The organism is Bacillus sp. SIMBA_026, assembly GCF_046535335.1.
In the GTDB taxonomy this organism is placed as follows: domain Bacteria; phylum Bacillota; class Bacilli; order Bacillales; family Bacillaceae; genus Bacillus; species Bacillus velezensis.
In genome coordinates this window covers 55125-169959 of sequence record NZ_JAWRWX010000002.1, presented here as the reverse complement: position 1 = coordinate 169959, position 114835 = coordinate 55125, and the positions used below count along the sequence as shown (strand labels likewise).

Sequence of the window (114835 nt, the reverse complement as noted above, 5' to 3'; positions counted from 1 at the left end):
TCAGAAGCTGATCCGAAGCAGGCCGCACTCAGACTCATGCAGACAGATTTGGCTGAGCCCGTTGATATGGCGGCCGGGCCTTTGTTCCGCGACATTTTATTTCAGGCGGGACCGGAACGCTTTTTCTGGTATCAGCGCATTCACCACATTGCGATAGACGGCTACGGTTTTTCACTGCTGGCACGGCGCACGGCGCAAATGTACACCGCAATACGGGAAGGACGTCCGGATAACGGGCGCTCCTTCGGCTCTTTGGAGGAGCTGGTAAAAGAAGAACAAGAATACCGCGCGTCTGATCAATTCCTGAAAGATCGGGAATTTTGGATGGAGAAATTTGCGGATGAACCTGATGTCGTCAGTTTGGCGGAAAGAGCGCCGCGAACGTCAACAAGTTTTCGGAGAAGTACGGCTTATCTTTCTGAAACGGCTTTACAGCATGTAAAAGCGATTCCGAACTGGCATGAAGCCGTCACTGCCGCAGCGGCGGTATATGTCCACCGGATGACAAACGCAGGGGATATCGTGCTCGGTTTGCCGATGATGGGGCGGATCGGCTCGATTTCACTGAATATTCCGAGCATGGTCATGAATCTTCTGCCTTTACGGCTTTCTCTCCGCCCGGATATGAATTTTCATGAGGCCGTCAGCCAAGTGGCAAAAGAAATCCGAAACATCCGGCGCCATCAGAAATACCGCCATGAAGACATGCGCCGCGACCTTAAATTGCTCGGAGAAAATCGCAGGCTGTTCGGCCCGCAAGTCAATGTGATGCCGTTTGACTACGCGCTTGACTTCGCCGGAGCGCGGGGGACCGTTCATAACTTATCAGCCGGGCCCGTTGATGATTTGTCAATTAACGTTTACGACAGAGCGGACGGAAGCGGAATGCGTGTGGACTTTGATGCGAATCCGGAAGTGTACAGCGCCGAAGATATTGAAAACCATCAAAAACGATTCCTGCTTCTGTTGGAATCCGCTGTGAAAGACCAGACACAAAAAATCGGCACACTCAACCTTCTGCTTGAAAGTGAACGTCTCTGCGTACTGGAAAGCTGGAATGACACGCGCAAGGCCGAGAAGCAGAAAAGTCTGCCGGAGCTGTTTTACGAACAGGCCGTAAAAACACCGGACCGGCCGGCAATCATCACCGAAAACGAAGAGCTCAGCTATGCCGAATTGAACAAGCGCGCGAACCAGCTTGCCGGCATGCTAAAGGAAAAGGGGCTGGGACCGGAACAATTTGCCGCTTTGCTGCTTCCGCGGTCACAGGAGTTGGCCGTGAGCATGCTGGCCGTTTTGAAAACGGGAGCCGCATACTTGCCGCTTGATCCTGATTTTCCTTCTGAACGGATCACATACATGCTCAAAGATGCACAGCCTGCATGCCTGATTACAACGATGGAATTATCCGGCCGCATGCCGGAAGACAGTGATGCAAAAAGGATCATTCTCGATGACCCGGATACGGTAAAAACCGTTGCCGCTCAAAATGCTGACTGTCCCGCTCAGGCGGAATGTTCGCCTTTGCACCCCGCTTATATCATTTATACATCGGGCTCAACGGGCAAACCGAAAGGCGTAGTCGTGACATTAAAAAGCGTAAGCAATTTCCTCTTATCCATGCGGGAAATGTTCCCGCTCGGCGAACAAGACCGCCTGCTTGCCGTTACGACTGCGGCGTTTGATATTTCCGGACTTGAGCTCTTCCTTCCGCTCATCAGCGGGGCGGGGTGCGTCATCGCACGTAAAGAGACGATTCAGGAACCGCGGGCGCTTGCGCACATGATTCACTCATACGGTATTTCAATCATGCAGGCAACGCCGACATTGTGGCATTCATTAGTTACCAATGAACCGGATTCTCTCCGGGCGCTGCAGGTGCTTGTCGGAGGTGAGGCGCTTCCGAAGGCGCTTATGCATGCTCTGCTTGAATCAGGCTGTACGGTGACGAATCTGTACGGGCCGACTGAAACAACAATCTGGTCGGCCGCACAGCCGCTTGCAAAAGGCCATACAGGGGCGCCTCCGATCGGAAAGCCGATTTGGAACACGCGGGTATACGTGCTGGACGCCGCATTGCAGCCCGTCCCGCCGGGAGTCGCGGGCGAGCTTTATATCGCGGGCGGGGGGCTTGCCAGAGGTTATTATAACCGTCCTGGTTTAACAGCTGAAAGATTCATTGCCGATCCGTACGGCCCCGCGGGCGCGAGGATGTACCGGACGGGAGATCTCGTGCGCTGGCGTGAGGACGGCTCGCTTGATTATATCAGCAGAGCCGATCACCAAATTAAAATCCGCGGGTTCCGGATAGAATTAGGAGAAATTGAGTCAGTGCTGTCGAAATATCCGGGTATTTCGCAGGCCGCCGTCATTGTCCGTGAAGACCAGCCGGGAGATAAGCGGCTGGCGGCTTATGCTGTCTCGGATCAGCCCCTTGATATCGGCGGACTTCGTGCATATATGGCCGAAAGCCTGCCGGATTATATGGTGCCGGGCGCGTTTGTACAGCTGAAAGAATTGCCCCTGACGCCGAATAAGAAGCTCGATCGCAGCGCTCTGCCTGCACCTGATTTTTCCGCTGTCCTGTCTGACAGAGGGCCGCGGACACCGCAGGAAGAAATATTATGCGATCTGTTTGCCGAGGTTCTCGGTCTCGCGCGGGTCGGAATTGATGACGGGTTCTTTGAATTGGGCGGACATTCGCTCTTAGCCGGACGCCTGATGAGCCGGGTTCGGGAGACGATGGGCGCAGAGCTTGGCATCGGCCGTCTGTTTGATACGCCGACCGTTGCCGGGCTCGCCGCACAGCTTGACACCGCAAAGAGCGCGCGGCCTAAGCTCAAGCCGTTTGACCGGCCGGAGCACATCCCGCTGTCATTTGCGCAGCTGCGTCTATGGTTTCTCTACTGTCTTGAAGGGCCAAGCCCGACTTACAACATTCCGGTGATTGTCCGCATGTCAGGCAAGCTTGACCAATCAGCGCTGAAACACGCCTTTTACGATGTTGTCAGCCGTCATGAAAGCTTGCGCACCGTTTTTCCGGAAAATAAGGGATCATCGCATCAGCTCATTTTATCTGCTGAAGAAGCCCGCCCTGTGTTTACAGTAACACGTGCAGACAAAAACGAGCTCCAAGACATGCTTGCCGCTGCGGCACGATATCGGTTTGATCTCGCTAAAGAGCCGGCCGTCCGGGCTGAGCTGTTTGATCTTGGTGACGGCGAGTATACGCTGATGATTCTCCTGCATCACATCGCAGGTGACGGCTGGTCCTTGAATCCGCTCATGCGTGACTTATCCATAGCCTATATCGCCCGGCAAACAGGTGAAAAAGCAGAATGGGCGCCGCTGGCGGTTCAATATGCGGATTATGCGCTTTGGCAGCAGCAGCTTTTAGGCAGCGCGTCTGATTCTGAGAGCTTAATTGCGCGCCAGCTGGATTTCTGGAAGAAAACGCTTGAAAATGTACCGGATCAGCTGGAGCTGCCGTCTGATTTTCCGCGTCCCGCTGAATCAAGCTATAGGGGCGGCGTCATTCCGGTCAACATCGGCCAAGAGCTTCATGCCCGTCTTCTCTCACTTGCCAGAAAGCAGCGCGTAAGCCTGTTTATGGTGCTTCAATCAGGGCTTTCCGCGTTACTGACCCGGCTCGGTGCAGGGACCGATATTCCGATCGGCAGTCCGATAGCCGGCCGCAGTGATGACGCATTGGGAGACCTTGTGGGTATGTTCATTAATACACTCGTGCTGAGAACCGATACCTCTGGCGATCCGAGCTTTTGTGAGCTCCTTGAAAGGGTCAGAGAAATGAATCTCGCAGCATATGAACATCAGGATGTGCCGTTTGAACGTCTCGTGGAAGAATTGAATCCGGTTCGTTCCCGATCAAGACATCCGCTGTTCCAAGTGATGCTCGCATTCCAAAATACGCCTGACCCTGTACTCAGTCTTCCTGATATGGAAACAAGCCTGCAAATCAGCAGTGTCGGATCGTCCAAATTTGATTTGACGCTGGAATTGGCTGAACAGCGCCATGACGACGGCACGCCTGCCGGTATTGAAGGCCTGCTGGAGTTCAGTACGGACTTATTCAGAAAAGAAACGGCCGAAGCACTTGCCGGACGCCTGCTTCTTCTGCTCGAAGATGCTGCATCACATCCGGAAAAACCGATCGGAAGCTTAACCATTCTTTCTGATGAAGAGCGCCGGAAGCTTTTGCCGGTTAATCGGGCAAAACAGCATATTCAGCCTCGGCAGACACTGCCTGAATTGTTTGAAATACAGGCCGCCGCAAAATCGGATGAAACGGCGGCAGTATTTGAAGAGAGCGGACTCAGTTATAAAGAGCTGAATGAAAGAGCCAATCAGCTCGCGCACATGATGATTGCCCGCGGCGTCGGCCCGGAGCAGTTTGTTGCACTGGCGCTGCCGCGTTCTTTAGATATGATTGTCGGGCTGTTAGCCGTCCTGAAGACGGGGGCAGCGTATCTGCCGCTTGATCCTGATTATCCCGCGGACCGCATTGCTTTTATGTTACATGATGCCAAGCCTGTATTTATGCTCACCAACCGTGAAGGCGCAAGTAAGCTCTCTATCGAAAGCGGCATGCCGGCCTTCATCTTGGATGATCCGCAGAACAAGGAAACACTTCGGCAATATGCCGTCACGAACCCTGCGAATGCCGACCGTATTCGTCCGCTGTCACCGCTTCACCCGGCCTATGTCATTTACACGTCGGGATCAACAGGTGTGCCGAAAGGTGTCATCATTCCGCACAGCAATGTTATCCGGCTGTTTGAGTCGACGCGGCATTGGTATCACTTTCATTCTGATGATGTATGGACGATGTTTCACTCCTACGCTTTCGATTTCTCTGTCTGGGAAATGTGGGGGCCGCTGCTTCACGGCGGACGTCTCGTCGTCGTGCCGCATGACATCAGCAGATCGCCGGAAGCGTTTTTACATCTTCTCGTGAAAGAGCGGGTGACCGTGCTTAACCAAACGCCGTCAGCGTTTTACCAGCTGATGCATGCGGAAAAAGAACACAAAGAGCTGGGGCGTCAGCTCGCACTCAGATATATCATCTTCGGCGGCGAGGCGCTTGAGCTGAGCCGGCTTGAGGATTGGTACAGCCGCCACGCGGACAATCAGCCGGTGCTCGTGAATATGTACGGCATTACGGAAACGACGGTGCACGTCAGTTACCTTGAATTAGACAAAAACATTGCCGGACTGAGAGCAAACAGCCTCATCGGCTGCGGTATTCCTGATCTGAACGTATATGTGCTTGATGACCGGCTGGAGCCTGTGCCCCCGGGCATCACTGGCGAAATGTATGTTGCCGGAGGAGGCGTGGCACGCGGCTACTTAGGGCGGCAAAGCCTGACCGCCGAACGCTTTGTGGCTGATCCGTACGGCCCGCCGGGAACGAGAATGTACCGGACGGGGGATTTAGCCCGTGTGCGGACAGACGGTTCTCTTGATTATATGGGCAGGGCGGACCACCAGATTAAAATCCGCGGCTTCCGGATTGAATTGGGAGAAATCGAAGCGGTTCTCGTCAAACATCCGGATGTCGAGGATGCCGCCGTAGTCGTCCGTGAAGACCGGCCGGGAGATAAACGGCTGGCCGCCTACCTTGTCCGATCTGCCGGCAGCACCTTGGACACGGGGGACATGCGCCGGTTTGCCGAAGAAAGCCTGCCGGATTACATGGTTCCGTCAGCTTTTGTCCAAATGAATGAACTGCCGCTGACACCGAATGGAAAGCTTGACCGAAAAGCGCTCCCTGCGCCTGACTTCCAAACGGAGGTCACCGGCCGGGGACCGAGAACGCCGCAGGAAGAAATGCTGTGTGAGCTGTTCGCAGAGGTGCTTCATCTGCCGCGTGTCGGTATTGATGACAGATTTTTTGATTTAGGCGGCCATTCTTTGCTTGCGGTTCATTTAATGAGCCGTATTCGGGAAGCGATGGGAGCCGAGCTCAGTATCGGAACACTATTTGAAGCTCCTACGGTGGCAAGTCTTGCTGAAAGACTTGAGTCAGGAACGGGCGCAAGCGCGCTTGATGTTCTTCTTCCGCTCAGAACGGCAGGAGAAGAAACACCGTTGTTCTGTGTCCATCCGGCCGGCGGTCTCAGCTGGTGTTATGCCGGGCTGATGTCTTCTTTAGAGGCTGATTATCCGATATACGGCTTACAGGCGAGAGGCATCGGAAAAAAAGAACCGCTTCCGCAAAGCTTAGATGACATGGCGGCGGATTATATTGAAAAAATCCGCACTGTGCAGCCGAAAGGGCCGTACCGTCTGCTCGGCTGGTCTCTTGGAGGGAATGTCATTCAGGCCATGGCGACACAATTACAGAGCCGGGGTGAAGAGGTTTCGCTATTGGTGATGCTTGACGCGTATCCGAATCATTTTCTGCCGATAAAAAATGCGCCTGATGACGAGGAAGCGGTCATTGCGCTGCTTGCCCTGGGAGGGTACGACCCGGACAGCCTCGGGGATCAGCCGCTTGATTTTGACACCGCGCTGACCATTCTCCGCCGTGAGGGAAGCGCATTAGCCAGCCTGGACGAGTCAGTGATGATGAATCTGAAAGACACGTACGTTAATTCTGTCGGGCTGTTAGGAACATACAAGCCGAAGCCGTTCCACGGAGATGTGCTGTTCTTCAGATCCACGATTATTCCGGAGTGGTTTGACCCGATTGAGCCGGATACTTGGAAACCGTATATTACGGGGAATATCGAGCGGTATGACTTAGACTGCCGCCATAAAGATATGTGCCAGCCGGGCCCGCTTGCCGACATCGGCGCGATTCTGGCAGAGAAATTAAACGGACGGCGTACAGTCCGGTAAAGAAAGGAAAGAATGATATGACAAATCCATTTGAACGGGAAGACGGCTCATACCACGTGCTCGTCAATGCTGAAGGCCAGTACTCACTGTGGCCGGCCTATCTGGATGTGCCGGACGGCTGGGAAACCCGCGTCACGAATGAAACCCGCCCCGTTTGTCTCGAATATATTGAAACAAACTGGCGTGATATGAGGCCGGAAAGCCTGAAACAGGACGAAACCGCTAAAATGTAATAAGAAAAGCCTGCCGTTATTTCGGCAGGCTTTTTATGCGGACATCAGCCGTTAAGCTGTGTATGATCACAAAATGTATAAGGGTGGCCTTCTTCATTCGTGCACCATGACTGAGACAGAAAAGCCAAAAAGACCGCGGCCCACTGGTCTGCAAACTGGATTAAAATACCGCCGTCGTGCCACGTTCCGTTATCCTTCTTCCAGCGTGTATCAATTGGGTTTCCCTGATTCATATGAATATTATGCATGCCGTTTGTCGGCTTGAACCCGAAAATCTTATCAGCGCCCGGCTCCGGCCCGAATTTAGAGCCGTAAATATAGACGGTGGCTTTTTCTGATTTGGCTTTTTGCATGTACGTCTCAATAAAGTCATTTAAGTCATTATCCGGACCGGTGACTTCATGCGGGAGGGGCACCATGTTCCGGGGATCAAACAATCCGCCGCGGACATAATCCAGCGCCAGCTCACGGCTGGTTTCATCAATTGGGGTATATCCATACGGAATGTTGGGCAGCAGGGTGATCGCGCTTGCGTCAAAATGATCGCGTGCCGCATACAGAACCTCTGATTCTTTTGAACTTGACATGACATTGATCGCACAGCGATAGCGCGTATCAGGCTCGCCTAGCACCTCGACTTGAAAATGCGGAGAATCATCATCTGTTTCCCTTTTCATATCTGACACAGTGCCTTTTAATACACCATAGTGCTGAACAGCCATATGAATCCTCCTTTTTCTTTCGGGATATGAATTGATATTCGAGACAGGGGGCCGTTTTTCCTTTTATGAGAAAGAAAAAAGGACAGCCCGCTGATCAGGCTGTCCTCTTCATATCTATTAAGCTTTTGCAGCCGAACCTTGCATTGCTTTTTCAGCAGGCACGTAGTCATAGCCTAAGTCTTTGGCTACCGCTTCATACGTGACATGTCCGTTAGCCGTATTTAAGCCCGCTTTGAGCGCAGGGCTGTCTGCAATGGCTTGTGCCGCGCCTTTATTGGCGATTTGAAGCGCGTAAGGAACGGTTACATTCGTTAATGCGAGCGTAGACGTACGCGGTACGGCGCCCGGCATATTGGCGACAGCGTAGTGAACGACGCCGTGTTTTTCGTAAGTCGGATTATCGTGGGTTGTAATATGATCAACGGTTTCCACAATGCCGCCCTGATCGATGGCAACATCAACAATGACGGAACCCGGTTTCATTTGTTTAACCATTTCTTCCGTAACGAGAGTCGGCGCTTTGGCTCCCGGGATGAGCACGGCGCAGATTAGAAGATCCGCTTCCGCGACGGAATCTGCAATATTTACAGGGTTTGACATCAAGGTTTTAATCTGATGCCCGAAAATATCATCAAGCTGACGCAGGCGGTCTGCGTTCAAATCGATCATTGTCACATCGGCACCGAGTCCGACAGCCATTTTCGCGGCATTTGTTCCGACGCCGCCCCCTCCGATGATCGTGACTTTTCCGCGGGATACACCCGGTACGCCGGCTAATAAAATTCCTTTTCCGCCCTTTGGTTTTTCAAGAAACTGAGCCCCGATTTGCGCGGCCATTCTGCCGGCCACTTCGGACATCGGCGTAAGCAGCGGAAGGGAACGTCCGTCCGTTACCGTTTCGTACGCGATAGCTGTCACGCCTTTTTCTGTAAGCGCTTTAGCTAATTCCGGCTCTGCAGCTAAATGAAGGTAAGTGAATAAGACCAGACCTTGACGGAAATACGCATACTCTTCAGCCAGCGGTTCTTTTACCTTCATGACCATTTCCGCATCCCATACTTGCTTTCTGTCCTCCAGAATTTCCGCCCCTGCTGATACATAATCTTCATTTGTAAAGCCGCTTCCGAGTCCCGCTCCGGATTCCACAAGAACCTGATGGCCGTTTCCGATAAGCTGTGAAACGCCTCCAGGTGTTAAAGCCACTCGATTTTCATTGTTTTTGATTTCCTTTGGAACCCCGATAATCATGTCTGTTTCCCCCAATGTTTGTGTGATGCTTCAAGTGTAGCGCGATTTTTGCGAAAATTCTTTGTTTGAAACAGAAAATAAAAAAACACGGATTTGTGAAATTTCACGAACCCATGCTGCGAAGTTTGATATCAAGGTAAATCGTAAACTTTTCATTCACATTTTTTAAGTCGATTTCTGCGATCTGGCTGATTCTTTTCAGCCTGTAATTCAATGTATTGACATGGATGTTAAGCGCTTTAGCGGCGGTGTTGACGTTGCTGTCGGCATCAATAAAATGTTCGAGCGTTTTTACCATATCGGCTTGGTGCTCCCTGTCATACTGCTCAAGCTTTGAGAGGGAATAGTTCATATAGCCGCTGTGCTTGCGTTTTTCATCCAACACATCCAGGTACTGATAAATGCCGAGTTCCGAGAAGCTGAAAAGGTGTTTGGTTTCTCTCACAAACCGCTCTTTCGCTTTTAATACGGAAAGCGCTTCCTGATAGGAGCGGTAAACGTAAGAAATCGATTCGTAAATACCGCCGACCGCAATCGACGCATCCTCAATTTTATATCGTTCCTTCAGCTGTTTTTGAATATGAAGGGCGAAGTGCTTTAAATCTTTAAAAGGCTGATCGGTTTTCGGCGCGGCTAATAAGATTAATTCATTTGAATCAACAGTCGCCAGCATGACATGAATCTGCTGTGTCGTTTCCTGCAAATATTGCAGCTGCTGTTCTGTCTTTTCAGTCAGCTCATCATGTAAACGGATGATCATGACGCTGAACACGGACGGCAGCGCCATTCCGAGCTTATGAAACCCTTCGGCCATTTCGGCTTCCTGATAAATATGGCCGGTCAGCATTTTCCAAAAAAACTCCTGGCCCCGCTCTTCGATTTTCGTTTTGCGGATCTGCAGGTGCAAAAGTTTGTTCCGCACCGCTTTGGCTGCCAGCTGAAGTGTCTTCAGATCTTCGTCATTGAGCTTTTTTTTGATCTCAAGCGCCCAAATAAATCCGAGAACCTGACTGTTTTTCCAGATGGAAATCGCCACGCGGTTGCTTAGGCCCACCTCGTCAATTTCTTTCACTTTGATCGGCTGGTCCGTTTTTAAAAGCGCCGGAATGGTTCCGTCTTTCCACAGTTTGTTGATGACTTTCTCCGGCACCCTCCGCCCGATAATCGTCGACGTCCGGGCCGGATCTGTACAATCGCTGTGCGTGCTGTATGCAAGCAGTTTATGATTAACGTCTTCTATTGTAATGGGGCATTGAAGAACTTCACTGATATGGTCGGCAACATCTTCAAGCCTGTCGAAACTGTACTTAAATGGATCCTTTGGATTGGTCATCTGTATCCCTACTTTTTCATAGCTTCATATCTTGATCTTACCATCTTGCTTTTCAGACTGAAAGGCATCTTTGCAGGGAAATAGACTAGGACAATAAGATCATTCGATGAAAACGAAAATAATAAGAAAATCATACTACTTCATTTACAAAATGTGTAAATATACCGAAAAATCCAATATATCATAAGACTCATTTTGTAAAATTAAAACAGATTTGTTTGACTGTGCCGAATGGTTGTTTTTATAATAATGACGTTCAAAAAATAAGTGAATTAGCCCATATTTAGGCTGATGACACAGGAGGGTATAAGGAATATGTCTGGATTAATTCGTGTCACACCCGAAGAGCTAAGAGCGATGGCTAAGCAATATGGCGTTGAAAGTCAGGAAGTCATGAATCAGGTTGACCGCCTGAACCGCATGATTTCTGATTTGAAAAGCATGTGGGAAGGTGCTTCAAGTGAAGCATTTGCAGATCAATATGAGCAGCTGAAACCTTCATTTATTAAAATGTCTGAATTGCTTCAAGATGTGAATCATCAGCTCGATCAAACGGCAAATACGCTTGAGTCTACTGACCAAGATATCGCTAACCAAATTCGCGGATAATAAGATGAATGAAGAAACGGAGCGCCTGATTCAATCAAGAAGACGGCGCTCTTTCTATGTAAGGGTGATATGAATATGTATATCGATATTACAATAGATTTAACACATTATAACGGCAGCGTCTTCGATCTCAGATTGTCAGATTACCATTCTGTGAAAAAAGTCATCGATATTGCCCGGCAGGCTCAGCATGTATCTGTTCCGCCGCGTGAAGGCTATTGGATCAGAGTGGTCAATAAAGAAGCGGTTTTTTCCGGAGAACAAAAGCTATCTGACTGCGGCATTACGAACGGAGACCGCCTTGAAATTTTATGAAAGGACATGGTGGAATGACAGATCATAACCGATCTTATTTAGAAACAGAATTAGACGCCGTCCGGGAAGAAACCGAATCAGGCTTCACGTTCACCTTCCAGCGGGAAAAAATCAAGCTTCTTGACGGGCTGGAAGCAAACGTGATTAAAGATGCTGATCCTTTTTTTCAAAAAGAGGTCTCAGTTTCAGAAGACGAAGTAACCATCACAATCAAACCTCCTTCTTCTTATCAGGCTTTCCGCTATATAAAAGGAAAAGATAAAAAAAGCAGGTGGCAATTTGCCTACCGTCTCGTCCAAGCCGTGAAACAGCATAAGCTGAAACGTCTCAATCTGATTGCCGCCCCTGAAAATATCGTGTTTGATAAAGCGCTGACGCCTTACTTTCTTCATTACGGCGTAAAGGAGAGCCTTCCGCCTTATGAGGAAGATAGAGAAAGGGTGTTAAAAGAGCTCAAAGCCTGTGCGGCGCTTGCAGCTGACGGGGCGTACACCTTCGATGAATATTTGAAGTACAAGGAGACGCTTCACTTCTCTCCTGAGGTGAAAAGCGTGCTAGAGGCGGAGACGATTGAAGAACTGGAAGAAACCATTCAAACCGCAATTGATTCCCTCGAAGAAAGGGACAAGACATACATAAAACTGCCGAAAAAGAAATGGAAAATCCAAAGATACGCCGGTCTGGCGCTTGCCGTCCTCCTTGTGCCGACACTTCTTTACTCCTTATACGTTCTGTTTTTCGCCCAGCCGAAGCAAGAGGCAATTACAGAAAGCAACCGCTATTTTTTAAATCAGCAGTACAGCAAAGTCATTGACACACTCGCTAAATACGATGCGGAAAGCCTCCCGGAATCTGTCCAGTACGAGCTTGCTTCCTCTTATGTGGCAGTTGAAAATCTGAGGGAAGAGCAGCGGAAAAACATCGGGAATCTGGTGACGCTGCAATCAGACCCGAAGCATTTTCTTTATTGGATTGATATCGGCAGAGGGGAAAATGAAGAAGCCATCAAAATCGGCCGCAATCTTGAGTACAACCCGTACATCTGGCTCGGACTTACAAAATATAAACAGCAATTATTAGCGGATGACAGTATGAAAGACGACGAAAAGCAGAAAGAACTGGACGCCGTGGAAAGCGAGCTTGCGAAGGCGAAAAAAGAGGCGGAGGAACAGCATAAAGAAGCGGAGGAAAACGGTGACACCGCCGAAGCTTCCGCCGGACAGGATGAAAGCAAACAAGACAAAGCGAAAGATAACAAAGAGAACGACAAGAAAGATGAGAAAAAAGATGAAAAAAAATAACAGCACACATCAAATGGCCGCAGGTAACGATCAGGCTGTCAGGAGGTTCGCCATATGAGTCTGTTATGGGTCTTTTACCAAGAGCACGTACAAAAGATTCAGCTGTCTGAACTCCCGCCGTCTCAGCCGATTACGATCGGTCCGGATATGAAAGATACAATCACGGTCGGCACACTTCCGTTACGGCAAAACGCCGCAACCCTTTATCGAAAAGAAACAGATCGTTATGATGTTTTCCTGGGAAATAACTGTGCCGGCGAATTGACAATAGGAAATGAAATGCCCTGCCGGATTGAAGAAGAGACGATGCGGCTTCTGCTCGCCCCTGACAAAGAAGAATCCTCCGTTTATTTTATCGGCGGGAAGGATGAGATCGTTTTCTCATCAGAAACAGAGGAAGCGGATATATACAAAGAGCCGTCCTCCGCTCAAACAGGGGCTTTTTATCTGCGAAAGTCGGGAGGATGCTGGTCTGTCGTCCCTGATGGCCAAGACGTTTATGTGAACGGAAAGCTTGCAGAAGCTCCCGAAAGGCTCCGGACGGGAGATGAGCTGCTGTGGAATTTTCTGCGTGTGAGGCTGACGGAGGACGACCTTTTAGAAATCGTTCATCACGAAAAGCTTCAAACCGGTTTAACCAAAACGGTAAAACCAAGCACCGAAATGAAAAAGAAATACCCGCAATACCGAAGAACGCCGCGCATGGTCTACGATCTTCCCGAAGACCGCGTTTCATTCAGCTTTCCCTCGCAGGAAAGCGAACAGAATAACCGGGGGCTGTGGCTCGTCATTCTGCCTCCTGTGGTCATGCTGATTGTAATGGGGGTTGTCGCCATTATACAGCCGAGGGGCATATTCATCCTAGTCTCTTTGGCGATGTTTATGATGACTCTCATTACCTCCACCGTGCAGTATTTCCGTGAAAAAAACCAGCGGAAAAAACGGGAGGAGAAGCGGGAGCGTGTGTACAAGCAGTATTTAGAAAACAAACGGAAAGAACTTCAGGCGCTGTCGGAAAAACAGCTGCAAGTGCTGACGCATCATTTTCCCCCGTTTGAAAAAATGAAATATTTAACCTCTGAAATCAGCGGCCGCATTTGGGAGAAATCGCTGGAAAGCAGGGATTTTCTGATGCTTCGGCTTGGAACGGGCACGGTCCCGGCAAGCTACGAGATTTCAATGAGCGGCGGAGACCTTGCGAACCGTGATGTGGATGATTTGATGGAGCAGTCGCAGCACATGCAGCGTGTGTATAAAGATATCAGCCATGCGCCCGTGACCGTTGATTTACAAGAAGGGCCGATGGGGCTTGTCGGGAAACCTCAGATCGTCAAAAATGAAATTCACCAGCTGATCGGCCAGCTCGCGTTCTTCAACAGCTACCATGACCTGCGGTTTGTCTTTATCTTTCATGAGGACGAATATAAGGAATGGGAATGGATGAAGTGGCTGCCGCAATTTCAGCTGCCTCATATGTACGCGAAAGGATTTATTTACAATGAACAGACCCGCGATCAATTGTTATCGTCCATTTACGAGCTGCTGCGGGAGCGGGATTTGGAAGAAGATAAAGAAAAGAAGATCTTCCAGCCGCATTTTGTCTTTGTCATCACAAATCAGCAGCTGATCGCAGAGCACGTCATTTTAGAATACATCGAAGGCCGGCATGAGCATCTCGGCATCTCGGCAATCATCGCCGCGGAAACGAAGGAAAGCCTGGCGGAAAACATTCACACCCTCGTCCGCTACATTAATGAAGATGAGGGAGACATTCTCATTCAGCAGAAAAAAGCGGTGCAGATCCCGTTTAAGCTGGACAGGCACGAACGGAAAAACAACGAGCGGTTTTCCCGGACGCTTCGGACATTGCACCATCAGGTCGGAATGACGAATTCCATTCCTGAAACGGTCTCATTTCTGGAGCTGTTTCATGCGAAGGAAGTAAAAGAAATCGGCATCAGGCAGAAGTGGGAGACAAGTGAGTCTGCAAAATCGCTGGCTGTTCCGATCGGCTATAAAGGAAAAGACGACATCGTCTATTTAAACCTGCATGAAAAAGCGCACGGGCCGCACGGATTGCTGGCGGGAACGACCGGCTCCGGGAAAAGTGAATTTCTGCAAACGTACATCCTGTCATTGGCCGTTCATTTCCACCCGCATGAAGCGGCGTTTTTGCTGATTGACTATAAGGGAGGAGGAATGGCCCAGCCGTTCCGCAAGATGCCGCACCTTCTCGGGACCATCACGAATATTGAAGGAAGCAGAAACTTCAGTATCAGGGCGCTTGCATCCATTAAGAGCGAGCTGAAAAAACGGCAGCGGCTGTTTGATCAATATCGCGTCAATCACATCAATGACTATACAAAGCTGTATAAACAGGGAGAAACGGATATTCCGATGCCGCACCTGTTTTTGATTTCAGATGAATTCGCCGAGCTGAAAAGCGAAGAGCCTGACTTTATCAGGGAGCTTGTCAGCGCGGCCCGCATCGGACGGAGCCTTGGTGTGCATTTAATTCTCGCCACGCAAAAGCCGGGCGGCATCATTGACGACCAAATATGGAGCAACTCACGCTTTAAGGTCGCGCTGAAAGTGCAGGATGCAAGTGACAGTAAAGAAATCCTGAAAAACAGTGATGCGGCGAATATTACGGTCACCGGACGCGGCTACTTGCAAGTCGGAAATAACGAAGTGTATGAGCAGTTCCAGTCTGCTTGGAGCGGCGCCCCTTACATGGAAGATGTATACGGCACCGAGGATGACATTGCCATCGTTACCGACACCGGCTTAATTCCGCTGTCTGAGGTGGACGCGGATGATGCGGCGAAAAAAGACGCCCCGGCAGAAATAGAAGCCGTAGTCGAAGAAATCGAGCGGATTCAAAATGAAATGGGCATTGAAAAGCTGCCGAGCCCGTGGCTTCCGCCGCTTGCCGAACGTATCCCGCGCACGCTTTACCCTGCGCAGGAAAAAGACAGCTTCTTCATCGCCTGCGTGGATGAGCCTGATCAGCAAAGACAGGCGCCTCTCGCTTATACGATGATGGATGACGGCAACATCGGCATTTTCGGCTCATCCGGCTACGGCAAGTCAGTGGCTGCCATCACCTTCCTGATGAACTTCGCGGAAGGATACACGCCGGAAGAGCTTCATATGTACATCTTTGATTTCGGAAACGGCACGCTTCTGCCATTGGCAAAGCTTCCGCACACCGCAGACTATTTCTTAATGGATCAAATGAGAAAGATCGAAAAATTCATGATCCGCATCAAGGAAGAAATCGAGCGGCGGAAACGGCTGTTCAGAGAAAAAGAAGTCAGCCATATCAAAATGTACAATTCGCTCAGTGAAGAAGAGCTGCCGTTTATATTTATCACAATTGACAATTTCGACATCGTAAAAGATGAAATGCATGAATTAGAAACGGAATTTATCCAGATTTCACGCGACGGGCAAAGCTTAGGCATTTACTTCCTGCTGACCGCAACGAGGGTAAACGCCGTCCGCCAGTCGCTGTTAAACAACATAAAAACGAAAGTCGTCCATTATTTAATGGATCAGTCAGAAGGATACTCCATTTACGGGCGTCCGCCGTTCAGTCTCGAACCGATCCCGGGCCGCGTCATGATCCAAAAAGAAGAACTGTATTTCGCGCAAATGTGTCTTCCGGCTGAAGCGGAAAATGACCTCGAGATGTTCCAGGCGCTGAAAGATGATGTCAAAGCTTTAGCTGAGCGCCACGCCGGAACAGCCGGCCCAGACCCGATTCCGATGCTTCCGGATAGGCTGACGGCCGGCGAATTTTCACTCCGTCTCGGCCCGGATCAAGAACCGTTCCGCATTCCTGTCGGGCTTCATGAGGAAAAGGTCAGCCCTGTGTACTTTGATCTGGGTAAAAATAAGCATTGTCTTATTTTGGGCCAGACACAGCGTGGAAAAACAAACATTCTGAAAGTGATGCTGAATCACCTGCTGCGTGAAGGTACGGAACGGGTGGGGCTGTTTGACTCGATTGACCGCGGACTGTCGCAGTATGCGCAGGAAACAAAGGTCAGCTATCTGGACACAAAAGAAGACGTCCGGCAGTGGATCGAAACGGCAGAAGCCATTTTCACGGAGCGCGAAGCTCAGTATGCGCAGGCCGTCAAAAATGGCGATGTGCACAAACTCAGTTTCTCTCCGGTCGTGTTAATGGCCGACGGCATTACAAGATTCCAGCAGACGATCGACACCGCCATTCAGGACAAGCTGGCGATGTTTATGAAATCGTACGCGCATGTGGGCTTCAGTTTTATCCCGGCGGGCAATCACAGCGAATTCTCAAAAGGCTATGATTCCTTAACGACGGAAATGAAACAGATTCGCCACGCGATGCTGCTTGTGAAAAAATCCGAACAAAATGTCATTCCGCTGCCTTACCAAAGGCAGGAACCGGACATTCAGCCGGGCTTCGGCTATTTGGTTGAAAACGGGAAGGAGCAAAAAATCCAAATACCTTTATGTTCAGCGGAAAGGGAGGCCGTCAGATGACTGAACAACGAAAAAGCCTGATCAAATTAATAGCCGCGGTCGTCATCATTCTGCTGCTGCCGGTGCTGTTTTTCCGGTTTATCGGCGATGACCCGGGAAAACAAAAAATCAACGCCACCCGTCAAATCGCAGTCGTGAATGAAGATATGGGCTTACAAACAGATGAAAATGAGGAAGAGGAATACGTCCATTTCGGCAAAGAAGTAGCGGCCGCTCTCGGCGGCCGTCCGGATTATTCATGGACGGTTGTCAACAGGAGCGCGGCTGAAAACGGTCTGGCGGCTAAGAAGTATGACGCCGTCGTTTACATTCCATCCGATTTTTCAAAAGATATCTTAAGCTATGACAAGGAGCGTCCGCAAAAAGCCACGCTGACATTCAATATTCAAAGCAACCTGAACGCCGTCAACAAAGAAAAGGTGCAGCGTGAGCTAGAAGACGCCCAAAAATCAATGAATAAAAAAATGTCGGCATTATATTGGAATTTCGTCTCACAAAAAGTGAACAATGTCCGAGGCGATTTTGACAAGATCGTCAATAAAGAATCAGAGTTTCAAAACGTCATGTACAATTTTTACAAGCCGAGCTCCAATGACTTGGCAGGTGAAATCAAGCGGCAAAAAGACCTGATTGACGAACTGAAAAAATCAATGAATGAAGCGCAGGGCGCGGCAAAAGAAAAATTGACTTCGGCAGATGAAGCCAAAACCACGCTCAAAGACTTTGCCGATACGGTCGAGCGCTATAAACAATATCAAGAAAATCAGAAAAAACTGCTGATGGCCGCGCAGGAACAAAATCAAAAGCAAATCACAACCGGACTGAATGCCATTAAAGCACAGCAGGCCGCCAACCAGTTCAGCACGATGATGAGCGGGCTGTCTTCAGGCATAAACCGGGCGCAGACACAGCTTGACCAGACGGGATCGGCTCTTTTTGCCGCCCAACAGGTGAGAGAAGCGCAAGTTCCTGAGCAGGAACACGGGATGGCAGATATTCAATCCAATTTACTGAACAATTTTTTGACTCAATATAAAGCTCAAGCAAGATCTGAAACACTGAACAGTATCCAAACCCTTATGAAAAGGGATCGGCAGGCTTTAACCGTTCCGGAAAAGGACCCGGGTGATGACGGATCGGATGAACCGAAAGAAGAAGAAAAACCGGAAGAAGAAAAACCCGGCGATCTGAAAATTGACCTTGATGATCAGCGTGACGAATTAAAGCGCATCTCCGCTGAAATCAATCACATTTCTGACGGATTAAAAGAACCGGAAAAAGAAAATCCGGCCCCTGAAAAACCGGGCCAAGGTGATGACGGTGAAAACTCCGGCGATACCGATCCGAATAACGGAACGAATCCCGGAGAAGACGGAAAAACGGAAGACGGTACAAAAGAAGAGCAGCCTGCTTCCGATAACACAGGTGATCAGGAGCCAAAAACCGTCCAGACCGCCACTGCCGCTAAAAACGTCACTCCGCCTGCTGATGAGCCGGCGGACGATCCGAACGATTCTGAAGGAGACGGTGGCACGGACATATCTGAGGCGAAAGAAAGGCTGAACCAAGCCGCAGAGCGGATTCAGCAAATTGAAAAAGATCTGGAAGAGAAACAGCAGACTCATAATGAAGAACTGAAAAAACGTCTTGATGCTCTTGATGAAGAAATCCAAGGCCTTAAAGACCAGATTGCCGAAGTTGAAAAACGGGCAGATAAATTAAAGGAAAATCTGGAAGAATTAGAAGAAACGAGAAAACAAGACTTCAATACCGTTTACAGATTGATTGTAAGAACAGAACAGAACATTTTGAACTACCCGTCATTGGATAGCGGCCGCAAATCTGCTCTTGAACAGATATTTGCCGCTGACATTAATACAAAAAAGATATCAGATTTAATGAGTTACTATAATGATTTATCTCTGTATGAGGCGACACTTTATCACTCTCTTGACGCGGGCTCGCTGCCTGATGTGAAAAACAGGGTGCTGAAAGCCCAGCAAGGCGAAGTTCAAACCGTTCTCGCCATCAAACCGGTGGAAACGGCAAGCTGGGAAAACCTTAAAAATAACAAGATGCAGACAGATGAAGACATCAGCAATTTCATTAAAGGCATGACCGAATTCTCGGATAACTACAGTACCTATATCAGAGATGAACAAGCCGGGGTGCTCGATGAGCTCGCCAGCATTTCAGACAGCGCGGTGAAAGCATCCGATCAGCTGGCTGAAGGCGCTGTGCAGGAAGCGGCCGCGTTCAGCGGAGACGGATTAACCGGAACGATGGCGCTCGGCGCTCAGGATACCGTCGGCCGCGAAGTCCTGCAAATGTCTGACACGATGGGCCATCTGTCAGAACGCCAGTCCGGCATCATCAGCTATACCGACAATATGCAGCAAAGCGTAAATGACGTCCAGCAAAAAGCGGACACCTTAAACAGCAACTGGGGCAAAAACGTCAATTCCACGAAATTGATCAGAAATGACGTGTACGGCATTTTAGGGAACGCGCTCGTTGACGGACAGGAAAACGGCTATGTTTACGATTATCTCGCCAACCCGCTTAAAATCAGCGGAGAGGTGCCGGAAGACCGGGTTCAGAATGTTCCGCCGGTCGTCATTTTGGTGATCGTCCTGATCAGCAGTCTTCTGATCGGCTATTTCAGCTCGTATTATCAGCAGGCGCCGCTTCTTGTCAAAGGCGCGCTCTTTGGGATTTTAAACATTATGGTCGGATTGATGATCAGTCTGTTCGGTCTGAATATCTACTCGCTTCCGGACGATCAGACGATTAAATGGTCAGTCTTTACGATTCTCTTGCTTGCGGCGAGTTCTGCTTTTATCCGGGCAGCCTTTGTCTTCAGCTCGATTACCGGATGGATTGCATCATCCGCGCTCATTCTCTTTTATGTGGCGCCTTTGATCGACCTGATTATGCCGAACTTCACCTTTGACAGTCCAGTTTCGAAAGTCTATATCGATATTCAATACGGAACGGGCCATCTGTTTGCGATGGGGGTAACGGTTCTTGCGATCATTACGCTGATTGCGGCGGCGCTTCCGCTCGTCATTCGGCTGTTTGCGGAAAAAACGGAGGAAAGTGATCAGTCTTATGAGGCGTAACACGTTCATGGAAAAAGGATTGCTGCTGTTTGCTCTCTCCTTTTTCCTTTTCCTTCCCCAAGCCGCAGCCGCGAATGAGGAAAATACTGATGTCAAGCCGAATGAATATGAAAAGAAAGACATTGAAATTCGTACGGATTACCTGCACGACGATGCCTACTCTGAGGAAAAAACGGCGCTTCCGAAAGAACAGAAGGATATCACGTTTGATCAGCCGGCCGAAAACCCGGATGACAAACTGATATCAAATTTGTTTACATCGTCAGACACGGAGCCGAATACGATCAAAGCGCAATCGAAAAAACTGGGTATCACATTTGCCGAGCCTGCGGTGCGGCATACCTCGGCAGATATGGAAACGGAAGAGAAAAAGACTTCTTATCTGCTGCCTGTTATATATGCCGTCTTGATCCTCCTCGGGATTGCGGCGATGATCTACCTGATCCCGAAAGTCACGGCGCAGGAAAAGGCAAAGCGGTAAACGAATCGCTTGTGTTTGCGGGAAGACAGCCCGTAAAATAAGAAAAAAAGGAGGAGTTTCATGCAGTTTTTTCTTATAACAGGCGCGTCAAAAGGCTTGGGCCGGGCGCTTACGGAACAGGCGCTTCAAGAAGGAGCCGAAGTCGCCGCGCTTTCAAGAACGATAAGCGGGGAAAAGCGCGAGGGGCTGACAGAATACAGTGTTGATTTAACCGATCTGGCAGATACCGGGCGGCAGATGAAGGCGATTCTTGATCAAGCAGAGGAGAAGGGGTACTCCGCTGTCACACTGATCAACAATGCCGGAATGGTGGAACCGATCAAGCGGGCGAAAGAGGCTTCCGCCGAAGAATTGAACCGTCATTACACCCTTAATCTGACGGCGCCCGTTTTGCTCAGCCAAATGTTCACAAAGCGTTTTGAAGCGTTCAGCGGCAGCAAAACAATTGTCAACATCACATCGGGCGCAGCGAAAAATCCTTATAAAGGCTGGAGCGCGTATTGCAGCTCAAAAGCGGGGCTTGATATGTTTACGAGAACATTCGGGTTTGAACAGGAAGATGAAGAACTGCCGGTCCGCATGATCTCATTCTCGCCGGGAGTGATGGATACAGACATGCAGGCTGTCATCCGTTCTTCGTCAAAAGAAGATTTCCATGACATCGAACGGTTCCGCAATCTGAAAGAAACGAAAAACCTCAGAAGTCCTGAATACATCGCCGGCGTCATTCACTCACTGGTCGCGGGCGAGCCGGAAAACGGACGGATATACGATATCAAAGAATTTTTGTAGAGCAGCGTTCACGCTGCTCTTTTTTGTTTGTACAATCACTTCGGGGTCCGGCGGCATATGATGAATGAAACAACGTATAAGGGGTATAAGAAATGTATCAGATGAATTGAGTTTCTTCTCGATTTATGTTAGGATTCTAAAAATATAAATAAGGAGGGGTTTCCATGAGAAATGTAACGTTAATGGATGTCTTCACCCATCCAATCGCACAAAAGTATTTACAGCGTTCCGGTGTCGCCCATGCGATCGCCTGCGCGTTTCATGCATACCGTCTTGCCGTAAAAGCAGGTGTCAGCCCGGATCTTGCAGCGAAAGCGGCATTACTGCATGACGTCGGCCATTATGAATGGTACACAGACGGCAAATGGGATTATGAAAAGTACAGAAGAAACGATATCCATGCCATTAAAGGCGCGGAACGGGCGCATAAGCTGCTCATCCGGCTCGGTGAAGAACCGAAAGCGGCGAAGGACATTGCGCTGGCGATTCTGCTTCACACCGATTCCTATCTGCCTGAAGGCGAACTGGACAAGAATACGCTCCAGCAAATCGTGAAACAAGCGGATGAACTCGATGAAGAACCCGGCGGACATCACCATTACCGCCAAATGGATCACACAGCCGCGCTCAAACAAATCCAAAAGCTTGATCAGTTAATTGACCAAGCCCAATATCCCATAAGAAGCTCAGTCTAGGCCACTCATGCGGCCTTTTCCGCTTACATAACTCCGCATGCTCACTAACACCTTTTCCGCTCCGATAGACGTACTGTGTCAAAGCCTTTGTCCGCTGCATATGCTGAAGGAAAACATAGTAAAGGGGATCAGCGAAAATGGCCCATCAAGGAAGCCCGCAAATCGTCTCGTTAGTGGACCCTTACGTTTATCAGACCATCCATAAGCTTATCGGCTCAAGGTTTATCATTCAAACCGTCAGACGCATTATCAGAGGACGGCTGATTGATGCCACTCCAGATCACATCGCCATTGAAGAAACGCATGACCGTGTATTTTATATCAGAAACCGTCATGTAGTTTCCGTCATGCCTGATTATACCGAACGCGTGTAACAGCACGAATAAGGCGCAAACCGGAGGCGGCCCTATAGAACCCCGGTGCGTCTTCTTTTTGAGATACATAGATGCACGGCGGCTTTTTTTGGTACAATCACAGTACAAGTTCACATGACAATAGGAGGAAACCGCTTGTTGAAATCAAAGGTCCATTTTTGGACGCTGCAAATTTTGCTCGTTTTGCTCATTATTTACGTATCAACGAAAGTCTCGTTTATTTTTCAGCCGTTTTTCGGTTTTATCACCACTCTGTTTTTTCCGATTTTGATCTCGGGCATTTTGTTTTTCATTTTTAATCCGATCGTGCGCCTGCTTGAGAAAAAAATCCCCCGGACATTGGCGATCCTGCTCATTTATCTCGTTTTCATCGGCCTGATTGCCTTTATGTTCACCGCCATCGGACCGATTGTGGCTTCCCAGGTCACGGGGCTGATTAACAATTTCCCTGATTACATTCATCAGATTCAAGTCTTGACGGCGCAATTATCCCATTCCAAATGGTTTACGTGGATGATGACGCAGGATTATGTGTCGATAGAAAAAATCCAGCAGTCTCTGACGGGATTTTTACAAAGCCTTCCGCAAAATATTACGGCAAGCCTGTCGGCCGTGTTCGGCGTCGTTACGAATATCACGCTTGTCGTGATCACCGTTCCGTTCATTTTGTTTTATATGCTGAAGGACGGCCGGCGGTTTCCGCTCTTGGCAGTCAAAATCCTGCCTTCTTCCTACCGGGCGGAAGGTCGGAAAATATTTAACGACTTATATGTCACATTGGCCGCCTATTTCCAAGGCCAGCTGCTGATTTGTCTCTTTGTCGGAACGGCATGCTTTATCGGATATTGGATCATCGGCCTGCAGTATGCGTTAATTCTTGGGATGGTGATCGCCGTCACCAATATCATTCCGTACCTGGGGCCGTTTCTCGGGGCGGCGCCCGCAGTGATTATCGCGTTTATGGATTCGCCGGCTAAGGCGCTGTTTGCCGTTATTGTTGTCGTTGTCGTCCAGCAGCTTGACGGGAACCTGCTTTCTCCGCTTGTCATCGGGAAACGGCTCAATACCCACCCGCTCACCATTATTCTTCTGCTTATCGGAGCGGGCAGTTTCGGCGGCATTCTCGCAATGATTCTGGCCGTGCCGGTTTACGCGGTTTTAAAAGCTTTTGTCTTAAATATCGTCCGGCTTATCAAACTTCGTCAGCGGTCAAAGCTAGAAGACAGCCGCAAGCCGAAATAAAAACGGGCACAACTCCCGATGCAGCGCATAAAATGCTGTAAAGAAAAGCGGAGGTGTGGGTATGCCTGCAATTGTGGGACCGATTTATATTATGAGTTTAGCCGGAGACGCTGCGGCGAGCTTCGGTGACGTGTTTGCCATTTCTCCCAAAGCCGTTGACCACTCAGGCGCGGGGGCAGGGGCGTTTCATTCCGGAGATTTTGTCAAAGTCACTAATAAATTCAGCAAAACGCGCTTTGAAGACATCGATGTGTTTGACGAACCTGATTGGTTTAACGCGTGACAGCCTCCTTTTAGGAGGCTGTCGCTTTTTTGTAGTATAATAGAATCAGTCTTTATAAAAGGGGAATTTTTATGAAAATCAGAAAAGCGAATATTACCGTGCAGTCCGGAATGATCGGTGATGTATATCTGCATGAAAATAAAAAAGAACAGCATACCCTTGTAGCCGTTCCGGAACTTGAGTGGAGCACGATCATTTCCTATGAGGAAGAGAAAAAGGCGCTGGCACAGCGGCTTTTACAATCGTTCAGCAAGCTGATTGAAGAAGAGCCCGCCGGAGAGCTCGCCGGCAAGATCTCCCATTGGGTGGCTGAAATGTAACGAAGCGGTTTACCGCGTCCCGTCCGGGGAGATAATTGTAAAACAAGCTGAGGAGGGACAGGCCGATGAGCGACAAAACGGTTGACCTTTATTTACAGCAGGGGATGTACGGCCCTCTGCAGACGAAACCGGATGAACGCCATTTATTTTTAGGCTCGCTCCGTGAAAGAGTCATCATTGCCCTGACGAAGGGGCAGGTGCTGCAAAAGCAGCCGTATGAAGAAGTGAAACAGGCGCTGAAAAGCCGAAAAGACGCGGTGCTCTATATAAACGGAAGGCTCCCGTATCATGCTTATTCACCATATATGAAGCTTGCCGCACTTGCCGGTGTCCGAAGCTCCGTCATATCGGATCTTCAATTCGAAACGCCGCTCGGCCTGGTTTTTGCCGCCGATTATGCCGTGAACCTTGACGGCATTTACGTTCAGGATGATATTTTTCAGCGCTCACTCCTGAAATCTTAAAAGGGCAAAACACCGTTTGTCATTTTACAATGCCAATTCACTTACAAGTGGAGATAGGATATAATGGTTTTCATATGAATGGCGGGGAGGCCGGCTATGAAAAAAGCATTTATATGCATTGATTATACGAATGATTTTGCAGCTGAGAACGGGGCATTAACCTGCGGAGAACCCGCGAGACAGATTGAAGATACGATTGTCAGTTTGACGCAAGCATTTATAGAAAACGGTGATTACGTTGTCCTTGCGGTAGATTCGCATGATGCAGACGATGACTTTCATCCCGAGACACGCCTGTTTCCTCCGCATAATATCAACGGCACGGAGGGCAAAGAGCTGTACGGAAGGCTATCGCCTCTTTATGAGAAACATAAACACGCAAAAAACGTAAATTATATGGAAAAAACGAGATATTCTGCTTTTGCGGGAACGGATTTAGAGCTGAAACTGCGGGAACGGCAGATCACTGAGCTGCATCTTGCGGGCCTGTGCACGGACATCTGCGTTCTTCACACGGCGGTTGACGCTTACAACAAGGGCTTTCAGATCGTCATTCATCAAAACGCTGTGGCCAGCTTTAATCCGGAAGGGCATGAATGGGCCCTGTCCCATTTTAAGAACAGCATCGGAGCGCAAGTGGCAGAGTAAGGAAGGGGAAAATAATTTTGGTGGAGCATGGTTTTAAAGACGACAGTTTGTCTTTACATACAGATCTTTATCAAATTAATATGGCCGAAACGTACTGGAGAGACGGCATTCATGAGAAAAAAGCGATTTTTGAGCTTTTTTTCAGAAAGCTTCCCTTTGAAAACGGCTATGCGGTATTTGCGGGCTTAGAGAAAGCAATCGAATACTTGGAGAACTTCAAATTTACCGACAGCGATCTGAATTATTTAAAAACGGAATTGCACTATGCTGATGATTTCATTGATTATTTACGGGATCTTTCTTTTACCGGATCTCTTTACAGCATGAAAGAAGGCGAGCTCGTTTTTAACAACGAACCGATTATGCGGGTCGAAGCGCCCCTGATCGAAGCCCAGCTGATTGAGACGGCTCTGCTTAACATTGTGAATTACCAAACATTAATCGCCACGAAAGCGGCCCGCATTAAAGGCGTTGTCGGTGACGAAGACGCCCTCGAATTCGGAACGCGGCGCGCCCATGAAATGGATGCGGCTATGTGGGGAGCGAGAGCGGCTCTGATCGGCGGCTTCAGCGCGACGAGTAATGTAAGAGCCGGAAAGCGTTTTAATATACCCGTATCCGGCACGCACGCTCATGCGCTCGTACAAGCGTACCGCGATGAATATACGGCATTTAAGAAATATGCGGAGACCCACAAAGACTGCGTGTTTCTCGTAGATACGTACGATACGATCCGTTCGGGTATGCCGAATGCGATTAAAGTCGCAAAGGAATTCGGCGATCGGATCAACTTCATCGGCATCCGCCTGGACAGCGGAGACTTGGCGTACCTGTCAAAAAAAGCGCGTGAAATGCTTGATGAAGCGGGTTTCACAGACGCAAAGGTCATTGCTTCAAGCGATCTTGACGAGCACACAATATTAAATCTGAAATCGCAAGGAGCGAAAATCGATACGTGGGGCATTGGCACGAAGCTGATTACCGCATACGATCAGCCGGCTCTCGGCGCGGTTTACAAACTTGTCGCCATTGAAGAGGACGGCAAACTGACCGACACCATTAAAATTTCGTCAAACCCTGAAAAAGTGACAACGCCGGGAAGAAAGAGAGTATACCGGATTATCAACAAGCTGAATCACCACTCGGAAGGTGATTATATCGCGCTTTATGACGAGCGGGTAAATGATCAGAAACGCTTAAAAATGTTCCATCCCGTCCACACGTTCGTCAGCAAATTCGTCACTGATTTCTATGCGAAAGACTTGCATGAGCCGATCTTTGAAAACGGCGTTTTATGCTATGATAATCCCGAAATTACCGACATCCAGCAATACGTGCAGGATAACCTCAAACTTCTGTGGGAGGAATACAAACGGATCAGCAAGCCGGAAGAATATCCGGTCGATTTAAGCGAAGACTGCTGGAGCAACAAGATGCAGCGGATTCATGAAATCAAAAGCGAGCTGAAACGGGAACTTGAATAGAAGACAAAGAGGCCTTTCCTTTCTCTGGAAAGGCCTTTTTGTTGTGATAATATTTTTCACATTTAGACAAATTTCGTCAAGTTATTTGATATACTTATGTTCGAAGGCCGCATCTAAGGGGGTAAATGAATGAAGGTGTTTGTTGCGAGACAGCCTATCTTCAACAGAAACGAACAGGTTGTTGCTTATGAACTTCTTTACCGGGAGAGCGAAGAGAACCGTTATTCGGCCGCTGACGGAGATAAAGCTACGACGGATCTCATTATTAACAGCTTTATCAACATCGGAATCGAAAAGCTGACTGAGGGGAAACGCTGCTTTGTGAATTTTACAGAAAGCCTGATGTTTTCAGATCTCCCTACCTCCTTTGATCCTGACCAGCTTATTATCGAAATTCTTGAGGACATACCGATCACTCCGGCACTCATCTCAAGATGCAGACAGCTGAAGAAATTAGGATATACATTAGCACTTGATGATTTTTACGCCATCAATCCGGAAAATGAAGAGTTAGTGGAACAGCTGATGAAATATATTGATATTTTAAAAATCGACTTTTTGCAATCCTCGCGTCTGGAGCGCAAAAAAATCATTCAGACGTACAGCTGTAAAAGTCTGATTTATTTAGCGGAGAAAGTGGAGACGAGAAAAGATTATAAACAGGCGGCCATAGACGGCTTTCACCTGTTTCAAGGATATTTTTTCAGTGAACCGCGTGTCATCAGCGGAAATGATCTGACGTTTCATTTTCATTCTTACTACCAGCTTTTAAGCGAATTAAACAATGACCAGCCCAATATACAGCGCGTGACGGAATACATAGAGCGGGACGTCAGCTTATCGTATCAGATTCTGCGTTTTTTAAACGGATCGCAAACAAGGCTGAAAAAAAAGATAGACAGCATCCAGCAGGCCATCATGATGCTCGGGCTGAATGAGATTAAGCGCTTGATTTACATTCTTTCATTCAGAGATTTAACGGCGAAAAGCCACTCAAGCCAAAAAGAAATCATTAAGATTTCCTTAATCAGGGCCAAGCTGTGCGAACTGCTGGCGAAAAGAACCGGAAGACCCCAGCCCTCTTCTTACATGCTGATCGGCATGTTTTCGCTCATCGATACGCTTCTCCACAGGGAGCTGGAGGATATCATCAAAGAACTGCCTTTAATCGATGAAGTCGGACAGGCGCTGCTCGGTTATGAAAACGATTATTATAAGATGCTCGCGCTCGTCAAAGCCATTGAATGCAACAACTGGGACTGTGACGAGTGGGGGAAAGAACTGAACAAAGAAGAAGCGTATGACTGTTACTTACAGGCGATCGAATGGTGCCGGCAGCTGATCGTGGATTGAGCCGCTTTAAGCCGACCACCTGAGGGCGATGATAAACCGGCTTCGCTCTCTGATCAGACTGACACGGATGCCGTCGGGATTATACGTCACGTCAAAGTCATTTTTGATGCCGGTCTGCTTAATGAGCCGCTTGACCGCTGCGGTGTCAGATGATTGCGCTGCGGTGAGGATGCGGCGTGCAAGCTCTTTTGACGCCGTCAGCAGCGCAAGGAGCAGGCGCGCATCCTCCAGCATGCCCGCAGCTTCATTTGCGGACGCTGTCAAAATATCTGCGTGAACCGGGGCACTGGGGGCTGGATGCCGGTATGGCGCGGCGAAAACAGGGCAGCATGAATACACATAATGCATACGGCGGCCTCCTTCCTGAGAAAACATTCGTTATACATGAGTATAGGCGGCGTGATAATGAGTTATGACATGCAAAAAGACCACAATGCGGGGGTTGCGGTCTTTTCGGTGTTTGTCGGTGGTTATGCGACGCTGTTCGCCCATTCTGTTTTGAAATTGCGACGGCAGGGACTATAGTCCTTGCCGGTTTGTCGGAAAACCGTTAAAAAAACAGCAGAACCGCCAGATTGGTCTGCTTCATCCTAAACGTCTGCCTTTCTGGTAGTTATATAGTCCTGTTCGCTAAATGCTCCATTCGGGACTATGGGATTACCCTGGTTTGCGGTGTCACGCAGATACTTTTACACATACTTTTCGGTGAAAAATCCCGCAAAAACGTTTACACTATTAGTAACAGATCAAATACCTAGGACTCGTTCACCATACACAATTCATTGATCTTTCAAAAAAAGGAGTGTGGAAACGGTGGAAAACAAATTAGAAGAAGTAAAGCAATTATTATTCCGACTTGAAAATGATATCAGAGAAACAACCGACTCATTACGAAACATTAACAAAAGCATTGATCAGCTCGATAAATTCTCATATGCAATGAAAATTTCTTAAAAAGACTTGGAAACAAGTCTTTTTTTTGTGCATTTTTTATCCATTTCATGGATAAAGTATTATACGATTGTTAAAAAACGAAAAACCTGCTGTCTTTCATCACCTGCATTTAGTAAAATAGAATGGGAGGGTGAAGACAATTATTGAGCAAATGTGTTTAGATGCCGAAACGATTAAAGAGAAGATGAAGGAAATTGTGGAGCACAATATATGCAATACTAACTTGAAAATGTACCTTCTAAAATTTATTGCATCAAAAGATTCATTTGGATTTGCTGAATTGGCATATCAACATTACAAAGCGTTCAATGGCAGAGACACAGAGGCGATTTTAAAGTTAGCCGTAGGCATAGAATTATTAGTCCTGTCATACGACATTTATGATGATTTAGAAGATAATGATAATCTGAAAATGGAATGGATGAAAACAGGTCTCCCCATTACGCTGAATACTGTAACGGCCATCTATACATTAAGTATACAGGTTATGAATCAGATTAGTGAAAATCCGTATTTTCTTAAGCAAATATTAAACTTTGCTTTGAATTCAATTGAGGGCCAGCAAGATGATATTTTGAATGCACCGCAAACTGAAGAAGAGTGTTTGAAAATGATTAAGAATAAATCTGGCTCTTTAACTGCATTGCCTTGCGTTATGGGCGCGATGCTGGCTACAGGAAAGTTAAATCCAATCGTTCAATCATATTCATATGAACTCGGAATAATATCCCAGATTGATAATGATTATCAAGGTTTGTTTTACTTGAATAATGATTTTGTTCAACGCAAAAATACACTTGCTTATTTATACTTAAAAAAGAAATTCAATAAAGCTTCTGAAGAAATCTTACAATGGTATGAAAACCCAGAGTTATTCAAAACCTTAAAGACCCGAGACATAAAAAAGAAATTAATTGAAGCAGGTGTAACCCAATACTTATTGGTTTTGAAACATTTGTCGTTAAAAAAAATAAAAAGTAAGATATTTGAATTGGAGATAGAGAGAAATAAAACGGAAACTTTATTAAATGCGATTGTTAATTTAGAGGAGGATGAAAAATAATGCAGGAAATTGTAGGATACTTAACCAAAAATCCAGAAGTTTTAAATAAAGTGATTGAAGGCAATGCTAGTCTGATTGGAGTTAGCCAGGATCAAACAGATTGTGTTATAAATGCGTTTAAGGGTATAGATGTTATTTCTTTCGGCGGTGATTGGAAATATTGAGGATGATATAAATGAAGTCCAAGTACAATAAGGTTTCAGTTGTCTTAATTCTGCTTACATTGGTATATGTCATTTATCTGACTTATATAAGCACAAATAATCTTTTAGTCGGCGCCACAATTTCTGAAAATAAACAGGGCGAAATTAAAATAAAAGATGTAGAAGATTTTACAATGGCATATTACGCCGGAGTGCAAAAGGGAGATATAGTAAAGAATATTAACCACCAAAATGTAAAGTCAATTAATATTCAAATGAATAAGCTGAAAAATGTAAACTCGATGGTCGTTGATAGAAACGGTCATGATATTGAGATTAAGCTCAATTTATTTAATGATAGGAACTTCAGTACTTACTTAATACCGATAATTTTTTATGTAGTATGTTTATTTTGCTGTTTCTTCATCATTAAAATAAATGAAGAAAAAAACTTGAAATCTGCTTTGGTGCTAATTGTATTTCTTTTGTCTGCTTCAATTGCATATATTAGTGCTGGAGGATCGGCAAAAGGCGATTTGCTTAGCAGATGTATCATGTTGTTAACATTAATAACTGTACCTTTAAATTATCTTCTGTTTCTTTATCATTACTTTAAAGAATTAGGTACAGTGCTTTTCAGCAAAAAAGTTTTCGTTTTGTATTTATTTCCAACTATAAATATATTATTTGAATTATTTCGGTCGCGATTATCTTTTGGTGATTTTATTCCAAAATTTAATTTGATTTCGTTTTTTCTTCTTTTTTTGATTGTAGCATATTACTTTATTGTTATTTTGAGAAGAAACAAAGATACTGATCAGGCACATATTATAAAGGTGCTTGTAGTTATAAATATATTGGCATTTTCGCCTTTTTTATGTCTGTATCTTATACCGTATGTATTTTTTAATGATTATTATGTCTCTTCTTTCTTAACAGCATCATTTATGCTGCTAATACCTTTTTCACTTGTATATCAATTCATGTCGAATAAAATATATAACGTTGATTTTATCTTAAGTAAGTTAAAATATTATGGCTTTTTAGCGTTAACCCCAACTATAATTCTGGTTACGACAATAGAGTTATTACGTGAGCCAGAAGAAAATTTTTACAATCTCAAACTGACATTTTTAATTTATATTTTAATGTTAGCTGTTTTTTATTATAAAGAAATACTCGATTTCCGGTTTAAATTAAAAAGGGTCTCTGAAAGATTCAATTACCAAGACAGTATTTATAAGTTTACCCAATTAATCAGAAACTCGTCTTCTTTAAATCAGGTTTTTGGAGAATTAAAAACCACCATTCTCGAAGTAACTCTTACAAGTAAAGTGTATATATTTGAAGTTACGTATGATGGGAATGTAAAGGCATTTGACGAAAGAGATTCAAGTTTGATAGATGATTATCAAGTGCTTTTAAATAGTGTTACTATTGAGATAGGAAAAATAACGGAGTTTAATCAAGGTTTCGCAATGAAAGTAGGAGAACGGGGAGATAGATCATTCGTTGTTCTCTGTTTGTCTAAGATGAATACGCCCCGTTTATCACGTGAAGAAATTTCTTGGTTAAAAACATTATCTTTTTACGTTAATGTTTCAATAGAAAACGTGATGAAAATCGAAGAACTTATGAATCATCTCGAAGATTTAAAGAAACAAGAGACAAACCCGGTCTGGCTCAAAAAGCTGATGTTTACGATCGAGGAAAAGCAGCGGTCGGATCTGGCCCGTGATCTGCATGATTCAGTGCTGCAGGATTTAATTTCTTTGAAGCGCCAGTGTGAGCTGTTTCTGGCCGATTTTAAGAAAGAGGAGCCTTGCCAGTTAGAGGTGCAGGACAAGCTTCATCAGATGAATGAGCAGATGTCGGATGTCATTTTGATGACCCGGGAGACGTGCCATGAGCTGCGTCCTCAGCTGCTGTATGATTTGGGTCTGGTCAAGGCAGTATCCAAGCTTGCCGCACAGCAGCAGGAGCGTGCGCCGTTTCATATCCGTCTGAATACGGGCCGGTTTACGGCGGCGCTGGATTTGGATACGCAGCTGAATTTGTACCGCATCATTCAGGAATTTCTTTCGAACGCCATGAAGCATTCACAGGCGAATGAGGTGCTGATTATGCTGATCAGCATTCAAAATAAAGTGATTCTGCATTATGAAGACGACGGTGTCGGCTGCAATCAGGAAGAAGGCGGGCAGTCGATGAGCATGGGGCTTTCGGGTATTAAGGAGCGCGTCCGTGCGCTTGACGGACGGATGAAAATCGACACAAGTGAAGGAAACGGTTTTAAAGCGGATATTGAAATGGAATTGTAACCAATTTATCACCAAATCGACTTGGCAGAAGCCAAGTCTTTTTAATAAAATGGAAATGAGTGAGTAAAAGGGAGGAAACCATGAAAAAGATACTAGTGATTGATGATCATCCGGCTGTCATGGAGGGCACCAAGACGATTCTGGAAACGGACACGAATCTTTCTGTCGATTGCCTCAGTCCTGATGCCAGTGAACAATTCGTTCTCCGGCATGATTTTTCAGCTTACGATCTCATATTAATGGATTTAAATCTGGGTGATGACATCAGCGGCATAGAGCTTTCCAAGAAAATCTTAAAAGAGAATCCTCTCTGTAAAATCATTGTCTACACAGGCTATGAGGTTGAAGATTATTTTGAAGAATCCATCCGCGCGGGCCTGCATGGCGCCATCAGCAAAACCGAATCTAAAGAGAAAATCATGCAATACATATATCACGTGCTCAACGGACAGATTTTAGTTGATTTCTCCTATTTCAAACAGCTGATGACCCAGCAAAAAACAAAAACGTCTTCTTCCCCTCAAAGTGAGCAGGATCGGTTAACCCCGAGAGAGCGCCATATTCTCCAAGAGGTCGAAAAAGGTTTGACCAATCAGGAAATCGCAGATGCGCTTCACTTAAGCAAGCGGTCGATTGAATACAGCCTGACATCCATTTTTAATAAGCTGAATGTCGGCTCCCGAACTGAAGCGGTGCTGATCGCCAAGTCAGATAACGTACTATAAATCTTGAAGGGAGAATGACCTATGAATCTGAACAATACATTGCTCGGCGCACTCGGTATTGAAATCACTGAAAACACGCCGGAGAGATGCGTGGCGGTGATGCCTGTGGATAAGAGGACGGTGCAGCCTTTCGGATATCTGCATGGGGGCGCGTCAGCAGCGCTGGCGGAGACTGTTGCAAGTGTGGGGGCCCAGCATTTTATCGACCGGTCGAAACAGGCGTGTGTCGGGCTTGAGATTAATGCCAATCATTTAAAATCCGTGAAAGAGGGCGGGACGGTCACGGCAATAGCAGAACCCGTTCACACGGGCAGAGCCACTATTGTGTACGGGATTAACATTTTCGATGAACGGGAAAGGCTGATCTGTGTTTCCCGCTGCACGCTGGCTGTTATAACAAAATAAACAAACAGCCGGAACCCTGAATCGTCCGGCTGTTTGTTTTTACAAATATGAATCTTCTTTTCGTTTGATCACAAAGTTTCTGATCCCTTTGTAATCATCCTGAACGCTTCTTTTATCAAGCGCCGCTCCCGAATTGTACGCGGCCCTGCATATGAGGTGCGCTCCGACCGGCGCCGTCAGCAGGATAAAAATGATGCCGAGCAGTATTTTTACAGAAATTTCTCCGGTCAGCATCCACAAGTAGCCTAACACCCCGAGCAATACCAAATTAACGCCGAGTGTCGAGCCTTTTGAAGAGGCGTGGGCGCGCGTATACACATCAGGAAGCCTGAGTGTGCCGAAAGACGCGACCAGGCAGATCAGCGATCCCATCAGAATACAAATGCCGACGGCCCATTTAACGATTTCGATCATTTTCGATAATCTCTCCTTTCTCCAAAAACTTAGCAAAGGCAATCGTGCCGATAAACGATAAAATGCCGAGCAGCAGAATGATGTCCAAAAAGGCCGATGTGTTTAAGAGAATGGATACAAGCGCGGTCATGGCAATCAGATTAATGCCGATCCCATCAAGCGCGACGACCCGGTCCGGTACCGTAGGCCCTTTTATGACGCGAATGACGTACAGAAGAGTCGAAACCGCCATAATGCCGAGTGATAATTGCAGAATAAACGTAAACATCAGCGGCTCACCTCCTGAATGGCTTTCTCAAAAGAGACGCGGATGTCATGGATCGCTTTCTCCGCATCTTCAATGTCCATGGCGTGTATATAGAGAATCGACCGGTCATCGGAGATATCCATCACGAGCGTACCCGGTGTTAAAGTGATTAACAGCGAGAGAAGCGTGATCTCCCAATCCTCCGTCAATTCCGTCTTAAACGCGAAAATGCCCGGGCGGATGTTCAGTTTCGGCGATATAACGGTTTTCAGCACGCTGACATTGGCCAAATATAATTCCTTTATAAAGATCAGCGCCAGTTTGATGACTGACCATATTTTCCAAATGTAAAACGGCCGCGAGAAGAAGCGCCGGAAAAAAAACAGCGCCGCCAAGCCCGCGATAAATCCGGTCATAAAACCCGCCGCGCTGAGGCTGTTTGTGAGAAACATCCAGCAAACAGCGAGAAGAACATTTAATAATAGTTGAAAAGCCATGCCATCTACTCCTTCAAAACAGCTTCAATGTATTTTTCCGGATTCAGCAGATTCTCAGCCGTCTGATTGACATACGGTGAAACCCATTCGGTTCCGAGCCCGAACAGAAGCGACAAAAGGAGAAAAGCGGCTGCCGGATAAAGAAGTCCTTTTGCGGACCGTCCGCCTGCGCCCGGAATTTCTTTTTCTTCCCCCCAAAAAGCCGTCGTGAAAACCTTCAGCACCGAATAGAGCACAAGCAGGCTGGATAAGAGAATCAATACGGAAAACAATGTTTCCCCCTTATCGAACCCGCCTTCCGCGATCTTCAGCTTGCCCACAAATCCGCTGAACGGCGGGATGCCGGCCAAAGATATGGCTGAGATAAAGAACATCCATCCCAAAACGGGATAACGGGTGATCAGTCCGCCCATTTTATGCAGGCTGGCAGTGCCCGTCAAAGCGATAAGCGTGCCGGCAAGCATAAACAGCGCTCCTTTAATCAGCATATCGTGAATCAAGTAATAAACCGCTCCTTGAATGGAGGCCGGCGTGTTCATGGCAATGCCGAACAAAATCACGCCGACGGCTGTAATAATATTGTAGATGACGATTTTCATGACATCCGAAAAGGCGATAGATCCGATTACGCCGAATAGAACCGTCAGCATCGCAAGCCACATCATCAATTGGTGGGTAAAGCCCGTATCGTGAATAAAGATCAGGGTGAATACTCTTAAAATGGCGTACAGGCCGACTTTCGTCAAAAGAGACCCGAATAAAGCCGAAATCGCAGCCGGCGGGGCGTAATAAGAGCCCGGCATCCAGAAATACAGCGGGAATATCCCGCCCTTTAAACCGAATACAACGAGAAGAAGGACGCCGATCACGGTTATCAGCCCGGTCTGGTCCGATTCGCTTATTTTTACGCTTAGATCAGCCATATTCAGCGTGCCCGTCACCGCGTATAAGTAACCGACGCCGATGACAAAAAACGCGGATGACACAATGTTAAACACGATATACTTCAATGATTCTCTTAATTGAATTTTCGTTCCGCCAAGCACGATCAGCATGTAGGACGCGATAAGCAGAAGCTCAAAAAAGACGTACATGTTGAACAGGTCACCCGTCAAAAACGCTCCGCTTACGCCGGCCAGAAGAAACTGCACCCCTGAATAATAGAAAGCGCGCTCCCTTTTTTCTCCGATGGAGCGGAAGGAGTACAGGGTGACGAGCAGCCCGATTATGGCGGTTGTCAAAACAAGCAGTGCGGCGAGCTGATCCGCGGCGAGCACAATGCCGTACGGCGCTTTCCAGCCGCCGAGTGTCAGCGTCTGAATCCCATGTGTGAAAACCGTCTGAACGAGAGCGGCGCTGATGACGATGGAGACACAGGAAGCGGCAGTGCTGAATATCCGCATCAGCATCACGCGCCTGTTCATAAAAATCAGCAGCACTGCGGCAAGCAGCGGCACCAGAATAGGCAATATCACAAAGTTATTCATGTTGATCATTTCCCCTCATTCGATCCATATCGTCCGATTTCAATTCCTGATAGGCGCGAAACGCCATCACAAGCAGGAAGGACGTGACGCCGAACGAAATAACGATCGCCGTCAGTATGAGTGCCTGCGGCAGCGGATCGACAAACGACGTGCTTTTTCCGCCCAGTATGGGAGGAGCGCCTTTTTTCAGTCCGCCCATGGTCAGAAGCAGCAAATGGACGCCGTGGCTTAAAAGCGCGGTGCCGATAATCACACGCAGCAGACTTTTAGAAAGCAGCAGGTAGGTTGCCGCCATAAACAAAATACCGGCAATGACAGACATTAAGATTTCCATTATTCTTCCTCTCCAATCGTTTGAATAATGGTCATCGTCACGCCGACAACAACGAGATACACACCTAAATCAAATAAAGTGGCCGTCGCAAGCTCCGTATTCCCAAGCACCGGGAGATGAAAATGGCCGAATGTATGGGTGAGAAAGGGTGCTCCGAATAAGAACGAACCTGCACCCGTTGCAATCGCGATAAGCAGACCCGCGCCCGCCACATAAATAAAATTGACGGGCAAAATCGATTTGACGGTTTTTAAATCAAAGGCCAAAAGCAACAGCACGATGGCCGAAGACGTAATCAGTCCGCCGACAAATCCTCCGCCGGGAGCGTTATGCCCCGATAAAAATAAATAGAAAGAGAAAAGCAGAATGATAAAAGATACAAGCTTCGTTGCCGTCTGAAGGATGATGTCGTTTGTTTTTTGCTGTCTCAACGCTCTTCTCCCTCCTCTTTTACTTTCGTTCTGATCATGCCGTAAATCCCGAGTGCGGCAATCGACAGCACCGTGATTTCAAACATCGTATCAAATCCCCTGAAATCAACGAGGATGACGTTGACGATATTGTTTCCTCCCCCGAGCTTATGGCTGTAAGCGGTGAAAAAGGAGGAGATGCTGTCTTTTGTTTTTTCGCTGGAAGACGCGATTCCGAGCATTGTCACGATGACGCCGACACCGAGAGAAATGATAAAATTCGTCATCCGGAATGTTCTTGTCTTCTTTTTCCGCCGCATTTTCGGCAGATGGTAAAAACAAAGAAGAAACAAGGCGACGGATATCGTCTCAATGACGAGCTGCGTGAGCGCCAGATCGGGCGCTCTGAAAATCACGAAAAACAGCGCGAGTGTGTACCCGACAACACCGAGTGAGATAATGGCCGTCAGCCGCGATTTGGCGAACACAGTCGCAATCGTTGCGCTCACCATAACGAGGGACAGCACGATTTCATACAGGCCGATCTCAGCCATGCCTTTCGCTGTCATGGAAAAGCCGCCTTTCATCACGAACGCCGCTCCGATGAGAATGATAAACGCCGCAAAAATATACAGCAGATAATCCCGCAAAAATCCGGTCATATAAGATGACGTCAGCTGGTAAGATCTTTTTTCCATACTGCCTGTCACCGCATCGTAGAGCTTGTTCAGCGTCAGTTTTTTCGGAAACAGACCGTACAAACGCTCCCATTTAGACAGCGTTACGTAACCGATCGTGCCGACAATGATGATGCCGAGGGTCATCATTACCTCAGCCGTCACCCCGTGCCACTGGGAAATATGGACATGGAATGTATCTCCGCCGGTTAACAGAGCCGGATAAATGGAGTTCATCGCCGGTTCAATCAGGCTGTAAGACAAAACGTTCGGTGCAAAAAACAGACTGACGGCGCAAGCGGCAAGAATGACCGGCGAAATCAGCATGCCGAGCGGTGCTTCATGCGGCGTCTTTTCAAGCTGATCAGATTTGCGCGCGCCGCTGAACGTTCTGAAAAACAGCTTCATGCTGTAGATGAAAGTGAAGACGCTCCCGATCCATGCGAGAACGGGGAACAGCACGCCCCACGTATCAAGGCTGAAAATATCTGCATGAGCAATCCGCAGCATACTTGTAAAGAACATTTCTTTACTTAAAAAGCCGTTAAACGGAGGGAGGCCCGCCATGGAAAACGTTCCGATCAGTGAAACGGTGAACGTTACCGGCATAAGCGCCATCAGGCCGCCGAGCCTGCGGATGTCCCGTGTTCCCGTTTCATGGTCGATAATGCCGACCGCCATAAATAAACTTCCTTTAAAAGTAGCATGGTTAATTAAGTGAAACACAGCCGCGGTGACAGCCGCCGTAAAATACTCTGAATGCTGGTAATGAAGCGCGGCGGCTCCTGCGCCGAGCATCGATACAATCATACCGAGCTGACTGACTGTGGAAAATGCCAGAATCGCTTTTAAATCGGTTTGTTTAATCGCATTGAAGGAAGCCCATACCATCGTGATCAGACCGACTGAGGCAACCGTCCAAAACCAGACGGGTGAAAATGCAAAAACCGGACTGAATCTGGCAATCACATAAATGCCCGCTTTTACCATTGTAGCCGAGTGCAGATAGGCGCTGACAGGAGTCGGCGCCTCCATGGCATCAGGCAGCCAGATATAAAACGGAAACTGCGCTGATTTCGTAAAGGCTCCCAATAACAGGAGAACCATCGCCGGAATAAAGAACGGATGGCCTGCGATAATATGCACCTGGTTGACCATTTCCCTGATACTGAAAGAATCCGTCATCAGATACAGCAGGATAAAGCCGCCGAGCATGCACAGCCCGCCGCCGACGGTAATCAGCAGTGACTTTTCCGCCCCGTAGCGTGATTTCTTCCGCTTATGCCAATACCCGATTAATAAGAAGGATGACAGGCTTGTCAGCTCCCAGAACATATAAAGAACGATAACGTTATCGACGAGCACAACGCCGAGCATCGCGCCCATAAACATCAGCAGGTACACATAAAAGGGGCCGAGCTTTTCTTTGTCCTTCGATAAGTAAAAAATACTGTAAAGCGTCACCAAAGAGCCGATGCCGGTAATCAATAAAGCGAATAACAGCCCGAGTCCGTCAATATAAACGGTATAGTTAATACCGAGGGACGGAATCCATTCGGCCGCATACCGAACGGTTTCTCCGGTCATTGTGACAGGGAGCTTGCTGATAAAGTAAACAAACAGCACAACGGGCACTATCAGCACAAACCAGCCTGTATGGACTTGTTTTACCCGTTTATAAAGAAAGGGAACGATAAATGCAAATAAAAAAGGCGCCAAAATCGCGAAATGTAACAGCTGCAACAGAAGACCTCCTTTGCTTGTTTTTTCATCAAGCAACTGCTTTATGTAAGAGTGAATCAATCAATTCACGGTCATAGGACCCAGTACAAATTATATCGCACTTTTTTTTACCCTGCTACGGCATAATGTATTCCTTTCTGTATTTTTGTGGTCTTTTGAACCCAAAATAAATTTATCAAATATCCTGATCTTTGTATATACATTTATCTTTCAGATCAAGCTTTTAAAAAAGGAGCTGGTCAGATGAAGAGAAAGGCGGCGGCCTGTATTGGAATATTTTGTTCTATTATTGCAGGAACATTCATAGCGGACGATTTCTGCAAAACGCGGCAGCAGACGGAGGCAGATAATTGGGAGCGTTTTTTTCTCGGTGCGGAATACGCGGAAGACAAGCTGAGTGCGGCTGAATCAATGCAAACGCCGTTTCAGCCGCGTGAGTATATCAGAATCGTATATAGATGAAAAGAGTTCCGGCACCAGGGTGCGGAACTCTTTTTGTGTGGTGATCAGCGTTTTCCTTTAATGTAAGGGATGCCGTTGGCCTTAGGCGCATCCGCGCGGCCGATGAAGCCGGCAAGCGCGAGAATGGTCAGAATGTAAGGAGCCATCAGCATGTATACATTCGGAATGTCTTTGAACAGGGGCAAAAGCGAGCCGATAATGCTCAAACTCTGTGCAAACCCGAAGAACAGCGCAGCCCCGAGCGCGCCGATCGGATGCCATTTGCCGAAAACCAGCGCGGCGAGAGCGATAAAGCCTTGCCCGGAAATGGTGGAGTGCGTGAAATCAAGTGCGATCGTGGAAGCATACACACCGCCGCCGAGCCCGCCGAACAGTCCGCTGATCATGACGCCGATATAGCGCATGCCGAACACGTTGATTCCCATCGTATCGGCCGCCATCGGATGTTCCCCGACAGAACGGATGCGGAGGCCGAACGGCGTTTTGAATAAAATAAACCAGGAAACAAAGGCCAGTACGATGGCTAAAATCGACGTATAATATACGTCGGAAAAGAAAATCTTTCCTAAAACCGGAATATCGCTTAACCCGGGAATGTTCGTTTTGTAAAAGGGCTCCGGGATTTTATCAGTCTGCGCCTTTCCGTAGATCAGCTTGACGATAAACAGTGTCGCTCCTAACGCGAGCATATTGATCGCCACACCGGTTACCGTCTGATCGGCGCGGAAAGAAACCGCGGCGGCCGCGTGGATCAGTGAGAACAGTCCGCCGGCAATCATAGCCGCAGCCAGAGCGAGCCACGGAGCGGCGGCCCCAAGCTCACGTCCGAAAAATAAGTTGAACATGACGCTTGTAAAGGCGCCGATAATCATCAGTCCTTCAAGACCGATGTTGACAACTCCAGATCTTTCAGAAAATACGCCGCCGAGAGCGGTTAAAATAAGCGGAGCCGCATATACGAGTGTTGCCGGGACAATAATGGATAAAATCTGCAGGAAGTCCACTTACTTCGCCCCCTTTTTCTTCAATTTATCAAGGATGAGACGGATGGCGTAGCTTGATGCCACAAACAAAATAATAATGGCGATGACGATGTCAACGACTTCAGAAGGCACGCCGGATTCAATCGGCATATTTAATGCCCCGACTTTAAGGCCGCCGAGAAGACATGCCGCCAGAATCACGCCGATTGCCGTGCTGCCGCCGAGAAGCGCAACCGCAATGCCGTCGAAGCCGACGCCGGTAAAGGCGCCCTTAACCGCCGCGTATTGAAAGGTTCCGAGTCCTTCCATCGCCCCGGCAAGCCCTGCGAAGGCGCCGGAAATCATCATGGCGTACATCATATTTTTTCTGACGCTCATTCCGGCGTATTGTGCGGCGTGCTGGTTAAAGCCGACAGCCCGGAATTCAAATCCGCTTTTTGTTTTATGAATAATAAACCACATGAGGACTGCCGCAAACAGAGCGATCAGAATGCCCCAGTGAAGGCGGGAGTAATCTGTCAGCTGCTCTAAAAACGGCGAGCGGAGCGACGCGCTTTCCTGAATTTTGTCTGTTTTGTCCCGGTGGTCCGTCATGACATCGGAAATGAGATAATTGGTTAAATGAAGAGCGATATAATTCATCATGATCGTGACAATCACTTCGTGGACAAAAAAACGGGCTTTTAAAAATCCGGGAATCAGGCCCCAAATGCCGCCCGCAGCCGCAGCCGCCAATAACGAAAGCGGAAGGTGGATGTAAGCGGGGGCGTCAAAGGAAGCGCCGACCCACACCGCGGCGGTCCAGCCGACAAGGAGCTGTCCTTCAACCCCGATATTAAACAGGCCGGTCCGAAATGCGAATGCCACGGCCAATCCGGACAAAATATATGGCGTAATCTGCCGGATCGATTCCCCGATGTAATACACTTCACCGAAAATGCCGCTCCAAAGAGCCGAATACCCGCTTACGACATTGTAGCCGCTGGCGAGCATGATGACCGCACCCGCAGCTAAGCCAAGGATGATCGCAATCAGCGGCACAGCCAGATGAGAAAGTCGATTAATCATGTGTTTTCCCCGCCTCCATTTGCTTACTACCCGCCATTAAAAGCCCGAGCTCCTGCTCGTTTGTTTCAAGCGGATTGACGTTTGCGATGATGCTGCCTTCAAAGATGACGGCGATGCGATCGCTGAGATTCATTATTTCATCAAGTTCAAAAGATAACAGAAGCACCGCTTTACCGGCGTCACGCTGCTCAATGAGCTTTTTATGGACGAATTCAATCGCGCCGACATCGAGTCCCCGCGTCGGCTGGGCCGCAATTAAAAGATCCGGGTTTCTGTCCACTTCCCGGCCGATAATGGCCTTTTGCTGATTCCCTCCGGAGAGAGCGCGCGCAGGCGTATATTCATCAGGTGTTCTGACATCGTATTCTTCAATCAGGCTTCGCGCTTTGTCATAAATCGTGTGTTTATTTAATATGCCGAAAGAAGAGTAGGGCTTTTGGTAATAACTTTGCAGCACGATATTTTCTCCGATCGGAAAATCAAGGACGAGCCCGTGTTTATGCCTGTCCTGCGGAATATGCCCGATGCCGGCTTCAGTGACTTTCCTGGGCGGCATGTTTTGCAGCTGTTTGCCGTTTAACGTGATCGTGCCGGCATTTGTTTTTCTGAGACCTGTAATGGCTTCAATTAATTCAGACTGGCCGTTTCCGTCAACGCCCGCAATGCCGACGATTTCACCGGCTCTGACTGAGAGGGAGAGCTGTTTGACCGCCTCAACGCCGCGCGCGTCCTTCACCGTTACATCAGAAAGCGAAAGCACTTCTTGTTTCGGATCGGCCGGCTTTTTATCCGTCTTGAATGACACTTCGCGTCCGACCATAAGGCTTGCCAGTTCATCTTGATCCGTATGTCCGACATCGAGTGTTGTAATGCCTTTTCCTTTCCGGATAATGGTAACACGGTCGCAGACTTCCATAATTTCTTTTAATTTGTGGGTGATGAGGATAATCGATTTTCCTTCATTGACAAGATTTTTCATAATCTGAATCAGTTCTTGAATTTCGTGCGGAGTCAGCACCGCGGTCGGCTCGTCAAAAATGAGAATGTCGGCGCCCCGGTAGAGGGTCTTTAATATTTCCGCCCGCTGCTGCATACCGACGGAAATATCGGCAACTTTGGCTTCAGGATCAATGTGCAGGCCGTAACGGTCGGAAATATCGCGCACGTCCCGGTCGGCGCGCTGTCTGTCAATTCGGCCGAACGTTTTCGGCTCTTTTCCGAGAATGATATTTTCTGAGACGGTAAAGGTGTCCACAAGCATAAAATGCTGGTGCACCATCCCGATGCCGAGATCGTTGGCTTTGTTCGGGCTGTTGATGTGAACGCGTTCGCCCCGCACCCGGATCTCGCCTTTTTCCGGCTGATACAGGCCGAATAAAACGTTCATGAGTGTCGATTTTCCGGCGCCGTTTTCACCGAGAAGGGCGTGTATTTCGCCTTTTTTCACTTGAAGCGTGACGTCATCATTGGCGACGATTCCGGGAAACTCCTTGCGTATATTAAGCATTTCAATGATATAATCCACCGATTTGACGCTCCTTTTCAGAGATACTTTGATGAGAAAGAGCTTGGCAAAAGAAAAGCTGCAAGAGATGCAGCTTTTCCTTCACCGCTCTTTTCATAAAAGAGAGGGGATAAGACGGAAGTCTCCTTATCCCCTGGTTCTTACTCAGCCTTGAAGGATTTCAATTCTTTTTCAGTTGAAGGGATCTCGAGTCCGTCCGCGATTTTCTTCTTCCAATCGTCTGTTGCTTTGATGACATCGTCAGAAAGGTTCTCCTTGTGATCCGAGATGCCGACTGCATCTTGCGCCAAACCGTATGTTAATGTTTTGCCGCCCGGGAATTTCCCGTCACTCGCTTTTTTCGTTAAGTCCTCTACGGCTGTATCCACTTTTTTGACCATTGATGTCAGAGTGACATTGTCTTTTGTGCCTTTGACTTGACCTTCCGCGTACTGGTCTTTATCAACACCGATAACCCATACGTTCCGCTTCGGATCTTCTTTTTTCAGATTTTTCGCTTCTGTGAAGACGCCCGTTCCCGTTGCGCCGGCCGCGTGATAAATGACGTCAACGCCTGATTTGTACATACTTTCAGCCGTCGCCTTGCCGACATCGGCTTTGTCAAATCCGCCCGCATATTTCACTTCGACGGTCGCTTTCGGATTTGCGGCTTGTACACCCGCGCGGAAGCCGATTTCGAATTTTTTGATCAATTCAGACTCCATTCCGCCCACGAATCCGACTTTTCCCGTTTTGCTCGATAGCGCAGCGGCCGCTCCCACGAGGAATGAACCTTCCTGCTCCTTAAATGTAAGGCTCGCCACGTTGTCTTTTTTGACAACGGCGTCAATGATCGCAAAATTTGTGTCTTTGCGCTGATCGGCGATTTCGCTGATGGAATCCTGCATCAGATACCCGACGCCGTAAATCAGGTCAAAGTGTTCCCGCGCTAATTTATTTAAGTTCGTTGTATAGTCTGCATCTGATTTTGATTGAAGATAGTCAAAACCGCTTTTGCCTTTTGTAAGCCCGTTGTCTTTTCCGAATGCCTGGATGCCTTCCCAGGCGGACTGGTTAAATGATTTGTCATCGACACCGCCGATATCCGTTACCATGCCGACGGTAAAGTTTTTGCTGCCGGAGCTGTTTGCTTTGTCACTTGAACCGCATGCGCTTAATATGGTTCCGGCCGCCGCGATGAGCGCCATCGCCATTCCGATTTTGCGTTTTTTCAAAGATATAACCCCCCTGTAAAATATGGCTGTGCCGTTCAATTCAGACTTGAGTCCCCGTACCGGATGCGGAATCGAAAAAACTTTCTGATAATAACGATGAGACGTCTCTCTTTTTCCCGTCTTGAGCGGCTGTCTCTTCCGGATTCGGGACTTATGACTTACCTGAAATGATCTGCTAACCAATCATAATTTATCATTTTACCCGCCATAAATAAATAGAAATTTGCTTATTTTTAAAAAAATATCAATTTTATGAATCGGCTTCCTCATCTGGATAAAACAGAGGAGGATCAGCCAGGTCATTATCCTTATATAGCATACAAAAAAGGAATCTCAAGCCTTTTGTCACGGGATATGACAGTAAAAAAGCACCGTTCACAGCGGAACGGCGCTTTTTGACATTATAAATATTGTTTGATGCTGCTGACATTGCCTGTGTTGATATGGTATTGAAAGACGGGCCTTCCGATTGTGCCGTACGCCATCTCTACATTCAGCACTTGAATGTCTTCCAGAAATTTAAGGTACTTCCGGATGGAGACTTGCGAGATTTCAGTATGCTTGGCGAGATCTTCCGTAGTAAAAGAACTGTCGCCGAAAGACTCAATGCTCGCCCAGATGAGTTTAAGCGTGCTCTTTGTCAATCCCTTCGGAAGGTGAACCTTTTCCGCCGCTTCTTTCTTTTGAAAAAGCTCGGCATCCAATTCTTTCTGTGTCATGCTTCTGTGTGATTGATAAACTTTCTGCTTGCGTCTGTAGTCGGAAAGAGCGGTTTGAAAGCGGTCAAATTCAAATGGTTTGATTAAATAATCGACGGCGCCGTACCGAAGCGTTTTTTTAATGACGTCCAGCTCGCTTGCGGCCGAAATGACGATGACATCAACCGATTCATTCTGCTTGCGGATTTCCGTTAAAAGCTCAAGCCCGTTTTTTCCCGGCATGTAAATGTCAAGAAGGATGAGATCGATATGATGCTCGCTCAGCACGTGCAGCGCGCTTTGAAAGGATGATGCGATCCCTTTCAGCTGAAATCCTTCAATCTGGCTGAGATAGCGCTTATTTAATTCACCCACCATGGGGTCGTCTTCAACTATGAGTACATTAATCATCATTTTCCTCCTTCGGTTCATACGGAATGCGAAGACTGAAAGTCGTTCCTTCATTCTTTTCACTTGTCACAATCATATGGCCTTTTAAATTTTCTGTTGCCTGCTGGGTGAAATAGAGGCCGAACCCCCGGTTTGTCCCTTTCGTGGAATAACCTTGTTCAAAAATACGGGCTTGGTCTGCCGCAGACATTCCGGCTCCCGTGTCCGTAATCTCTATATCAAGCTGGCGATCCTGAAACCGCATTGAGCACGTAATGTTTTTTTTCGGCATCTGCGCCACCGCGTCGAGCGCGTTGTTTAACAGGTTTCCGATAATCGTAATGAGCTCATGGATGACGGCCGGATCCGCCGCATTCGGGATCAGGCTGCCGAGCTGAATGTCCAGATCAGCGCCCTGTTCGCGTATGTAGCTTTGTTTTCCTAGAAGAAACCCTGCGAGAACCGGACTTTTGACATCACTTATAATCTCGCTTGTTTCCGTCTTCTGCTGAATGGCAATGTCTTTAATGTAAGTGCCGAGATCATCGTATTCTTTTAACTGGACAAGCCCTAAAATGACATGAAGCTTATTCATGAATTCATGAGACTGGGCTCTTAATGCGTTTGCATACATTTTAACACCGGACAGCTGTTCTGCTAAATGTTTGACCTCCGTTTTGTCCCTGAACGTGGCGATCGCTCCGACGGTTTGTCCTTTCAGATGAATCGGAACCTCATTAAAGACCAGCTCAAGTCCGTTAATGCGGATATCTCTGTCCTGAAGCGGTTTTTTCGTTTCAATCACCTGTTTCAGCCGGCTTTTCGGGAGAATATCGTTCACATCTTGATCGACCGGATTAGTCGGAATACCCATTTTAATAAAAAGCCGTTTCGCCTCTGCATTGGCGAGCTTGATTTTTCCCCGCGCGTCAACCGCCAGAATGCCTTCCTTCGTTGATTCGAGCATGGCGCTCCGCTCTTCCAGGAGGGTGGCGATTTCATAGGGCTCAAGACCGTACATAATGTTTTTGACGGTGCGGGCGACAATGACGGCTCCGATGACGCCGACAAAAATACTTACGCAGATGATGAAATAAAGCGGTCTCAAACTGTGGCTGACGACATCCTGTATTTTGTTAAGCGAAATTCCGACCGAAACGACGCCCACTTGTTTTTTATCTTTTCCATAGATCGGTACGAAGGCTCTCATGGATTTTCCGAGCGTTCCCGCTGATGTGCTCGTTTTGATATGGCCGTGCATCGCCGGCTGTTCATCTCCGCCGGTGAATTTCTTCCCGATTTTATTTGCGTCGGGGTGGGTGAGGCGGATGCTGTTCATATCCATCACCACGACAAATTCGGTTCCTGTCGTATGCTGGACGTCTAATGTATAATCCCGGAGCTCTTTCAGCCCTTTTCTTGTTTGCAATGCCTGCGCGACACTCGGTGTTTCCGCGACCAGCTTTGCGGTGCGCAGCGCGGTTGTCCGTTCTTCTTCTTTCACGCGGTCTGCTGTTTGGACGCTGATCGTGAAAAAGGTGATACAAAGTGCGATAAGGACGACAATACAGACGAATATCGTTAATCGGGTTTGCAATTTTAATGTTTTTTTCATAACAGCCTTCCTTACGTTTATCATTCCCGCGTTCTACTTTACTCCGAAAAAGCCGGTTTGTGAAGATCAGGCCCTTATTTCGTAAAAGTGAGGAAAAATGGAATTTTTTATCTTGTCAATGTGTTTTAAGTCCTCCATAATAAGTGAGGTAGATTACAGAAAGGGACTTTTTATATGAAAAATACTTATTGGACGGGTTATTTTCCGCTCGTTGCGATTCTGCTTTTTAGTTCGTCATTATCCATTTCTACCTCGCTTTATGTCATGAAGATACTTCAGACGCTCGGCATGTATCAGGGGATGCTGGATTATTTCTCTGAGAAAGGGATCAGACTGGCGCTTTTTGCAGCGTTCGCCCTTGTGTATTTTATGCTTTTTTCGGCTTTGAAGCTGATTGCAAACACAGTGACAGAGCTGTCTCTTTTGTTTTTCACAAATGACCCTGAGGGGGACAATCTGAAAAAAATCAGATTAGGCTCTTTAATTTATGTAGGCGGAGGAATTCTTTCCTTTGCGCTCGTGCAGAATGGTTTTTGGATTGCGGCGTTATTTGCCGTTGTTACGCTCGTTTATTTGATTTTCATGGTGTACAGAATCTATTCGACACTCTCTATCGTTTCGCTGATCGGTTTTATATTGCTTGAGATTCTGTTTTGGTTTACTTTTGTTATCGGTATTTTGTACATCTTTATCAAGCTTTATAATAGCATAATGGCTAGCTTACCTGTGTAAGCTAGCCATTTTTGTTAAGACAGAAATCTATTTTTGATCTCAGGGGAGGGGAGCATGCATGCTTCCCTTTTTCCGAACCATTTGTAACGGCGCCGGGCGATGAAAGAATAGGCTCTGTCCCTGAGGGGGCGGGGCACTGCGAAAAAAACCGCTGACAGCCGCCAGGCTCCGCGGAGATGACGGGAAACCTTTAACACGGCTGCGGATTTTTTGTATATCCGCCCGTTCTCGATAAAAATCATGCTGTCAAATTGTTCTGTCGGAAGTCCTTCTGATGCCAAAAGCTCCCGGGCGGTATCTGATTGCAATGATGCAAATGAGATTTTGCCGGCCGGATCGCGTTTAATGATGAATTGAACGGCGCCATTGCATAAGTTGCAGACGCCGTCAAACAAAAGCACGCGGTCCGGAAGCTGAGCTGGTTTCAAAGCGGATCCCCTCCGTTATCTTTAATAAGCTGCCTGCAGCGTGTTTTTCCAGATCGAAAGCTGAGGGCTTGCGTCATGAAGGTATTCGACGCTTGACGGTGTATCCTTGCCGACCCATACCCCCATCGTATAAGCGTCCGTCAGGCCGACAAACCACATATCGTGATAGTCATTTGACGTTCCTGATTTTCCGCCGACGTACGGAGCTTTAAAGTTCGCTTTTTTTCCTGTACCGCTTTTGACGACGGCTTTCATCATTTCTTTGATCTGCATGTTGGTCCGCACGCTGAATACCTGCGTCGGCTCATCTTTCCATTTTAATATCGTTTTTCCTTTTAAATCAGTCACTTTTGTAATCGCGTGACTCGGCGTATAAACGCCGTTGTTGCCGAACGTGGTGTACGCATTGGTCATTTCAAGCGGCGTCATGCCGTTTGTAAAACCGCCAAGCGCCGCAGGCAGACGGTAATCCGCGCTGACCAGCTTCGCAAAATGAAACGGTTCAAGGTAGCTGAACGCCTTATTGACGCCGACGCGGTCCATGATTCTGATGGCCGGTGTGTTGTACGAGTATTTAAACGCCGTTTCCAGCGTGACCGTGCCGTACGTGCGGTTATTATAGTTCTGCGGGCAGTAATCCGCACTGCAGAATTTGCTTGCGTCAATCTTGCTGTGTGGCGTTGCGCCGGTCTTTTCAATGTAAGGTCCGTAATCAAGCAGCGGCTTAATGGATGAACCGGGCTGTCTGTATGCTTGATAGGCGCGGTTGAAATCATATTTATGATAATCTTTCCCGCCTGAAAGCGCGATAATCTGATGTGTCTGATGATTAATCACGGCCGCTCCGCCCTGGACGCCTGCATACGGCAGATTTTGATTCACTTGGGCAACGACCTGGTTTTGCATATACGGATTCAGCGCCGTATAAATCTTCACGCCGTCTTTTAACAATGTGCTGACTCTGTCGGAAAGCTCACTCTGTATTTTTTGTTTCGCCTTTCCGGAAGCTTTTTCAAGACGTTTGTCATAGCCTTCGGATGATGAAACAAGCTGTGTGAATTCATCATTTACATAGGAAACATAGTCAGGATATTTATTTGTTTTTTCGTTTATATCAAGCTTGATCTTTTCCTTTTCGGCTTTTTTCAGCTGTTTCCCGGATATAACGCCTGCTTTTTTTAATCCGTTAAGCAATCTGACTTGTCGTTTTTTCGTATAATCAAAATGCTTGAGAGGATCATATAATGTAGGGTTATTAGGGATGGCGCAGATAAAGGCCATCTCTCCCAAAGTGAGAGATTTCAGCGGCTTGCTGAAATAAAATTGTGCCGCCGAACCGACACCGTATACGCCGTTATTAAAATAAATCGTATTTAAGTAGCCTTCTAAAATCTCATCTTTGCTGTATTTTTTCTCAAGCTGATAGGAATAGGCCAGCTCCGTCAGTTTTCGGCTGAAGGTGCGTTCATGGCTTAAATACACATTCCTTGCCAGCTGCTGGGTGATGGTGCTGGCGCCCTGGTCAATTTTATGATCTTTGAAATTGGAGGCGGCCGCCCTGACCATCCCCATAAAGTCAAACCCTTTATGCTCATAAAAATGACGGTCTTCAGAGGTTAAAAACAGTTGTTTTACCTCATTCGGTATTTTATTAAAGGGCACGATCACGCGGTTCTCATGATCGCTGACAATCTCAGAAACAAGGCTTCCGTCCCTGTCATACATGTAACTGTTTTGAACCAGGTTGATCGCTTTTAAATCAATATGTTTATCGAGCACCTGATCAAAAGGCTTGATTTGTTTTACCTCTTTGCCGGAAGCAATAACTGTAAATGCACACAACGGGATAATGCCGAGCAGCAAAATCCATCCGATTATTTTACGTACCATGGTCACTCTCTTTTCTCCTGATTTCTAGCCATATCGTATCATTCTTTTAAGAATACGAGAAGGTTAAATTTAGAAGAAATCGTGATCGCTGCCGGTCAGCCCGCATTTGACGCTGTATCCTTTTGCAGATGTCCCGCCATCCATAAAAGCCCCGCGCCTATTAAAAAGAGAAAGGCGGTGACGTAGAAAGCAGCCGAAATGGAAAAGCCGCTCGAGACCGCACCTCCGAGCAAAGGGCCGAGCACATTTCCGAGAAAACGAAAGCTGACGTTATAGCCGAGCACCTCTCCCTGGATGCTGCCCGGCGCCCTGACGCGGATCGCGGCCGTAATGCAGGGGAGCGTGCCGCCCATGACCATGCCGAACAGAAATCTGAAGACTAACAGAATGGAGAGGGAGGAGGCGAGCGCCTGCGGAATGAAAAACACCGCTGAGGCAATCAAAAGCACGATTAAGATCCGGCTGTGGCCGAAGCGGTCGCCGAAGTCCCCCCATTTCCGGGCAAGCAGTAAGCTTCCGAGTCCGGTCGCTGAAAACGCCATTCCGGAGAAAAAAGCTAAATTAACAGGTCCGTGCAGCTCATTGACATATAAAGCGAGCAGCGGCTGAATACTGAAATTGCCGGTCTGCACGATCATGGTAAGCACCATCATCGCCCAAAGCGCGGGCTGGTGAAAAATATAAGAGAGCACCTGTTTTCTGGAGTAGGTTTTCTGCTTGTTTTGTTTCTCGCCGAGCGGCTGCTCATTCACCTGAAATAAAACGAGAAGCACAGATGCGAAAATAACAAAAGACGTAATAAAAAACGTGTACGTAAACCCGAAGCTGTCAGCGAGCAGCCCGCCCAGCATCGGTCCGAATAAAGTGCCTGACACCTGACCCATCTGCAGCGTGCCGAGCGTTTTCCCGGCAGTATCTTTCGGCGTCTGCGCCGAAATCATGGCAAGCGATGTCGGAACAAAGCCTGTTACTAGACCCATAAGCAGCCGCAGGACAAACAGCTGATAAACGGATGTCACAAACCCCATCAATAAAATGCTGACGGCAATGCCGGTGCCTGTAATCAAGAGAATTTTTTTGTAGCCGCGCTTATCGCCGAATCTGCCCCAAAACGGGGAAATCACAAACGCCATTAAAAACGTGACGCCGAACACATACCCGCTCCATCTTTGCACATACCCGCCCGAATGGGGGCTGATCGTTTCGATATATAACGAAAGAAACGGAACAATCATGGTCATGCTGGCGGAAATAAAGAAATTTGTAATCCAAATGACGACGAAGTTCTTCTTACGGACAGAAATAACATCACCTTCTTTACTTTTCGTGTGTCTAATCATAAGTATATAGGAATGAATCCGGTATTTGTATTTTCGATGCGGATATAGGAAAATTCATTATTTTTAGAAAATGAAGAAAGTTTCAGAGGGGAAACTGATATACTATCATAAAATATCATTTTTGATCGGAGGAAAGGCAGGTGTAAAAAAAGTGGATCAGCGCAGTCTGCTCATTATTGATTTTGAATTTACAATGCCTGACGGAAAATACAGCCCGCAAAATTTCTTTCCCGAAATTATTGAAGCGGGAATTGTCAAGACGGTGAATGATGAAGTGACTGAAACGTTTTCGAGTTATATCAAACCGAAAAAATTTCCGAAGCTGACGAAACGATGCAAAACCTTTCTGAACATCACCCAAAAAGACGTGGACGGCGGAATCACGTTTAATGAATTCATCCGCAAATTAAATGAGCTTGATCCTGATAAAAACTGCACGATCGTCACCTGGGGCAATATGGATATGAAAGTGTTAAAGCAAAATTGCATGTTTAACCACATCCCTTTTCCGTTCAAAGGAGAACTTCGGGATCTGTCCCTTGAATACAAAAACTTCTTCGGCGACAGAACATTGACCGGCCTTTGGAAAGCGGCAGAAGAGTATGGCGATAAAGGGACGGGCACGCATCATAAAGCGCTGGATGATGCGCGGACGACATACAAATTATTCAAGCTTGTCGAGCGGGATAAACAATATCTTGAAAAACCGAAACCTCCGACGATCGGTGATCGCGTCGATTTGACTGAACTGTTTCGCCGGGCCACATAAAAAAACCCAATCATGCCGACTGGGTCAAGTTCTTTTAAAATAGTCACGCTCTAACGCGGCCAAGTTGTCGAGCGAACGTTCCGCCCATTCTGAGCCGTCCGCTGTAAGCTGATCTTTCAGCCGGGCAGACGCCGCTTGTAAGGAAGCCGTATAATCAGGCACCTCGCCATCAAACGGTTTGACCATCTGATGCGGTATGTTTGTCTGTTCCCCGAATGCAAGCGCTCTTCTTTCATGAAAAAACGGAACATCCGCCTGCTTCGGATGATGAAGATCTCCTTGAGCGGGATGCGTCAGAACGGCTTTAATTTTCACTAAATAGTGATTGGGCCTGACGTCTGTCACTTCCCCTATGTATGCTCCTGTTTTATAAAACCCTTTTACGATTGTGCCGATTTCAAACGTATTCATAGCGTTCACCTCTCTCTAGTTATTCTATAAAAGATCAACGCGGTTGGCTAGTGAACAGCTGCCGGAAGCCTGACTGAGGCCGTTGTGCCCGAGTGCTCGCCGCTGGTGAAATAGACGGAGCCTTCATGATGCTGAATAATCGAGAATGTCACGGTAAGCCCGAGCCCGGTGCCGTTCGTTTTCAGCGTATAATACGGTTTGCCGAGTTTCTGCAGTTCTTCATCGGACATGCCGATTCCGTTATCCGTAATCTGAATGAGAATCATCTCTTCCTGTTTTTGGACGGAGACCTCGATTCGGCCGTTTTCAGAGGGCACGGCTTCAATACTGTTTTTAATCAGATTAATGAAGGCCTGTTTCAGTTTTTTTACATCGCCGAACACATATAAATCAGGCTCGCTTTGAACAGTCACGGTCACCGATTTAAAATGGGCATAAGACTCCATTAAGGAACCTGTTTCCTTTACGAGCAGAGAAATATCAAACTTTTCTTTTTCATAGTCGTCCTGCTTCGCCATATCGAGATAATTCGTAATGATCGTCTGAGCCCGGTCAAGTTCGGACAGCACAAGTTTCTGATATCCGGAGTGGGATTTGTCCTGAAGCTGCTCGCCGCTGAACAGCAGCTGCACAAAACCTCTGACGACCGTAAGCGGATTGCGGACTTCATGGGCGACGCTTGCCGCAAGCTCGCTGACGACGGCCATTTTTTCTGAGTGAATCAGCCTTGCCCGCATGGATGCATTCTCATCGATGATCTCAATCAAATAAATGCACAGCAAAAGGGAGCTGACTTGAAAAAAAACAGATACTGCCGCCTCATAGTAAACGGAAGATGGATTTTGAAAATTGAAAATATTGGTCGCGGAATAGATGAAGACAGATGCGGTTAATAAGGCGGTTTCAGTGCAGCCGATGAGAAGAGCGAAAAACAGTTTCTTCCCCTTTGAAAAAAAAGGCCATTTCGTTTGGAGCTGGATAGGGATGATGATTAAAAAAGGAATTAAGGATAAGAAAAAAAGAGCGGAAGGTTCAAACCATATGAGCTGAAAAAAAACGGATGCCGCCCCTGCGGCAAGTCCTGCGGCGGTACCGGAATAAAGCAGGCAGACGATAATGGGAATCAGCTGCAAACCGTAACGGACGGAATGAAGCTCCTGGATGGGAAAAGCCGTACATAATAAGGAAGATGACGCTGCAAATACGGCGACCAGCAGGCGGTTCGCTCTCGGCACAAGCAAATCAGGCTTGCTGAGCCAGAAGACTTGATAAAGAAAAATAGGGAATAGAATAAAAGAGAAGTGAAGCAGGTAATCCTTTACAATCTCCATTTATGCGAAATCCTTTCCTATGTAAATATGAATCTATTATAACATCTTTACCGGAAAAAAAAGTATATATTTCTCTAAAGCGAACGCCCTTATCTCATCTGATAAAGGCGTTACTTTCCGTTGCTAAGCGAGCGCTGCTTTCATTCTCTCAAGCCCTTCTTTTACGGCGGCGGCTGAACAGCCGACATTAAGTCTCATAAATCCTTCGCCGCCCGGTCCGTATTTTGTTCCCGGCTCTAATATGATTTTCCCTTTTTTGAGCATTCTTTCTTTGAGGTCGGCATCCGAAAATCCGTATTCGCTGAAATCCAGCCAGATCAAATAGGAAGCGTCAGGCTTCATCATGCGGACTTTCGGCAATTCTTTTCTTAAAAAGTCCTCAGCCAATTTCATATTCCCTTCAATGTAAGGAATCAGCGCGTCAAGCCAAGGGCCTCCCTTTGTATAGGCAGCTTCGATTGCTGCAACCGCAAATGTGTTGAGGCTGGAAATCCCGTTCTGATGCAATGCGGCGGAGAATTTCGCCCGCTTATACCGATCGGGAATGATAATGGCGGATGCCTGAATGCCGGCAATATTAAACGTCTTGCTCGGCGCGACACAAGTAACGGAAATCCGCGCAAACTCCTCAGACAGAAAAGCGAAAGGCGTATGCGGCTTTCCGTACAGCATCAAGTCGGAATGTATCTCGTCAGAAACGACGGTGACGTTATGGGCGGCGCACAGCGATCCGAGCTTCATAAGCTCATCCCGGCTCCACGCTCTGCCGGACGGATTGTGGGGGTTACAAAGAATCATCAGCTTGACCTCAGAATCGTTCAGCTTTTTCTCAAGATCCTCAAAATCCATACAGTAGACGCCGTTTTCTTCCCGTAATGGGTTATGTAAAACCTGCCGTTTGTTTTCCTTGATCATCTGATAAAAAGGCGTATACACCGGTGATTGAATCAACACCGGATCGCCCGGTTCGGTAAAGGCTTGTACGGCCATGCTGATTGCCGTGACAACACCGGGACTGAACGCGATGCTTGCGGGATCGGGCCGGTAGCCGTGCCGCGTCTCAAGCCATGAAGCGACGGCTTCTCTTGTGTTTTCGTCAGGATACGTATAACCGAATATGCCGTGGTCAAGGCGGGCTTTTAAGGCGTCAGTGACCGCTTCGGGAGCGCGGAAATCCATATCGGCAACCCACATCGGAAGCGCATCCGATACGCCGAATAACGTTTCCGCCTTGTCCCATTTCACCGATTGTGTGCCAAGACGGTTTTCTCGAAGATCAAAATTCATGTATGTCACTCCTGTAGTATCATTATTTTGCACAGCGTATCTATGATAAAATAGAATTGCAAACTTTATTATAAGCGGTGATGAAAATGGAAGAAAGCCAAGCGGTCATGGAAATGATGAAAATCATTGCCAAGTGGGACCCGTTTAAATATGGAGAAGATTTTTATGAGACAGAAGCCGTCGACATCGTTCAGGCCGTCTACAGTGAAGACCGTGCCGACAAGCTGGCAGCAGCCATTCAGGATATCTTTGAAGCTTCATTTGAGCAAAAGCTTCCGATCGAAGGCTGCCAAAAGGCCGCCGAGCAGCTTCTGTTCATAAAAGAAAGCAGCTCCTGCACCCCTTAAAAACCGGCGGTTCCGCCGGTTTTTTTTATTGAATAAATTCAAAAATCCGCTCCGAAACAAACTCCGGGCGCTCTTCGGGTACGAGGTGCCCCGTATCCTTGAGTGAATACAGAATGGAATCCGGCAGGTCGTCATGAAGCCGTTTTCCGACTGAGACCGGAACGACCCGGTCTTCTTCTCCCCAGATTAAAAGAGCGGGGTTTTGCACTTTCTTCAAATCCTCGGGCTTTAAATCGCCCTCCCTGTGTCTGATAAACCTTGTCATCGCTTTGAAAATCTGGCGGTCTGTAAATGGTTTTTCGTAACCGTCAATCATTTCCTGATCGATAAGCGTCCGGTCGTGAACGACATTTAACAAGTTGTTCAGCACGCCGTCTTTTGAAAGCCAATACTTAAGATACAGGTCAAAACAAGGCAGATGCGTCCCGAATATAATCGACGGGTGCGAGCGCTTTAAATACCCCGAGCTGCACAGCAGGACGATTTTAGAAAAAAGCTCGGGTCTGAGAAGAGACGCGGATAAGGAAATCTGGCCGCCCATTGAATGGCCGATGAGTGCGGCCCGGCTGATACCGAGCTTTTCCAGAAGTCCGATCAGAAGCTTGGCGAGGTTTGCGTAAGTATATACGAAAGTCCGTGACTTTTCCGATTGCCCGAAAGGAGGCAGGTCAACGGCGATAATATCATAATGGTTTCTGAGCAGCGGGATCAGTTTTCTGAAGCTGAATGCCGAAGATAAAAAACCGTGTACGCAGACGAGTGTCTGTCTGCCGGGATTTTCATAATGCTCGTAATACAGCTCAACTCCGTCTATCGCGGCCCGTTTAATCGGTGAAACAGCTTCCATGAGAGCCTTCGCCGTCCTTTCTTTGTTGTAATGTAAAGGCTTTTTTGATTGTCAGATTTTAGCTCTGGTTTCTTTCGGGTTTTTCTTAGCATTTGTCGAAAATCGTGATATAATGTCATGAAGATTTTTGATAATGCAAAGGTGTGAAACGTATGAAGCTGACCGAAAAAGAAACAGAAATATTAGAAATTTTAGACGAAAACAGCCGGGTTGATGCGGAAACGATCGCAAAAATGGCAAATATTCCCGCTGGAGAAGTTAAAAGCATCATTGAAAAGCTTGAAAAGGAAAAAGTCATCATTGATTATGCGGCGATGATCGACTGGCGCAAAGTCGACGGTTTGGAAGGCGTCACGGCGATGATTGACGTAAAAGTCACTCCGAAACGAAATGTCGGCTTTGATGAAGTCGCTGAGCGGATATACAGATTCCAGGAAGTTGAATCAGTGTACCTGATGTCAGGGGTGTATGACTTATCTGTCGTTATTCGCGGCAACACGATGTCAGACGTGGCAAGCTTCGTGTCTGAAAAATTGTCCACCCTTGAGTCTGTCGTTTCCACGACAACGCACTTCATCCTGAAAAAATATAAGCATGACGGCAAAGTCTTTGAAAGCGGAGACGATGACAAAAGAATCGTGGTGTCTCCGTAAATGGAAACGAAGACTTCTTATTTATCTGACTACGTGCAGCAGATTAAACCGTCAGGCATCCGCAAGTTCTTTGATCTGGCCGCTACGATGGAAGGCGTCATTTCACTGGGAGTGGGAGAGCCTGACTTTGTGACGGCCTGGAACGTGAGGGAAGCGAGTATTCTTTCTTTAGAACAGGGTTATACGGCTTATACGGCAAATGCGGGTCTTTATGAACTGAGAGAAGAAATCAGCCGCTACTTAGATCAGCGGTTCGGCCTGAGTTATTCGCCTGACAGTGAACTGATCGTTACTGTAGGGGCAAGCCAGGCGCTTGATCTCGCTGTCCGCGCCATTATGAATCCTGGAGAGGAAATGTTAATTCCCGAACCGTGTTTTGTCGCATATGAATCACTCGTGACCCTGACGGGGGCGAAGCCGGTGCCGATTCAGACTGTCGCTGCAAAAGGTTTCAAAGCATCAGCCGCCGATTTTGAAGCGGCCCTGACGGAAAAAACAAAAGCGCTGCTTCTATGCTCGCCGTCAAATCCGACAGGTTCAGTCTATTCGAAAGAAGAGCTTGAATCCATCGCTGCTTTCGCTGAAAAACACGACTTGATCGTGCTTGCCGATGAAATTTATGCCGAGCTGACGTATGATGAGCCATTCACGAGCATGGGGGCCATCCGCGGCATGAAGGAACGCACGGTTCTCATTTCCGGCTTCTCCAAGGCATTTGCCATGACGGGATGGAGAATCGGATTTACGGCGGCGCCTCCCGTGATCAGGGATGCGATGCTCAAAATTCATCAGCACGCGATGATGTGCGCGCCTTCCATGGCGCAATACGCGGCGCTTGAAGGGCTGAAAAACGGCCAGGAAGACGTCGAAAGAATGAAGAAAAGCTATCGGAGACGCCGAAACCTGATTGTGGAGACATTGAACGAAATCGGACTCGGCTGCCACCACCCCGGCGGAGCATTTTACGCGTTTCCTTCCATTCAGTCGACCGGCATGAGTTCAGAAGAATTCGCGGAACAGCTGCTCATTGAAGAAAAAGTAGCCGTCGTTCCGGGGAATGTATTCGGCCCGAGCGGCGAAGGCTACATCAGATGTTCCTATGCGACATCCATTGAGCAGATTCAGGAAGCGCTCGTCAGAATCAAACGGTTTGTTGAAAAAAGGGCATAAAAAAAGATACGAACCCGGTTCGCATCCAAATAAAAGGGGGGGAATACTAGAAAGCCTTCGTAATCATAGTATACCCCCATTTTTCTGTGCTTAAACATGATCATGTAAAAAAGTTCTCTTTGCGAAAAACAAACTTGTATGATATAATTTTAAATTGCGTATAATCTGTATTTAATTTAACTTAGGAGTTGTTATGAATGGCAGCAAAATTTGAAGTGGGCAGTGTTTACACTGGTAAAGTAACAGGATTACAAGCGTATGGTGCGTTTGTTGCATTAGATGAAGAAACTCAAGGACTTGTTCACATTTCTGAAGTCACTCACGGTTTCGTAAAAGACATTAACGAGCACCTTTCAATCGGTGACGAAGTACAAGTAAAAGTACTTGCGGTTGACGAAGAAAAAGGCAAAATCAGCCTTTCTATCCGTGCGACTCAAGCGGCGCCTGAAAGAAAAGAAAGCAAACCAAGAAAACCGAAAGCGGCTCAAGCTTCTGAAGAAACATCTGCTCCGCAAGGTTTCAACACATTGAAAGATAAGCTTGAAGAGTGGATTGAACAGTCCAACCGCAAAGACCTTATCAAAAAATAATCATCAAAAAAAGCACCGGATATGTATGTTCGGTGCTTTTTTTATGTTTGTTTATCTGACTTCCGGATTTGCCGCTTCCTCGCGGGATGTTTCTTCGTTCGGCTTAAACAGCAGGCCGAGATTGATCAGACCGGCGATGCCGACAAGACCGTAAATAATCCGCGACAGAGCTGATCCTTGGCCGCCGAAGATGGCTGCTACTAAATCAAATTGGAAAAATCCGATCAGTCCCCAGTTAATAGCGCCGATAATCGTTAATACGAGACAGATACGCTGAATAACACTCATGTAAACAACCTCCTCTATGAATTCGTGAAACAGTTATAGATTGTGACAAAGCAAAGAATCTATGCATACTACATTCTCCGCTGTGTAAATTACACACTGTCTCAAGCTGTACAAGTGCCTTTCCCGCGAAGTCGCTGCCTGTAAACCGTGTGATGTGCCGTCAAAAAAGCGGATTGCTTTACATTGAATGTCATCTTTCTGCATAATATAAATCCAAAGGAGGAGATGTCATGCAAAACTTTACATATTGGAATCCGACCAAATTGATTTTCGGAAAGGGAGAGGTCGAAAAACTTCCTGAAGAAATCAAGCCGTACGGAAAGAACGTACTGCTCGTATACGGGGGCGGCAGCATTAAGCGCAGCGGTCTTTATGATCAAGTAACCGAACTGCTGAAAAAAGCAGGAGTTACCGTACATGAATTGGCAGGCGTAGAGCCGAATCCGCGTGTCTCAACGGTGAACAAAGGTGTTGCGCTCTGTAAAGAAAACAGCATCGATTTCTTATTGGCCGTCGGCGGCGGAAGTGTCATTGACTGCACGAAAGCCATTGCGGCGGGCGCTAAATATGACGGCGACGCGTGGGATATCGTCACGAAAAAACACCAGCCGAAAGAAGCGCTGCCGTTCGGAACAGTGCTGACCCTTGCGGCAACCGGTTCAGAGATGAACTCCGGATCAGTCATCACAAACTGGGAGACACAAGAGAAATACGGATGGGGGAGCCCGCTCGTTTACCCTAAATTCTCTATTCTCGATCCGGTAAACACATTTACCGTTCCGAAAGACCACACCATTTACGGCATGGTCGATATGATGAGCCATGTGTTTGAACAATATTTCCACCACACGTCTAACACGCCGTATCAGGACCGGATGTGTGAATCGCTTCTGCGCACGGTGATTGAAACAGCGCCGAAGCTGATCAATGATCTGGAGAACTACGAGCTTCGTGAGACGATTTTATATACAGGCACGATCGCATTAAACGGAATGCTGTCAATGGGCGCAAGAGGGGATTGGGCCACACACAACATCGAGCATGCAGTATCAGCGGTTTACGATATACCGCACGCCGGAGGTTTAGCGATTCTGTTCCCGAACTGGATGAGACATGTGCTCAAAGAAAATCCAGCCCGCTTTAAACAGCTTGCCGTCCGTGTCTTTGATATTGACGAGACAGGCAAATCAGATGAAGAGATCGCGCTTAAAGGAATCAGCAAGCTGTCTGATTTCTGGACGAGCCTCGGCGCTCCGAACAGACTCGCTGATTATGATATTTCTGATGAGAAGCTGGATACGATTGCAGATAAAGCGATGGCAAACGGAGCATTCGGACAGTTCAAGTCACTGCAGAAAGAAGACGTGCTTGCGATACTGAAAGCATCATTGTAATAACATAAGGGGGGGCGGCCGGATTGGCAGCTCCTTTTTTTCTGTGTTATAGTAATTCCCTTACGATTTTTTTGGAGGTCATGATAAATGGAGAACTTTACGTACTACAATCCGACGAAACTGATTTTCGGAAAAGGTCAAATCGACCAATTGAAAAAAGAGCTGAAGCAATACGGGAAAAACGTGCTGCTTGTTTACGGAGGCGGCAGCATTAAGCGAAACGGCCTGTATGACCAAGTAACAGGCATCTTAAAAGAAGAAGGCGCAACCGTTCATGAGCTTGCGGGTGTTGAACCGAACCCGCGTCTGGAAACGGTAAATAAAGGAATTGAGCTGTGCAGACAGCATGAGATTGATTTCCTTCTCGCAGTCGGCGGCGGAAGTGTCATCGACTGTACAAAAGCGATTGCGGCCGGTGCGAAATATGACGGCGACGCATGGGACATTTACAGCAAAAAAGTAACGGCGCAGGACGCGCTCCCGTTCGGCACGGTGCTGACGCTTGCGGCGACAGGCTCTGAAATGAACCCTGATTCCGTTATCACAAATTGGGAAACAAACGAAAAATTCGTATGGGGCAGCAATGTCACTCATCCGCGTTTCTCCATTTTAGATCCTGAGAATACTTTCAGCGTTCCGGAAAACCAAACCGTATACGGCATGGTGGATATGATGAGCCACGTATTTGAACAATACTTCCACAATGTTGAAAACACGCCGCTTCAGGACAGAATGTGTTTTGCGGTCCTTCAGACGGTAATTGAAACAGCGCCGAAACTTTTGGAAGACCTTGAGAACTATAAGCACCGTGAAACGATTTTATACGCGGGTACGATCGCATTAAACGGCACGCTGCAAATGGGCTATTTCGGCGATTGGGCTTCCCATACGATGGAGCACGCCGTATCAGCGGTTTATGACATCCCTCACGCGGGAGGACTTGCGATTCTGTTCCCGAACTGGATGAGATACACGCTTGATACAAATGTAGACCGTTTTAAAAACCTCATGCTCAACATGTTTGACATTGATACTGAAGGCAAAACGGATAAAGAAATTGCGCTTGAAGGGATCGATAAATTGTCCGCGTTCTGGACAAGCCTCGGCGCACCGTCCCGCCTTGCAGATTATGACATCGGTGAAGACAAGCTTGAGCTGATCGCAGACATCGCCGCAAAAGAAATGGAATACGGCGGATTCGGCAATTTCCAAAAACTGAACAAAGATGACGTACTTGCCATCTTAAAGGCGTCGCTGTAAGATACATTCCCGGCCGGGGTGAAGATGAAATAGATTTTCAAGCTGCAGATGCAACCGTTTTGGGAGTCCTTCTTTCCAGATTTTCATTAGTGCATCAAGAGCAAGTGAAGCACCCCTTGCCATGAGACAACTATGGAAATCTCACATGATGCGGTTTTGACTCCCTGTTTCTGTACATTTAGCAGAAAAGGATCAATTAACTTTGCGATTGCCGATCATCTATTTACACAAAATCTAAATCATGAAGATGAAGAGCCTTGCTATACTTCGAATTTAAAAAAGGAGCGCTGATTCAATCAGCGCTCCTTTTATGCATTTTGTGTACTAAGGTCCCGCTGCGCCCCCATATAGCTTCCCATTAAGTTTTGATAACCGGGAAGATGACTGGAGATTAATGCGCCAAAACCTTCAACATCGTTGCGCCAATCACGCTGAAGCTCGCACGCTACGCTGAACCAGTTCATAAGCTGCGCGCCGCCATGAGCCATACGCGTTAATGATGCATCTGCTACTTGCTTATTAAACGTCCCCGAAGCATCTGTCACAACAAACACTTCGTAGCCTGCTTTAATGGCAGAAAGCGCAGGAAAAGCAACGCAGACGTCTGTTACCACCCCCGCGATAATCAGCTGTTTTTTGCCGGTCGCTTCAATGGCTTTAACAAAGTCTTCATTGTCCCATGCATTAATTTGTCCGGGACGGGCTATTTTTGGCGCATCAGGAAAGAGATCAACGAGTTCTTGCATGAGCGGTCCGTTGGGTCCATTTTCAAAACTCGTTGTTAAAATAACCGGTAAATCAAAGAATTTAGCCATATCACCGAGAGCCAATACATTGTTTTTAAATTCATCAACGCCATAGTCACGCACGAGACCGGAAATAAGGCCGGTTTGATGGTCAACTAAAAGCACGGCAGCATCATCTTTTGAAAGACGGGAATAAAGATCAGACATTTTATATAATCCTCCTTGAATTAAGGCAAGTAAGTTTGTGAATTGAAAACGGTAAATCTATTCATATGCTGTGTAGATAGAAAGTTATTTCTGAGGTGACTTCTCGTGAGGGTGATGATCCTTCAATTAATCTGGAACGGGAACCGGAGCATGATCAATCCAATGGATGAACTGTTGTAAATAGCGTTGAAGATAACGTTTTGTTTGTTCATCCGTAAGTATGTTTTGAGCGGAATCAATTTTCTCATGGACTTGCGAAATCAGCATTTTTTGAAATGGCAAAACATTGACTTGCATAGCTTCGAGTACTTCTCTCAATTGCGTTTGACCAAAGGCAGTGCCGAACCCTCCGGGGGTTGCTCCGATTAAGCCAACCGGTTTTCTGTTTAAAACAGAAGAGGTCCGCGGTCTCGATGCCCAGTCCAATGCATTTTTTAATACCCCCGGAATTCCGGAATTGTACTCTGGACTTACAATGATGACGCCGTCAACGTCTTGTATATCAGCTCTAAAGGATGTTACGGAGTCTGGTGCTCCGGCAATTTCTAAATCTTCGTTAAAAAAAGGAAGACTGTCTATTTCAACCCAGCGAAATTGAGCCGCATTATCGAAGTCAATCAATGATTGAGCAATTGCTCGATTATACGAGTTTTTTCGTAAACTTCCACAAATAAGACCAATGGTTTTAGTCATAAAATCACCTCCCGGTATAAAATCACTTTCATCTTAACACGATACCCCAAATATAGACACTATTTTTAAAAATGGACATTTATGCCTTAATATGCCTGTGCGGCAGCCTCTCAAGAGGAGTACTATATAAAAAGAACCGGCCCACCGGGATTGGCGATGGATGTCATCCTGCTCCAAAGTAAAGGTGATACGTCCCTGGATCACCAACATTCGATTCTTTATCCCTCTCACGATTATTACAAATATAACCATATCGAATCCGGGATATTGTATAAAAAATGAACGCATCTTTAGCGCAAATCCCGTATTCATCATGCCTTCTTCATGACTTGATTTAGCGGGTGAGTTCATATAAAGTGAAAGAGAAAACAATTCACCGTGATGGAGGGACAAGCAAATGACGCATGTACGCTTTGATTACTCAAGAGCGTTACCTTTTTTCAATGAACATGAACTTACATACGCACGTGATTTCGTAAAAACGGCACACCATAATATCCATGAAAAAACAGGCGCCGGAAGCGACTTTTTAGGATGGGTGGACCTCCCTGAAAACTACGATAAAGAAGAATTCGCGCGCATTAAAAAAAGCGCTGAAAAAATTAAATCAGATTCAGACGTGCTTCTCGTCGTGGGTATCGGCGGTTCATACTTAGGCGCCCGCGCGGCGATCGAAGCGCTCAATCATTCTTTCTATAATGTTCTGCCGAAAGACAAGCGCAAAAACCCTCAAGTTATCTTTATCGGCAACAATATCAGCTCAACTTATATGAAAGATGTTATGGATCTTTTAGAAGACGCTGATTTCTCTATCAATGTCATTTCTAAATCAGGCACGACGACGGAACCTGCAATCGCTTTCCGGATTTTCCGCAAACTTCTTGAAGAAAAATACGGAAAAGAAGAAGCGAAAGCGCGGATTTACGCGACGACAGATAAAGAGCGCGGCGCTTTAAAAACGCTTTCTAATGAAGAAGGCTTCGAATCATTCGTTATACCTGATGATGTCGGCGGACGTTTCTCCGTTCTGACTGCGGTAGGTCTTCTGCCGATTGCGGTAAGCGGGGCTGATATCGATGAAATGATGAAAGGCGCTCTTGATGCAAGCAAAGACTTTTCCAGCTCGGAATTAGAAGAGAACGCGGCTTACCAATACGCCGTTGTCCGCAACGTTCTGTATAATAAAGGAAGAACTATTGAAATGCTCATCAACTATGAGCCTGCGCTGCAATACTTTGCGGAATGGTGGAAGCAGCTCTTCGGCGAAAGTGAAGGAAAAGATGAAAAAGGCATCTATCCTTCTTCCGCTAACTTCTCAACAGACCTTCACTCTCTCGGTCAATACGTGCAGGAAGGCAGACGCGATCTGTTTGAAACTGTATTAAACGTTGAAAAACCGAAGCATGAGCTGACAATTGAAGAAGCGGAAACTGATCTCGACGGCTTAAATTACTTAGCCGGCAAAACGGTCGATTTCGTCAACAAAAAAGCGTTCGAAGGCACGATGCTTGCCCATACAGACGGAAAAGTGCCGAACTTAATTGTCAATATTCCGGAGCTTAATGCATATACATTTGGATATCTCGTCTATTTCTTTGAAAAAGCGGTGGCGATGAGCGGTTATCTGCTCGGAGTCAACCCGTTTGATCAGCCGGGTGTTGAAGCCTATAAGGTGAATATGTTCGCGCTTCTCGGCAAACCGGGCTTTGAAGAGAAAAAAGCAGAGCTTGAAAAACGTCTTGAAAAATAAAAAGAAGGGCTGGCCCTCAGCATGACGGGTCAGCCTTTTTTAAACCGTGAAAGGTGTGATGATGAATTGATGCGGCTCTTATGTAAGCATGCCGTCATTTCCGTCTGTTCCGCCGCTATTGTTTATTCGGCACTAAAACTGTCTCCTGAATCCCTCTTACAAACCATCCTGTTTTTCGCTTTCCCTCTCGGCTTGTTTACGGACATGGTCCGGCTGAAACTGAAGATTGGCCGGATGCATACGCTGATCACGAAGTGCTGTCTCTATTCCGCCGTTTTCTATATTTCAACGGAAGCCGTTCTCTCCGCAATTGTGACGTATGTTCTGATTGAATGCGCCGTTACCTCTTTCCGGCGTCTGTCTGCCCCTCCCGATTCTTCCCGGCCGCCGTATGAAGATGCCGCAGAGCGGGGACGCTAAAGACAAAAAGGAGCATATGCACATGATCAGCATACCATCTTCACTTGAGGGGCAATCTTTTTTACTCCGCGAATTGGAACAGGTGCTGAAACCGATCGGTTATACCATCGGAGGCGGCTGGGAGTATGACCGCGGGTTCTTTGATTACAAAATTTCCGATCAGGACGGCTATTTATTTCTCCGCATCCCTGTTGAAGCAAATAAGGGACACCTGGATGAACGGGGGGCCGCCGTTACAATCGGCACACCCTTTTTGCTGAGGCACGTCTATCAGCAGGAAACGGATGATCACGCAGGCGGCGGTGTTTTTGAGTCATTATTCAACCAATTCTCCGAGCCGAAACGGCGGGATGCGGCAATTGACCGCTCATATACAGATATCGGCATCTCGCTTGTGAAAGAGCTGGAAGACGTCCTGCTGCATTAAAGAGCCAAAAACAGATCAGTATCGAGCACCTGGTATGACAGGGGAGGGGTCAGCATCGGCCCCTCTTCTTTTTGTATGCCGATGATCGTGGTATTTCGTTTGAGATAATAGAGCGCACAGTCATGATAAGATGAACCCTTTAGTTCCTCGGGGACGGGAATGATGCGCACCTTTTTCTCCAGCGTCAGATCTGACAGCGTTTGCGGTTTGGCAAGCTGCAGCTTGACCCGGTAATGCTCAAACATCACCCGGCTCGACAGCCGTGATGTGCACAGAATCTTATTGGCTCCTGCGCGCTCGGCGTTTTTGACATACCGTTCCGTTAAAATTTCCACGATACAATAAACGGACGGGTGCAGCCCTTTGATGGTGAGAAGCGTTAATACCGACAGCATATCAGCTTCGGATTCATTTTTCTGCTGATCCGCTGTCAGAATGACGGTATCGGCTTCCGTAATATTCGCTTTATTGAGCGTGCTGTCATCAGCGGCGTGTCCGCGGATAAAATGGACGTTTTCAATAAGCGGCCCTTCCCCTAATGAATCATCAATCAGGACGACAGTTTTTGACGGTGCGATGTGCTGCAGTTCTTTCAGCAGCATATGCGACTTCTCATTCCATCCGATAAGAATGACGTGCCCTTTGCCTTTAAAGGCGACCCTACCTTCGACATAGCGGTGCTGTTTGCTGAATACGGCTGAAGAAAGCGTGGCGAAATAGGCGGTCACAAAACTCGCTCCGCTTAATATAAGCACCATACCGGCAATCTGCCCGAGCGGCGTCTGGGGAACGTAATCGCCGTAGCCGACTGTGGCCACCGTAATCACCGCCCACCAAACCCCTTCAAACACAGACGTGAATTGCTTCGGTTCAAGCATGTAAATGAGTTGGCCGAACAATAAAATCAAGGCGATAATGATCAGTCCGATCCGAACATATAACGGCCATCTCAGCCAGGAAATAAATAAACGGTTTGATTTCATTCGTCCGGCTCTTCTTTCGACAGAGAGATGGATAAAATCTGCTTAATAATGGTGTTTAGTTTTTCGTCCAGCTGTTCCTGGCCGTATGAGTCACGCGCATGTCTGATTAAATCGGCCGTCTCATCTTCAAACTGAATGAGGGGTTCATCGTTTTCCGCTTCATTATAGAGCTGGATGAAGGCGTCAAGCCCTTCGTTCATTCTGTCTATCGCATTGCTCAGCTGTTCTTTCTCGCCATTTGTCACTTTCATGTCGATCACACCTGTATCTTTTTTTATACAGTATGTCCCAGTTCGTTTGATGTCTTTCAAAAATCTCCGAAAACATATTCACCCTCATTTTTTCATATGATAAAGAAAGCGGACCGAAAAAGGGTGAGTCAAATGACAGTCATTCAAAAACTGCTGGCGGCGCTGGCCGGAGCGCAGCTGCTCGCTTCGGCGGCCGTATTGCTTATTTTCGATTTGAATGGATACAATCACATGTCCGGCGGATTCTCATGGCTTGTTTTTGCAAAGGAGACCGCAGGCACGTTTCCGTTTTACATCGGATTGGCCGGGTGTATCCTCATCATGCTCGGAGGATTGATTCCTGTCAGAAAAAAGAAGCGGATTTCTGTACAGGAAAACGGACAATCATTAAAATAATATATAAGCAGATCGTACGATATAAGAGAAAAAGGAAGAGGATAATATGCTGTTTATCTTTTTAACAATTGCTGCATTGGGATTGTCGTTTTGGGCACAATTTAAAGTGAAAAGCAATTTTCAGAAATACTCAGATGTGGAAGCTTCCAGTCAGCGGACGGGGGCGGAAACGGCAAGACGGATTCTTGATATTAACGGTTTATATGATGTGCCGGTAGAACCGGTAAGAGGCACTTTAACAGACCATTACGACCCGACGGAGCGGGTGGTGCGTTTATCTGAGCCGGTATATTACGGCCGCTCCATTTCCGCCATTTCCGTCGCTTCCCATGAAGTCGGACATGCTTTGCAGCATCAGGAATCATACGGCGCGCTTGTGCTGAGGCACAAAATTTTTCCGGTCGTCAATTTTGCCTCCGGGGTTGCCCCTCTGCTTTTCTTGGGCGGGATGCTCCTGGGCAGCTTGAACTTAATCGGACTCGGCATTATTTTGTTTTCGGCCGCTGTTTTTTTCCAGCTTGTCACACTGCCTGTCGAGTTTAATGCCAGCGCGAGGGCGAAGCGGATTATCGTGTCGGAAGGATTCATTCGCAACAGTGAAGAACACGGCGTGAATAAAGTGCTGAACGCCGCCGCGCTGACGTATGTGGCTGCGGCGCTCGTTTCATTATTCGAGCTGCTTCGTTTTGTGATGATTTTCTTAAATGGTCGTGATGAGAATTAACACGAAGGAGGTGGCCCCTTACCGTTTGCGGTAGGGGTTTTTTTGCTTATATTAAAACTGGTTCTCATTATGCTGTTAATCGGATTAACGGCCATCTTTGTCGCTGCGGAATTTGCGATTGTCAAAATCCGCGGTTCAAAAATCGCGGAGCTGGTTGAAACCGGAGACAGCCGGGCGCTCGCGGCGCACAGGGTGATTTCAAATCTCGATGAATATTTATCAGCGTGCCAGCTCGGCATTACGATTACGGCGCTCGGACTCGGCTGGCTCGGTGAACCGACGATTCAGCGGCTTCTTCATCCTGTTTTCAGCCTGATCGGAATGCCGTCATCTATTACGCACGTCGTCACGTTTATTGCGGCGTTTATCGCCGTCACGTATCTGCACGTCGTCATCGGAGAGCTTGCGCCGAAAACGATATCCATTCAAAAAGCCGAAGCCGTCAGTCTGTGGACGGCGAAACCGCTCATTCTGTTTTATAAAGTGATGTATCCGTTTATTAAGCTGTTAAACGGCTCAGCCGGGTTTTTGGTCAAGCTGTTCGGTTTTCATTCGGTGAAAGAGCATGAGGTCGTGGTCAGTGAAGAGGAATTGCGGCTGATTTTGTCCGAAAGCTATAAAAAAGGTCAAATCAATCAATCTGAATTCCGTTACGTTAATAAAATATTTGAATTCGATAACCGGGTCGCCAGAGAAATCATGGTGCCGCGCACCGAAATCGCCGCCATCTCGCTTGAACAGTCAGTTGATGAAGCCATACATTTGATCATCAACGAACGGTATACGCGATATCCGGTTATTAAGGAAGACAAAGATCACATTCTCGGCATTATTAACAATAAGGATTTATTTAAAGCGTATTTTCTCGGCCGCTCCATTGAATTAAAAGAAATTATGCGTCCGGTCATCAGAGTCATTGAAAGCATCCCCGTTCAGGAGCTTTTGATCCGGATGCAGAAGGAGCGGATTCATATGGCGATTCTCGTTGACGAATACGGCGGCACGGCGGGGCTTGTGACCGTCGAAGACATATTGGAGGAAATCGTCGGGGAAATCCGTGATGAATATGACCAGGATGAAATGCCCCACATCGTCAAAAAAGGCGAACACCACTATGTGATGGACGGCAAGGCGCTCATAGAAGAGGTGAATGATCTCCTTGATATCGCCATCGAAAATGAAGACATTGACACGATTGCCGGCTGGCTCTTAACACAAAAAATGGAGCTGAAAAATGGTGATGTGTTTCATGCCGAAGGGTGTGAATTTAAGGTGCTGGAAGCGGAAGACCATCATATCCGCTTCGTTGAAATTAAAAAAACTGATTTCTGAGCCTCCTGCTTTTGCAATGAGGCTTTTTTTATGGAAAAAATGCTTCTTCGTCCCGCTCCTTCATATGCTGTAAAGAAAGGAGTGTCGGTATGAAAACGGATTGGTGGAAAACGGCGGCCGTCTATCAAATTTATCCCCGAAGCTTTATGGATTCGAACGGGGACGGAATCGGCGACATGAACGGCATCAGAGTAAAGCTTCATTACATAAAAGAGTTGGGGGCGGATGTGATCTGGCTTTGTCCCGTTTTTGACTCGCCGGGCGCGGACAACGGCTACGATATTCGGAATTATAAACAAATTGCCGGCGAATTCGGGACGATGGAGGATTTTGACCGGCTCCTTGCGGATGTCCATGCGCTCGGCATGAAGCTGATTATAGATCTCGTCATCAACCATACAAGCGATGAGCACCCTTGGTTTATCGAATCACGCTCAGCGAAAGATTCCGAAAAACGGGACTGGTACATCTGGAGAGACGGAAAAAACGGCAAAGAGCCGAACAATTGGGAAAGCATTTTCGGCGGATCGGCGTGGGAATATGATCAAGAGACCGGCCAGTATTACCTGCACCTGTTTGACAAAAAACAGCCTGATTTAAATTGGGAAAACGAAGCGATGAGGCAGTCCGTTTATGAGATGGTCCGCTGGTGGCTTGATAAAGGCATAGACGGCTTCCGGGTGGATGCCATTTCTCACATTAAGAAAAAAGAAGGGCTCCCTGACATGCCGAATCCGGACGGTCTCCCATACGTCCCGTCTTTCCCGTATCATATGAATGGGGAAGGCATAATGGATCTCTTAAAAGAGCTGAAACGGGAAACATTTTCGCGCTATCCGATCATGACGGTCGGCGAGGCGAACGGAGTGGCGGCTTGGGAGGCGGCTGATTGGGCCGGTGAAGAAAACGGCATCTTTCAAATGATTTTTCAATTTGAACATCTCGGCCTCTGGGATACGGAAGATGATCAAAGCATCTCCATTCCGGCGCTTAAGCGCGTCTTGTCCGGCTGGCAGAACAGTCTTGAAGGAAAGGGCTGGAACGCGTTGTTTATGGAGAACCACGATCAGCCCCGTTCCGTCTCGGTATGGGGTGACGAACGGTTTTTGACAGAAAGCGCCAAGGCACTCGCCGCGATGTATATGCTGATGAAAGGCACGCCGTTTATTTACCAGGGGCAGGAGCTCGGAATGACCAATGTTTCGTTCCCATCCATTGAAGATTATGATGACGCCGCAATGAAATATTTGTATGAAAAAGAGACGTCCCGCGGCGTTCCGCATGAAAAAGTGATGAAGATCATCTGGAAGAAGGGCCGGGATAATTCACGGACACCGATGCAATGGAGCGGTGAGGCGAACGGCGGGTTTTCTGATGCTTCTCCGTGGCTCGGAGTGAATCCGAACTACACATGGCTGAATGCTGCATCACAAATGCAGGATGAAACATCCGTATACCATTTCTACAAACGGCTGCTCGCCCTCAGGAAAGAACACGGCGTATTGATCAGCGGCACATACGAATTGCTGCTTCCGAATGACCGGCAGATTTATGCCTATCTAAGAAAAAACGGAACAACAACCGCCCTGATCATCACAAATCTGTCTCGAACCCCCGCTTTATACAGGCATCCGGGTTATCCGCTTGACTCCGATTCTCTCGTGCTTGCAAACGCAGAAATAGAAGCGCATCGCCATGTGACATCCTTTCTTTTAAAGCCTTATGAGGCACGCGTATATATATGGTGAAAAACTTCAGTCCCGAGGCTGAAGTTTTTTGTGATCTGCGTTTATCATTGCGATCCGACAGGAAAAGACAAATACAGAAACGAATATGGGAAAGGAAGAGAAAAAGAAAGGAGGCATTTATATGCTGAAAAAATTGCAGATTCAAACAAACAGACGGGATGAAATGATCGACATCACACATGAAGCTGAAGCGTTTCTCCGCGAAACAGGCGTGAAAAACGGTTTGGCGCTCATATACTGTCCCCATACAACCGCCGGCATTACCATAAATGAAAATGCCGATCCGGATGTGAAAAGGGATATGCTCAGAAGGTTTGATGAAATGTATCCGTGGGAGCACGAACTGGACCGGCATATGGAGGGAAATACGGCGGCACATATGAAAGCGAGTACAACCGGCGCCTCCCAGCATGTCATCATAGAAGACGGGCGCCTGATACTCGGAACATGGCAGGGCGTTTATTTTTGCGAATTTGACGGTCCGCGAAACAGAACATGTTATATCAAAATACAGGCTGAACCGGAGGAAAACACAAATGAGTGAGTGGATGAGTGCATTATCATTAACAAAGCCCGTCATTCAGGCGCCGATGGCCGGCGGGCTGGTCACGCCGTGTCTGGCTTCGGCGGTATCAAATGAAGGGGCGCTCGGAAGCCTTGCTTCAGGATACGTCAGCCCGCAAGCGCTTGAAAAACAGCTTATCGAGATGAAAGAGCTGACGGACCGCTCCTTTCAAGTAAATCTTTTCGTCCCGGAAGAAAGGCAGATGCCTGAGGCGGAACTGGTTGAAAAATGGAAAGCCCGCATTCCGAGGGCAAAAGACGCCAAGCCGTTCTCTGATCTGAAAGAAGAATGGAATGATTTTGAGGAAAAAGCGGAGCTTCTGATCCGTTACGGAGTCAAAGCGTGTTCATTCACCTTCGGCCTGCCGCCGGAAGAAACGGCGGAAAAGCTGAAGAAAAGCGGTTGTTTCCTTTTCGGCACGGCGACAACGCCGGAGGAAGCGAAGGCTTTTGAAGAACGGGGGATGGACGCCGTTATCCTTCAGGGAATAGAAGCCGGCGGACATCGCGGGTCGTTTCTGCCGGTTAAAGGAGAACCGGCTCTCGGCCTTATGGCGCTGATTCCGCAGGCTAAAGACGCGCTGAATATCCCGGTGATTGCGGCAGGCGGCATTTTTGACCGCCGCGGGGTGCAGGCGGCCCGATGTTTGGGTGCGGACGGCGTTCAAGTAGGAACACCGTTTCTCCTTTGTGAAGAAAGCAGCGCCTCACCGGCATATCAAAAAGCCATTGCCGAATCAAAAGGAGCCGACACGCGGCTGACCACCCTGTTTTCGGGAAAACAGGCGCGGGGAATCGTGAATCAGTTCATGAAAACATATGAAGCTGACGAGGGAAAAACGCTGCCTTATCCGCTGCATAATACGCTGACAAAGCCGATGCGCGGGCACGCGGCTCAATCAGGAGACGCGGAGTATATGTCTTTATGGGCCGGCCAGTCCGCCGCGAAACTTGAAGGGCCGACAGACGTGAAAACCGTTTTGGACAGATTGTGCGAATCATAATCCAGCAATCGTGAGGTGATGGATGATGAAGATTCTTCAAATGTCCTATAAAAAAAGAGGGACTATTGAGTTTGTCTTTGAAGATTTTCCGCATTCTAAAGTCACCATGGCGCCGATTAAAGGGTATTACTTTGTCCGCGCCATTAAATGGAGCAGACGGGACAGAGCCGTCACCCGACATGATTTAGAGAAGTTTGAATGGGCTGCAAACCAAGCGCTCGGCACGACGGCTTTTTACCGGAAAAGAAAAGCATTCCGCATCCCATCGTCACAATGACAGACGATGGGATTGTTTTAATGCATGATCTGATAAAGCGCGGGTGCATCAAGCCTTGTTGCCTGGTTAAGCAGATAAGCCGGCTGCACGGCATTTTTTTTTCTTAAAGAATTCAATCTCTGGATGATTTGTTCAGCGGTCAGAATCCCGAGACCGTGGGCGAAATATTGATCATTCCCCATCACAATGACATTCTCTCCCCGCCACTGAGCCTTTGCAGGATTAAAATCAGGATTTTTAAAATATAAACAATCTCCCCGTAAAAAGTGGCTGCCGGTTTCCGTGTAGATCGGCAGATGCTCATAGTGCCAGTCATACAAAGTGATATCCCGGAAACGCCGGTTAAACCGTTCTTCACCGATTGTCTTTAAGACGGCCAGATAATAAATCACAACAATGGCGGTAGCGCATTCAAATGCGTAAAACGCCCCATTTTCAATAATGTCCCGAATCGCTTTTGAAGCGGGGATTCTGTACTTCAGCTCCAAGGCTCCTTCCGGCGTCACTCTCCAATAAGCCGTATTTCCGTATGTTTTGGCGAAAGTTGCAAATTTCACACCTGATCCGTGCAGTTCTCTTGCGGCTTCCACAATATGGCGGCGCAGCCGCACCTCGAACATCAGTTCAGCAATCGACCCGTAATCGAATTGTACGGGAGAATTGAGCAGTTCATTTATATACGGAACAAGGCTTTCTTCCGTCTGCCAGTTCGCGATGTCCTGAGGCCGAAGCACTTGGCCGGATATGATAATCATCTGCGCGCCCCCCTTCTCTTTTTTTATAAGATATGCAGGAAGCTTGGGCAATGAAAATCAAGTCATAAAAAAGGAGGAAATGTTAACAAAATGTGAAGGCTGAGCCGATATATAAGGTATCACACTTGAGGGAGCAGCTTAATATGAAAAAATTCATCAATTGGTGCACAAAGGCATCGATTTCACGTAAATTAATCATTTCATTTATCGTGATCTTAATCATACCGATTCTCGTGTTAGAATTCAGTTCATACCATACGGCGAGCAATTCGCTGGATGATCAGATTTCAGGCAACGCGAAAAATAACATCGAATCTTTTAACACAACCATTACAAATGATATCGGCGCAAAAGCAAAGGCGATTGAATTTTTCAGTGAAACGTTAAAAGGGTCATCCTTCTCAAAGAAAAACATGTCTGCTCTTGAAGAAAAGTTCGGGCAATACACGTCTATTCATAAGGACGTAGCCCGCATTTACGGAGGAACGGAAGACGGCAGCTACGCACAGGCGCCGAAGGAGAATACTCCGGCCGATTACGATCCGAGAACACGCACTTGGTATAAAGACGCTGTGAAGGCTGGCGGCACGCTCGTTGTCACCGACCCTTACACCGCGGCAAGCGACGGCAGCATGGTCGTCACCGTGGCAAAGCAGATGCAGGACGGAACAGGCGTAGTGGCCATGGATATTACGATTGACCAGCTGCTGAAGCAGATGCAGGGAATCAAAATCGGACAAAAAGGCTTCGTGTTTATCACGTCCAAAAATAAAACCTATGTCGCGCATAAAGACCACAAACCGGGCGATAAAGTTTCAACCCCGTGGCTGAATGAGGTATACAGCAAAGACAGCGGCATTATTTCATACAAGCTCGATGATCAAAATAAAAAAATGGCGTTTACGACAAATAAACTGACCGGATGGAAAATAGAAGGGAGCATGGAGCTCAACGAAATTAAAGACGCCTCACAACCGGTGCTGACGATGGGAATGATCGTCCTTGCAGCATCCATTATCATCGGGGGAATTTTAATTCTGTTCATTGTCAGATCCATTACGTCACCGCTGAAACGGCTTGTCCGTTCTTCTAAACAAATCAGCGGTGGAGACTTGACCGAAACCATTGATATCCGCTCGAAAGATGAATTGGGCGAACTCGGTGCGAGCTTTAATGAAATGGGAGAATCTCTGCGCGGACTGATCAGCGCGATCCAAAACTCTGTCGACAACGTGGCCGCGTCATCGGAAGAGCTGACCGCTTCAGCTTCGCAGACAAGCAAAGCGACGGAACATATTACAATGGCGATTGAGCAGTTTTCAAACGGAAACGAAGAGCAAAGCGAAAAAGTCGATTCAAGCTCAGTCAAGCTGAATCATATAAATGACGGACTCGCCGCCGTTTCCCGCACATCATCATCCATTACGGAAGCATCTAAACAATCGAAGGAAGCTGCCGGCACCGGGGAAGAATATGTGCAGCAAACCGTCGGGCAGATGAATCTCATCAATCAATCGGTCCAGCAGGCGGAAGCTGTTGTAAAAGGCCTTGAGGCCAAATCAAAAGACATCACTCATATTTTAAGAGTCATCAACGGTATTGCCGATCAGACAAACCTGCTTGCTTTAAATGCAGCCATTGAAGCGGCAAGAGCCGGTGAATACGGCCGGGGCTTCTCAGTGGTAGCCGAAGAAGTGCGCAAGCTGGCCGTCCAATCCGCCGGTTCTGCCAAAGAGATTGAAAAACTCATTCAGGAAATCACGGCTGAAATTAATACATCGCTTCACATGTTCACATCCGTTAATGAAGAAGTTCAATCAGGACTTGCCGTAACGGACCGCACGAAAGAAAGCTTCCAGAATATCTTCGGCATGACAAACGACATCGCCGAGAAGCTTCAATCGATGAACGGCACGGTTGAACAGCTGTCAGACAGCTCTCAGCACGTTTCAGCCGCAGTGACCGATATCGCGGACGTATCACGGGAAAGCGCAGCAAGCATTCAGGATATTGCCGCATCCGCAGAAGAACAGCTTGCATCAATGGAAGAAATCAGCACATCCGCCGATACTTTGGCGCAAATGGCCGAAGAACTGCGGGAATTAACGAAACAATTTAAAATCAACTAGTAAAAAAGGACGCTTTCCGGATGGAAGGCGTCTTTTTTTATAGTGACATCCGGATAATTAAATAAAAAGTCTTGCATGCAAAGGGAGTACATAGAACTATTTTTCATTTATGACTTAATTTTCAATGTAATAAAAAGGGAGTCGGCCGATATAAACAGTAAATGATTGAAAGAGGTTTACAAAATTGAAAAAAACAGCAAAAAAAATCGCCAGAAAATCAATAGCCAAAAAACTTATCATTTCATTTTTACTGATCTTAATTATTCCGGTAGCAGTATTGGCTGCCGGCGCCTACCGTTCGGCGGCTTCATCCGTTGAAAAGCAAATGATGGAAAGCGCCGAAGGAAATGTGCAAATCTTAAACAATATGATTGATGACCGGATCGGAATGTTTACAAAAAGCTCAGCATATTTCAGCGAATGGGCGACAAGCGCCAAATTTAAAGAAAAAAACCAAACGGAAATGCAAGAAAGGTTCAAGCAGTTTATTGAAAGCAATGATAAAGCGTCCGCCGTATTTTCAAGCAGCAAGGAAGGAACGTTTACCCGTTATCCGCATGCCGATATGCCGGCCGATTTCAATCCGCTTGAAAGAAGCTGGTATCAGGAAGCCATGGAGAATAAAGGCCAAACCATCATCACAGACCCTTATGAGTCCATCTCAAACAAAAAGATGGTCGTCACTATGGCCCGCGCGGCGCAAGACGGATCAGGCGTCGTCGCCATTGATATAAAAATCGACGATCTCATCACGATGACAAAAGAAGTGAACATCGGAAAAGAAGGATACGCCTTTATCCTCAGCAAAAATAAAAAAGCCGTTGCCTACAGTGATGAAAAAGCCGGCTCGGCGGTGTCGGGAAAATGGGTTGATACATTATACAGCGGGCAAAAAGGCGACTATGAATATACGCTGAACGGGAAAGCGAAAAAAATGGCGTACGTGACCAATGAAGCGACGGGCTGGAAGATCAGCGGAACCATGTCCGTGGATGAAATCAAGGATGCGGCAAGACCGGTTCTGACTCTGGCCGTTATCATATTGGCGATAGCTATTGCCGCAGGAATGATTTTCATTTATTTTGTCATCCGCTCAATTACCAAACCGTTAAAACGTCTCGTAGCTTCAGCGGAAAAAATCAGCAGCGGAGATCTGACGGAAACCATTGATGTCAGCTCTCAAGATGAGCTGGGCGTGCTCGGTAAAAGTTTTAATCATATGACAGATTCACTCCGTTCGCTTATTCAGGGAATTCAGGACTCTGTTGAACATGTCGCTTCTTCCTCAGAGGAGCTGACGGCTTCGGCTGAGCAGACGAGCAAAGCAACGGAACATATCACCCTTGCGATTGAACAGTTTTCTAATGGAACGGAAGACCAAAGTGAGAGTATTGATAAAGCGACAGCCCAAGTGAATGAGATGAAAGACGGGCTCAGCGATCTGGCGGAAGCGGCAGCCGTGGTGACGGAAACGTCAATTGAATCGGCGGAGATATCCGGCGCCGGTGAGCGGCTTGTCAAGAAAACAGCCGGCCAGATGGGCGCCATTGACCAATCCGTAAGTAAAGCGGAGCAAGTCGTACAAGGGCTTGAACTCAAATCGCAGGACATCACCAGCATTTTGCGCGTCATTAACGGCATTGCCGATCAAACGAATCTCCTTGCTTTAAATGCAGCCATTGAAGCGGCAAGAGCGGGGGAATACGGACGCGGTTTTTCAGTCGTTGCGGAAGAAGTGAGAAAGCTTGCCGTCCAATCTGCCGATTCAGCGAAAGAAATCGAATCCTTAATTCATGAAATCGTCAAAGAAATTCATACTTCGCTCGGAATGCTGGAATCCGTCAATCACGAGGTGAAAAGCGGACTTCAGTTAACGGACGAAACAGAAAAAAGCTTCCGGGACATTTCCGTTAAAACAAATCAGATTGCCGGTGAACTGCAAAATATGAATGCAACCGTGGAACAGCTTTCTGCCGGATCTCAGGAAGTATCAAACGCTTCAGAGGATATCGCGGCCGTCTCCAGACAAAGCGCGGCCGGCATTCAGGACATCGCGGCTTCAGCTGAAGAGCAGCTTGCGTCCATGGAGGAGATCAGTTCCTCCGCCGTCACGCTGGAAAAAATGGCGGAAGAATTACGCGAACTGACAAAGCGTTTTAAGATAAACTCTTAATTAAGCCTAAAAGACTAATTTAAAAATAGGTAAAAAGTATGTTTAGTTATATTTCTTCTTTTTGGATGTGTATATTTACCCATAATTGCCGATATGAAGGGTAAACACGCAAGAGGAGATATAGCAGATGAAAAAAATTGTGCAAATCATCAAGCAGAGATCGCTTACAAGAAAACTTCTCATTTCTTTTTTGGCCATTCTCATTCTTCCTATTTCAACGCTGGCTTTTATCGCCTATCAATCGGCGGTAAGCACGCTTGACAGGCAGATGATGGGGAGCGCACTAGATAATGTGCAGCAGATTAACGATATGATCAACACAAGCATCAGCCAAAAGGAAGACGGAACGGCATATTTCAGCGACTGGCTCACAAAGGATCGGTACAAGCCGAAAAACCAATCGCAAATTACCGATAAATTCACAGAGTACATGAAGATTAATAAAGACGTGGAATCCATCTATACGAGTGACACGGAAGGACATTTCACACGGTATCCGGATCTGCAGATGCCTAAAGGATATAATCCGCTTGAAAGAGACTGGTATAAAAAGGCCGTGGAAAATAAGGGGAAAGTTGTTGTAACAGATCCTTACCGCACGGCTTCCACCAATACGATGGTCGTGACGGTCGTTCAGCAGACGAAAGACGGCTCAGGGGTCGTCGCCATCAATATGAAAATCGATGAGCTTCTGAAAACGACAAAGAAAGTGAACATCGGAAAATCAGGCTACGCTTTTATCCTGACGAAAGACAAAAAAGTGGTCGCCCACCCGAACCGTGCGTCAGGCACAGTATTAAACGGGGAGTGGGCTGAACAGCTGTTCACCAGCAAAAAAGGTGATTTTCAATACAAATACGACGGCCAGGAAAAGAAAATGGCTTATGATACGAACGGGCTGACAGGCTGGAAGATTACCGGAACGATGTATCTGGACGAAATTCATGAAGCGGCCCTGCCGATCCTTCATCTGTCCCTGCTCGTTCTCGTATTAGCGATTGTCATCGGAACCATCGTCATGGTGCTGATTATCCGTTCAATCACAAAACCGCTCAAGCAGCTTGTGACATCATCGAAACAGATCAGTGAAGGCGATTTAACAGAAACGATCGAGATTCAGTCAAAAGATGAATTAGGCGAGCTTGGCAAAAGCTTTAACAATATGGCCGCTTCGCTAAGGTCTCTCATCCATGCCATCCAGGATTCCGTGAATAACGTCGCATCTTCCTCAGAGGAGCTGACGGCTTCAGCGGAGCAGACAAGCAAGGCAACCGAACATATCACACTGGCGATCGAACAATTTTCTAACGGAAATGAAAGCCAAAGTGAAAATATTGAAAGCGCGGCGGAACATATTTACCAAATGAACAGCGGGCTTAAAGATATGGCGAAAGCATCTGCCGTCATTACCGAATCCTCTGCCACATCAGCGGAAGTCGCCAATTCAGGCGGAAAGCTCGTCCACCAGACGGTCGGCCAAATGAACGTCATTGACCGGTCAGTGAAAGAAGCTGAACAAGTGGTGCGCGGACTTGAAACAAAATCAAAAGACATTACAAACATTCTCCGTGTCATTAACGGAATCGCTGATCAGACAAACCTTCTTGCGCTGAACGCGGCAATTGAAGCCGCGCGTGCGGGTGAATACGGCCGGGGCTTCTCAGTCGTCGCCGAAGAGGTCAGAAAACTTGCGGTCCAGTCTGCCGATTCAGCGAAAGAAATCGAAAGCTTAATTATAGAAATCGTCAACGAAATCAATACATCTCTCGGCATGTTCCAATCCGTCAACAAAGAGGTGGAGAGCGGACTGGATATTACGAATCAGACCGAAACGAGCTTCAAACGGATTTCTGAAATGACGAACCAGATCGCCGGAGAAATTCAAAATATGAATGCGACGGTAGAACAGCTGACAGCAGGATCTCAGCAGATTTCAGGAGCTTCTGAGCAAATCGCGTCCATCGCAAAAGAAAGCTCCGCCAGCATTCAGGATATCGCGGCCTCCGCCGAAGAACAGCTGGCTTCAATGGAAGAAATCAGTTCGTCTTCGGAAACGTTATCCCAAATGGCGGAAGAATTACGTGATATGACGAAACGATTTAAAATAGAATAATAGGTCATAGAACACCCAAATGTGCTGTTTGGGTGTTTTTTTTAGTTTTTTTAATAAATCTTTTGTCCTAGCTGACGATATTAGATTTAGCTTTTCAAAGAAGGAGACTGAAAAAATGAAACAACTGATACATTGGATCAAACAGCCATCCATCAGCAAGCCGCTGATCGCGGCATTTTTAGCCGTATTGGTGCTTCCGGTCGGCATACTCGCCTACTTCAGCTACCAAACGGCGGGGAGTACATTAGAAAGCGAACTGACCCACAGCGCCCAGGGAAATGTCAGCGAACTGAACAGCGTGCTGGAAAACATGCTCGAAGGCAAGCTGAAAGCGATTGACTACTACAGCGACTCAATCACAAAGGAAAAATTGAATACGAAAAATAACGCACTGCTTGAAAATATGAAGCAGTATGTCACTGTAAATGACGATGTCGCGTCAATTTACGCCGCGTCTCGCGACAAAGCGTTCGTGAAATATCCGTCCGTTGATATGCCGTCCGATTATAATCCGCTCACGCGCGAGTGGTATACCAAAGCGGTTGAAAAAAGCGGACAGCCGGTGTTTACCGAGCCTTATAAAGACGCTGCAACCGGACAGACGGTCGTTACGATTGCCCAGCAGACAAAAGACGGATCAGGCGTTGTGGCGCTTGATATTAATCTGGGCGACCTGCTGAACGCTTCCGAACGCGTCCAGATCGGTCATAAAGGATTTGCCTTCATTACAACGGGAGATAAAAAATACATCGCCCATCCGACTATAAAAGCGGGAACGGAAGGCTCCGGAGAGTGGACGAAAGAAGTGTTTTCCAAATCAAGCGGATCGTTTGAATACATGTTTGAAGGACAGCAGAAGAAAATGGCCTTCACGACAAACAAACTGACGGGCTGGAAAATCGCCGGCACATTTTTTGTCAGTGAGATCCATGACGCAGCCTCGCCTGTCATGAAAATGGCGCTGATCATCCTGGCGGTTTCTCTTATCGTCGGCGGGGTTTTAATCTTTTTTATCATTCGCTCGATTGCAAAACCGCTCAAAAAACTTGTTTCGACATCAGCTAAAATCAGTGACGGCGATTTAACGGCAGTCATTGATATCAAGTCAAAAAATGAATTCGGGCAGCTCAGCCAAAGCTTCAATGAGATGTCGGCCTCACTCCGGTCTGTCATCGGCGTCATTCAATCATCCGTCGAACATGTCGCTTCTTCATCCGAAGAGCTGACGGCATCCGCCGGACAGACGAGCAAGGCGACAGAGCATATTACACTGGCGATTGAACAATTCTCAAACGGAAACGAATCACAAAGCGAGAAATTGGAAGAAAGCGCTGATCACCTTTCCCAAATGAATGCCGGCATTGCCGAGACGGCGAATGTATCGGCGGAAATCACTGAATCCGCCATCCAAACCTCTGAAACGGCCGGAAGCGGAGAAGAATTAGTGGCGAAAACGGTAGGCCAGATGAAAACAATTGATCGTTCCGTACAGCAGGCGGAAGCGGTCGTAAAAGGGCTGGAAACGAAGTCGCACGACATTAAGAGCATTCTCAACGTCATTAACGGCATTGCCGATCAAACAAATCTGCTTGCCTTAAACGCTGCCATTGAAGCGGCCAGAGCAGGCGAATACGGGCGGGGCTTCTCCGTCGTTGCGGAAGAAGTGAGAAAGCTTGCCGTACAATCAGCCGGCTCCGCGAAGGAAATCGAAACGCTGATTCAGGAAATCGTCAAAGAAATCGCCACATCGCTTTCCGTATTCCAAGCGGTGAATCAAGATGTGAAGGAAGGCCTCGATATTACGGATCAAACGGCCGAAAGCTTCAAAAAAATCTCAGAAATGACGACTCAGATTTCAGGCGCCTTGCAGCATATGAACGGAACGCTTGAGAAGCTTGCAGCCGGGTCGCAAAATGTGACAAACGCGGTGGAGGACATTACCTCAGTCGCCAAAGAAGGGTCCGCCGGCATTCAAGACATCGCCGCCTCAGCTGAAGAGCAGCTGGCATCCATGGAAGAAATCAGTTCATCCGCCGAAACGCTTGCGCATATGGCTGAAGAACTGCAGCAGGTCACACGGAAATTTACGATTCAGTCTGAAGACGAAGAACAGCTGTAGCGAGCTGTTTCTTTTCCTCATCTGAAAAAAGCGATACACTAGTATAAAAGAAGGGAGTGGCAGTGATGAGATTAGAAGGCAAAAAAGTCATAGCGCTTGTCAGTGACGATTTTGAAGACTTAGAGCTTTGGTATCCCGTCTACCGTCTGAGAGAGGAAGGCGCGATCGTTCATTTAATAGGAGAAGAAGCGGGCCGTTCATACAAAGGAAAATACGGCGTGCCCGCGACGGCGGATTACGATTTTAAGAGCCTGATTATTCAGGAGTATGACGCCGTGCTCGTGCCTGGCGGCTGGGCTCCTGACAAACTGCGAAGATATCCCGAAGTTTTGGAGATCATCCGTACGATGAATGAGCAGAAAAAGCCGATCGGCCAGATCTGCCATGCGGGCTGGGTGCTCATATCTGCCGGAATTCTCACAGGAAAAAAAGTAACGAGCACACCCGGCATCAAAGACGACATGACAAATGCAGGGGCACAGTGGCTGGATGAAGCAGTCGTAACTGACGGCCACATTGTATCAAGCCGCCGCCCGCCCGACCTTCCGCAGTATGCAAAAGCGTTTGCTGACCTGTTAGCGTCCAAATAAAAAACATCCGCCCGAATCCGGGCGGATGTTTTTAGTTTTGATCGGCGGGAAAGACAATTCCGATTTGTTTTCTCGCTTCCTCCATAATGCTTGCCGTAATGAAAGAACGTTCAAATGTATTTTCGGAAGACTCCCGCTGTCCGTTTCGAAGAAGATTGATGAATTCAGCCGTTTCGTAGTACATCGACGGTTTCAGATCAGGGACTGAAATGTCTTCCGTCCGTCCGTCACGATAGCGGATTTCCGCCCGTTCCGGTCCGTGAATGCTGTCCAGCACGATCGTGCCGTCTTCACCCTGAATTTCCGCCGGGGCAAACGAATTTGAGATTTTCGAATGCATCAGCACCGCTTCAAATCCGTCGTATGACAGAATGACCGTGCCTTCGCCGTCAACGCCGGATGCTAGTTTATGACCGGTCGCAATGACGTTTTTCGGTTTGCCGAACAGGACGACGGCCGGATAAATGCAGTACACGCCGATGTCCATTAATGAACCGTTCGATAATTCAGGCTTAAACGCGTTTAGCACCGTACCGTTTTTATATGCATCATATCGTGATGAATATTGGCAGTAGCTTGCCGTGAATCTCCTGACGGGTCCGATTTTATGTAAGTGGTTTTGAAGCATGCTGAAGTTCGGCAGGAACGTTGTTTTCATGGCTTCCATCAAGAGAACGCCGTTCGTTTTGGCTGCGTGAATCATTTCATCCGTTTCCCTTGCGTTAGACGCAAACGGTTTTTCGCACAGTACATGCTTGCCGTGTTCCATAAAAAGGACCGCCTGCTCTTTGTGAAATGCATTCGGGCTGGCGAGATACACCGCGTCATAGGCTTCGCTTTCCGCCATTTCTTTCAGGCTGGTGAAATAACGAGAAGCGCCGTGTTTGCCGGCGAATTCCGCCGCGCGTTCCTCAGTTCTGGAATAAACCGCCGTTAATTGAAAATCATCAATAGCAGAAGCCGCCTCCAGAAATCGTTCTGTAATCCAATTCGTTCCGACTGTTGCAAATCGAATCATTGCTATCGCTCCTTCTATGTATTGGCTTACATTATAGCTTTTTTTCTGAGAAACATAAATGGAAAAAAGGCTGGCAGCTAAAGAGATAGGAAAAATTCCCATAGAGACCGGTTATTATTTTTCATTACAGGAACGATAGTGTACAATTTAAGTAAAATACATATGATGGAGGAACAATAGTGGAAACATTGCAAACATGGGGCGGCAGATTTAAACAGTTTTTCTTAGACAATAAATTTGTCTTGTTTTTGCTTGTATTGCTGCTCATCGGTCTCAATATCCTTGTCTTTATGAAGACATCATTTATTTTCACACCCATTATCGTCCTGCTCAAAACGATTGCGCTCCCCGTCATTTTGACAGGAATCGTTTATTATCTGCTTAATCCGATCGTAGATATATTGGAAAAAATAAGAGTGAAAAGAGTCTATTCCATCCTGCTCCTTTACCTCATTATTATAGGGCTGATTACGATTACGGTCGTTTCAATTATTCCGTTTTTAAAGGAACAGATCATGAGCCTGATCGACAATCTGCCGAAATATGTGGATATTGTTGAAGATCAGACGAAAAGCCTGATCGGAAGCGATTTTGTAAATCAGGCGCAAAAGACGATGAATATCAACATTTCCGATCTTGCTAATAAAGTATCGGCGCAGGCGGCGACAATTGCAAACAGCACATTTACCGGGGTCGGGAATTTTATCGGCGCGCTGACGGAAGTAATTATTTCAATTGTGACCGTGCCGTTTATTCTGTTCTATTTGCTGAAAGACGGCAAAAAACTGCCAATCTATATCTTAAAGTTTGTGCCCACCCGTCTGAAAGAACAAACGTATACGATGCTTAGTGAAATGAACCACAGATTAAGCTCCTATATCAGAGGACAGGTCATCGTCAGCTTCTGCATCGGGTTTTTATTATTTATCGGCTATCTGATTATCGGACTTGATTATGCGTCACTGCTTGCGGTCATTGCCGCTTGTACGAGCGTTGTTCCGTATTTAGGGCCGACCATTGCTATCACGCCGGCGATTATTATCGCGTTGGTCACTTCGCCCCTTATGCTGCTGAAGCTTGCGATTGTATGGACCGTTGTCCAGCTCGTGGAAGGGAAATTAATTTCTCCGCAGATCATGGGGAAAAATCTTCACATTCACCCGATTACCATCATCTTTGTTCTTTTAACTGCCGGAAAGCTGTTCGGGGTTGTCGGCATTATTTTAGCCATCCCGGGGTATGCGGTCATCAAAGTGGTCACGACCCATCTGTTTGATTGGTTCAAAATGCGTTCGCATTTATATGAAGAAGAAAAAAATGATGCTGTATCGAAGTCATAAAATCGGAACGGACATGATATTTATTATAAGACAGGCTTTCCTTCAGAGGAGAGCTTCTCTTTTGTAAATGATGAATGAAGGGAAGAATGGGATGACACTATGGGAGATGTTCACAGCAGCCGTTTTGGGAATCGTGGAAGGGCTGACGGAATACGCGCCGGTTTCTTCCACGGGACATATGATCATAGCGGATGACATCTGGCTGAAATCCGGAAGCCTGATGAATCCGGAAGCCGCCAATTCCTTCAAAGTGGTGATTCAGCTCGGTTCGATTCTGGCGGTGGCCATTGTGTTTAAGGATCGGATATTACATTTACTCGGCCTCAACAAAAACGTCACGCGCGATCAGCAGAAGGGATACAGGCTGACCATCGCGCAAATCGCCGTCGGTCTTGTTCCGGCAGCGGTGCTCGGCTTTTTATTTGAGGATTTCATTGACCGCTATTTATTCTCCGTCAGAACGGTCGCTTACGGATTAATTGCCGGAGCCGTGCTTATGCTTATAGCGGACTGGATCAATAAAAGGAAAGAAACGATCGATACGGTGGACAGAATCACCTACAAACAGGCTTTCTGTGTCGGATTATTCCAGTGTCTCGCCTTATGGCCCGGATTTTCCCGCTCAGGCTCAACGATTGCCGGAGGTGTCATTGTCGGCTTGAATCACCGGGCAGCCGCAGACTTCACATTTATTATGGCTATTCCGATTATGGCGGGCGCAAGCCTTCTGAAGCTGGTGAAATACTGGGGCAGTCTTTCTTATGACATGATTCCGTTTTTTCTTGTCGGCTTTATCTGCGCCTTTGTCGTCGCCCTCTTAGTCGTCAAGTTTTTTCTTAGGCTCATTAACCGGATTAAGCTTGTTCCGTTCGCCATTTACCGTGTCATCCTCGGCATCATTTTAATCATGCTCGTGCGATAAACGAAGAGGCCCACGAAGGGTCTTCTTTTTATGTTCGAAAAACGTCTCAGGAAAATATGAGCAAACTGAATTTTCTGCTTGAAATTCATAGAAGACTCGTCTATAATAAAACATGACGTTACAGCACGGGGCCATAGCTCAGCTGGGAGAGCGCTACGCTGGCAGCGTAGAGGTCAGGGGTTCGAGCCCCCTTGGCTCCATACCCGAATGAAACCGCGGTATATCAACGTTGACTAAACGATGACTTACCCGGTGACTAAAACAGCGTAGCGCTTCCGATTCGGACAGCGTGGCGCACCGTTTTTCAATCGTCTTCCATACGAAATGGGAGGCGATTTTTTATGCATTCAGAAAATCGAAAAGGTAAGCGTGTGAAGGCCGGAAGGGCCTCGGTAAAGACAACGCGAAAAGGTACGTACGATCTCGAATACATATTCGATAGACTGTGCGATGCCAAACGTGCTGAGAATGTCGTTCAGGAAACGATTGATAAGTACATGCGTGCTTGTCGGTATTTGTCGGATTATGCTGAAGAGATCGGAGTGTCTGCGGACATACGTCATATTGACGTTGACTTTGCGCGCGGGTTTGTATCGTGGCTGATTAACGATAAAATAAAGTTCGACGGCCATAATTTCAAATTGGACGAACATAAGACGCAGGGGCTATCCCCGCGGTCAGTAAACGATTACATTAAGACCATACGGACGTTCTTTCGTTTCGCGATTAAAGAGGCGTATGCAGACGATAACCCATTCGAAGAGGTTACGTTAATTACAAATCCGGAGAGTCCGATAAATATTCTTTCGCCTGACGAAATGCGAGCGATTCTTAATGCGATGGATCAGCGATCTTTCGTTGAATTTAGAGATTACGTTGCGCTGACCTGCCTTATCGACTCTATGATGCGGGTAGGCGAAGTGTTGTCGATTAAAGAGTCGAGTATTGATTTCGGCTCCAAAACGTTGATACTCGAAGGAAAAGACGTAAAGAATCGAAGAGGCAGATTCGTACCCTTAGAGGATAAAACACTTCGACTGCTGCGCGAACTTATAAGAGAAAATGAGGAATTCGATAGTGAATATGTTTTTCTGGCAAACTATGGCGAGAAGATGACGACTAATAATTTTAGGCAGCGACTGAATAACTACGCAGACAGGGCAGGAATCAAAAAGCGCGTGCATCCTCATTTAATACGTCATACGGGCGCCACGATGTTTTTAGAAGACGGCGGAGACATTCGGCATTTACAGATGATACTCGGACATAGCGATCTCCGTATGGTAATGCGCTATACACATCTATCCAAAAAGGCGCTGACTGAGGAGCATAGTAAGCATTCGCCGTTACTTCAGATACAAGAAAATAAAAATAAAAAACGGAAAACCAGCAGACGATGACTCGGCCAAACGGCCGGGTTATTTTTTTTGTCCATTTTCCGAAATGTGTTCGCAGTTAAAAATGACAGACGAAAAAAGTTTCGTAATTCATGTCGCAAAATTGACGGTAGCCTACCCGTTATAGAAGTGAGAGGTGATTACGAATGACAAACGAACAGCTAGGCGTATTAGACTTACGCGAACACAAATTTACGCAAGTAGCGAGTTGCGTTTTATCTGACCGTAAGATTCTCGATAAGAGCGCGCAGAAGCTCGTTTACACGATGCTATCAATGCACGCGGACAATCACAGTAAGCGATCGTTTCCGTCTATAAAAACGTTGGCAAGCGAATGCTTATGTTCGGAGAATACGGTCAGGGATGCGTTAAAGAAATTGAAGGCGGTGGGACTCATCGATATACGCGAAAGGAAATCGCAAGAGAGCGGTCAGTTATCGAACCTTTACGTATTGCTTCCAATACCGAGCATCTTCGATTCGTGAAGCCGGGGGTTCGTAAGGTGAAGCCGTCCCTTGCTCAAACGATAGACGAACTATATTCATTTACTATATTCATTATCTATACTCAATTAAATAATAGCGCTCAATTAAAACCTTTTCGCGCAGATACTTATTAAATAATAATTCTATCGCGATAAGGAACATCAGCAAGAGTGAGCGTAAGTGAACGATTGCTAGGTCTTATTAATAAACGGAAGGATGTGCGATATGTTTACGAATTATGAGCTCGCTACAATTTTCGAAGCCTTAATCGATATTACGCCGGAAACGTGCGCGCTGGTACAAGAGGAGTTATCGGTTTCCGTTCCGGAACTACGCGCTAAAGTTTGGCGACTAATTAACGAAGGAGGCGACGCCAACAATGGCGATTGAAATCCCGATCTCACCCGATTACAAACTAACGTCAGACTCGCTTAACATTATCGTAAATGAACGCTATTTCACCGACCCGACGAAGGCGCCGAACTGGCCGAAGAAGCTTGCGGAGGACCCGAACGCCGACCCGACGCCAAAGGAAAAATGGCGCGAAGTAGCGTACCACTCAACGGTCGAACGCGCGGTCCTCGACGTAATGAATCGACGGCTGCGCGACTCGGATGCGGCATCACTAGCGGAATTAGCACGATTAATACAGGAGTTTCGCGAGGAAATAGCGGCTTTACTGGCGGTCGAGGGCGATTGGTAGGGTAAGCGGTAAAACGGCGAGAGGTGGCGAAAACGTGGCTGGAAATGACGTTAATGTTCAAACGCTAAAAGAGATCGCAGATGTGTACGGTGTCAAGCTTCGCGCCGAACTTAACCCGAAAGGCTTCATTGTCGCAGCTAAAGACGGAACCAAGCGCGAATTGACAACGGAAGAGTTCGTAAAATCAATATTTCCGGAATGGGAGGGCAAGCGATGACCGAAGAAGTTAAACGATTGCGCTGTGCTGTGGCGGATTTGATTGGCGAGAATGAGCGGTTGAAGGCGGCGCTGAAGGTGATCGAAATAAAGTCGCAGTTACCTGAAGAAAGCGTCGATTTGGTTCCGGTTACTGCGCTATACGAAATTAACTTGCACGCAAAGGAGGCGCTAAAATGAAGCCGACACTCACGAAGGAACAGGCGGAGGCTATCGAATCGGCAAGAGGGTTCGGACACGAAGACGATTGGATATTACGTTCACATGCGGAATTCGTCTCGGGATACTCTCATCGCTGGTATGACGGTCACACTTTCGATGATATGGACGTCACCACATTAGCGGCTGCGTTAATTAACGGATACGAAGTCGAAGGTACTCCGGAAGATCGTGTGCGCGAGTATTTCGCCGAACTTCAGGAAAAGCAGCGGACTGCGCAATCCCGGGGCGTTACGTTCAGTTTGGAATGCGAAAGGGAAGGCGTTATCAATACGCTCAATCTTCTCGGGATTAAAATCGAAGGAGTGAACGCGCGATGAGACGACCGACACCGTACGAATTAAACGAAGCGATAGCGGCGCTAAAGCTCGGCATACCCGAACACCTTTATCATCATGTTTGGCGGCTTATTTACGAAATCGAAGCATTACATGAGGAGGCCGGGAGATGAACGGTAAATTGGCGAAAGATCAACTCGAAGAAATCCGTCAGCGTTCGGAGAAGGCTAAGGAAGGTCCGTGGAAGTTCTGCGGAAACAAGTGGGGAGACTTAGTGGTTTATTCTCCGACTATGCGTGGTGGAATGAATAACGGAGGGGAAATAGCGGAAATTGAATTCACTACTACACAGTTAGAGGACGCAAATTTCATCGCAAACGCCCGCCAAGATATTCCGGTGCTCCTCGATCACATTGCGGAGTTACAAGGGAAAATTGACCTCTACGAATCATACGCGCAAGAATGCGATTATTATGCGATTCTTACCGAAATGGGTGACGAAGATGACAACGTATGAAACGAAGCCGGTCGCCAAGTGGAATACGCGCGACTTCCAAGCGTACCTCAAAGCGGAGCACGAGCGGCTCTACGGCGTCCCTTACGTTCCGATGCCTACCCGTGAGCCGTGGAAGGCCGAAGCGGGCATGCTCGGGCGTTGGGTCGGTACGAAACGAAAGCCGGGCGCATACGGGCCGGAGATAACGAAGCGATTCATCGATATGTGCTTTGCGGATTATAAGCCGTCCATGGATTGGCCGGGCGTGAGTTTCGGATGGATGCAGACGTATATGGGGCGGAACTTGCAGCGGGCTGTTAACGAATTAAAGGCCGAACAGAAACGGGCCGAACGCAATGAAGGCGTAGATAATACGTGGTTTTAACGTAAATTAACGAGGAGGGGTTGCGGTGGATATGAGAGTCGTAATTAACACGATAAACGATTCGTATTTTGACGAGGATCAGAAAACGATAGCGTTCGAGATTGAAGGCGATGTGATCCGAATTGGCGAAGGTTACGATCAGGTTTCAGTCCACAAAGAGGACTTCGCAAAAGTAGCGGCGATTTTATGCGAGTAAATTACGAGGAGGCTGACGAAATGAAAATCGATTTGAACGCAATGGGGGACCGTGAGTTATACGCGCATGGAGAAGCAGTTATGGAGGCGATAAAAAAGCGTATGTTCCAAGCAGGATTCCGAGCGGCTAAACAAGCTCAGCGAAAGTTGGCGGGAATGAATTCCAAGAAGACCCCACAAGCACGCCGTGATGAAATCGTTGAGCAGGCGAAGGCGGACGTTGAGGGTCTAAGGGAGCACGGATTCTATCATACGGGCATTGACTCATCGAAAGGGAACGAGACTTACCAAGTAAAGGTTTATTACGTTGAATTTATAGTGGATTCAAAAGAACGAAAAGTGACGGCTCTGGTTAGACGGCTTAACGATAAGACACCACGCCATGTCGGCCGAGCAAAAGCCGCACCGGACGACTGCTTCAACGTTCATATCGGAAAGGCGATTGCGCTAAGACGTGCGCTAGGCTTGGCGGTACCGGACGAATACTTGAACGCTCCACAGCCGACTGAGGTTCGTGTGGGTGACATTGTTTGCGGAAAGTACTCGGAGACTTACTACCAGAGCTGGTGTGAAGACGAAATCGGCGATGTCAGCTACGAAGTAAAGATTAAAGAAATTGCGGATGGTAAATACCGATATGTCGGCGGAGGGTACGATTTTATAGATGACGCTGATCTAACGATTATCGACGACTCACGCGAAGAGGTGGGCGAATGAGTATTACTAAAATGGAAACGCGAAAAGTATTTGATAGAAGCAAGATCGGAAAGGGCGACGTAATTGAATTTACCGAATTAGGGTTTCGGCTATTTCGGAAACCTCAATCGTACCGAATTTCAACAAAAACTGTCGGAGTTGTTAAATATGTCTACGATGAGGATGTTGTTGTATATGCGCGAAGTCAATCTGAAAAATGGGAAACGAATCATGTAACGGAAGTATCAGTGCCGATTGGTCTTGCGGATACGATTAAGCTCTTACATCGCCATCCGGCAAACGAGAACTAACGAAAGGAGGCGCGTGAGTGACGTACCATAGACGCTTGAAAACAGCAGTGTTTAAAAAGTATAGCGGGTACGATTGGACTTACGACGCAATGTATCCGGAGCCCCGAGTGAAGGGCGCAGATAAACGAATGCGCACGAAGCATGAAAGAACGATGAGAAAACGAATTGATCGGAAGGAGGTCCGCGAATATGACTAACGAAAACACTTGCGTACTCGCTGACGGATGCAAAGCGGCCGGGACCGCCGCATGTACGCGGCACTGTACGCATTTCATCGCGATGCACGGCGTAAGCGGGAACGGCGGACGGTCGGCGGCGGCAGGGCTTCCGCGTGAGTACCGGCTTGTCACGCTTCAGAATTCGCCTGCACGCGATGCTATTTATATAAAGAAACGGGAGCCGACCGTTGTAAAAGAAAGCGTAACGACTATGGCGGAAGCTTATGTTAAGACTTTCGATCGTCAACTCGACCAAGGTACCGGAATAATATCGCCAGCCGATCGCATTAAGTCGTTGTACCTCGTAAGTGAAAAGACCGGAACTGGCAAAACAACGACAGCAGCGGCGCTTCTAAACGAATGGCTGCGCGTTCATTACAGCCGATCATTGCGACGAGGCTTAACGCCTTTACAGCGTCCGGCATATTTCCTCGATGTTAACGAATGGCAGACAGAGTTTAACTTGGCGACTATGGCGAATGACGACGAAGGCATGGCGGAATTTCAACGGAAGATGAAACTCGCTATGTCAGCGCCATTTGCGGTCCTAGACGATATAGGGGTGAGAGACTGTACGCCCGCATTTCGGGGCTATCTACACGCAGTAATTAACGCAAGAGTGACGAACCAGCTACCGACTATATATACGAGTAATATTACGCTCGATTCGTTGGCGGATGTTTTCAAGGAGAAGCGGCTGGCCGATCGGGTGGGCGACCTATGCCGCGAGATTGAATTCGTAGGCGAATCGAAAAGGGGGATGCGTAGATGAAAACGGAATTCACCTTCGGAGATATCGTATCGGTTGCCGGGTACGAAAATCGGATTTTCTACGTTGATGCTTGGCGAGAAGTAAAGGCAACCGATGAGTGGGGCGTAAGTGAATACGTCGATTTCGAGCTGACTGATGCCATAAACGGTGAATTCCTCGAAGCGTTCGAAATGGATCTGCGGTTGGTCTGTCGGAAACAGTTCGCGGAAGATTATCTCTTAACGTACGACGTGACGAATTATCCGGAGCCGTCGGGCGGAGCGTTTCATATTGCGGACATTTTTCCGACATTACCAAGCGTAGAAAGCGTCGCGGAGTTAGGAAAAGGACTCAAAAAGGTGGCGAGTGATATGGCGAAAAAGAAAGCGAAGGAAGAGGCGAAACAAATCGACGGGTTGCTGGACGAATACAACGATAACATGCGCTTGTACGAGACGTTCGGGGATGCGGAATATAAAACGAAGGCTGACGCTGTGATGACGAAATTGAGACGGGAGGCGGGCGAATGAAGCGCAGAATTAGATACGTTTATACGGATGAAGAGTGGACTAAACAAGTACGCATAGAAAACGTGATCTTCTTCGTCCTATCCCCGATATACTTACCACTAGTCGCGATTTACTATATCGGGGAAGGCGCTTTATATACGGCGGAGGGGATTGCGTTAGGAGTAAGAGCATTAGTTCGACGGACTGTCTTTCGTAAAAATCGAAGGGAGGAGCGCCCATGAACTACGGGACTTTGCTAATATCGAAAGCCATCGAAGCGAACGATCCGAACGCCCTGCTGCGCTTCAACGTTTCTGAAGCCGACTTCCAAACGCAGGGCGAACGCAAGGCCTTCCGGTACGTCATGGATTACGCGGAAAAATACCGAGGCCAAGCGCCGACGGCCGAGATGGTTGCGAATGAGGTGCCGGACTTCCAGCCGGATTTTAATATCGAAGCCAGTTACGACTATCTTGCGAAAAACCTAAAGGATCGGGCGGCCGAGCGCGAATTTATCGAGCTGATGAACGGCCGTATTGATCCGGAAACCAATCGCCAAGTTCAGCAGCCGCAGCTCGAAAAACGATTTATTGAAGCGCAAAAAAGCGGTGATATGGGAAAATTCTTCGAGTGGTTGACGGGGCAGGCCGAAAGTCTTAAAATGAGAACAAACGTTCGAAATTCGGTTGGTACGGATATCAAACGAGACATCGACAAATTTAAAACGGAATATGAAAACCGTAAGGCCGGCGAATCCTTCCGGATCTGGCGCAGCAAATTCGATTTTATTAACCGGGCGATGGGCGGCTATGTTTCATCGAACGTGTACGTGATCTACGGAAAGTCGGGCCGGGGTAAATCGGCCATAGCGTTAGAGGAAGTCATTAACTGCGCGATGCAGGGGGCGAACGTTCTGATTTGGTCGATGGAAATGGGCTGGTACGAAGTGCTGGTGCGCTTATATGTATCTATTTCAGGAGAATTCGGCATCGACAATAATCCGTTAGAAGGCGTCAATATGGAACGTGATATCGGTTATTTAGGACCGGGCGGATTCAATTCTCGCGATGTACGTCAGGGCAAACTGTCCGACGAGTTCGAAGCGGGCTTTATGGAATTTCTCGATCGGCTCAACGAAATCCTTCCGGGTAATATTACGGTGCGTGCCGTCGACGATGAAGACTTCGGTTCTCGTACATTGCGCGATCTAAAATCGGACATTATCGAAACGAAAGCCGACGTCGTTCTCGTAGATCCATTTTATTACCTCGACTACGAAGCCAATACGTCAAAGACGGCGGGCGGGGATGCGGCTAATACTTCGCAAAAACTGCGACGTCTTGCCGGGCATACGAAAGCGACTATCTTTGCGCTGACACAGGCGGATGAGGATGACGAAAAGGCGGGCGACGACGGAGAGCGAGACCTGAGTTTACCGCAACGTAAAGGCGTCAAGAAAACGAAAGCCCTGCTCGAAGATGCTGCGTTATTGATTGCGGTTGACACGAACGCGAAAGAAGGACGTGGCTTAATCGGATTGAATAAAGGGCGTGACGGTGGCGAAGGGGAGGTCGCAGAGATTATCTATCTGCCGCAAATCGGCGTCGTGAAACAGCCGGAAACGGGCGCCGGGGCTGCGGACGTGTTCGAGTTTTAGAGCGATTGGAATTTACCGGGTGATATTGTCAACAATTACATCTAAATTTTTGAATATTTTCGACAAATTGCGACTGTAATTCTCGTAACAATGTCGTAATATAATTTACAAGTCTCGAAAGGAAGTGTCTCGAATTGCCGATATTAACTTTGAATGGACGTTTTGTAGACGTCGACATTCGGTATGAGCTCGAACAATTCGACTGGACCCGGCCGACTTGGGGCGATGAACGTCTGTTGGCCGCCAGTCCATTCAGATACGATCGGACGCCGAGCTTTTACGTTTACCTCGAAGACACAGCGTCGGCAAAGGCCGGCTATTGGGGCGACTCAGGCGCTTATGATGAAGAATTTGCGCGAGGCGGGTTCGTTAAACTGCTCGCTTTCCTGCGCGGCGAAACCGAAGACGACGCAATCGATTATTTATTGGATACGTATGCGGCGGCGGCTGAAGGAGGCCGTTTAACGCTTCGACTCCCGAAATTAAAAGCCGTAACGAAGCCGGAGCCTTTAGCGGAATCGGTTCTCGCAGGCACAAAGCCGGGGCCTAACGCTTATCTGACGGGCCGAAGCATTGCAGTCGCGGTACAAGAAGAGGCCGGCGTATCGCTTGCCGGAAATGCAGTCGCGATTCCTTGGCGGCTTCCTAACGGGCGGCTGGCAAACGTTAAGTATAGGGCAACGAAGGGGAAGGCGTTCTGGTACGTAAAAGGCGGCATTCCTATCCGGTACTTAGTGTACGGAATGGATCTCGTATATGCGCAGCGGCTTAAAAGCGCGGTGATATGCGAGGCCGAAATCGATGCTATGGCGTGGCGTTCCGCGGGCATACCGGCGATCGGAACAGGCGGCAGCACATTTAATTTACAGAAGGCGGACATAATTGCGCAGTCTCCTATCGAATATTTAACGGTGGTTACAGATAACGACAAAGCTGGCGAAAAGTTACGGCGGGAGATTGAGCGTTATTTGATCGGAAAGGTGCGGCTTGCGCACGGTTATATTACGGAGGTGAAAGACGCTGATGAACTACTTATAAAGCGCGGTACAGAAGCGTTGCGAGACGTGTATGATCGTGCGGAGGTCGTGAGACATACTTTACGTTTAGGTTCGGGAATTCCCGTACTTTAGGTCGGCGGAGGTTGTATTAACCCTCCGTGTTGCTGTCGGATACCTCAATCCAATCGTACAGATCTTCGGGCGCGCAGCCGAGCATCTTCGCGATATTGTACGCTCGTTCGATGCTCGGAAGATTCCGAAGGTTGACGTAATCAGACATTTGCGTTTTTGATACTCCGACCATTGCTGCGAGTTGAGTGGAACTAATTCCGCGTTTCTTGCGTAGTTCGGGTATCCGACATTTGCCGACCTTAAACGTAATAAACACCTCCGTACTACATCAGATAAGGTGTCACGGAGGAAATTATAGACTATTTCCGTTTAATTTTCCACATCGTCAGGTACAATTCGAACAACCTTCTCGATAGGAACATCGAGAAATTGGCATATAACATCAATCGTGCCTATGTACATAGTAGCGTTTTTAGTCATGTGCTGCTTCTTAATGCTTGCCTGTGTGTCAGGAGAAATGCATTTTCTTAGGTGACTAGGCTTTAGTCCTCGTTCTTTCAAAGTCTGGTATAAGGGCGAAAAATCAACCATTTTAAATACTCCTTTTAAAAATGTCGGCACTACTGAACAAAAAATGTAGACACCGCTGAACATTTATCGTATGATTCAATTATACTCTAAATTGAAAATAATTCAAGAAACGGAAGAAGGGGGGCTCTCCGAAATTGGAGGCGATAAGACGAGAACTTTGTGATTTCATCGAGGACCATGATATAAAGTATTCTCAGATAGCAAAAGAACTACGTGTTGATAAATCATCGATGACAAAATTCAAAAAAGATGGCACGATCGGCTTTAGGGCATTAGTAGTTATGGCGCACTTATTATTTCCAAAAGATCCAGACAGTAAGATTTCTAACTGGTGTCTTCAGTTAGACGATACCTCTAAAGAGATGGTTAAACAAGCATTTGAGTATGCTGCGATAACCAGAAACACTAAGCTACTTGAGCACTTAATTAATGAACATAAGGGGAAATCTCATCTAAAATCGTATGTTTCTATGTATCGTACTATATTAAATTATATGGATATGAAAATATCCATTAAAGAGATGATTCAAGAAATGAACGAATTCAAGGCTTCAAAAGATAAAGAGCTTCACATACTAGCTGGAATTTACAAGTGTTATGGAAATTACAGTTTGGGGGAGTACTTCCTCGTGATTTCTGACGCGATGGAAATTGGTAGAAGCATAAATAAAATGAATGATAAAAGAGAGCTATTTATAAAGGAGTGTTATATTCATAGGTTTGCGGAAATGATAGCTCCCACATATCTCAAATTAAATAATCTTAAAGGGGCGGCACATTACGCGAATATCATACTACAAGCTAATATATCTCCAAAATTAAAAGCAGATGCCACGTATCTTCTAGGAATGACCAAATTACTTCATAATCCAGACGAGTCAATTAAATATTTTGAAAAAAGTTATTCTCTAATGCGACTAACTGGTGTAGATTATCTCATAAATGACTCTTATAATAACTTAGTAATGGCAAAAGCGTATCAGTATAGAAGTGATACACAAAAGTTAAGTGAATACCTTGAAACTTTAGAGGAGGTGGTTTATTTAGAAGAAGGAGACAGTTTTTATGAGTGCTTAAAGATATATGAAAAAGGGGGTGTTGACAATCTTCTTGAAGGCCATCGTAAATTCTTATATAAGTCAAACTTCTTTATTTCAGCGCTTATAGCTTCAGATCTACTTTCCACAGGCATACACCCTTATTTATTAGAAACATTGAGTAGTTACAAACACAACAAAAAGGAGATGTTTTATTTTGAAGAAGATTTTATTGAGTGTTTTAGTGATCGCAGCGATTTTTTCAGCAGCCGGACAGCTTAAAGGGTTTGAATACGCAAGCAGTGATAAGACCTTCGGAACAGCGGAACTTCGCCCCGGAGGTTGATAATACAAGCAGAGCCTTCGGGCTCTTTTCTTTTTGTCTATACAAGAAGTTGACTAAATTTCCATAATATAAATATCGCAACTTTCCGAAAAAACAAACGAATTTTTGGTACGATATGGTCATAGAAGAAATTAATAAAAAGTTTTTAAAAAGAAATGTCGCAAAATCATTTACTGCCTACCCGTTATATAAGTGTAAGGCGAAAGGGGATATCAAATTGGAACAAAAACAATTTAATAGGCTTCAGTTAGCCGCTGACAGTGGTGCGATTCCCTACGTAACTAAGGAAGCGGAACGAATCGCTCATCTAATTCCGGATTTTACCTCCTTTGAGCAGGAGTGCTATCAAGCGATCGGAAGGACGTTAGAAAATCTTGCGGAAAATGGACGCGAAAAAAAGGCGTTGATACAGCGAATTATTCGCGAAACCCGGCATAGATTTGTGAAGAATAGACGATCTAGGGACGAAATTGCAATCGAAGCAATTAACGAAGAAGGAACCGTTTGGGAGCCGGAAGACACTTTGGCGAGTGTTGAGGACGCGGTTTTGCTTAAAGAAAAAGTCGCCCTGTTGGCGCAGGACGACGAAAGAAAAAAACTTATTCTCGATACTTGGACTCGCGGATGTACAAACGATACGGAAGTTTCCACGTTGTTGGCGCAACGTTTTGGAGGAAATGCTCCGTCCCATCGAAAGTTTATCCAACGATTCCGATCAAACTGTCAACGCGAATTAACAGCTTAATATTTCTGTCGCAGCTAGGCCCGAAGGACTTTCGCTACGTCCTCATTGTATTGCATATTGTCAACAAATTCAAGCGAACAATTATGCGAACAAGTCCTCGGCTTAGTGCGATTATCCTTAAAATAACGGAGGCTAACGTACTATGCATACATCGAATTTACCCACATTTAACGAATCTCAAACGCTTTTAGCGCTAGATGAGCGCAAACTCACCGATTTCATTTACCAAGGCGCATGGCCGCACGATGAAGACCCGGCCGACTATTTCCCGGCTACCCCGATTAAGGCGGTGCGCGTCGGATGATTACCGCCGGTCAGGTCAAGTTTTCGCACCACGCACGCAAGCGCCTTAAAGAACGTTACAATATTACGAATTTACACGTAGCGCGTAATTGGATTGCGCAAAAGCTTCAGCACGCAAAGTATCTCGGAATAACCGTGGATTCTAACGGCAAGGAAGCGCGGATGTATGGCGGTAAAGGGGTCGTTATACTCTTCGCGCTGAATAGCGATTATGTACTGACCGTTCATCCTCCCGAAAAGAATACGGCCATCCGATTTATCAACGAAGCGTACGACACGATGAAGCAAAGCGTAGAGGCTGCGGTTCAGAATAACGAAAATTATGCCGCAGAACTTTACGAAGAAATAGCGCATCTGACGGCCGAGCTTAAACGAACGCGATCAAAAGCGAAGAAGATGGCGTACCAAGCGCGAATTAATGCGGTTCAGATGCGGATTGACGAATTGCCCGCCGAATCCTTCGAATTAAAACGCAGGCTTACAAAAGCGGCGAAAGGCGTGGAGGCGTATGTCTGATCTTTCGTGGGTGGGACCGATTGCCGCCGTCATCATCGGATTAATACTTTTCGGCATGTGGACGCAAAGTGGCGAAGACGACGCATCATAGGCGCGTCGCGTCCTCGGAGAATGTCGGGGCGGCCGTTAGGTAATCCGTGTCGCGTCGCTACTGCCAAGCGCTGGCGGCGTTTCGGGCGCAGACACCGGCATTTTGCGAGGGCGAAAAGCCTTAATAAAAACGTAGGGGGAAAACGAATGACACAATTTCAAAAAGGCGCAGCGGCACTAGGAGCACTACAGTCAGGCGGAAACGAAGGCGGTAACTTAAATACAATCGACTTCGCAAAGTTTAGTATCGGCTCTAAATACAAAGTCCGCGTTCTTGGTACGGAAGACTTAATGCAGTATTTCGGTTACGGTGTTTATAAAAAAGTGAACACGTTTGTTGCGAAGAATCCGTCTACGCGAAATAAAAAGGGATTCGTAGTAAGCGATCACACGCCGTGGGACTTAGCAGAAAAATATCACCGCGACCTCCAATTCGCAGCAAAAGAAGCAGGTAATGAAGACGAGGAAAAAGCGCAACGAGATGAAGCAAACAAATATCGCGGAAATGAACGTTTCGCTATGGGATTCGTTGATCTGGCGACCGGAAAAGAAATCGTAGTAGACTTAACGCGCAATCAAGCGCTTGAAGTATACGCAACAATTACGAAATATGAAAAGAAGCTCGGCAAGCTTGCGTTTGAACTAACGAAAACTAACGCTACCGGAAAAGCAAAAGACACAAAAGTTTCGTTGGCTCCTCTGATCGACTTTGACGAAGATCTTAACGAAAAGGAACGCGAGAACTTCGCCAAGTTTGACGGCAAGGAATTTAACTCGGCGTTGTTTGACGGATTGTTGTTCGAAGCGGACGAGAAAACACAGATTGAAAACCTAGTCGCGGCCGGCTTCGATATTAGCTTGATCGGATTGTCGCTCGGAGCAGGAACGGAATCTAGTGAAGCGCCTGACGAAGATTCATTCGGATTTTAATCGCGATCAACCTAACCAACCAAACGAAAAGGAGGCGCTCACATGGCGCATAAAGCAGAAGATACCGGCAAGTATTCGGAACTGATCGCTCGTGCTGCGCTGCTGGCTAGCGGCTGGCAGGCGGTCAGTACGTCCGAAACGGAAGAGGCATTCGATATTAGCGCAAAAGATCCGTTAAGCGGCGAGTGGAAAACGTTTCAGGTGAAGACGATTTATGATCGGAAGAAGCGCGGCAGCCTTATCGTTCAGGCGCGTAAAAGCGACCGGACACCGTATAAGCTCGATGAAGTCGATTACTTTATCGGCGTGCTTATCGGCCGCGGTCCGGTGCCTACCGTGTGGATGTTCGAGAACCGCGAGCTTACCGAGTATTGGGGGCCGCAGTCGAAGGACGGCAAGCGGTGGATAAGGATGGATTTGAACTTTCGACGTGAAGACGTAGAGCTTACGAAAATCAACGAATCGGAGGCGGTATAATGGCGAAATTAGACGGCGTTAAGACACTCGATATGGTGAACGGTAAAATTACGAAGGTTGCGTATGGCGGTGCGGCTTACGAGCGCGTGGAAGGCGAGGCGAAAGAATTCGGAAGTGTCGGCGATCTGGTACTTAATGGACGCATTCACTGCGACTTAACTGTAGGCGCGTTTTACGAAATAGTAATCAACGAGGAGTACGGATGGACAACAGTTCGAGATGATGTCGGGGATTGGCACAGTGACGTATTGTATAATCCACGGAGCGTACTCTTCCGCAAAGTCGCCGCCAGCACCAATCCGTCCTTAGAAGAACGCGTCAGCTCCGCGGAAGGCGAAATCGAATCGTTAAAATCCGACTTGTCTGCGTTGAAGGGTGAGGCGGAATATGAGCGGATCGCCAAAAGCGAAGCGCAGGATGGCGATTATATTAAGTTCGATGAGGCTCCTAAACGCTATCTAACCTCGGGCAAGTATTATGAAATTGATTACGTTGATTCGCAAGGAGATCCATGGATTACTGACGACGATGGGGACGAATTTGATACACAAGTGCTGTGCGATGACGAATTCGAAGTTTACCGCAAAGTGAGCGCCGCAAGCGTAGAAGTTGAGCGCCTGAAGGTCGGTGATTATGCGAAGGTGGTTAAAGATTCCCGTGACCATGAAGTTGAGATAGGAACGATCGTATTAGTGACAATAATTGACGATGCCGCCCCGTCAATTAAATGCGATGATCTTAGCGGAAATAGAATCGGCTGGTTTTTCGAACGTGAGCTCGTACGCGCCACTGACGAAGAAGTTGCCGAAGCTAAAGACGAAGCAGCACGCGCTAAATTTAAGGAAGGCGCAAAAGTACGGTTGCTTTCGGGCGGCGGAGACTACCCTTTAGGCGGATTCACGGACGGTAATATTTACGAGGTTTCCGATAACGCCTACAACCACCAGAGAGGCACTCTCATTCGAATCGAAGGCGGCAACTGTTTTAGAGGGTCTGGATTCGCAACTCCGGATCAGCTCGAAATTTTATCCGAAGAGGAAGCCGCCGAGATTGAACGCCAGCAAGCCGAAGAAGCGAAGTGGGCGAAGATCGGACGCAAGGTTGGCGAGTATAGGGTCGGTGATATCTTCCGCAGTCCTAAAGGTGCCTTGTTCGAGATCACTCGCATCGATGACCGATTATTCTTTTCGATCAGATTTACGGACATAGAGGGGGACGATGACGGATATTCACGCGAGGCGAACCTAACACTCATCACGCCAGTCGAGGCGCGCTTTGACCGCTAAACCCTCCGCCGCCTGCGCTAATTGTAACGCTAACCTCTACGAAGGGCGAGCCGCAATTTACGATTCGCTCTTCGAGGTTTATGCGTGCGATGCGACGTGTTGGTCGGAGTGGTATGCGGCAAACGAACCGGAATATAAACGAAGATGGACGGAGGCGGTCGATTTATGCAGAGATTACCGAGAGCGATCGCGTTTGTATTCGGTGTATTAATGGCATTCATTGCCGGATGGTGCGTATTGAACATGTATGTGTTTGCTACTGTAACGTGCGTTCTAAGCGTTTTTATATTCGGATGCCTTAACGTAATAATGAGCGAATAAGCGGAATTTATTACGCGAGGAAGGAGGACGACGGATGGAAGGCTTACGGTTAAACTTGAACGCGCTTAAGCCGGCGGCAACGAAATCGGACGCAGTAGAGGCGACGGCCAAGCGGAAGGCGAAAGCCAAGACCGCCGAGCCGATCGAGGAAAGCTGGCGCAAGATATTCGCGATGAAACTATCGGATGCCGATCGCAAAAGGGTAACGGAAGTCAAGGCGGCCATGGATGCGGGCAAACTAGCGCGCGATCCGGCTGACTGCGTTAACAAGGCCGGCAACCCTAAAGCGTTCAGCAAGGCGGAGGCGCTCCGATTATGGAAGACGCTCCAAGAAGCCCAGCGCGAAGAAACCTTGCGGCAAATGGTCGAGAATACGCCGGATAATTACGAATTAATTACGACTGAAGAACGATTTCAGGCGCTAATCAAGGCGTTAAATAACGAAACAATAATCGCAGTTGATACCGAGACGACAGGCGTAGATGTTTATACGGACGTAATCGTGGGGCTTTCACTGACGCTGCCATACTCTGACTGGCACGTTTATGTACCGGTGGATCACGTTGATTACGAGCAACTAAGTCGCGAATATGTACTCGAAGGTCTGGCGCCTGTATTTAACGATGAATCAATCGGCAAGGTTTTACACAACGCGATATTCGATATTGCGATGCTTCGGCGGCACGGATTCGATTTGAAAGGCGTCGCTTGGGACACGATGACCGCGATGCACCTTCTTAACGAAAACGAGAGTGATCGGACATTAGGCGGAGCCGGTTCGTTTAAGCTCAAAGACTTAGCGCCTAAATATTTAAAAACACCGGCAGACACTTTCGATGCTTTGTTCGGCAGGAATGCGCAATTTAAAGAAGTTCCGTTAGACATAGCGCTAGTTTACGCAGCGAAGGATACGGAATTAACGTGGAAGCTGTACGAATTTCAGCGTTATCACATGGCGAAAATACCGACGATTTTGGACTATTATCAAACCGTTGAAGTTCCGTTACTGTACGTAATCGTGGCTTTAGAAGCTAACGGATATATTCTCGACTTGGATTTCGCGAAAGAATACGGAGAAAAGCTGCATAAGCGTGCGGAAGAGTTGCGCAAGGAATTAGTCGCGGAATTGACGCCGTTCCATGCAGGAGACGAACCAATAAATCTGAACTCGACCCATCAGATGCGACCGGCACTTTCGAAGGCAATCGGCAAGGATCTCCCAAATATGGACGCTAAGAAAACGCTCAAGCCGTTGAAAGACGATTATGAAATAATAGCGAAACTTCTTGAGTATAAAAATATCGTTAAGCTAAGCGGTACGTATATCGACACGCTGCCGACAAAGCAAAACCCAACAACTGAGCGTTGGCATTCGCGATTCAATCCGATGGGAACCGTGACGGGCCGATTCAGCTCCGGAAAGGACGAAGAGGATAAAACGCAGCAAGGGTTTAACGTGCAGAATCAGCCACCGGAAGCACGTCCGATGTTCGGTCCTCCTCCCGGAAAGCTGCTAGTAGGCGCCGATTTTAAAGCGCAGGAAATCCGGTGTGTGGCTCACCTGTCGGGCGAACCAGTACTGATTAATGCGTTTTTAGAAGAACGTGATCCATACGCAACGATGGCATCGAACTTCTACAAACGACCATACGAGGAAGTTTATAAGAACGCTGATGGTTCCGACACAAAAGAGCGAAAGAAAATGAAGGTCGCATGGTTAGCTACATTATACGGAATGAGTGATTATTCTCTAGCGGATATGCTAGGCGTGGGTAAGAAAGAGGCGACCGAGTTTAAAGAAGAGTTGTTCGGAAGCATGCCGAAGCTGTCGGCGTGGTTAAAAGAGAACGAAGAATTTGTGCGAAAAAACGGATACGTTTGGGCTGATCTGAATGCGCGAAAACGCCGGCTACCAGACGCTAAACTCCCGCGCAAAAACATTCCGTACGGAAAATGGAATGATCCGAAATACGATGACGCAAGGAAACATAATTCACGAATTAATCGCGCTTTGCGTCAGGCGACAAATGCCCGCGTACAGGGCTCGTCGTCTATTCAAACGAAAGTCACGATGATTAAAGCGCACGAATATTGCGCTAACAAACCGGGCTGGGCGCTGTGGTCAACGGTGCATGACGAACTCATTTTCGAAGTTCCGGAGGATTTTACGAGGGAAGAAGCGCAAGAAATTCGCGATATCATGCTTAATTCTTACCGATGGGGTGACGTTGTGCCGAACGGTACAGATATCGAAGTCATGCGCAAATGGGGCGAAGGTGTGCCCGTTGAAGAATGGTTCAAAAACAAGGAGGCGATTTGATGAGCGAAATGAAAAAGTATACGGATATCGTGCGTCTTGGTCATCGTACTACTGAGGGCGTTCTGACTGAGAATGATTACGTAGTTGTTTACGAAAAACTGGACGGAGCAAATGCATCGTTCACGCTCAATCCTGACACATATGAAATGGAAGCTTTTTCGCGTAATAGGAAGCTAGACAGCGAGAACAACTTACGGGGGTTCTATGAATATACGCAGAAAATCGACCCGGAGGACCTCAACGGCGATTACATCTACTTCGGAGAATGGCTCGTTAAGCACAAGGTTGATTACGGTGTTAATAAGAATGAATTTTACCTCTTCGATATTTACGACAAGAAAGAGGGCGTTTATCTCTCACATGTTGCCGTTGTTACGGAGGCTTTCCGGCTTGGTCTTACCTTGGCCCCTATTCTTTACGCAGGTAAATATCGCGGCTTTGATCATTTACAAAACTTTGTTGGACGCAGTGCACTAGCGAATGAGTCGGCCGGAGGCGAGGGGGTTGTTGTAAAGAACGTAAGCTACCGCGATAATTTCGGAAAGCAGCTTTTCGTAAAAGTCGTCAGTGATTCGTTCAGAGAAATGCAGCCGCAGAAAGCTCCGCGCGATCCTGCGAAATTAAACGCCGAACAAACCTTCGTAAGAACGTTCGCAACGAAAGGGCGCGTCGATAAACTCCTACGAAAGATGGTTGACGAAGGGGTTATCGAAGAGAAGTTCGATCTATCGGACATGGGCGTAATCCTTTCGCATTTAGGCAGCCGAGTATACGACGACCTTATTAAAGAAGAATCCGACAGCTTACCGCAGGATTTCGAAGAAAAAGCTGTACGTAAGGCAATCGGAAAATTCGTTCCGGTGCTTGTGCGGGAGATTATCGAAGAAGAAACAAAACGGGAGGCGGTTTAATATGGCGAAAACTTACGTTGTACTCGACTTAGAAACGACAGGACTCGATTATCAGTCCGAACAAATTACGGAAATCGGTGCGATTAAGATTGACGAAAGATTTAACGAAATTGATCGCTTTCATACGATGGTTGCGCTAGAAGAAGGACGCGAGCTGCCGGAATTCATTACGAAACTGACCGGCATCACAGCGGCCGATCTCGAAGGCGCGCCGACTGAAGCCGAAGCGCTCGAAAAGCTGAACGAATTTATTGGCGACTCGATCGTAGTTGCGCAAAACGCTCCGTTCGATCTGTCGTTTATCAGTCGAGGAGGAATCGAGCCCGAACGGTTCTATTGTACGCGAGCTATGGTGCGTTTTGTTGAGCCGGAATTGTCTGCGAGCCTTAAGGACGTGGTTAACCGCCACGATATCTCGCTTGAAGGACATCATCGGGCGCTTAACGACGTAGAAGCGACGATTAAAGTTTTCCGGATCTATCTACCGCATGTAAGAGAGGAGTATAACGAGTTCGAAAACATCGTTCAAGACTCCGCAGACCGTCCGTTAAAGTTTAAGCCTAAGAACGCAATTGTACGTAAAGTTCATATGGTTGCGCTGGATAATACGGACTTAATTCGTTTGGTTCGAGCGTTTCCGGAGGATCACGATATGTTTGTCAAGCTAGGCAGTATTATCGGACGTACGATGAATAAGGGAGGCGATTTAATTGGTTAAATTGACGATTGAACAACTGGAGGATATGGCGTTTGAGGGCGGAATTGATATCGACGATGTGACCTACACAGTCGTAGAGGAAAGCGAATGGGAGCACGGACACAAGCACCAAAGAAAAACCGTTATTTTCACCGATGGAAATAAACATTATCGCGGAGAAATTGGCAGATCCGGATCTGAATGGACTTACTGGACGTATGGCAGCGAAATTTACGGAGCCGACGATCTGGCCGAGATTACTGAAGTGGAAAAACGCGAAGTCGTAGTAACGAAGTGGGTGGTAGTTTGACGAACGCAAACGCTCGATCAGCCGCAAATTCACTGCGCGCCCAATTAGCGCCGACACCCGAACCGACCGGCTATGCGCAGCAGATTGCGGATGAACTCATCGAATTTCTAAACGAATGGCACTCGCTTCCGGAAACGTGGGATAACGCACTGGACGCGCAGATCCACCGATGGTACGCAAATGCCCCGAAAGTCTTTCCGAAGAAACCGTATTTCTCGCCGTCATCTGCGAATGCCTGCCCGCGTGAACTTTATCATAAGGCGTTGGGAGATCCGAGAGACATAACGCGCAAGCCTCCGTATCAGGGGCGCTGGACTCGCATCGGAACGGCGATTGGCGATGTGATCCAGCGTGACCTGCTCTTTATGGAAAAACACTTCGAAAAGAAAGTTGGCCGGCCTTGCCCGTTCAGCTTCGAACGCAATCCGGACGGTACGCCGATGTTCGAGGACTTCGCCAAGCGGAACCATAAGATCGAGCGCGCCGGCAAGACGTTTCATCTCTTCGGAACGTGCGACGGTATTATGCGTTATGTCACCGAAGATGGCGAAGTATTGCGCGTGGGCCTCGAAATCAAGTCGAAGCAAACGAGCGCAGCCCGTACGTCTTTCTATTCGCTGAAGAAGCCGGATGAAAAGCACGTTAAGCAGTGCGTCGCTTATGCGGAAATGTATGGGGTCGACTTATACGTAATCCTCTACGTAAACGCATCGAAGAAGGCGTGGGAGTACGAGGAAGGGGAATTCGAAAAGTCGCCGGACATCCGGGCGTTCGGTCTTGAAATCGGGCGCGAAGACATCGATGTGCTGCTCGATAGGTTCGTAGAAATTCAGAATTCGATTGACGACGGAAAGCCGATGGCGGTCGACCTTAACGGCTGGACATTCAACGGTTACAAAACGGCTATTGCGCAATCGCTTACGGCGGCCGAGCTGGAAGACATCCGTGAAAAGGTTTCGCGGGTCAAGCGGTCGAACGTCTTTGATTCTACGAAAAGGCAGTACGCCGGGGCGCTTGAGTTTATCGAAAAAGTACGCAAAGGGGAGGCGGTCTGATGGCGCGGTTTATTCTTTACACGTTAATTGCGGTATTGCTTTCGATTATCATTAACGGTTCGATTTCGCTGATGAATCCGGAAGCTGGCGACACACTATCGTTTCCTATCTCTATTCTTCTAGGGCTCATCGCAGGGTGGAAGGCGGTATTAGATGACTAGCGCCAAGCCTATCCGCATCCTCGCGTTAGATATATCGACTAATCCCGGATTTGCAGTCCTCGAAGTCAAACGGCTGAAGTCAGGACCGCGCGTGAATCTCGTACACGTAACGTCTGTAAGCACGACAAGCCAGTCGCCGGACAGCCACCGGTATTCCTATATCGAGGCAGCGGCAACGATGGTCCTGCATGAACACGGGCCGTTCGACGTTGTTGTCCGGGAGCATTTCACGAAAGGGCGCAATAGGCGGTCGACACAAACGGTGTTTGGTGCGTGGGCCGTCATCGACTTAGCGCTTGGTAAATACGGCTATAAGGCAGATGTGGAGATCACGCCGACAACGGTTAAAAAGGACGTAACCGGAAAAGGCAGCGCATCAAAAGACGAAGTAGAGGCGGGAGTACGGCGGATGCTTTCGCTCCCAGCCGACTTTACATTTCGGACAGATGACGAATCGGATGCGGTGGCGATTGGGCTTTCGTATCTTGTCCGCGAGAAGATTATAAAACCGGGGGAGGCGGAGTAAATGGATAAAGGATATTTTTTAATCGCAGGTAAAACGGAGGGGTTTAGTTATGCGGATGCTAAAGTTCTTCGCTGCGGCTCCGAAATCGATGCAGAGAGCCTTATTAACTCACTTAGACACGAGGGCTATTCAATCTTTTACGTCACTAAAACCGTCGATCGAATCGATGATAACGCGACTATCGGGGAGGACGAATAAATGGGCAAATACGAACAATACACGCTAGGTATTTTCGGAGCGATTTCTGAGGTCTTTAACGAAGAATCCGACCACTTTATTGCGGAATTAAAGGACATAGACTTGACGGAATTCTTTACTGCCGCAAATGTGGCGCTTCTCTCTATGTTCAACGAATTTACAGGCGAACAAAAGAATGCGCTGGAATTTACGCATGTACTCAACGGATTGGCTGCGCAGAAGGCGGTCGAGTCCGTAAGGGAGGCGAAATAATGGATCGCATAATAAAGTGTGTAACTATTGCAGTAATTGCGCTGGCTGTGTTTTCTTTCGTGGTAGCGGCGCCGGCATATACGATTGCGTCTTACCATAACGAAAACACTTACGTAATAAAGGTTACAGATAAAGAAACGAAGACCTCCAAAGATTCCTCGAAGTATCTGATTTTCGGAGATGACGAGAAAGGTAACGCAAAAGTGTTCGAAAACACAGACGCAATATTTGCGAGAAAGTTTAATTCCAGCGACCTGTACGCGGAGATTGAGGTCGGTAAGACGTACGAATTCAAGACGGTCGGCTTCCGTATTCCGTTCATGTCGAGCTACGAAAATATAATGACGGTAAAGGAGAATTGATCGGATGGAAGAGATTCGAGATATGACTATTAAACAAGAGGTATTCGATTCCTTTATCAATTCGTCAGTTGCTTTAACTCGACAAATACAAGCGAAACAAGGTAAGGAGAATGAAATTATCACGCAAGAAGAGGCCGATTTTGTTAATGCGTTTCTTGGGTATGCAAAGGAATTAGCAGACACCTTACATGAACGGTACAAAGATGAGTTGGGAAGTGATGCGGATGTTTAAGCGGCGGCTGATGATGGTACTTGCGGGACTATGTTTGGGTGCGCTGATAGCTTTATTCACTGAAATATTCCGATGGCCTACGGAGTTTCCCGTAGCAAAAGCGATCCTTACAGTAGCGGCCGTATTCGGCCTGCTTCTCGTCGGGCTTTACGGAATCGTCCGTTTTATCTTATGGCTGATCGTCGAGCCCTACCGCGCATATAAACGCGAGAAGGCGAGGTCGGCCGAATGATTTACGGAGCGACCGACGAAGGTTTGCGGAACATGAGACGCTGGCTTAACGAAAAACTGATCGAAAGCGAAACCGCCATCAGCTTCCACGACCGGAAACTGATCGAAGAGCGCATCGAGCGCGAACGGACACAGGCGCGCCTGAACGAAGTTGAGGCGGAAATTGAGAGACGGAAGGGGTAGATCGTATGCTAATCGCCTATTACTCGCTGACCGGCAATGTCCGCCGATTCGTCGCTAAGACCGGCCTAGCAGCCGTCGAAATTAAGCTGGGGCTGATGCTCGCCGAGTCGTTCGTATGCGTGACCGGTACGTATGGCTTCGGTCAGGTCGCCGGCACGGTTTCGGATTTCCTTGCGGATAACAGCGACTATCTTGCAGGCGTGGCTGCGTCGGGAAATCGTATATGGGCGGATAATTACGCAAAGGCTGCCGATGTGATTGCGGCGCAATACGGCGTGCCGGTGATCGGGCGCTTTGAATTATCGGGAACGGACGCAGATGTACGACATTTTATCGAAAGGGTGAATGCGCTTGGGTAATTTACTTACGATTTATTTAAAAGATGGTGGCGCACATACAATAAACAACGTCAGTCTATCCGGAGATGAACTACAGCTTCTGTTAAACGACAGGAAAGGAACGTTTTCGATACAAGGGCGCAAAAACAAACGTCGGACAATATTCTATAAAACCGAAATTTCTCACGTAATTATTGAGGAGGACGCTCATGACGAATAAACACGCAAGTTATATCGAACTTAATAACGAAATTATGCTACAGAAGGACGGCCGGTTCCAATTCGAAAAGGATATCGAAGCCGTCCGCGCTTATTTTATCGACTACGTAAATCAAAACACCGTATTTTTCCACGACCTTCGCGAAAAGCTCGACTATCTGCGCGAAAACGATTACTACGAAACCGAATTCCTTGACGCCTATACTTTCGATGAAATCAAGGCGGTTTATCAGGCGGCCTATGCGCACAAATTCCGATTCCCTTCGTTCATGAGTGCATTCAAATTCTATAACGACTACGCGCTGAAGACGAACGACGGCAAAAAGATTCTCGAACGCTACGAAGATCGCGCTTCTATTGTCGCGCTGTTCTTTGCGGGAGGCGACATAGCCAAGGCGATCGAGTACGTAAATCTGATAATGCGGCAAGAATACCAGCCGTCAACGCCGACGTTCTTGAATGCGGGCAGGAAACGACGCGGCGAGTTAGTTTCGTGTTTCCTGCTCGAGGTTAACGATTCCCTTAACGATATTAGTCGCGCGATTGATATCTCGATGCAGCTCTCGAAGCTTGGCGGCGGCGTATCGCTTAATTTATCGAAGCTCAGAGCGAAAGGTGAGGCGATCAAGGACGTAGCGAACGCGACGAAGGGCGTAGTCGGCGTAATGAAACTGCTGGACCATGCGTTCAGATATGCGGATCAGATGGGTTAAATTGGCCCCTTTCGTCAGTAATGGCGATCGAAAACCTCTTTAATTCATGGGAACTCCTCGAAGCGGTAGGGCCACAAACTACTAAAGGAGGACAATCATGAGCGAAGCAAGACGAAAACCTCACAACAAATTGGAGATAGATGAAGATTTTATTCGCGAAAATTACCACAAGATGAGTGCTAGAGAGATCGGTGAGATATTAGGAGTGTCTAGGGAAGCGATTAACCATCGAGTTATGCGCATGGGGCTCAGGAAGACAAAGATACCTTTTGAATTACAAAATGGTGAAGAACTAAAACCAATAAACGGGGTACCTGAATACGGAATTACTAACCTAAGCCGCGTGGTTAATTTGAGAACCATGACCGAGGTCAAACCTAAGATTGATGGATCAGGCTATTTAAAAGTAGTCCTCTTTCGAAACAAGGTTCGATTCGAGAGGAATGTCCATCGGTTAGTGGCGCTGCATTTTATTCCTAACCCTAAGAACTTACCGATGGTTAACCATATTGACGGAAACAAAGCAAACGCCAATATCACTAACCTAGAATGGGTAACTCCGAAAGAGAATGCGCAACACGCATCAAGAACGGGTCTTTTGCGGAAAGGGGCGCGTCATCCAGCATCAAAAATCACTGATGAACAAGCGCGGGAAATACTTTCGGATTATCGCAGCGGCCTCTCACTCAACGAGGTTCGGATTAAGCACTCATACGCGAGTAAGTCTATCGTAGATAAAATCTGTTGTAGGCAACGGTGGAATCATTTGGACCAAACGTCTTGAACGTGCAACGACTAGCCGAAAGGCGTAGGCCGCAAGCGATTGGCGGTCGAAACGGGAGGCGCCCCAAGCGGGCGAAGATATAGTCTAATCTTCGTGGTAACACGGAGCAGCCGGAAGGCGGGGCGTGCCTAGCGAACACGTCCGAATGGTCTGCAAAGACAAGGATCAGGCGCGGCGTATCTAAACGTATTCCATGCGGATATCCACGACTTCCTCGATACGAAGAAAATCTCGGCAGATGAAGACGTCCGCGTCAAAACGTTATCCATCGGCGTTGTTATTCCGGATAAATTCATCGAATTGGCGCGCGAGAATCGGCCGGCTTACGTTTTCTATCCGCACACCGTGTACAAAGCGTATGGCAAACACTTAGACGAAATGGATATCGGAGAGATGTACGATAAGCTCGTCGATAATCCGGCAGTACGTAAGGAAAAGATTAATCCGCGGAAGCTACTCGAAAAGCTAGCCGTGCTGCGTTCCGAATCGGGCTATCCGTACATCATGTTCGAAGGCAACGTTAACGCGGCACATGCGAACAATCATATTTCGAAGGTTAAATTTTCGAATTTGTGCTCGGAGGTGCTTCAGGCGTCGCAAGTATCGGAATACACCGACTACGGCGAACCAGACGAAATCGGCCTCGATATTTCGTGTAACCTCGGATCGCTCAACGTTGCGAACGTTATGGCAAACGGAGACTTCGAAACGATCGTTAAGCTATCCGTTGATGCTCTCACGCGAGTCTCGGAAACTTCGAATATCAAGAACGCGCCGGCTGTTGCGCGAGCTAACCGGGAGATGCGTTCGATTGGGTTGGGCGCGATGAACTTGCACGGATATCTTGCGCAAAACGGTATCGCTTATGAATCGGAAGAAGCGCGGGATTTCGCTAACGTATTCTTCGCGCTCGTTAATTATTGGTCGCTTGTGCGTTCGAACGAATTGGCGCAACAGACCGGCAGCACTTACGAGGGATTCGAGGGATCGACATATGCGGACGGTAGTTATTTTGATAAATACGTTGCGGGAGATTTTCGTCCTAAAACGGAGAAGGTTGCCCGGCTTTTTGAAGGCGTGACGATTCCGGATGCACTTGAGTGGAGAACGCTTAGAGTTAACGTTATGATGAACGGCCTTTACCATTCGTACAGACTTGCGATCGCGCCAACGGGCTCAATTTCGTATGTGCAGTCGGCCACTGCGTCGGTCATGCCGATTATGGAGCGCATCGAGGAGCGTACGTACGGCAATTCGAAGACGTATTATCCTATGCCGGGGCTATCGCCGCAGAATTGGTTCTTCTACAAGGAAGCGTACGACATGGATATGTTTAAAGTCGTCGATATGATCGCAACGATTCAGCAGCACGTCGACCAAGGCATTTCGTTTACGCTGTTCTTGAAAGATACGATGACGACGCGCGATCTGAACCGGATTGACTTATACGCACATCATCGCGGCATCAAAACGCTGTATTATGCGCGAACAAAAGACACCGGTCAGGATTCGTGCTTGAGTTGCGTTGTTTAAACGAAGAGGAGGGAACGAGCATGAATCAACGACTATCGGACGAAGATCTGGCGAAATTGAGACGGTACGCAAGTCGGTGTTGTGATCTTATGAATTACGCGAATATCCCGCCGGGAGTTCTGATCGCATTGTTGGACGGATATAAAAAGGAGGACGAATAATTGACGAACGCAAACGAAATCCATACGGCGGCTGATTGGTCGCGCCACGAAGACGACTTTACGCAAATGTTCTACGCGCAGAACGTTAAGCAGTTCTGGCTTCCGGAGGAGATTTCGCTTAATGGCGATCTCCTTTCGTGGAAGGCGCTAAACCCGGCCGAGCAGACGACCTACATGCGGAACCTTGCAGGCCTGACGCTTCTGGACACGGAGCAGGG

General features: G+C 47.4%; 123 protein-coding genes, 1 tRNA gene and 5 pseudogenes (2 of these 129 only partly in view). 97 read left to right on the top strand and 32 right to left on the bottom strand.

All coding sequences use genetic code 11. The features are described from left to right. Together SB847_RS11555 and SB847_RS11550 are read left to right on the top strand one after the other, a co-directional pair. A protein-coding gene (locus SB847_RS11555; protein ID WP_410577846.1) for an amino acid adenylation domain-containing protein crosses the window boundary here: on the top strand, window positions 1-6861 show its 3' portion. The gene continues 267 nt to the left of window position 1, outside the view; the window shows 6861 of its 7128 coding nt (coding positions 268-7128); its start codon lies beyond the left edge, outside the window; its stop codon occupies window positions 6859-6861. 17 nt (window positions 6862-6878) lie between these two features. Then, the gene (locus SB847_RS11550; RefSeq protein WP_032876777.1) at window positions 6879-7094 is read left to right on the top strand and encodes an MbtH family protein; all 216 of its coding nucleotides are present in this window, start codon (window positions 6879-6881) and stop codon (window positions 7092-7094) included. Between the two features lie 44 nt (window positions 7095-7138). Here the strand turns inward: SB847_RS11550 and SB847_RS11545 are convergent, their stop codons facing one another. The 3 genes from SB847_RS11545 to adeR form a co-directional block, all read right to left on the bottom strand. After that, window positions 7139-7816 carry a YukJ family protein gene (locus tag SB847_RS11545; RefSeq protein ID WP_007613467.1) on the bottom strand — a complete coding sequence of 226 codons (678 nt, stop codon included), beginning with the start codon at window positions 7814-7816 and terminating at the stop codon, window positions 7139-7141. 117 nt (window positions 7817-7933) lie between these two features. Further along, window positions 7934-9064, bottom strand: coding sequence for an alanine dehydrogenase (gene ald / locus SB847_RS11540; protein WP_282999854.1), 1131 nt, complete (start codon window positions 9062-9064; stop codon window positions 7934-7936). A 103-nt stretch (window positions 9065-9167) separates the two neighbouring features. After that, window positions 9168-10397: a sporulation transcriptional activator AdeR gene (gene adeR / locus SB847_RS11535; RefSeq protein ID WP_014418775.1), complete on the bottom strand. Its 1230-nt coding sequence runs from the start codon at window positions 10395-10397 to the stop codon at window positions 9168-9170. A 315-nt stretch (window positions 10398-10712) separates the two neighbouring features. Between adeR and SB847_RS11530 the strand changes: the two genes are divergently transcribed. The 16 genes from SB847_RS11530 to SB847_RS11455 all read left to right on the top strand — a co-directional run bounded on the left by SB847_RS11530 (window position 10713) and on the right by SB847_RS11455 (window position 28410). Then, the gene (locus tag SB847_RS11530; RefSeq protein ID WP_015418116.1) at window positions 10713-11006 is read left to right on the top strand and encodes a WXG100 family type VII secretion target; all 294 of its coding nucleotides are present in this window, start codon (window positions 10713-10715) and stop codon (window positions 11004-11006) included. A 75-nt stretch (window positions 11007-11081) separates the two neighbouring features. After that, window positions 11082-11321 (top strand): ESX secretion system protein YukD, encoded by a 240-nt coding sequence (gene yukD / locus SB847_RS11525; protein WP_007408690.1) that lies wholly within the window; start codon window positions 11082-11084, stop codon window positions 11319-11321. Window positions 11322-11335: 14 nt separating this feature from the next. Beyond that, entirely contained in the window at window positions 11336-12622 is a 1287-nt protein-coding gene (gene essB, locus SB847_RS11520; RefSeq protein WP_032876983.1) for a type VII secretion protein EssB, read from the top strand. Between the two features lie 54 nt (window positions 12623-12676). After that, window positions 12677-17152 carry a type VII secretion protein EssC gene (gene essC, locus SB847_RS11515; RefSeq protein WP_410577844.1) on the top strand — a complete coding sequence of 1492 codons (4476 nt, stop codon included), beginning with the start codon at window positions 12677-12679 and terminating at the stop codon, window positions 17150-17152. After that, window positions 17149-20274 carry a type VII secretion protein EsaA gene (esaA, locus tag SB847_RS11510; RefSeq protein WP_410563296.1) on the top strand — a complete coding sequence of 1042 codons (3126 nt, stop codon included), beginning with the start codon at window positions 17149-17151 and terminating at the stop codon, window positions 20272-20274. The genes essC and esaA overlap by 4 nt, the downstream gene beginning before the upstream one ends. 7 nt (window positions 20275-20281) lie before the next feature. Then, window positions 20282-20755 carry a type VII secretion protein EssA gene (essA, locus tag SB847_RS11505; RefSeq protein ID WP_045208754.1) on the top strand — a complete coding sequence of 158 codons (474 nt, stop codon included), beginning with the start codon at window positions 20282-20284 and terminating at the stop codon, window positions 20753-20755. Between the two features lie 60 nt (window positions 20756-20815). Then, on the top strand, window positions 20816-21547 hold the full coding sequence (locus SB847_RS11500) for a (S)-benzoin forming benzil reductase (RefSeq protein ID WP_032876789.1): 732 nt from the start codon (window positions 20816-20818) through the stop codon (window positions 21545-21547). Window positions 21548-21711: 164 nt separating this feature from the next. Then, on the top strand, window positions 21712-22242 hold the full coding sequence (locus SB847_RS11495) for an HD domain-containing protein (protein WP_007613450.1): 531 nt from the start codon (window positions 21712-21714) through the stop codon (window positions 22240-22242). Window positions 22243-22379: 137 nt separating this feature from the next. Then, complete coding sequence (locus SB847_RS11490; RefSeq protein ID WP_014418770.1) at window positions 22380-22616, top strand: DUF2642 domain-containing protein; 237 nt, start codon at window positions 22380-22382, stop codon at window positions 22614-22616. Between the two features lie 135 nt (window positions 22617-22751). Further along, window positions 22752-23858, top strand: coding sequence for an AI-2E family transporter (locus SB847_RS11485; RefSeq protein ID WP_014418769.1), 1107 nt, complete (start codon window positions 22752-22754; stop codon window positions 23856-23858). 61 nt (window positions 23859-23919) lie between these two features. Beyond that, window positions 23920-24141: a spore germination protein gene (locus SB847_RS11480; protein WP_007408682.1), complete on the top strand. Its 222-nt coding sequence runs from the start codon at window positions 23920-23922 to the stop codon at window positions 24139-24141. A 71-nt stretch (window positions 24142-24212) separates the two neighbouring features. Further along, the gene (locus SB847_RS11475; RefSeq protein WP_003152028.1) at window positions 24213-24461 is read left to right on the top strand and encodes a YueH family protein; all 249 of its coding nucleotides are present in this window, start codon (window positions 24213-24215) and stop codon (window positions 24459-24461) included. Window positions 24462-24526: 65 nt separating this feature from the next. Then, entirely contained in the window at window positions 24527-24925 is a 399-nt protein-coding gene (locus SB847_RS11470) for a YueI family protein (RefSeq protein ID WP_003152031.1), read from the top strand. A gap of 96 nt (window positions 24926-25021) precedes the next feature. Then, a complete protein-coding gene (locus tag SB847_RS11465; protein ID WP_410563287.1) occupies window positions 25022-25573 on the top strand; it encodes a cysteine hydrolase family protein in 552 nt (183 codons plus the stop codon). Window positions 25574-25590: 17 nt separating this feature from the next. Then, entirely contained in the window at window positions 25591-27057 is a 1467-nt protein-coding gene (locus SB847_RS11460; RefSeq protein ID WP_014418767.1) for a nicotinate phosphoribosyltransferase, read from the top strand. Window positions 27058-27186: 129 nt separating this feature from the next. After that, window positions 27187-28410 (top strand): EAL and HDOD domain-containing protein, encoded by a 1224-nt coding sequence (locus tag SB847_RS11455; RefSeq protein WP_032876792.1) that lies wholly within the window; start codon window positions 27187-27189, stop codon window positions 28408-28410. Window positions 28411-28416: 6 nt separating this feature from the next. On the opposite strand, the gene SB847_RS11450 is transcribed toward SB847_RS11455, so the two are convergent. Next, complete coding sequence (locus SB847_RS11450) at window positions 28417-28758, bottom strand: YuzC family spore coat inner layer protein (RefSeq protein WP_410563284.1); 342 nt, start codon at window positions 28756-28758, stop codon at window positions 28417-28419. A 465-nt stretch (window positions 28759-29223) separates the two neighbouring features. Between SB847_RS11450 and degQ the strand changes: the two genes are divergently transcribed. From degQ to SB847_RS11420, 6 genes are all read left to right on the top strand, one after another. After that, window positions 29224-29364, top strand: a complete 141-nt coding sequence (gene degQ, locus SB847_RS11445) for a degradation enzyme regulation protein DegQ (protein ID WP_003152043.1) — start codon at window positions 29224-29226, stop codon at window positions 29362-29364. A gap of 151 nt (window positions 29365-29515) precedes the next feature. Next, window positions 29516-30427, top strand: coding sequence for a polyprenyl synthetase family protein (locus SB847_RS11440; RefSeq protein WP_007613433.1), 912 nt, complete (start codon window positions 29516-29518; stop codon window positions 30425-30427). Beyond that, window positions 30427-30591: a competence pheromone ComX gene (gene comX / locus SB847_RS11435; protein WP_007613432.1), complete on the top strand. Its 165-nt coding sequence runs from the start codon at window positions 30427-30429 to the stop codon at window positions 30589-30591. Before SB847_RS11440 ends, comX begins: the two co-directional genes overlap by 1 nt. An 11-nt stretch (window positions 30592-30602) precedes the next feature. Then, on the top strand, window positions 30603-32891 hold the full coding sequence (locus SB847_RS11430; protein WP_088461324.1) for a histidine kinase: 2289 nt from the start codon (window positions 30603-30605) through the stop codon (window positions 32889-32891). 80 nt (window positions 32892-32971) lie between these two features. Further along, a complete protein-coding gene (comA, locus tag SB847_RS11425; RefSeq protein ID WP_003152052.1) occupies window positions 32972-33616 on the top strand; it encodes a two-component system response regulator ComA in 645 nt (214 codons plus the stop codon). Window positions 33617-33637: 21 nt separating this feature from the next. Then, complete coding sequence (locus tag SB847_RS11420; RefSeq protein ID WP_007613430.1) at window positions 33638-34021, top strand: hotdog fold thioesterase; 384 nt, start codon at window positions 33638-33640, stop codon at window positions 34019-34021. Between the two features lie 39 nt (window positions 34022-34060). Here the strand turns inward: SB847_RS11420 and mnhG are convergent, their stop codons facing one another. The 7 genes from mnhG to SB847_RS11385 are packed head-to-tail and all read right to left on the bottom strand — an operon-like array spanning window position 34061 to window position 39830. Beyond that, entirely contained in the window at window positions 34061-34435 is a 375-nt protein-coding gene (mnhG, locus tag SB847_RS11415) for a monovalent cation/H(+) antiporter subunit G (protein ID WP_007613429.1), read from the bottom strand. Then, window positions 34419-34703, bottom strand: coding sequence for a Na(+)/H(+) antiporter subunit F1 (locus SB847_RS11410; protein ID WP_017419420.1), 285 nt, complete (start codon window positions 34701-34703; stop codon window positions 34419-34421). The genes mnhG and SB847_RS11410 overlap by 17 nt, the downstream gene beginning before the upstream one ends. After that, window positions 34703-35179 (bottom strand): Na+/H+ antiporter subunit E, encoded by a 477-nt coding sequence (locus SB847_RS11405; protein ID WP_007408672.1) that lies wholly within the window; start codon window positions 35177-35179, stop codon window positions 34703-34705. Before SB847_RS11405 ends, SB847_RS11410 begins: the two co-directional genes overlap by 1 nt. 5 nt (window positions 35180-35184) lie before the next feature. Next, on the bottom strand, window positions 35185-36666 hold the full coding sequence (locus SB847_RS11400; RefSeq protein ID WP_410563277.1) for a Na+/H+ antiporter subunit D: 1482 nt from the start codon (window positions 36664-36666) through the stop codon (window positions 35185-35187). Continuing rightward, window positions 36659-37000, bottom strand: coding sequence for a Na(+)/H(+) antiporter subunit C (locus SB847_RS11395; RefSeq protein WP_082998530.1), 342 nt, complete (start codon window positions 36998-37000; stop codon window positions 36659-36661). Before SB847_RS11395 ends, SB847_RS11400 begins: the two co-directional genes overlap by 8 nt. Further along, on the bottom strand, window positions 37000-37431 hold the full coding sequence (locus SB847_RS11390) for a Na(+)/H(+) antiporter subunit B (protein WP_007613424.1): 432 nt from the start codon (window positions 37429-37431) through the stop codon (window positions 37000-37002). The genes SB847_RS11395 and SB847_RS11390 overlap by 1 nt, the downstream gene beginning before the upstream one ends. Next, a complete protein-coding gene (locus tag SB847_RS11385) occupies window positions 37428-39830 on the bottom strand; it encodes a Na+/H+ antiporter subunit A (RefSeq protein WP_410563273.1) in 2403 nt (800 codons plus the stop codon). Before SB847_RS11385 ends, SB847_RS11390 begins: the two co-directional genes overlap by 4 nt. Window positions 39831-40073: 243 nt before the next feature. Between SB847_RS11385 and SB847_RS11380 the strand changes: the two genes are divergently transcribed. Then, a complete protein-coding gene (locus SB847_RS11380) occupies window positions 40074-40292 on the top strand; it encodes a hypothetical protein (RefSeq protein WP_007408668.1) in 219 nt (72 codons plus the stop codon). A gap of 44 nt (window positions 40293-40336) precedes the next feature. Here SB847_RS11380 and nupQ read toward each other — a convergent pair whose 3' ends face one another. The 6 genes from nupQ to malK all read right to left on the bottom strand — a co-directional run bounded on the left by nupQ (window position 40337) and on the right by malK (window position 47785). Next, window positions 40337-41296, bottom strand: coding sequence for a guanosine ABC transporter permease NupQ (gene nupQ / locus SB847_RS11375; RefSeq protein WP_003152071.1), 960 nt, complete (start codon window positions 41294-41296; stop codon window positions 40337-40339). Further along, window positions 41297-42343: an ABC transporter permease gene (locus tag SB847_RS11370; RefSeq protein WP_410563270.1), complete on the bottom strand. Its 1047-nt coding sequence runs from the start codon at window positions 42341-42343 to the stop codon at window positions 41297-41299. Continuing rightward, window positions 42336-43868 (bottom strand): ABC transporter ATP-binding protein, encoded by a 1533-nt coding sequence (locus SB847_RS11365; protein ID WP_410563268.1) that lies wholly within the window; start codon window positions 43866-43868, stop codon window positions 42336-42338. Before SB847_RS11365 ends, SB847_RS11370 begins: the two co-directional genes overlap by 8 nt. A 140-nt stretch (window positions 43869-44008) precedes the next feature. Continuing rightward, window positions 44009-45082: a BMP family lipoprotein gene (locus tag SB847_RS11360; RefSeq protein ID WP_410563265.1), complete on the bottom strand. Its 1074-nt coding sequence runs from the start codon at window positions 45080-45082 to the stop codon at window positions 44009-44011. 401 nt (window positions 45083-45483) lie between these two features. Continuing rightward, entirely contained in the window at window positions 45484-46191 is a 708-nt protein-coding gene (locus tag SB847_RS11355; protein WP_029326021.1) for a response regulator, read from the bottom strand. Further along, window positions 46184-47785: a malate sensor histidine kinase MalK gene (gene malK, locus SB847_RS11350; protein ID WP_029326022.1), complete on the bottom strand. Its 1602-nt coding sequence runs from the start codon at window positions 47783-47785 to the stop codon at window positions 46184-46186. Before malK ends, SB847_RS11355 begins: the two co-directional genes overlap by 8 nt. 174 nt (window positions 47786-47959) lie before the next feature. On the opposite strand from malK, the gene SB847_RS11345 reads away from it, so the two are divergent. Next, window positions 47960-48517, top strand: a complete 558-nt coding sequence (locus tag SB847_RS11345) for a YufK family protein (RefSeq protein WP_007408662.1) — start codon at window positions 47960-47962, stop codon at window positions 48515-48517. 14 nt (window positions 48518-48531) lie between these two features. Here the strand turns inward: SB847_RS11345 and SB847_RS11340 are convergent, their stop codons facing one another. The 3 genes from SB847_RS11340 to SB847_RS11330 form a co-directional block, all read right to left on the bottom strand. Then, window positions 48532-48945 (bottom strand): thiol-disulfide oxidoreductase DCC family protein, encoded by a 414-nt coding sequence (locus SB847_RS11340; RefSeq protein WP_007408661.1) that lies wholly within the window; start codon window positions 48943-48945, stop codon window positions 48532-48534. Between the two features lie 21 nt (window positions 48946-48966). Then, window positions 48967-50841, bottom strand: coding sequence for a transglycosylase domain-containing protein (locus tag SB847_RS11335; protein WP_012118304.1), 1875 nt, complete (start codon window positions 50839-50841; stop codon window positions 48967-48969). Window positions 50842-50930: 89 nt separating this feature from the next. Further along, window positions 50931-52175 carry a multidrug efflux MFS transporter gene (locus SB847_RS11330; protein ID WP_410577842.1) on the bottom strand — a complete coding sequence of 415 codons (1245 nt, stop codon included), beginning with the start codon at window positions 52173-52175 and terminating at the stop codon, window positions 50931-50933. Window positions 52176-52326: 151 nt separating this feature from the next. Here SB847_RS11330 and kapD point away from each other — a divergent pair, with 151 nt between their 5' ends. Beyond that, window positions 52327-52944 carry a 3'-5' exonuclease KapD gene (gene kapD, locus SB847_RS11325; RefSeq protein WP_003152084.1) on the top strand — a complete coding sequence of 206 codons (618 nt, stop codon included), beginning with the start codon at window positions 52327-52329 and terminating at the stop codon, window positions 52942-52944. 24 nt (window positions 52945-52968) lie between these two features. On the opposite strand, the gene kapB is transcribed toward kapD, so the two are convergent. From kapB to SB847_RS11310, 3 genes are all read right to left on the bottom strand, one after another. Next, a complete protein-coding gene (kapB, locus tag SB847_RS11320) occupies window positions 52969-53355 on the bottom strand; it encodes a kinase-associated lipoprotein KapB (RefSeq protein WP_015240473.1) in 387 nt (128 codons plus the stop codon). A 47-nt stretch (window positions 53356-53402) separates the two neighbouring features. Continuing rightward, window positions 53403-54686: an ATP-binding protein gene (locus SB847_RS11315; RefSeq protein WP_410577840.1), complete on the bottom strand. Its 1284-nt coding sequence runs from the start codon at window positions 54684-54686 to the stop codon at window positions 53403-53405. A gap of 123 nt (window positions 54687-54809) precedes the next feature. Then, complete coding sequence (locus SB847_RS11310) at window positions 54810-55973, bottom strand: MalY/PatB family protein (RefSeq protein WP_410577838.1); 1164 nt, start codon at window positions 55971-55973, stop codon at window positions 54810-54812. A gap of 86 nt (window positions 55974-56059) precedes the next feature. Between SB847_RS11310 and SB847_RS11305 the strand changes: the two genes are divergently transcribed. Further along, on the top strand, window positions 56060-56320 hold the full coding sequence (locus SB847_RS11305; protein WP_003152094.1) for a DUF1871 family protein: 261 nt from the start codon (window positions 56060-56062) through the stop codon (window positions 56318-56320). 25 nt (window positions 56321-56345) lie between these two features. On the opposite strand, the gene SB847_RS11300 is transcribed toward SB847_RS11305, so the two are convergent. Then, the gene (locus SB847_RS11300; RefSeq protein WP_032876825.1) at window positions 56346-57167 is read right to left on the bottom strand and encodes an alpha/beta fold hydrolase; all 822 of its coding nucleotides are present in this window, start codon (window positions 57165-57167) and stop codon (window positions 56346-56348) included. A gap of 152 nt (window positions 57168-57319) precedes the next feature. On the opposite strand from SB847_RS11300, the gene SB847_RS11295 reads away from it, so the two are divergent. The 3 genes from SB847_RS11295 (at window position 57320) to yugI (ending at window position 59580) form a co-directional block, all read left to right on the top strand. Next, entirely contained in the window at window positions 57320-57820 is a 501-nt protein-coding gene (locus tag SB847_RS11295; protein WP_088461329.1) for an Lrp/AsnC family transcriptional regulator, read from the top strand. Beyond that, a complete protein-coding gene (locus tag SB847_RS11290) occupies window positions 57821-58990 on the top strand; it encodes an aminotransferase (protein ID WP_410577836.1) in 1170 nt (389 codons plus the stop codon). Between the two features lie 197 nt (window positions 58991-59187). Beyond that, window positions 59188-59580 (top strand): S1 domain-containing post-transcriptional regulator GSP13, encoded by a 393-nt coding sequence (gene yugI / locus SB847_RS11285; RefSeq protein WP_007408653.1) that lies wholly within the window; start codon window positions 59188-59190, stop codon window positions 59578-59580. Window positions 59581-59631: 51 nt separating this feature from the next. On the opposite strand, the gene SB847_RS11280 is transcribed toward yugI, so the two are convergent. Then, on the bottom strand, window positions 59632-59868 hold the full coding sequence (locus tag SB847_RS11280) for a DUF378 domain-containing protein (protein ID WP_003152104.1): 237 nt from the start codon (window positions 59866-59868) through the stop codon (window positions 59632-59634). A 230-nt stretch (window positions 59869-60098) separates the two neighbouring features. On the opposite strand from SB847_RS11280, the gene SB847_RS11275 reads away from it, so the two are divergent. Both SB847_RS11275 and SB847_RS11270 read left to right on the top strand, forming a co-directional pair. After that, the gene (locus tag SB847_RS11275; RefSeq protein ID WP_410577834.1) at window positions 60099-61262 is read left to right on the top strand and encodes an iron-containing alcohol dehydrogenase; all 1164 of its coding nucleotides are present in this window, start codon (window positions 60099-60101) and stop codon (window positions 61260-61262) included. An 87-nt stretch (window positions 61263-61349) separates the two neighbouring features. Continuing rightward, window positions 61350-62522 (top strand): iron-containing alcohol dehydrogenase, encoded by a 1173-nt coding sequence (locus SB847_RS11270; RefSeq protein WP_003152109.1) that lies wholly within the window; start codon window positions 61350-61352, stop codon window positions 62520-62522. 308 nt (window positions 62523-62830) lie between these two features. On the opposite strand, the gene ycaC is transcribed toward SB847_RS11270, so the two are convergent. Together ycaC and SB847_RS11260 are read right to left on the bottom strand one after the other, a co-directional pair. Continuing rightward, window positions 62831-63475, bottom strand: coding sequence for an isochorismate family cysteine hydrolase YcaC (gene ycaC, locus SB847_RS11265; protein ID WP_410577832.1), 645 nt, complete (start codon window positions 63473-63475; stop codon window positions 62831-62833). Between the two features lie 126 nt (window positions 63476-63601). Beyond that, on the bottom strand, window positions 63602-64168 hold the full coding sequence (locus tag SB847_RS11260) for an NADPH-dependent FMN reductase (protein WP_007613381.1): 567 nt from the start codon (window positions 64166-64168) through the stop codon (window positions 63602-63604). A 397-nt stretch (window positions 64169-64565) separates the two neighbouring features. Here SB847_RS11260 and SB847_RS11255 point away from each other — a divergent pair, with 397 nt between their 5' ends. The 3 genes from SB847_RS11255 to SB847_RS11245 are packed head-to-tail and all read left to right on the top strand — an operon-like array spanning window position 64566 to window position 66765. After that, window positions 64566-65918 carry a glucose-6-phosphate isomerase gene (locus SB847_RS11255; protein ID WP_044801734.1) on the top strand — a complete coding sequence of 451 codons (1353 nt, stop codon included), beginning with the start codon at window positions 64566-64568 and terminating at the stop codon, window positions 65916-65918. Window positions 65919-65939: 21 nt separating this feature from the next. Further along, a complete protein-coding gene (locus SB847_RS11250) occupies window positions 65940-66338 on the top strand; it encodes a transporter (protein WP_410563243.1) in 399 nt (132 codons plus the stop codon). Between the two features lie 22 nt (window positions 66339-66360). Continuing rightward, a complete protein-coding gene (locus SB847_RS11245; protein ID WP_015418088.1) occupies window positions 66361-66765 on the top strand; it encodes a YugN-like family protein in 405 nt (134 codons plus the stop codon). Here the strand turns inward: SB847_RS11245 and SB847_RS11240 are convergent. After that, window positions 66762-67748: a potassium channel family protein gene (locus SB847_RS11240; RefSeq protein ID WP_410563239.1), complete on the bottom strand. Its 987-nt coding sequence runs from the start codon at window positions 67746-67748 to the stop codon at window positions 66762-66764. The two genes, SB847_RS11245 and SB847_RS11240, sit on opposite strands and share 4 nt — an antisense overlap. Next, window positions 67745-67999 (bottom strand): Atypical membrane-integrating protein, encoded by a 255-nt coding sequence (locus SB847_RS11235; protein WP_015418086.1) that lies wholly within the window; start codon window positions 67997-67999, stop codon window positions 67745-67747. The genes SB847_RS11240 and SB847_RS11235 overlap by 4 nt, the downstream gene beginning before the upstream one ends. 132 nt (window positions 68000-68131) lie before the next feature. On the opposite strand from SB847_RS11235, the gene SB847_RS11230 reads away from it, so the two are divergent. From SB847_RS11230 to SB847_RS11200, 7 genes are all read left to right on the top strand, one after another. Beyond that, the gene (locus tag SB847_RS11230) at window positions 68132-68395 is read left to right on the top strand and encodes a YuzI family membrane protein (RefSeq protein WP_039063521.1); all 264 of its coding nucleotides are present in this window, start codon (window positions 68132-68134) and stop codon (window positions 68393-68395) included. Between the two features lie 46 nt (window positions 68396-68441). Then, entirely contained in the window at window positions 68442-69119 is a 678-nt protein-coding gene (locus SB847_RS11225) for a zinc metallopeptidase (protein WP_003152125.1), read from the top strand. Window positions 69120-69161: 42 nt separating this feature from the next. After that, window positions 69162-70451 (top strand): hemolysin family protein, encoded by a 1290-nt coding sequence (locus SB847_RS11220; protein WP_038459629.1) that lies wholly within the window; start codon window positions 69162-69164, stop codon window positions 70449-70451. A gap of 89 nt (window positions 70452-70540) precedes the next feature. Further along, window positions 70541-72199 (top strand): glycoside hydrolase family 13 protein, encoded by a 1659-nt coding sequence (locus tag SB847_RS11215; protein WP_410577830.1) that lies wholly within the window; start codon window positions 70541-70543, stop codon window positions 72197-72199. 121 nt (window positions 72200-72320) lie between these two features. Then, window positions 72321-72743, top strand: coding sequence for a secondary thiamine-phosphate synthase enzyme YjbQ (locus SB847_RS11210; protein ID WP_007613358.1), 423 nt, complete (start codon window positions 72321-72323; stop codon window positions 72741-72743). Next, complete coding sequence (locus SB847_RS11205) at window positions 72736-73767, top strand: NAD(P)H-dependent flavin oxidoreductase (RefSeq protein WP_410563230.1); 1032 nt, start codon at window positions 72736-72738, stop codon at window positions 73765-73767. The genes SB847_RS11210 and SB847_RS11205 overlap by 8 nt, the downstream gene beginning before the upstream one ends. Before the next feature lie 25 nt (window positions 73768-73792). After that, window positions 73793-74044 (top strand): hypothetical protein, encoded by a 252-nt coding sequence (locus SB847_RS11200; RefSeq protein WP_007408636.1) that lies wholly within the window; start codon window positions 73793-73795, stop codon window positions 74042-74044. Window positions 74045-74061: 17 nt separating this feature from the next. Here SB847_RS11200 and SB847_RS11195 read toward each other — a convergent pair whose 3' ends face one another. Then, on the bottom strand, window positions 74062-74799 hold the full coding sequence (locus SB847_RS11195) for a protein-glutamine gamma-glutamyltransferase (RefSeq protein ID WP_007408635.1): 738 nt from the start codon (window positions 74797-74799) through the stop codon (window positions 74062-74064). A 143-nt stretch (window positions 74800-74942) separates the two neighbouring features. On the opposite strand from SB847_RS11195, the gene SB847_RS11190 reads away from it, so the two are divergent. From SB847_RS11190 to SB847_RS11170, 8 genes and pseudogenes are all read left to right on the top strand, one after another. Then, entirely contained in the window at window positions 74943-76928 is a 1986-nt protein-coding gene (locus SB847_RS11190; RefSeq protein WP_410563226.1) for a methyl-accepting chemotaxis protein, read from the top strand. Window positions 76929-77112: 184 nt separating this feature from the next. Continuing rightward, window positions 77113-78153, top strand: a pseudogene (locus SB847_RS22590) (HAMP domain-containing protein); the annotation flags it as partial. Then, window positions 78148-79101 carry a methyl-accepting chemotaxis protein gene (locus SB847_RS22585; protein ID WP_425341706.1) on the top strand — a complete coding sequence of 318 codons (954 nt, stop codon included), beginning with the start codon at window positions 78148-78150 and terminating at the stop codon, window positions 79099-79101. The pseudogene SB847_RS22590 and the gene SB847_RS22585, both read left to right, overlap by 6 nt. 127 nt (window positions 79102-79228) lie before the next feature. Continuing rightward, window positions 79229-80269, top strand: a pseudogene (locus SB847_RS22580) (cache domain-containing protein); the annotation flags it as partial. Continuing rightward, a complete protein-coding gene (locus SB847_RS22575) occupies window positions 80264-81214 on the top strand; it encodes a methyl-accepting chemotaxis protein (RefSeq protein WP_483771204.1) in 951 nt (316 codons plus the stop codon). The pseudogene SB847_RS22580 and the gene SB847_RS22575, both read left to right, overlap by 6 nt. 19 nt (window positions 81215-81233) lie before the next feature. Continuing rightward, window positions 81234-82367 (top strand): annotated as a pseudogene (locus SB847_RS22570) (HAMP domain-containing protein); the annotation flags it as partial. Next, window positions 82362-83333, top strand: a complete 972-nt coding sequence (locus SB847_RS22565) for a methyl-accepting chemotaxis protein (RefSeq protein WP_425340276.1) — start codon at window positions 82362-82364, stop codon at window positions 83331-83333. The pseudogene SB847_RS22570 and the gene SB847_RS22565, both read left to right, overlap by 6 nt. Before the next feature lie 65 nt (window positions 83334-83398). Further along, on the top strand, window positions 83399-83923 hold the full coding sequence (locus tag SB847_RS11170; RefSeq protein ID WP_410564404.1) for a type 1 glutamine amidotransferase domain-containing protein: 525 nt from the start codon (window positions 83399-83401) through the stop codon (window positions 83921-83923). A 31-nt stretch (window positions 83924-83954) separates the two neighbouring features. Here the strand turns inward: SB847_RS11170 and SB847_RS11165 are convergent, their stop codons facing one another. Next, a complete protein-coding gene (locus SB847_RS11165; RefSeq protein WP_101669802.1) occupies window positions 83955-84941 on the bottom strand; it encodes a Gfo/Idh/MocA family protein in 987 nt (328 codons plus the stop codon). A gap of 179 nt (window positions 84942-85120) precedes the next feature. Here SB847_RS11165 and SB847_RS11160 point away from each other — a divergent pair, with 179 nt between their 5' ends. The 20 genes from SB847_RS11160 (at window position 85121) to SB847_RS11065 (ending at window position 96849) form a co-directional block, all read left to right on the top strand. Further along, complete coding sequence (locus SB847_RS11160; RefSeq protein WP_007613339.1) at window positions 85121-86281, top strand: AI-2E family transporter; 1161 nt, start codon at window positions 85121-85123, stop codon at window positions 86279-86281. 91 nt (window positions 86282-86372) lie between these two features. Continuing rightward, a complete protein-coding gene (locus tag SB847_RS11155) occupies window positions 86373-87203 on the top strand; it encodes an undecaprenyl-diphosphate phosphatase (protein ID WP_410563219.1) in 831 nt (276 codons plus the stop codon). A 127-nt stretch (window positions 87204-87330) separates the two neighbouring features. Beyond that, a tRNA-Ala gene (locus SB847_RS11150) sits at window positions 87331-87403 on the top strand. 141 nt (window positions 87404-87544) lie between these two features. Next, window positions 87545-88603 carry a tyrosine-type recombinase/integrase gene (locus SB847_RS11145; RefSeq protein ID WP_410577828.1) on the top strand — a complete coding sequence of 353 codons (1059 nt, stop codon included), beginning with the start codon at window positions 87545-87547 and terminating at the stop codon, window positions 88601-88603. A gap of 143 nt (window positions 88604-88746) precedes the next feature. Beyond that, complete coding sequence (locus SB847_RS11140) at window positions 88747-89085, top strand: helix-turn-helix domain-containing protein (RefSeq protein ID WP_039251923.1); 339 nt, start codon at window positions 88747-88749, stop codon at window positions 89083-89085. A gap of 225 nt (window positions 89086-89310) precedes the next feature. Continuing rightward, window positions 89311-89475, top strand: coding sequence for a hypothetical protein (locus SB847_RS11135; protein WP_410577826.1), 165 nt, complete (start codon window positions 89311-89313; stop codon window positions 89473-89475). Further along, a complete protein-coding gene (locus SB847_RS11130; protein ID WP_410577824.1) occupies window positions 89465-89788 on the top strand; it encodes a hypothetical protein in 324 nt (107 codons plus the stop codon). Before SB847_RS11135 ends, SB847_RS11130 begins: the two co-directional genes overlap by 11 nt. Window positions 89789-89822: 34 nt before the next feature. Then, the gene (locus SB847_RS11125; protein ID WP_410577822.1) at window positions 89823-90005 is read left to right on the top strand and encodes a hypothetical protein; all 183 of its coding nucleotides are present in this window, start codon (window positions 89823-89825) and stop codon (window positions 90003-90005) included. Then, entirely contained in the window at window positions 90002-90184 is a 183-nt protein-coding gene (locus SB847_RS11120) for a hypothetical protein (RefSeq protein WP_410577821.1), read from the top strand. The genes SB847_RS11125 and SB847_RS11120 overlap by 4 nt, the downstream gene beginning before the upstream one ends. Continuing rightward, entirely contained in the window at window positions 90181-90543 is a 363-nt protein-coding gene (locus SB847_RS11115) for a hypothetical protein (RefSeq protein WP_410577819.1), read from the top strand. Before SB847_RS11120 ends, SB847_RS11115 begins: the two co-directional genes overlap by 4 nt. After that, a complete protein-coding gene (locus SB847_RS11110; RefSeq protein WP_410577817.1) occupies window positions 90540-90674 on the top strand; it encodes a hypothetical protein in 135 nt (44 codons plus the stop codon). Before SB847_RS11115 ends, SB847_RS11110 begins: the two co-directional genes overlap by 4 nt. After that, window positions 90671-91018 (top strand): hypothetical protein, encoded by a 348-nt coding sequence (locus SB847_RS11105; protein ID WP_410577815.1) that lies wholly within the window; start codon window positions 90671-90673, stop codon window positions 91016-91018. Before SB847_RS11110 ends, SB847_RS11105 begins: the two co-directional genes overlap by 4 nt. Further along, window positions 91005-91382, top strand: a complete 378-nt coding sequence (locus SB847_RS11100; RefSeq protein ID WP_410577813.1) for a hypothetical protein — start codon at window positions 91005-91007, stop codon at window positions 91380-91382. The genes SB847_RS11105 and SB847_RS11100 overlap by 14 nt, the downstream gene beginning before the upstream one ends. Before the next feature lie 25 nt (window positions 91383-91407). Beyond that, entirely contained in the window at window positions 91408-91578 is a 171-nt protein-coding gene (locus SB847_RS11095; protein ID WP_327967846.1) for a hypothetical protein, read from the top strand. Between the two features lie 20 nt (window positions 91579-91598). Next, window positions 91599-92294 (top strand): hypothetical protein, encoded by a 696-nt coding sequence (locus SB847_RS11090; protein ID WP_410577811.1) that lies wholly within the window; start codon window positions 91599-91601, stop codon window positions 92292-92294. Continuing rightward, window positions 92291-92584: a hypothetical protein gene (locus SB847_RS11085; protein ID WP_410577809.1), complete on the top strand. Its 294-nt coding sequence runs from the start codon at window positions 92291-92293 to the stop codon at window positions 92582-92584. The genes SB847_RS11090 and SB847_RS11085 overlap by 4 nt, the downstream gene beginning before the upstream one ends. 189 nt (window positions 92585-92773) lie before the next feature. Beyond that, window positions 92774-93574: a P-loop NTPase family protein gene (locus SB847_RS11080; protein WP_410578023.1), complete on the top strand. Its 801-nt coding sequence runs from the start codon at window positions 92774-92776 to the stop codon at window positions 93572-93574. Next, window positions 93571-94083, top strand: coding sequence for a hypothetical protein (locus SB847_RS11075; protein WP_410577807.1), 513 nt, complete (start codon window positions 93571-93573; stop codon window positions 94081-94083). The genes SB847_RS11080 and SB847_RS11075 overlap by 4 nt, the downstream gene beginning before the upstream one ends. Before the next feature lie 217 nt (window positions 94084-94300). Further along, on the top strand, window positions 94301-95719 hold the full coding sequence (locus SB847_RS11070; protein WP_410577805.1) for a P-loop NTPase family protein: 1419 nt from the start codon (window positions 94301-94303) through the stop codon (window positions 95717-95719). Window positions 95720-95853: 134 nt separating this feature from the next. Then, entirely contained in the window at window positions 95854-96849 is a 996-nt protein-coding gene (locus SB847_RS11065; protein ID WP_410577803.1) for a toprim domain-containing protein, read from the top strand. 16 nt (window positions 96850-96865) lie between these two features. Here the strand turns inward: SB847_RS11065 and SB847_RS11060 are convergent, their stop codons facing one another. Further along, complete coding sequence (locus SB847_RS11060; RefSeq protein WP_025851645.1) at window positions 96866-97105, bottom strand: helix-turn-helix transcriptional regulator; 240 nt, start codon at window positions 97103-97105, stop codon at window positions 96866-96868. A 409-nt stretch (window positions 97106-97514) separates the two neighbouring features. On the opposite strand from SB847_RS11060, the gene SB847_RS11055 reads away from it, so the two are divergent. The 26 genes and pseudogenes from SB847_RS11055 to nrdF form a co-directional block, all read left to right on the top strand. Then, window positions 97515-98699 carry an AimR family lysis-lysogeny pheromone receptor gene (locus tag SB847_RS11055; RefSeq protein ID WP_025851640.1) on the top strand — a complete coding sequence of 395 codons (1185 nt, stop codon included), beginning with the start codon at window positions 97515-97517 and terminating at the stop codon, window positions 98697-98699. A gap of 281 nt (window positions 98700-98980) precedes the next feature. Continuing rightward, the gene (locus SB847_RS11050; protein ID WP_025851639.1) at window positions 98981-99508 is read left to right on the top strand and encodes a hypothetical protein; all 528 of its coding nucleotides are present in this window, start codon (window positions 98981-98983) and stop codon (window positions 99506-99508) included. 300 nt (window positions 99509-99808) lie between these two features. After that, window positions 99809-100327 (top strand): hypothetical protein, encoded by a 519-nt coding sequence (locus SB847_RS11045; protein ID WP_410577800.1) that lies wholly within the window; start codon window positions 99809-99811, stop codon window positions 100325-100327. 237 nt (window positions 100328-100564) lie between these two features. Next, on the top strand, window positions 100565-101347 hold the full coding sequence (locus tag SB847_RS11040; RefSeq protein ID WP_410577798.1) for a hypothetical protein: 783 nt from the start codon (window positions 100565-100567) through the stop codon (window positions 101345-101347). Between the two features lie 42 nt (window positions 101348-101389). Further along, complete coding sequence (locus tag SB847_RS11035; RefSeq protein WP_410577796.1) at window positions 101390-101824, top strand: hypothetical protein; 435 nt, start codon at window positions 101390-101392, stop codon at window positions 101822-101824. Then, window positions 101824-103110: a hypothetical protein gene (locus SB847_RS11030; RefSeq protein WP_410577794.1), complete on the top strand. Its 1287-nt coding sequence runs from the start codon at window positions 101824-101826 to the stop codon at window positions 103108-103110. Before SB847_RS11035 ends, SB847_RS11030 begins: the two co-directional genes overlap by 1 nt. A gap of 165 nt (window positions 103111-103275) precedes the next feature. Next, window positions 103276-103431 carry a hypothetical protein gene (locus SB847_RS11025; protein WP_410577793.1) on the top strand — a complete coding sequence of 52 codons (156 nt, stop codon included), beginning with the start codon at window positions 103276-103278 and terminating at the stop codon, window positions 103429-103431. A gap of 34 nt (window positions 103432-103465) precedes the next feature. After that, on the top strand, window positions 103466-105751 hold the full coding sequence (locus SB847_RS11020) for a DNA polymerase (protein ID WP_410577791.1): 2286 nt from the start codon (window positions 103466-103468) through the stop codon (window positions 105749-105751). Further along, window positions 105751-106662 (top strand): RNA ligase family protein, encoded by a 912-nt coding sequence (locus tag SB847_RS11015; RefSeq protein WP_410577789.1) that lies wholly within the window; start codon window positions 105751-105753, stop codon window positions 106660-106662. Before SB847_RS11020 ends, SB847_RS11015 begins: the two co-directional genes overlap by 1 nt. Before the next feature lies 1 nt (window position 106663). Next, a complete protein-coding gene (locus SB847_RS11010) occupies window positions 106664-107380 on the top strand; it encodes a 3'-5' exonuclease (RefSeq protein ID WP_410577787.1) in 717 nt (238 codons plus the stop codon). Then, complete coding sequence (locus SB847_RS11005) at window positions 107373-107669, top strand: hypothetical protein (protein ID WP_410577785.1); 297 nt, start codon at window positions 107373-107375, stop codon at window positions 107667-107669. The genes SB847_RS11010 and SB847_RS11005 overlap by 8 nt, the downstream gene beginning before the upstream one ends. Further along, on the top strand, window positions 107666-108724 hold the full coding sequence (locus SB847_RS11000; protein ID WP_410577784.1) for a hypothetical protein: 1059 nt from the start codon (window positions 107666-107668) through the stop codon (window positions 108722-108724). Before SB847_RS11005 ends, SB847_RS11000 begins: the two co-directional genes overlap by 4 nt. After that, window positions 108724-108885, top strand: coding sequence for a hypothetical protein (locus SB847_RS10995; RefSeq protein ID WP_158649792.1), 162 nt, complete (start codon window positions 108724-108726; stop codon window positions 108883-108885). The genes SB847_RS11000 and SB847_RS10995 overlap by 1 nt, the downstream gene beginning before the upstream one ends. After that, a complete protein-coding gene (locus SB847_RS10990) occupies window positions 108878-109411 on the top strand; it encodes a crossover junction endodeoxyribonuclease RuvC (protein WP_410577782.1) in 534 nt (177 codons plus the stop codon). The genes SB847_RS10995 and SB847_RS10990 overlap by 8 nt, the downstream gene beginning before the upstream one ends. After that, the gene (locus SB847_RS10985; RefSeq protein WP_106503116.1) at window positions 109412-109609 is read left to right on the top strand and encodes a hypothetical protein; all 198 of its coding nucleotides are present in this window, start codon (window positions 109412-109414) and stop codon (window positions 109607-109609) included. It abuts the gene before it with no gap. Continuing rightward, on the top strand, window positions 109610-109861 hold the full coding sequence (locus SB847_RS10980) for a hypothetical protein (protein WP_025851622.1): 252 nt from the start codon (window positions 109610-109612) through the stop codon (window positions 109859-109861). Then, complete coding sequence (locus tag SB847_RS10975; RefSeq protein ID WP_410577779.1) at window positions 109861-110223, top strand: hypothetical protein; 363 nt, start codon at window positions 109861-109863, stop codon at window positions 110221-110223. The genes SB847_RS10980 and SB847_RS10975 overlap by 1 nt, the downstream gene beginning before the upstream one ends. A gap of 4 nt (window positions 110224-110227) precedes the next feature. Beyond that, a complete protein-coding gene (locus SB847_RS10970) occupies window positions 110228-110455 on the top strand; it encodes a hypothetical protein (protein ID WP_268431046.1) in 228 nt (75 codons plus the stop codon). Further along, complete coding sequence (locus SB847_RS10965; RefSeq protein ID WP_268431049.1) at window positions 110412-110687, top strand: hypothetical protein; 276 nt, start codon at window positions 110412-110414, stop codon at window positions 110685-110687. Before SB847_RS10970 ends, SB847_RS10965 begins: the two co-directional genes overlap by 44 nt. Further along, complete coding sequence (locus SB847_RS10960) at window positions 110684-110869, top strand: hypothetical protein (protein WP_410577777.1); 186 nt, start codon at window positions 110684-110686, stop codon at window positions 110867-110869. The genes SB847_RS10965 and SB847_RS10960 overlap by 4 nt, the downstream gene beginning before the upstream one ends. Window positions 110870-110874: 5 nt before the next feature. Next, window positions 110875-111228, top strand: coding sequence for a class Ib ribonucleoside-diphosphate reductase assembly flavoprotein NrdI (nrdI, locus tag SB847_RS10955; protein ID WP_410577775.1), 354 nt, complete (start codon window positions 110875-110877; stop codon window positions 111226-111228). Window positions 111229-111416: 188 nt separating this feature from the next. After that, window positions 111417-112136, top strand: a pseudogene (locus SB847_RS10950) (ribonucleotide reductase N-terminal alpha domain-containing protein); the annotation flags it as partial. A gap of 100 nt (window positions 112137-112236) precedes the next feature. Then, window positions 112237-112923 carry an HNH endonuclease gene (locus SB847_RS10945; protein WP_410577773.1) on the top strand — a complete coding sequence of 229 codons (687 nt, stop codon included), beginning with the start codon at window positions 112237-112239 and terminating at the stop codon, window positions 112921-112923. A gap of 153 nt (window positions 112924-113076) precedes the next feature. Further along, window positions 113077-114456: pseudogene (gene nrdE, locus SB847_RS10940) on the top strand (class 1b ribonucleoside-diphosphate reductase subunit alpha); the annotation flags it as partial. A 20-nt stretch (window positions 114457-114476) separates the two neighbouring features. After that, on the top strand, window positions 114477-114617 hold the full coding sequence (locus SB847_RS10935; RefSeq protein ID WP_164971742.1) for a hypothetical protein: 141 nt from the start codon (window positions 114477-114479) through the stop codon (window positions 114615-114617). After that, a protein-coding gene (gene nrdF / locus SB847_RS10930) for a class 1b ribonucleoside-diphosphate reductase subunit beta (protein WP_410577771.1) crosses the window boundary here: on the top strand, window positions 114618-114835 show its start. 766 nt of this gene lie beyond the right edge of the window; only the first 218 of its 984 coding nucleotides appear in the window; the start codon lies at window positions 114618-114620; its stop codon lies beyond the right edge, outside the window.

Bases quoted from the DNA above. Each gene is read 5' to 3' on its own strand.
- SB847_RS11550 (WP_032876777.1), top strand. From the start codon at position 6,879: ATGACAAATCCATTTGAACGGGAAGACGGCTCATACCACGTGCTCGTC.
- SB847_RS11545 (WP_007613467.1), bottom strand. From the start codon at position 7,816: ATGGCTGTTCAGCACTATGGTGTATTAAAAGGCACTGTGTCAGATATG.
- ald (WP_282999854.1), bottom strand. From the start codon at position 9,064: ATGATTATCGGGGTTCCAAAGGAAATCAAAAACAATGAAAATCGAGTG.
- adeR (WP_014418775.1), bottom strand. From the start codon at position 10,397: ATGACCAATCCAAAGGATCCATTTAAGTACAGTTTCGACAGGCTTGAA.
- SB847_RS11530 (WP_015418116.1), top strand. From the start codon at position 10,713: ATGTCTGGATTAATTCGTGTCACACCCGAAGAGCTAAGAGCGATGGCT.
- yukD (WP_007408690.1), top strand. From the start codon at position 11,082: ATGTATATCGATATTACAATAGATTTAACACATTATAACGGCAGCGTC.
- essB (WP_032876983.1), top strand. From the start codon at position 11,336: ATGACAGATCATAACCGATCTTATTTAGAAACAGAATTAGACGCCGTC.
- essC (WP_410577844.1), top strand. From the start codon at position 12,677: ATGAGTCTGTTATGGGTCTTTTACCAAGAGCACGTACAAAAGATTCAG.
- esaA (WP_410563296.1), top strand. From the start codon at position 17,149: ATGACTGAACAACGAAAAAGCCTGATCAAATTAATAGCCGCGGTCGTC.
- essA (WP_045208754.1), top strand. From the start codon at position 20,282: ATGGAAAAAGGATTGCTGCTGTTTGCTCTCTCCTTTTTCCTTTTCCTT.
- SB847_RS11500 (WP_032876789.1), top strand. From the start codon at position 20,816: ATGCAGTTTTTTCTTATAACAGGCGCGTCAAAAGGCTTGGGCCGGGCG.
- SB847_RS11495 (WP_007613450.1), top strand. From the start codon at position 21,712: ATGAGAAATGTAACGTTAATGGATGTCTTCACCCATCCAATCGCACAA.
- SB847_RS11490 (WP_014418770.1), top strand. From the start codon at position 22,380: ATGGCCCATCAAGGAAGCCCGCAAATCGTCTCGTTAGTGGACCCTTAC.
- SB847_RS11480 (WP_007408682.1), top strand. From the start codon at position 23,920: ATGCCTGCAATTGTGGGACCGATTTATATTATGAGTTTAGCCGGAGAC.
- SB847_RS11475 (WP_003152028.1), top strand. From the start codon at position 24,213: ATGAAAATCAGAAAAGCGAATATTACCGTGCAGTCCGGAATGATCGGT.
- SB847_RS11470 (WP_003152031.1), top strand. From the start codon at position 24,527: ATGAGCGACAAAACGGTTGACCTTTATTTACAGCAGGGGATGTACGGC.
- SB847_RS11465 (WP_410563287.1), top strand. From the start codon at position 25,022: ATGAAAAAAGCATTTATATGCATTGATTATACGAATGATTTTGCAGCT.
- SB847_RS11455 (WP_032876792.1), top strand. From the start codon at position 27,187: ATGAAGGTGTTTGTTGCGAGACAGCCTATCTTCAACAGAAACGAACAG.
- SB847_RS11450 (WP_410563284.1), bottom strand. From the start codon at position 28,758: ATGCATTATGTGTATTCATGCTGCCCTGTTTTCGCCGCGCCATACCGG.
- SB847_RS11440 (WP_007613433.1), top strand. From the start codon at position 29,516: ATGTGTTTAGATGCCGAAACGATTAAAGAGAAGATGAAGGAAATTGTG.
- comX (WP_007613432.1), top strand. From the start codon at position 30,427: ATGCAGGAAATTGTAGGATACTTAACCAAAAATCCAGAAGTTTTAAAT.
- SB847_RS11430 (WP_088461324.1), top strand. From the start codon at position 30,603: ATGAAGTCCAAGTACAATAAGGTTTCAGTTGTCTTAATTCTGCTTACA.
- comA (WP_003152052.1), top strand. From the start codon at position 32,972: ATGAAAAAGATACTAGTGATTGATGATCATCCGGCTGTCATGGAGGGC.
- SB847_RS11420 (WP_007613430.1), top strand. From the start codon at position 33,638: ATGAATCTGAACAATACATTGCTCGGCGCACTCGGTATTGAAATCACT.
- mnhG (WP_007613429.1), bottom strand. From the start codon at position 34,435: ATGATCGAAATCGTTAAATGGGCCGTCGGCATTTGTATTCTGATGGGA.
- SB847_RS11410 (WP_017419420.1), bottom strand. From the start codon at position 34,703: ATGTTTACGTTTATTCTGCAATTATCACTCGGCATTATGGCGGTTTCG.
- SB847_RS11405 (WP_007408672.1), bottom strand. From the start codon at position 35,179: ATGGCTTTTCAACTATTATTAAATGTTCTTCTCGCTGTTTGCTGGATG.
- SB847_RS11400 (WP_410563277.1), bottom strand. From the start codon at position 36,666: ATGAATAACTTTGTGATATTGCCTATTCTGGTGCCGCTGCTTGCCGCA.
- SB847_RS11395 (WP_082998530.1), bottom strand. From the start codon at position 37,000: ATGGAAATCTTAATGTCTGTCATTGCCGGTATTTTGTTTATGGCGGCA.
- SB847_RS11380 (WP_007408668.1), top strand. From the start codon at position 40,074: ATGAAGAGAAAGGCGGCGGCCTGTATTGGAATATTTTGTTCTATTATT.
- SB847_RS11370 (WP_410563270.1), bottom strand. From the start codon at position 42,343: ATGATTAATCGACTTTCTCATCTGGCTGTGCCGCTGATTGCGATCATC.
- SB847_RS11355 (WP_029326021.1), bottom strand. From the start codon at position 46,191: ATGATTAATGTACTCATAGTTGAAGACGACCCCATGGTGGGTGAATTA.
- malK (WP_029326022.1), bottom strand. From the start codon at position 47,785: ATGAAAAAAACATTAAAATTGCAAACCCGATTAACGATATTCGTCTGT.
- SB847_RS11345 (WP_007408662.1), top strand. From the start codon at position 47,960: ATGAAAAATACTTATTGGACGGGTTATTTTCCGCTCGTTGCGATTCTG.
- SB847_RS11330 (WP_410577842.1), bottom strand. From the start codon at position 52,175: ATGATTAGACACACGAAAAGTAAAGAAGGTGATGTTATTTCTGTCCGT.
- kapB (WP_015240473.1), bottom strand. From the start codon at position 53,355: ATGAATACGTTTGAAATCGGCACAATCGTAAAAGGGTTTTATAAAACA.
- SB847_RS11315 (WP_410577840.1), bottom strand. From the start codon at position 54,686: ATGGAGATTGTAAAGGATTACCTGCTTCACTTCTCTTTTATTCTATTC.
- SB847_RS11310 (WP_410577838.1), bottom strand. From the start codon at position 55,973: ATGAATTTTGATCTTCGAGAAAACCGTCTTGGCACACAATCGGTGAAA.
- SB847_RS11305 (WP_003152094.1), top strand. From the start codon at position 56,060: ATGGAAGAAAGCCAAGCGGTCATGGAAATGATGAAAATCATTGCCAAG.
- SB847_RS11300 (WP_032876825.1), bottom strand. From the start codon at position 57,167: ATGGAAGCTGTTTCACCGATTAAACGGGCCGCGATAGACGGAGTTGAG.
- SB847_RS11295 (WP_088461329.1), top strand. From the start codon at position 57,320: ATGAAGCTGACCGAAAAAGAAACAGAAATATTAGAAATTTTAGACGAA.
- SB847_RS11290 (WP_410577836.1), top strand. From the start codon at position 57,821: ATGGAAACGAAGACTTCTTATTTATCTGACTACGTGCAGCAGATTAAA.
- yugI (WP_007408653.1), top strand. From the start codon at position 59,188: ATGGCAGCAAAATTTGAAGTGGGCAGTGTTTACACTGGTAAAGTAACA.
- SB847_RS11280 (WP_003152104.1), bottom strand. From the start codon at position 59,868: ATGAGTGTTATTCAGCGTATCTGTCTCGTATTAACGATTATCGGCGCT.
- SB847_RS11275 (WP_410577834.1), top strand. From the start codon at position 60,099: ATGCAAAACTTTACATATTGGAATCCGACCAAATTGATTTTCGGAAAG.
- SB847_RS11270 (WP_003152109.1), top strand. From the start codon at position 61,350: ATGGAGAACTTTACGTACTACAATCCGACGAAACTGATTTTCGGAAAA.
- ycaC (WP_410577832.1), bottom strand. From the start codon at position 63,475: ATGTCTGATCTTTATTCCCGTCTTTCAAAAGATGATGCTGCCGTGCTT.
- SB847_RS11260 (WP_007613381.1), bottom strand. From the start codon at position 64,168: ATGACTAAAACCATTGGTCTTATTTGTGGAAGTTTACGAAAAAACTCG.
- SB847_RS11255 (WP_044801734.1), top strand. From the start codon at position 64,566: ATGACGCATGTACGCTTTGATTACTCAAGAGCGTTACCTTTTTTCAAT.
- SB847_RS11250 (WP_410563243.1), top strand. From the start codon at position 65,940: ATGACGGGTCAGCCTTTTTTAAACCGTGAAAGGTGTGATGATGAATTG.
- SB847_RS11245 (WP_015418088.1), top strand. From the start codon at position 66,361: ATGATCAGCATACCATCTTCACTTGAGGGGCAATCTTTTTTACTCCGC.
- SB847_RS11240 (WP_410563239.1), bottom strand. From the start codon at position 67,748: ATGAAATCAAACCGTTTATTTATTTCCTGGCTGAGATGGCCGTTATAT.
- SB847_RS11235 (WP_015418086.1), bottom strand. From the start codon at position 67,999: ATGAAAGTGACAAATGGCGAGAAAGAACAGCTGAGCAATGCGATAGAC.
- SB847_RS11230 (WP_039063521.1), top strand. From the start codon at position 68,132: ATGACAGTCATTCAAAAACTGCTGGCGGCGCTGGCCGGAGCGCAGCTG.
- SB847_RS11225 (WP_003152125.1), top strand. From the start codon at position 68,442: ATGCTGTTTATCTTTTTAACAATTGCTGCATTGGGATTGTCGTTTTGG.
- SB847_RS11215 (WP_410577830.1), top strand. From the start codon at position 70,541: ATGAAAACGGATTGGTGGAAAACGGCGGCCGTCTATCAAATTTATCCC.
- SB847_RS11210 (WP_007613358.1), top strand. From the start codon at position 72,321: ATGCTGAAAAAATTGCAGATTCAAACAAACAGACGGGATGAAATGATC.
- SB847_RS11205 (WP_410563230.1), top strand. From the start codon at position 72,736: ATGAGTGAGTGGATGAGTGCATTATCATTAACAAAGCCCGTCATTCAG.
- SB847_RS11200 (WP_007408636.1), top strand. From the start codon at position 73,793: ATGAAGATTCTTCAAATGTCCTATAAAAAAAGAGGGACTATTGAGTTT.
- SB847_RS11195 (WP_007408635.1), bottom strand. From the start codon at position 74,799: ATGATTATCATATCCGGCCAAGTGCTTCGGCCTCAGGACATCGCGAAC.
- SB847_RS11190 (WP_410563226.1), top strand. From the start codon at position 74,943: ATGAAAAAATTCATCAATTGGTGCACAAAGGCATCGATTTCACGTAAA.
- SB847_RS22585 (WP_425341706.1), top strand. From the start codon at position 78,148: ATGACAGATTCACTCCGTTCGCTTATTCAGGGAATTCAGGACTCTGTT.
- SB847_RS22575 (WP_483771204.1), top strand. From the start codon at position 80,264: ATGGCCGCTTCGCTAAGGTCTCTCATCCATGCCATCCAGGATTCCGTG.
- SB847_RS22565 (WP_425340276.1), top strand. From the start codon at position 82,362: ATGTCGGCCTCACTCCGGTCTGTCATCGGCGTCATTCAATCATCCGTC.
- SB847_RS11170 (WP_410564404.1), top strand. From the start codon at position 83,399: ATGAGATTAGAAGGCAAAAAAGTCATAGCGCTTGTCAGTGACGATTTT.
- SB847_RS11165 (WP_101669802.1), bottom strand. From the start codon at position 84,941: ATGATTCGATTTGCAACAGTCGGAACGAATTGGATTACAGAACGATTT.
- SB847_RS11155 (WP_410563219.1), top strand. From the start codon at position 86,373: ATGACACTATGGGAGATGTTCACAGCAGCCGTTTTGGGAATCGTGGAA.
- SB847_RS11145 (WP_410577828.1), top strand. From the start codon at position 87,545: ATGCATTCAGAAAATCGAAAAGGTAAGCGTGTGAAGGCCGGAAGGGCC.
- SB847_RS11140 (WP_039251923.1), top strand. From the start codon at position 88,747: ATGACAAACGAACAGCTAGGCGTATTAGACTTACGCGAACACAAATTT.
- SB847_RS11135 (WP_410577826.1), top strand. From the start codon at position 89,311: ATGTTTACGAATTATGAGCTCGCTACAATTTTCGAAGCCTTAATCGAT.
- SB847_RS11130 (WP_410577824.1), top strand. From the start codon at position 89,465: ATGGCGATTGAAATCCCGATCTCACCCGATTACAAACTAACGTCAGAC.
- SB847_RS11120 (WP_410577821.1), top strand. From the start codon at position 90,002: ATGACCGAAGAAGTTAAACGATTGCGCTGTGCTGTGGCGGATTTGATT.
- SB847_RS11115 (WP_410577819.1), top strand. From the start codon at position 90,181: ATGAAGCCGACACTCACGAAGGAACAGGCGGAGGCTATCGAATCGGCA.
- SB847_RS11110 (WP_410577817.1), top strand. From the start codon at position 90,540: ATGAGACGACCGACACCGTACGAATTAAACGAAGCGATAGCGGCGCTA.
- SB847_RS11105 (WP_410577815.1), top strand. From the start codon at position 90,671: ATGAACGGTAAATTGGCGAAAGATCAACTCGAAGAAATCCGTCAGCGT.
- SB847_RS11100 (WP_410577813.1), top strand. From the start codon at position 91,005: ATGACAACGTATGAAACGAAGCCGGTCGCCAAGTGGAATACGCGCGAC.
- SB847_RS11090 (WP_410577811.1), top strand. From the start codon at position 91,599: ATGAAAATCGATTTGAACGCAATGGGGGACCGTGAGTTATACGCGCAT.
- SB847_RS11085 (WP_410577809.1), top strand. From the start codon at position 92,291: ATGAGTATTACTAAAATGGAAACGCGAAAAGTATTTGATAGAAGCAAG.
- SB847_RS11080 (WP_410578023.1), top strand. From the start codon at position 92,774: ATGACTAACGAAAACACTTGCGTACTCGCTGACGGATGCAAAGCGGCC.
- SB847_RS11075 (WP_410577807.1), top strand. From the start codon at position 93,571: ATGAAAACGGAATTCACCTTCGGAGATATCGTATCGGTTGCCGGGTAC.
- SB847_RS11070 (WP_410577805.1), top strand. From the start codon at position 94,301: ATGAACTACGGGACTTTGCTAATATCGAAAGCCATCGAAGCGAACGAT.
- SB847_RS11045 (WP_410577800.1), top strand. From the start codon at position 99,809: ATGATTACCGCCGGTCAGGTCAAGTTTTCGCACCACGCACGCAAGCGC.
- SB847_RS11040 (WP_410577798.1), top strand. From the start codon at position 100,565: ATGACACAATTTCAAAAAGGCGCAGCGGCACTAGGAGCACTACAGTCA.
- SB847_RS11035 (WP_410577796.1), top strand. From the start codon at position 101,390: ATGGCGCATAAAGCAGAAGATACCGGCAAGTATTCGGAACTGATCGCT.
- SB847_RS11030 (WP_410577794.1), top strand. From the start codon at position 101,824: ATGGCGAAATTAGACGGCGTTAAGACACTCGATATGGTGAACGGTAAA.
- SB847_RS11025 (WP_410577793.1), top strand. From the start codon at position 103,276: ATGCAGAGATTACCGAGAGCGATCGCGTTTGTATTCGGTGTATTAATG.
- SB847_RS11020 (WP_410577791.1), top strand. From the start codon at position 103,466: ATGGAAGGCTTACGGTTAAACTTGAACGCGCTTAAGCCGGCGGCAACG.
- SB847_RS11015 (WP_410577789.1), top strand. From the start codon at position 105,751: ATGAGCGAAATGAAAAAGTATACGGATATCGTGCGTCTTGGTCATCGT.
- SB847_RS11010 (WP_410577787.1), top strand. From the start codon at position 106,664: ATGGCGAAAACTTACGTTGTACTCGACTTAGAAACGACAGGACTCGAT.
- SB847_RS10995 (WP_158649792.1), top strand. From the start codon at position 108,724: ATGGCGCGGTTTATTCTTTACACGTTAATTGCGGTATTGCTTTCGATT.
- SB847_RS10990 (WP_410577782.1), top strand. From the start codon at position 108,878: ATGACTAGCGCCAAGCCTATCCGCATCCTCGCGTTAGATATATCGACT.
- SB847_RS10985 (WP_106503116.1), top strand. From the start codon at position 109,412: ATGGATAAAGGATATTTTTTAATCGCAGGTAAAACGGAGGGGTTTAGT.
- SB847_RS10980 (WP_025851622.1), top strand. From the start codon at position 109,610: ATGGGCAAATACGAACAATACACGCTAGGTATTTTCGGAGCGATTTCT.
- SB847_RS10975 (WP_410577779.1), top strand. From the start codon at position 109,861: ATGGATCGCATAATAAAGTGTGTAACTATTGCAGTAATTGCGCTGGCT.
- SB847_RS10970 (WP_268431046.1), top strand. From the start codon at position 110,228: ATGGAAGAGATTCGAGATATGACTATTAAACAAGAGGTATTCGATTCC.
- SB847_RS10965 (WP_268431049.1), top strand. From the start codon at position 110,412: ATGAACGGTACAAAGATGAGTTGGGAAGTGATGCGGATGTTTAAGCGG.
- SB847_RS10960 (WP_410577777.1), top strand. From the start codon at position 110,684: ATGATTTACGGAGCGACCGACGAAGGTTTGCGGAACATGAGACGCTGG.
- nrdI (WP_410577775.1), top strand. From the start codon at position 110,875: ATGCTAATCGCCTATTACTCGCTGACCGGCAATGTCCGCCGATTCGTC.
- SB847_RS10945 (WP_410577773.1), top strand. From the start codon at position 112,237: ATGAGCGAAGCAAGACGAAAACCTCACAACAAATTGGAGATAGATGAA.
- SB847_RS10935 (WP_164971742.1), top strand. From the start codon at position 114,477: ATGAATCAACGACTATCGGACGAAGATCTGGCGAAATTGAGACGGTAC.